This is a genomic window from Chishuiella changwenlii, from assembly GCF_900142565.1.
GTDB lineage: Bacteria > Bacteroidota > Bacteroidia > Flavobacteriales > Weeksellaceae > Empedobacter > Empedobacter changwenlii.
In genome coordinates this window covers 56,804-150,448 of the sequence record NZ_FRBH01000010.1, presented here as the reverse complement: position 1 = coordinate 150,448, position 93,645 = coordinate 56,804, and the positions used below count along the sequence as shown (strand labels likewise).

At 29.5% G+C, this 93,645-nt stretch carries 90 protein-coding genes (1 of these 90 running past the window's edge); 35 read left to right on the top strand and 55 right to left on the bottom strand.

Features of this window, described 5'->3' with window-relative positions; translation table 11 throughout:
* Positions 1-284 precede the first annotated feature (284 nt).
* Entirely contained in the window at positions 285-1,745 is a 1,461-nt protein-coding gene (gene guaB / locus BUA86_RS13290; protein ID WP_072933459.1) for an IMP dehydrogenase, read from the top strand.
* Between the two features lie 127 nt (positions 1,746-1,872).
* Here guaB and BUA86_RS13285 read toward each other — a convergent pair whose 3' ends face one another.
* Together BUA86_RS13285 and BUA86_RS13280 are read right to left on the bottom strand one after the other, a co-directional pair.
* A complete protein-coding gene (locus tag BUA86_RS13285; RefSeq protein ID WP_072933450.1) occupies positions 1,873-3,309 on the bottom strand; it encodes a SusD/RagB family nutrient-binding outer membrane lipoprotein in 1,437 nt (478 codons plus the stop codon).
* Between the two features lie 13 nt (positions 3,310-3,322).
* Positions 3,323-6,553 carry a SusC/RagA family TonB-linked outer membrane protein gene (locus BUA86_RS13280; RefSeq protein ID WP_072933448.1) on the bottom strand — a complete coding sequence of 1,077 codons (3,231 nt, stop codon included), beginning with the start codon at positions 6,551-6,553 and terminating at the stop codon, positions 3,323-3,325.
* A 103-nt stretch (positions 6,554-6,656) separates the two neighbouring features.
* Between BUA86_RS13280 and BUA86_RS13275 the strand changes: the two genes are divergently transcribed.
* On the top strand, positions 6,657-7,253 hold the full coding sequence (locus BUA86_RS13275; RefSeq protein WP_072933446.1) for a ribonuclease HII: 597 nt from the start codon (positions 6,657-6,659) through the stop codon (positions 7,251-7,253).
* A 288-nt stretch (positions 7,254-7,541) separates the two neighbouring features.
* Here the strand turns inward: BUA86_RS13275 and BUA86_RS13270 are convergent, their stop codons facing one another.
* The 4 genes from BUA86_RS13270 to BUA86_RS13255 all read right to left on the bottom strand — a co-directional run bounded on the left by BUA86_RS13270 (position 7,542) and on the right by BUA86_RS13255 (position 14,064).
* Positions 7,542-9,008 (bottom strand): SusD/RagB family nutrient-binding outer membrane lipoprotein, encoded by a 1,467-nt coding sequence (locus BUA86_RS13270; RefSeq protein ID WP_072933444.1) that lies wholly within the window; start codon positions 9,006-9,008, stop codon positions 7,542-7,544.
* Between the two features lie 13 nt (positions 9,009-9,021).
* Complete coding sequence (locus BUA86_RS13265; RefSeq protein ID WP_072933443.1) at positions 9,022-12,270, bottom strand: SusC/RagA family TonB-linked outer membrane protein; 3,249 nt, start codon at positions 12,268-12,270, stop codon at positions 9,022-9,024.
* 355 nt (positions 12,271-12,625) lie between these two features.
* Positions 12,626-13,087 carry a pantetheine-phosphate adenylyltransferase gene (gene coaD, locus BUA86_RS13260; RefSeq protein ID WP_072933441.1) on the bottom strand — a complete coding sequence of 154 codons (462 nt, stop codon included), beginning with the start codon at positions 13,085-13,087 and terminating at the stop codon, positions 12,626-12,628.
* Positions 13,075-14,064, bottom strand: coding sequence for a D-alanine--D-alanine ligase (locus tag BUA86_RS13255; RefSeq protein WP_072933439.1), 990 nt, complete (start codon positions 14,062-14,064; stop codon positions 13,075-13,077). Before BUA86_RS13255 ends, coaD begins: the two co-directional genes overlap by 13 nt.
* Positions 14,065-14,155: 91 nt before the next feature.
* Here BUA86_RS13255 and BUA86_RS13250 point away from each other — a divergent pair, with 91 nt between their 5' ends.
* The 3 genes from BUA86_RS13250 (at position 14,156) to BUA86_RS13240 (ending at position 17,532) form a co-directional block, all read left to right on the top strand.
* Positions 14,156-15,109, top strand: a complete 954-nt coding sequence (locus tag BUA86_RS13250; RefSeq protein ID WP_072933437.1) for a PASTA domain-containing protein — start codon at positions 14,156-14,158, stop codon at positions 15,107-15,109.
* A 10-nt stretch (positions 15,110-15,119) separates the two neighbouring features.
* On the top strand, positions 15,120-16,214 hold the full coding sequence (locus BUA86_RS13245; protein WP_072933436.1) for an RluA family pseudouridine synthase: 1,095 nt from the start codon (positions 15,120-15,122) through the stop codon (positions 16,212-16,214).
* Between the two features lie 94 nt (positions 16,215-16,308).
* On the top strand, positions 16,309-17,532 hold the full coding sequence (locus BUA86_RS13240) for a DEAD/DEAH box helicase (protein WP_083580377.1): 1,224 nt from the start codon (positions 16,309-16,311) through the stop codon (positions 17,530-17,532).
* Between the two features lie 65 nt (positions 17,533-17,597).
* On the opposite strand, the gene BUA86_RS13235 is transcribed toward BUA86_RS13240, so the two are convergent.
* The 6 genes from BUA86_RS13235 to BUA86_RS13210 form a co-directional block, all read right to left on the bottom strand.
* On the bottom strand, positions 17,598-18,206 hold the full coding sequence (locus tag BUA86_RS13235) for a porin family protein (RefSeq protein WP_072933434.1): 609 nt from the start codon (positions 18,204-18,206) through the stop codon (positions 17,598-17,600).
* A gap of 286 nt (positions 18,207-18,492) precedes the next feature.
* Entirely contained in the window at positions 18,493-19,755 is a 1,263-nt protein-coding gene (locus tag BUA86_RS13230; protein ID WP_072933432.1) for a CinA family nicotinamide mononucleotide deamidase-related protein, read from the bottom strand.
* Between the two features lie 57 nt (positions 19,756-19,812).
* A complete protein-coding gene (locus BUA86_RS13225; RefSeq protein ID WP_072933430.1) occupies positions 19,813-20,583 on the bottom strand; it encodes a GLPGLI family protein in 771 nt (256 codons plus the stop codon).
* A gap of 88 nt (positions 20,584-20,671) precedes the next feature.
* On the bottom strand, positions 20,672-21,523 hold the full coding sequence (locus tag BUA86_RS13220) for a glycine betaine ABC transporter substrate-binding protein (protein ID WP_072933428.1): 852 nt from the start codon (positions 21,521-21,523) through the stop codon (positions 20,672-20,674).
* 4 nt (positions 21,524-21,527) lie between these two features.
* Complete coding sequence (locus BUA86_RS13215; RefSeq protein WP_072933426.1) at positions 21,528-22,352, bottom strand: ABC transporter permease; 825 nt, start codon at positions 22,350-22,352, stop codon at positions 21,528-21,530.
* A 1-nt stretch (position 22,353) separates the two neighbouring features.
* Positions 22,354-23,604, bottom strand: a complete 1,251-nt coding sequence (locus BUA86_RS13210; protein WP_072933425.1) for a quaternary amine ABC transporter ATP-binding protein — start codon at positions 23,602-23,604, stop codon at positions 22,354-22,356.
* Between the two features lie 619 nt (positions 23,605-24,223).
* Between BUA86_RS13210 and BUA86_RS13205 the strand changes: the two genes are divergently transcribed.
* The 3 genes from BUA86_RS13205 to BUA86_RS13195 are packed head-to-tail and all read left to right on the top strand — an operon-like array spanning position 24,224 to position 26,604.
* Positions 24,224-24,973: a hypothetical protein gene (locus tag BUA86_RS13205; protein WP_072933424.1), complete on the top strand. Its 750-nt coding sequence runs from the start codon at positions 24,224-24,226 to the stop codon at positions 24,971-24,973.
* Between the two features lie 19 nt (positions 24,974-24,992).
* On the top strand, positions 24,993-25,964 hold the full coding sequence (locus tag BUA86_RS13200) for a hypothetical protein (RefSeq protein WP_072933423.1): 972 nt from the start codon (positions 24,993-24,995) through the stop codon (positions 25,962-25,964).
* A 4-nt stretch (positions 25,965-25,968) separates the two neighbouring features.
* A complete protein-coding gene (locus BUA86_RS13195; RefSeq protein ID WP_143147332.1) occupies positions 25,969-26,604 on the top strand; it encodes a hypothetical protein in 636 nt (211 codons plus the stop codon).
* A 48-nt stretch (positions 26,605-26,652) separates the two neighbouring features.
* Here BUA86_RS13195 and lipA read toward each other — a convergent pair whose 3' ends face one another.
* From lipA to BUA86_RS13180, 3 genes are all read right to left on the bottom strand, one after another.
* Positions 26,653-27,522 carry a lipoyl synthase gene (gene lipA, locus BUA86_RS13190; protein WP_072933416.1) on the bottom strand — a complete coding sequence of 290 codons (870 nt, stop codon included), beginning with the start codon at positions 27,520-27,522 and terminating at the stop codon, positions 26,653-26,655.
* A 280-nt stretch (positions 27,523-27,802) separates the two neighbouring features.
* Positions 27,803-28,804 carry a hypothetical protein gene (locus BUA86_RS13185; RefSeq protein ID WP_072933414.1) on the bottom strand — a complete coding sequence of 334 codons (1,002 nt, stop codon included), beginning with the start codon at positions 28,802-28,804 and terminating at the stop codon, positions 27,803-27,805.
* Between the two features lie 62 nt (positions 28,805-28,866).
* Positions 28,867-29,376 (bottom strand): methylated-DNA--[protein]-cysteine S-methyltransferase, encoded by a 510-nt coding sequence (locus tag BUA86_RS13180; protein WP_072933412.1) that lies wholly within the window; start codon positions 29,374-29,376, stop codon positions 28,867-28,869.
* Between the two features lie 82 nt (positions 29,377-29,458).
* Between BUA86_RS13180 and BUA86_RS13175 the strand changes: the two genes are divergently transcribed.
* A complete protein-coding gene (locus tag BUA86_RS13175) occupies positions 29,459-29,908 on the top strand; it encodes a copper resistance protein NlpE (RefSeq protein WP_072933410.1) in 450 nt (149 codons plus the stop codon).
* A gap of 224 nt (positions 29,909-30,132) precedes the next feature.
* Here the strand turns inward: BUA86_RS13175 and BUA86_RS13170 are convergent, their stop codons facing one another.
* The 8 genes from BUA86_RS13170 to BUA86_RS13135 form a co-directional block, all read right to left on the bottom strand.
* Positions 30,133-30,513 (bottom strand): hypothetical protein, encoded by a 381-nt coding sequence (locus BUA86_RS13170; RefSeq protein ID WP_072933408.1) that lies wholly within the window; start codon positions 30,511-30,513, stop codon positions 30,133-30,135.
* Between the two features lie 26 nt (positions 30,514-30,539).
* Positions 30,540-31,412: a tetratricopeptide repeat protein gene (locus BUA86_RS13165; RefSeq protein ID WP_072933406.1), complete on the bottom strand. Its 873-nt coding sequence runs from the start codon at positions 31,410-31,412 to the stop codon at positions 30,540-30,542.
* 62 nt (positions 31,413-31,474) lie between these two features.
* Positions 31,475-32,176 (bottom strand): LytR/AlgR family response regulator transcription factor, encoded by a 702-nt coding sequence (locus BUA86_RS13160; protein WP_072933404.1) that lies wholly within the window; start codon positions 32,174-32,176, stop codon positions 31,475-31,477.
* Positions 32,164-33,342, bottom strand: coding sequence for a sensor histidine kinase (locus BUA86_RS13155; protein ID WP_072933402.1), 1,179 nt, complete (start codon positions 33,340-33,342; stop codon positions 32,164-32,166). Before BUA86_RS13155 ends, BUA86_RS13160 begins: the two co-directional genes overlap by 13 nt.
* Position 33,343: 1 nt before the next feature.
* Positions 33,344-34,483, bottom strand: coding sequence for a DUF4932 domain-containing protein (locus BUA86_RS13150; protein ID WP_072933400.1), 1,140 nt, complete (start codon positions 34,481-34,483; stop codon positions 33,344-33,346).
* 194 nt (positions 34,484-34,677) lie between these two features.
* Positions 34,678-35,700, bottom strand: coding sequence for an AMP-binding protein (locus BUA86_RS13145; protein WP_072933398.1), 1,023 nt, complete (start codon positions 35,698-35,700; stop codon positions 34,678-34,680).
* Position 35,701: 1 nt separating this feature from the next.
* Positions 35,702-36,316, bottom strand: coding sequence for a DUF1684 domain-containing protein (locus tag BUA86_RS13140; protein ID WP_072933396.1), 615 nt, complete (start codon positions 36,314-36,316; stop codon positions 35,702-35,704).
* Positions 36,313-37,347, bottom strand: coding sequence for an o-succinylbenzoate synthase (locus BUA86_RS13135; protein ID WP_072933395.1), 1,035 nt, complete (start codon positions 37,345-37,347; stop codon positions 36,313-36,315). Before BUA86_RS13135 ends, BUA86_RS13140 begins: the two co-directional genes overlap by 4 nt.
* A 202-nt stretch (positions 37,348-37,549) precedes the next feature.
* On the opposite strand from BUA86_RS13135, the gene BUA86_RS13130 reads away from it, so the two are divergent.
* Positions 37,550-39,937: an outer membrane beta-barrel family protein gene (locus BUA86_RS13130; RefSeq protein ID WP_072933393.1), complete on the top strand. Its 2,388-nt coding sequence runs from the start codon at positions 37,550-37,552 to the stop codon at positions 39,935-39,937.
* A gap of 115 nt (positions 39,938-40,052) precedes the next feature.
* On the opposite strand, the gene BUA86_RS13125 is transcribed toward BUA86_RS13130, so the two are convergent.
* The 7 genes from BUA86_RS13125 to BUA86_RS13095 all read right to left on the bottom strand — a co-directional run bounded on the left by BUA86_RS13125 (position 40,053) and on the right by BUA86_RS13095 (position 47,959).
* The gene (locus tag BUA86_RS13125; protein WP_072933391.1) at positions 40,053-40,712 is read right to left on the bottom strand and encodes a YggS family pyridoxal phosphate-dependent enzyme; all 660 of its coding nucleotides are present in this window, start codon (positions 40,710-40,712) and stop codon (positions 40,053-40,055) included.
* Positions 40,713-40,719: 7 nt separating this feature from the next.
* Positions 40,720-41,967 (bottom strand): DUF1015 domain-containing protein, encoded by a 1,248-nt coding sequence (locus BUA86_RS13120; protein ID WP_072933389.1) that lies wholly within the window; start codon positions 41,965-41,967, stop codon positions 40,720-40,722.
* A gap of 29 nt (positions 41,968-41,996) precedes the next feature.
* Positions 41,997-42,947, bottom strand: a complete 951-nt coding sequence (locus BUA86_RS13115) for a D-2-hydroxyacid dehydrogenase (protein ID WP_072933387.1) — start codon at positions 42,945-42,947, stop codon at positions 41,997-41,999.
* Between the two features lie 97 nt (positions 42,948-43,044).
* Entirely contained in the window at positions 43,045-44,115 is a 1,071-nt protein-coding gene (gene serC, locus BUA86_RS13110) for a 3-phosphoserine/phosphohydroxythreonine transaminase (RefSeq protein WP_072933385.1), read from the bottom strand.
* A gap of 158 nt (positions 44,116-44,273) precedes the next feature.
* Positions 44,274-45,533 (bottom strand): aminotransferase class I/II-fold pyridoxal phosphate-dependent enzyme, encoded by a 1,260-nt coding sequence (locus tag BUA86_RS13105; RefSeq protein WP_072933384.1) that lies wholly within the window; start codon positions 45,531-45,533, stop codon positions 44,274-44,276.
* A 93-nt stretch (positions 45,534-45,626) separates the two neighbouring features.
* A complete protein-coding gene (locus BUA86_RS13100) occupies positions 45,627-46,664 on the bottom strand; it encodes a PLP-dependent cysteine synthase family protein (RefSeq protein WP_072933382.1) in 1,038 nt (345 codons plus the stop codon).
* A 143-nt stretch (positions 46,665-46,807) separates the two neighbouring features.
* The gene (locus BUA86_RS13095; protein WP_072933381.1) at positions 46,808-47,959 is read right to left on the bottom strand and encodes a GlmU family protein; all 1,152 of its coding nucleotides are present in this window, start codon (positions 47,957-47,959) and stop codon (positions 46,808-46,810) included.
* 158 nt (positions 47,960-48,117) lie between these two features.
* Here BUA86_RS13095 and aroB point away from each other — a divergent pair, with 158 nt between their 5' ends.
* From aroB to BUA86_RS13035, 12 genes are all read left to right on the top strand, one after another.
* Positions 48,118-49,170, top strand: coding sequence for a 3-dehydroquinate synthase (gene aroB / locus BUA86_RS13090; protein ID WP_083580375.1), 1,053 nt, complete (start codon positions 48,118-48,120; stop codon positions 49,168-49,170).
* A 12-nt stretch (positions 49,171-49,182) separates the two neighbouring features.
* Positions 49,183-49,593 carry a peptide-methionine (R)-S-oxide reductase MsrB gene (gene msrB / locus BUA86_RS13085; protein ID WP_072933379.1) on the top strand — a complete coding sequence of 137 codons (411 nt, stop codon included), beginning with the start codon at positions 49,183-49,185 and terminating at the stop codon, positions 49,591-49,593.
* A 49-nt stretch (positions 49,594-49,642) separates the two neighbouring features.
* Positions 49,643-50,029 carry a hypothetical protein gene (locus BUA86_RS13080; RefSeq protein WP_072933377.1) on the top strand — a complete coding sequence of 129 codons (387 nt, stop codon included), beginning with the start codon at positions 49,643-49,645 and terminating at the stop codon, positions 50,027-50,029.
* A gap of 139 nt (positions 50,030-50,168) precedes the next feature.
* Positions 50,169-50,927: a hypothetical protein gene (locus tag BUA86_RS13075; RefSeq protein WP_072933375.1), complete on the top strand. Its 759-nt coding sequence runs from the start codon at positions 50,169-50,171 to the stop codon at positions 50,925-50,927.
* Positions 50,928-51,034: 107 nt separating this feature from the next.
* A complete protein-coding gene (locus BUA86_RS13070) occupies positions 51,035-52,360 on the top strand; it encodes an MATE family efflux transporter (protein WP_072933373.1) in 1,326 nt (441 codons plus the stop codon).
* A 99-nt stretch (positions 52,361-52,459) separates the two neighbouring features.
* Positions 52,460-53,026 carry an RNA polymerase sigma factor gene (locus BUA86_RS13065; RefSeq protein WP_072933371.1) on the top strand — a complete coding sequence of 189 codons (567 nt, stop codon included), beginning with the start codon at positions 52,460-52,462 and terminating at the stop codon, positions 53,024-53,026.
* The gene (locus tag BUA86_RS13060; protein ID WP_072933369.1) at positions 53,023-53,835 is read left to right on the top strand and encodes a HEAT repeat domain-containing protein; all 813 of its coding nucleotides are present in this window, start codon (positions 53,023-53,025) and stop codon (positions 53,833-53,835) included. Before BUA86_RS13065 ends, BUA86_RS13060 begins: the two co-directional genes overlap by 4 nt.
* A gap of 13 nt (positions 53,836-53,848) precedes the next feature.
* The gene (locus tag BUA86_RS13055; RefSeq protein WP_143147331.1) at positions 53,849-54,631 is read left to right on the top strand and encodes a DUF4097 family beta strand repeat-containing protein; all 783 of its coding nucleotides are present in this window, start codon (positions 53,849-53,851) and stop codon (positions 54,629-54,631) included.
* Positions 54,628-55,350 (top strand): hypothetical protein, encoded by a 723-nt coding sequence (locus BUA86_RS13050; RefSeq protein WP_072933365.1) that lies wholly within the window; start codon positions 54,628-54,630, stop codon positions 55,348-55,350. Before BUA86_RS13055 ends, BUA86_RS13050 begins: the two co-directional genes overlap by 4 nt.
* Before the next feature lie 182 nt (positions 55,351-55,532).
* The gene (locus BUA86_RS13045) at positions 55,533-56,222 is read left to right on the top strand and encodes a helix-turn-helix transcriptional regulator (RefSeq protein WP_072933363.1); all 690 of its coding nucleotides are present in this window, start codon (positions 55,533-55,535) and stop codon (positions 56,220-56,222) included.
* An 80-nt stretch (positions 56,223-56,302) separates the two neighbouring features.
* The gene (locus BUA86_RS13040) at positions 56,303-56,695 is read left to right on the top strand and encodes a RidA family protein (protein WP_072933361.1); all 393 of its coding nucleotides are present in this window, start codon (positions 56,303-56,305) and stop codon (positions 56,693-56,695) included.
* 2 nt (positions 56,696-56,697) lie between these two features.
* Positions 56,698-57,255 carry a YdeI/OmpD-associated family protein gene (locus BUA86_RS13035; protein ID WP_072933359.1) on the top strand — a complete coding sequence of 186 codons (558 nt, stop codon included), beginning with the start codon at positions 56,698-56,700 and terminating at the stop codon, positions 57,253-57,255.
* A 36-nt stretch (positions 57,256-57,291) separates the two neighbouring features.
* Here BUA86_RS13035 and BUA86_RS13030 read toward each other — a convergent pair whose 3' ends face one another.
* The 3 genes from BUA86_RS13030 to BUA86_RS13020 are packed head-to-tail and all read right to left on the bottom strand — an operon-like array spanning position 57,292 to position 59,940.
* The gene (locus tag BUA86_RS13030) at positions 57,292-57,981 is read right to left on the bottom strand and encodes an SDR family NAD(P)-dependent oxidoreductase (protein WP_072933357.1); all 690 of its coding nucleotides are present in this window, start codon (positions 57,979-57,981) and stop codon (positions 57,292-57,294) included.
* Positions 57,950-58,939: an ABC transporter ATP-binding protein gene (locus BUA86_RS13025; protein WP_072933356.1), complete on the bottom strand. Its 990-nt coding sequence runs from the start codon at positions 58,937-58,939 to the stop codon at positions 57,950-57,952. Before BUA86_RS13025 ends, BUA86_RS13030 begins: the two co-directional genes overlap by 32 nt.
* Entirely contained in the window at positions 58,936-59,940 is a 1,005-nt protein-coding gene (locus BUA86_RS13020; RefSeq protein ID WP_072933354.1) for a FecCD family ABC transporter permease, read from the bottom strand. Before BUA86_RS13020 ends, BUA86_RS13025 begins: the two co-directional genes overlap by 4 nt.
* Positions 59,941-60,025: 85 nt before the next feature.
* Between BUA86_RS13020 and BUA86_RS13015 the strand changes: the two genes are divergently transcribed.
* Both BUA86_RS13015 and BUA86_RS13010 read left to right on the top strand, forming a co-directional pair.
* Positions 60,026-60,391 carry a hypothetical protein gene (locus tag BUA86_RS13015; RefSeq protein ID WP_072933352.1) on the top strand — a complete coding sequence of 122 codons (366 nt, stop codon included), beginning with the start codon at positions 60,026-60,028 and terminating at the stop codon, positions 60,389-60,391.
* Positions 60,392-60,439: 48 nt separating this feature from the next.
* Positions 60,440-61,045: a TlpA family protein disulfide reductase gene (locus tag BUA86_RS13010; RefSeq protein WP_083580373.1), complete on the top strand. Its 606-nt coding sequence runs from the start codon at positions 60,440-60,442 to the stop codon at positions 61,043-61,045.
* 256 nt (positions 61,046-61,301) lie between these two features.
* Here the strand turns inward: BUA86_RS13010 and BUA86_RS13005 are convergent, their stop codons facing one another.
* The 3 genes from BUA86_RS13005 to BUA86_RS12995 all read right to left on the bottom strand — a co-directional run bounded on the left by BUA86_RS13005 (position 61,302) and on the right by BUA86_RS12995 (position 64,953).
* Positions 61,302-63,536, bottom strand: a complete 2,235-nt coding sequence (locus BUA86_RS13005; protein ID WP_072933349.1) for a multicopper oxidase family protein — start codon at positions 63,534-63,536, stop codon at positions 61,302-61,304.
* 3 nt (positions 63,537-63,539) lie between these two features.
* Positions 63,540-64,313 (bottom strand): DUF3347 domain-containing protein, encoded by a 774-nt coding sequence (locus BUA86_RS13000; protein ID WP_178300425.1) that lies wholly within the window; start codon positions 64,311-64,313, stop codon positions 63,540-63,542.
* Between the two features lie 67 nt (positions 64,314-64,380).
* Positions 64,381-64,953: a helix-turn-helix domain-containing protein gene (locus BUA86_RS12995; RefSeq protein ID WP_178300424.1), complete on the bottom strand. Its 573-nt coding sequence runs from the start codon at positions 64,951-64,953 to the stop codon at positions 64,381-64,383.
* A 197-nt stretch (positions 64,954-65,150) separates the two neighbouring features.
* Here BUA86_RS12995 and murI point away from each other — a divergent pair, with 197 nt between their 5' ends.
* Together murI and BUA86_RS12985 are read left to right on the top strand one after the other, a co-directional pair.
* Complete coding sequence (gene murI, locus BUA86_RS12990; RefSeq protein WP_072933343.1) at positions 65,151-65,960, top strand: glutamate racemase; 810 nt, start codon at positions 65,151-65,153, stop codon at positions 65,958-65,960.
* A gap of 177 nt (positions 65,961-66,137) precedes the next feature.
* Positions 66,138-68,411 (top strand): reprolysin-like metallopeptidase, encoded by a 2,274-nt coding sequence (locus BUA86_RS12985; RefSeq protein WP_072933341.1) that lies wholly within the window; start codon positions 66,138-66,140, stop codon positions 68,409-68,411.
* Positions 68,412-68,504: 93 nt separating this feature from the next.
* Here the strand turns inward: BUA86_RS12985 and BUA86_RS12980 are convergent, their stop codons facing one another.
* The 6 genes from BUA86_RS12980 to fabV form a co-directional block, all read right to left on the bottom strand.
* Positions 68,505-69,266: a YoaK family protein gene (locus tag BUA86_RS12980; RefSeq protein ID WP_072933339.1), complete on the bottom strand. Its 762-nt coding sequence runs from the start codon at positions 69,264-69,266 to the stop codon at positions 68,505-68,507.
* Complete coding sequence (locus BUA86_RS12975) at positions 69,250-69,732, bottom strand: hypothetical protein (RefSeq protein ID WP_072933337.1); 483 nt, start codon at positions 69,730-69,732, stop codon at positions 69,250-69,252. The genes BUA86_RS12980 and BUA86_RS12975 overlap by 17 nt, the downstream gene beginning before the upstream one ends.
* On the bottom strand, positions 69,729-70,232 hold the full coding sequence (locus BUA86_RS12970) for a hypothetical protein (RefSeq protein ID WP_072933335.1): 504 nt from the start codon (positions 70,230-70,232) through the stop codon (positions 69,729-69,731). The genes BUA86_RS12975 and BUA86_RS12970 overlap by 4 nt, the downstream gene beginning before the upstream one ends.
* A gap of 137 nt (positions 70,233-70,369) precedes the next feature.
* Entirely contained in the window at positions 70,370-71,719 is a 1,350-nt protein-coding gene (locus BUA86_RS12965; RefSeq protein ID WP_072933333.1) for a sensor histidine kinase, read from the bottom strand.
* A 16-nt stretch (positions 71,720-71,735) separates the two neighbouring features.
* Positions 71,736-72,437, bottom strand: coding sequence for a response regulator transcription factor (locus BUA86_RS12960; protein ID WP_072933331.1), 702 nt, complete (start codon positions 72,435-72,437; stop codon positions 71,736-71,738).
* 138 nt (positions 72,438-72,575) lie between these two features.
* Positions 72,576-73,775, bottom strand: coding sequence for an enoyl-ACP reductase FabV (gene fabV / locus BUA86_RS12955; RefSeq protein WP_072933329.1), 1,200 nt, complete (start codon positions 73,773-73,775; stop codon positions 72,576-72,578).
* A 195-nt stretch (positions 73,776-73,970) separates the two neighbouring features.
* On the opposite strand from fabV, the gene BUA86_RS12950 reads away from it, so the two are divergent.
* Both BUA86_RS12950 and BUA86_RS12945 read left to right on the top strand, forming a co-directional pair.
* Complete coding sequence (locus BUA86_RS12950) at positions 73,971-74,387, top strand: transposase (RefSeq protein WP_072933327.1); 417 nt, start codon at positions 73,971-73,973, stop codon at positions 74,385-74,387.
* A gap of 24 nt (positions 74,388-74,411) precedes the next feature.
* Positions 74,412-74,717, top strand: coding sequence for a helix-turn-helix domain-containing protein (locus tag BUA86_RS12945; RefSeq protein WP_072933325.1), 306 nt, complete (start codon positions 74,412-74,414; stop codon positions 74,715-74,717).
* A 4-nt stretch (positions 74,718-74,721) separates the two neighbouring features.
* Here the strand turns inward: BUA86_RS12945 and BUA86_RS12940 are convergent, their stop codons facing one another.
* Positions 74,722-75,021 carry a DUF3817 domain-containing protein gene (locus BUA86_RS12940; protein WP_072933323.1) on the bottom strand — a complete coding sequence of 100 codons (300 nt, stop codon included), beginning with the start codon at positions 75,019-75,021 and terminating at the stop codon, positions 74,722-74,724.
* 154 nt (positions 75,022-75,175) lie between these two features.
* On the opposite strand from BUA86_RS12940, the gene BUA86_RS12935 reads away from it, so the two are divergent.
* The gene (locus tag BUA86_RS12935; RefSeq protein ID WP_072933321.1) at positions 75,176-76,297 is read left to right on the top strand and encodes a calcium:cation antiporter; all 1,122 of its coding nucleotides are present in this window, start codon (positions 75,176-75,178) and stop codon (positions 76,295-76,297) included.
* 132 nt (positions 76,298-76,429) lie between these two features.
* On the top strand, positions 76,430-77,500 hold the full coding sequence (locus BUA86_RS12930; RefSeq protein WP_072933319.1) for a 2,3-butanediol dehydrogenase: 1,071 nt from the start codon (positions 76,430-76,432) through the stop codon (positions 77,498-77,500).
* A gap of 35 nt (positions 77,501-77,535) precedes the next feature.
* Here BUA86_RS12930 and BUA86_RS12925 read toward each other — a convergent pair whose 3' ends face one another.
* The 4 genes from BUA86_RS12925 to truA all read right to left on the bottom strand — a co-directional run bounded on the left by BUA86_RS12925 (position 77,536) and on the right by truA (position 81,602).
* The gene (locus tag BUA86_RS12925; protein WP_072933317.1) at positions 77,536-78,489 is read right to left on the bottom strand and encodes a LysR substrate-binding domain-containing protein; all 954 of its coding nucleotides are present in this window, start codon (positions 78,487-78,489) and stop codon (positions 77,536-77,538) included.
* A 146-nt stretch (positions 78,490-78,635) separates the two neighbouring features.
* Positions 78,636-79,052, bottom strand: coding sequence for a hypothetical protein (locus tag BUA86_RS12920; protein WP_072933315.1), 417 nt, complete (start codon positions 79,050-79,052; stop codon positions 78,636-78,638).
* A gap of 47 nt (positions 79,053-79,099) precedes the next feature.
* Positions 79,100-80,860, bottom strand: coding sequence for an ABC transporter ATP-binding protein (locus BUA86_RS12915; protein WP_072933455.1), 1,761 nt, complete (start codon positions 80,858-80,860; stop codon positions 79,100-79,102).
* Positions 80,847-81,602, bottom strand: a complete 756-nt coding sequence (truA, locus tag BUA86_RS12910) for a tRNA pseudouridine(38-40) synthase TruA (protein ID WP_083580372.1) — start codon at positions 81,600-81,602, stop codon at positions 80,847-80,849. Before truA ends, BUA86_RS12915 begins: the two co-directional genes overlap by 14 nt.
* Positions 81,603-81,636: 34 nt before the next feature.
* On the opposite strand from truA, the gene BUA86_RS12905 reads away from it, so the two are divergent.
* The gene (locus BUA86_RS12905) at positions 81,637-82,128 is read left to right on the top strand and encodes a metallophosphoesterase family protein (protein ID WP_072933311.1); all 492 of its coding nucleotides are present in this window, start codon (positions 81,637-81,639) and stop codon (positions 82,126-82,128) included.
* Positions 82,129-82,130: 2 nt separating this feature from the next.
* Positions 82,131-82,562, top strand: coding sequence for a flavodoxin family protein (locus tag BUA86_RS12900; protein WP_072933309.1), 432 nt, complete (start codon positions 82,131-82,133; stop codon positions 82,560-82,562).
* 13 nt (positions 82,563-82,575) lie between these two features.
* Here BUA86_RS12900 and BUA86_RS12895 read toward each other — a convergent pair whose 3' ends face one another.
* Entirely contained in the window at positions 82,576-83,607 is a 1,032-nt protein-coding gene (locus BUA86_RS12895; protein ID WP_072933307.1) for an alpha/beta hydrolase, read from the bottom strand.
* 73 nt (positions 83,608-83,680) lie between these two features.
* On the opposite strand from BUA86_RS12895, the gene BUA86_RS12890 reads away from it, so the two are divergent.
* The gene (locus BUA86_RS12890) at positions 83,681-84,403 is read left to right on the top strand and encodes a YqjF family protein (protein ID WP_072933305.1); all 723 of its coding nucleotides are present in this window, start codon (positions 83,681-83,683) and stop codon (positions 84,401-84,403) included.
* Here the strand turns inward: BUA86_RS12890 and BUA86_RS12885 are convergent.
* The 5 genes from BUA86_RS12885 to BUA86_RS12865 form a co-directional block, all read right to left on the bottom strand.
* Positions 84,398-84,880, bottom strand: coding sequence for a GNAT family N-acetyltransferase (locus BUA86_RS12885; RefSeq protein ID WP_072933303.1), 483 nt, complete (start codon positions 84,878-84,880; stop codon positions 84,398-84,400). The genes BUA86_RS12890 and BUA86_RS12885 overlap by 6 nt on opposite strands.
* 95 nt (positions 84,881-84,975) lie before the next feature.
* Positions 84,976-86,169: a tRNA 2-thiouridine(34) synthase MnmA gene (gene mnmA / locus BUA86_RS12880; protein WP_072933301.1), complete on the bottom strand. Its 1,194-nt coding sequence runs from the start codon at positions 86,167-86,169 to the stop codon at positions 84,976-84,978.
* A 141-nt stretch (positions 86,170-86,310) separates the two neighbouring features.
* Positions 86,311-87,177 (bottom strand): cupin-like domain-containing protein, encoded by an 867-nt coding sequence (locus BUA86_RS12875; RefSeq protein WP_072933299.1) that lies wholly within the window; start codon positions 87,175-87,177, stop codon positions 86,311-86,313.
* 177 nt (positions 87,178-87,354) lie between these two features.
* Positions 87,355-88,560, bottom strand: coding sequence for an RsmB/NOP family class I SAM-dependent RNA methyltransferase (locus tag BUA86_RS12870; protein WP_072933297.1), 1,206 nt, complete (start codon positions 88,558-88,560; stop codon positions 87,355-87,357).
* A gap of 54 nt (positions 88,561-88,614) precedes the next feature.
* Positions 88,615-89,037: an acyl-CoA thioesterase gene (locus tag BUA86_RS12865; protein ID WP_072933295.1), complete on the bottom strand. Its 423-nt coding sequence runs from the start codon at positions 89,035-89,037 to the stop codon at positions 88,615-88,617.
* A 334-nt stretch (positions 89,038-89,371) separates the two neighbouring features.
* Here BUA86_RS12865 and BUA86_RS12860 point away from each other — a divergent pair, with 334 nt between their 5' ends.
* A complete protein-coding gene (locus BUA86_RS12860) occupies positions 89,372-91,504 on the top strand; it encodes a Tex family protein (RefSeq protein ID WP_072933294.1) in 2,133 nt (710 codons plus the stop codon).
* 34 nt (positions 91,505-91,538) lie between these two features.
* On the opposite strand, the gene BUA86_RS12855 is transcribed toward BUA86_RS12860, so the two are convergent.
* Both BUA86_RS12855 and BUA86_RS12850 read right to left on the bottom strand, forming a co-directional pair.
* Positions 91,539-92,045, bottom strand: a complete 507-nt coding sequence (locus BUA86_RS12855) for a DUF2314 domain-containing protein (RefSeq protein WP_072933293.1) — start codon at positions 92,043-92,045, stop codon at positions 91,539-91,541.
* 54 nt (positions 92,046-92,099) lie between these two features.
* On the bottom strand, positions 92,100-93,488 hold the full coding sequence (locus BUA86_RS12850) for an HTTM domain-containing protein (protein WP_072933281.1): 1,389 nt from the start codon (positions 93,486-93,488) through the stop codon (positions 92,100-92,102).
* A gap of 73 nt (positions 93,489-93,561) precedes the next feature.
* Between BUA86_RS12850 and BUA86_RS12845 the strand changes: the two genes are divergently transcribed.
* Positions 93,562-93,645, top strand: partial view of a thiol-disulfide oxidoreductase DCC family protein gene (locus BUA86_RS12845; protein ID WP_072933279.1) — the beginning only. The gene runs 318 nt beyond the window's last position; only the first 84 of its 402 coding nucleotides appear in the window; the start codon lies at positions 93,562-93,564; the stop codon falls past the right edge of the window.

Here is a 93,645-nt window from a genome sequence, read left to right as displayed (position 1 = left end):
ATGTGGTAATGTGGTAATGTGGTAATGTGGTAATGTGGTAATGTGGTAATGTGGTAATGTGGTAATGTGGTAATGTGGTAATGTGGTAATGTGGTACAAATTTAAAAATTTCATCTATCAATAAACCAAAAACATAACAACTTAAATACATAAGAGTTTAAAACAAAGTATAATTCGTTCATTTTGATGTAAATAAATAGTCAATTTTTTAAATTTATTTTGACATTTTTCTAAATAATTTTGCAGGTAAAGTTTTTTCATCTAAATTTGCAATGCAAAAAGCAATGCCTTTAACAGACAAAATTCTACAAACAGGCTTCACTTTTGACGATGTGTTATTAGTGCCAGCATATTCAGAGATATTACCGAACCAAGTATCTCTTCAAACAAGATTCACAGACAATATTACACTTAATATTCCAATCGTATCTGCAGCAATGGATACAGTATCAGAAGCAAGATTAGCAATTGCATTAGCTCGTGAAGGAGGATTATCTTTTATTCATAAAAATATGACAATTGATGAGCAAGCAAGCGAAATAGAAATTGTTAAGCGCTCTGAAAATGGAATGATTACAGATCCTGTGACATTATCTCGTCAACATACATTACAAGATGCAGTAAGCTTAATGGAGAAATATAAAATCTCTGGTTTACCTGTTGTTGAAGATGATAAAACTTTAGTTGGAATTATTACGAATCGTGATATTCGTTACCAAGAAGACTTTAGTCAATTAGTAGAAGATGTAATGACAAAAGAAAATATTGTTACTTCTGATATTGATACAGATTTAAGAAAAGCGAAAGAAATTCTTTCTCGTCATCGTATTGAAAAATTACCTATCGTTGATGAAAACAATAAATTAATTGGTTTAATCACAATCAAAGACATCGATAATTTAACAGAATTCCCTAATGCATGTAAAGACTCTAAAGGTCGCTTACGTGTTGGTGCAGGTGTTGGTGTTGGTGCAGACACATTAGATCGTGTACAAGCATTAGTTAATAAAGGTGTTGATATTGTTGCATTAGATTCTGCACACGGACATTCTGCTGGAGTTTTAAGTAAAGTTGCTGAAGTAAGAAATGCTTTCCCAGAATTAGACATTGTTGGTGGAAACATTGTTACAGCAGAAGCTGCTAAAGCATTAATTGATGCTGGTGCAAATGCCTTAAAAGTTGGTGTTGGTCCTGGATCTATCTGTACAACTCGTGTTGTAGCTGGTGTAGGAGTTCCTCAATTATCTGCTATTCATGATGTTTACAACTATGCAAAAACACGTAATGTTTCAATTATCGGAGATGGTGGAATTAAATTATCTGGAGATATTGTAAAAGCTGTAGCTGCTGGAGCAAACTTAGTTATGTTAGGTAGTTTATTTGCTGGTACAGATGAAGCTCCAGGAGAAGAAATTATTTTCCAAGGACGTAAGTTTAAAGCTTACCAAGGAATGGGTTCTTTAGCTGCAATGAAACGTGGATCAAAAGATAGATATTTCCAATCTGATGCTAAAAAATTAGTTCCAGAAGGTATTGAAGGTCGTGTTCCTCATAAAGGATCTATTGCTGAGGTTGTTTACCAATTATGTGGTGGTTTAAGAGCTGGTATGGGATACTGTGGTACAGGAACTATTCAAGATTTAATAGAAAACGGAAAATTTGTTCGTATTACTGGTGCTGGTCTTAATGAATCTCATCCTCATGATGTGGTTATCACTAAAGAAGCTCCTAATTATTCGAACTAATTCGTATAAAATATTTAAGTATAAAAGCATCCAATAGGATGCTTTTTTTATGCTGCCTAAATTCAAAGCACAAAAAAGCCATCTCCTAAGAGATGGCTTAACTATGAGAAAATGTTATAATTTTATTTTAATTTACGTCCCAAAATAATTTGGTCGTTTGTTTATCTCCACCAATGGCAGAAGATGCTTGTTCATAATTTGTTTTGTTTAAGTTTCTTTCACGTATTGGATAAGTATATCTTGTTGGAACAGGATTTTTTGTTGCTTGTGGCAAGTTAAATGTTGGTGCATCTAAACGTCTCCAAACATTCCATCCTTCAAATCCTTTATTATACATTGCAATCCAAAATTGAGTACCAATTTTCTGTTTCCAATCTCCAGCTGCTGTTGCATATGCAACATTTGGTTGAGCTAAATAAGTATCTGCTTCTGCTGTTGTATTACCCCAAAATTCAAATGAAGCTTTGATAGCAGCATTGTAAAAACTTTCTGCTGTTCCGCCAACTGCAAAACCTCTTGCAGCAGCCTCAGCTAACATAAACTGAACTTCTGTGTAATCCAACAATGTTCCTGGATAACTCATACTTTCTAATGTTGCAGAAATTTGTGAATGTGTAGCGAAATTTGTTGCTCTACCATATTCACCTCCAACAAAAACTCCAGCACCTAAATTCTCTTTAAAAAATTTAGCTCTACGAGGATCATTTAAGGCATTCATGTCATCTACAATTGTATTCGCCGCAACGAAATCTTGACGGTCACTTTTAATTAAATCAATCCAAAGTGGATTTGTATAAGGCTCAGAACCTGTATAAACTAATGTGAAATTATCTGCTTGAGATGCAAATACTCCAGCATTTATTGCATTAGTAATTGTTGATTGTGCTAAAGCAGCATCAACATCTGATAATTGAATACCTAACTTTAATTGTAATGAAGCTCCAAATTTTTTCCATTTAGTCATATCTCCATTATAGATAATATCGTTACTTCCAAAACCAGCTGTTGAAGCATTAATTTTATTTGTAGACTCAATAGCTCTTTTTATTAAATCTTCATAAATAGTTTTTGCATCATCATATTTTGGATTAACCAATGTTACTCCTTGTAATGCTTCCGAGTATGGAATATTACCAAAAGTATCAACTAGCATTTGCCATGCTTGTACCTGTAATAAATCAATAACCGCAAGTTGATTATCTTTTTGGGCTTGATTTAAAGAAGTATCATTATTAACGATTTTTTTAGCTTCATTTAAATCATATAACACATTCATAGAAATTTCATTCCACAAATTATCACTAATTTGTCTTCCTTCTAAGTCATAGTTAGTTTCTTGTGTATATTGTGTTTCATTCCAATATTGTGAAACCAATCTAAATATATTTTGATTTACATTCGTTGAAATCATTCTATAGAAATAACTTGTTGTCGCTCCCGTTACTAAATAACTTGCTGGTACAACTTCAGGGTTTATCGGATCGTGATTTAAATTATCGTAATCCTCATCGGTACACGAGTTTAAAGCAAAAACCGTTACCAATCCTAATAATATCTTTTTCATTTAATACTTCTTTTTAAAATTGAACTCTAAGACTAGCTCCTATTTCTCTAATTGTTGGATGCGCTCCGGATTGATATCCTTGAATGTTACCAGCACTTAAACCTGCTTCTGGATCTGAGAATGGTACATTTTTATGAATTATCCATAAATTTCTACCTACAGCAGAAATAGATAATTTCTTAATAAATGTATTATCTAAGAATTTTTGAGGTAAATCGTACGTCAATGTTACGTTTCTTAATTTTACATAAGAAGCATCATATACGTGTGCTTGTCTTGGTGAAGTTCCACTTAAGTATCCCCAAGGGTTACCTTGACCATTACCATTACTAGCATCTACACGAATATCATTCGGCGTACCATCTTGCTTAACTCCTGGTAAAATAACTCCTCCTCCATTCGCTAAAGTATTACGTACTGGATTTCCTAAATCGTTCAATCCTGTTGTAAAGTTATCATACAATCCTGTTGCATAACCATAGAATGTATCAAGTGAAAAGACATCTCCTCCTTTTTGGAAATCTATTAAGAAACTTAAACTTAAGTTTTTATAAGAAACTGTATTCTTAACACCTCCTGTCCAATCAGGATTCATGTTCCCTATTTTAGTTGTTGTTGCAGAAGCCAAGTATTGACCATTGTCTCCAACTATTTTATTTCCATTATCGTCATAAACAAAACCAGTTCCTCTAATGATACCATAGGCTTCACCTACTTGCGCTCCAATAGAAATACCACCTTGTAAACTAGCTAACTGTAAGTAATCTACATCTCCAGATAATCTTAAAACTTCGTTTCTATTTCGAGCAAAGTTAAATCCTAAACGCCAAGAAAAATCTTCTGATTTAATTGGAATAATATTTAAAGAGGCTTCAATACCTTTATTCACCATATCTCCTGCATTCATAAAAACTGAAGAAGCTCCAGATGAAGAAGAAACATCTACTGGTGTAATTAAATCTGTTGTTTTTCTGTTATAATATGAAACATCAAATGTTACTCTATTTTTAAACATTGCCATCTCAAGACCAAATTCGTATTCAGTCATATTCTCTGGCTTTAAAAACTGATTTCTAAATTGAGCTGGGTTAGTTGCTGAACCAACTCCATTAAAAGAAGCATTTAATGTGTATACATTATACAAATTAAACATATCAGTATCATTACCCACTTGCGCGTAATTCGCTCTTACCTTACCAAAATTAATAAATGATCCTTTCATTAATTCTGAGAATACGAAACTTCCCGAAACAGATGGGTACCAATATCTATTTTGTTGTCCACTCCATAAACTTGAAGATCTATCGGTTCTTATCGATCCATCTAAGTAGAACATGTTGTAGAATCCTAAACTGGCTCTAGCATACATACCATCTACTTTCTTTGTTCCTTGAAATTGGCTAATATCAGAAGCTGTTAAAGCATTTCTTGAATTTGCCAATGTATATAAACCAGGAATACTTAAACCTCCATTAGTTGTTCCTATAAAACGATCTATTTTTTCTACACGTAAATTCCAACCAGCATTGGCATCTAAACTAATATTATCTGTAAGTTGTTTGTTTACATTTAACATTACATCATAGTTATTTTCAGATACAGACTGCTTAAAGTACATATATTCTCCTAAAGATCCCGCAGACCCTACTGCTACTCTACCTTCTCTTAACTCATCATAATTATCGAAAGAGTAACGACCTGCTAAGCTTAACCAATCATTAATTTTATACTCTAATCCTGCATTACCTGTGTAACGATCACGCGAGTCATTTTGATAATTTTGGTAACGTGTCCAATAATAATTATCAGTATACTGAGGACTATTATCAGAGAAGCTTTTAACATTCCAAGTAGCATTTCTTCCTGTTAAATTGTAAGCTTGTTCTTGCTCTTTTAAATCAACATTTGTTTGCCACCATTGACGGAAAGACTGCATTGGATTTAATCCATCGTAACCAGTACCTACACGTCCTCTACCTTTATTATTTGTATAAATAATATTTGCAGTAGCTTTTAATTTATCTGTTAACTTGTAATCTCCTCCAAAACTTAATGTATTTCTTTTTAGCTCACTATTTACTAAATTTCCATTTGTTAAGTTATTCGTAAAACTAACTCTAAAACCTCCGTCTTCATTACTACCAGAAAATGAGGCTGTGTTAACATAAGTTGAAGAAGTTCCCCAAATACTGTTAGGGTCATTTTTTGCAGCAACCCAAGGTGTCGCTATTCCATAATTTGGTAAACCTTCGTACAATGAATTCCATTGATAAACCATTAAATTTGGATCAAAAGCTGCTCCATAAGAAGCATCTGCTCCAAATTGAGTTGTCAAAGATCCATTTGGTCCTGCATTAAAATATGGATTTGAAGTTGAAGATCCATCAGGTCCATAACCCGCACCATACTTCTTTTGGTATCGTGGTAATGTAGATTTATCTGCAGTACCAACTGTAATTGCTGAATTAAATTCTACTCCAATACCTTTGTTCTTTTTACCACGTTTAGTCGTAATCATAATAACCCCGTTTTGACCACGAGACCCATAAAGAGCTGTCGCTGCAGCACCTTTAAGTACATTTAATGTCTCAATGTCATTTGGGTTAATATCAGAAGCCGCATTACCATAATCAAACCCTCCTCTACCTGTTGTTTGATCTGCAGTATTATACGTTCCATTATTAATAGGTGTTCCATCCACTACAACTAATGCCTGATTGTTACCAGTAATAGAACTAAAACCTCTAATAATCATATTAGATGATCCTCCCATTGTACCAGAAGATTTAATATCTAAACCTGCTACTTCTCCTGATAATGCATCTGCAAAATTTGATAATGGAACTGCCGACACGGTTTCTCCCGTAACTTGTTGCGTTGCATAACCTAAAGACTTTTTGTCTCTTGTTATACCTAATGCTGTAACTACAGCACCTTCTAACTCAACTGTTTCTGTTACTTTTAAGGAGATGTTGTACTCATTGCTAGCTCCTACTGTGAAAGATTGTGATGGTAGACCTATTGCCTCTACAGAAACTAGGTCTCCTTGTTTGGCTTGAATACTGAAATTACCATCTTCATCTGTGATGGCTTCCTGTCCTGACGTAGTTTTTACGACAGCATCGGATACGCCAAGGCCATAAGAATCGGTTACTTTACCCGTAACCGTCTTTTCTTGTGAGTACAAAGAAGACGCAAAAAGTAATCCTCCAAGTACAAACAAGTTCTTTAAATTTCTCCTCATTTGTTAAAACATTTTTTAAAACTATCATAAACTTAAGATTTCTGTAACATTTACCAAATTTAATTATCATAAAGTTTTTTAATTTTGTGAAAAATAAAGAAAATTGAATAAAGTTTTATCAAATCAAGAATTCGAGATTGGATGCGACGAAGCGGGCAGAGGCTGTTTGAGTGGACCCGTTGTTGCGGCAGCTGTTATTTTAGGAAATAGTTTTGAAAATGATATTATAAATGACTCGAAACAGCTTTCTGAAAAGAAGAGAAACTCATTAAGAACATTTATAGAAGAGAATGCTCTATTTTGGGCTGTAGGTATTGTTAGCCCAAAAGAAATAGATGAAATAAATATTTTAAATGCTAGTTTTTTAGCGATGCACAGAGCTATTGATCAATTAAATTGTCAAAAAGATTTGATAATCGTTGATGGAAATCGCTTTACTGCTTATCAAGATATTCCACACGAATGTATCGTTAAAGGAGACTCTAAGTTTATGAATATCGCAGCGGCATCTATTTTAGCAAAAACTTACCGAGATGAATACATGGAAAAAATTCATGAAGAGTTTCCGATGTACAATTGGAAAAAGAACAAAGGGTATCCAACAAAAGATCATCGTGCAGCTATAAAAGAATTTGGTGTAACACCATATCACCGATTATCTTTTAAATTATTACCAGATCAATTAAGTTTGGATATATAATAGTTATGTATAAAAAATATCACCACCTCAAAAGAGGTGATGATATTTTTTTAATTTTTCCCTGTATAACATATACTATATATTTAATACAAAGAATGTAGTTCTTTAATGTGCAATACAGATTATTTGTATTTAATATATTTTCTTTTTTTATTCATGACTATTTAATTGTTATCATATGAATTCATATGCCCTTCGGGGAATCTTGATAAAAAAAAGAAAATTAGCTAAATATTTAAAATACAATATCTGAAAATCTAAACAAGTTCATTATAATAATATTTATTATTAATTAACGTCCCAAAATAATTTGGTTGTTTGCGTATCTCCTCCTATTGCAGAAGATGCTTGATTATGATTTGTAGCATTTAAATTTCTTTCACGTATTGGATAAGTATATCTTGTTGGAACAGGATTTTTTGTTGCTTGTGGTAAATTAAATATTGGTGCATCTAAACGTCTCCAAACATTCCATCCTTCAAATCCTTTATTATACATTGCAAGCCAAAATTGAGTACCAATTTTCTGTTTCCAATCTCCAGCTGCTGTTGCATACGCAACATTTGGTTGCGCTAGATAAGTATTTGCTTCTACTGTAGTATTACCCCAAAACTCAAATGATGCTCTAATTGCAGATTCATAGAAACTTTCAGCTGTTCCACCAACTGCAAAACCTCTTGCTGCAGCTTCAGCCAACATAAATTGAACTTCTGTATAATCTAATAATGTTCCTGGATAGCTCATACTTTCTAATGTTGCAGAAATTTGAGTATGACCTGCAAAAGCAGTTGCTCTACCATATTCTCCTCCAACGAAAACTCCTTCTCCTAGATTTTCCTTAAAAAACTTCGCTCTACGAGGATCATTTAAAGTATTCATTTTATCTACAATTGTATTCGCCGCAACAAAATCTGTACGTCCACTTTTAATTAAATCAATCCATAATGGATTTGTGTAAGGTTCAGAACCTGTATAGCGTAATGTAAAATTATCCGCTTGAGATGAAAATACACCAACATTTACCGCATTTGCAATCGTAGATTGTGCTAAAGAAGCATCAACATCTGATAATTGAATACCTAATTTTAATTGTAATGAAGCTCCGAATTTTTTCCATTTAGACATATCACTATTATAAGTGACAATTCCATTTTCTGTTGTGTAATAAATTATATCAGACTTAAGAAATCCAGGAGAATTTACATCAATGGCATTTGTTGATTTAATTGCTCTCTTTATTAAATCTTCATAAATAGTTTTTGCATCATCATATTTTGGATTAAGGTTATCTTTACCTTGTAGTGCTTCCGAGTATGGAATATTCCCAAAAGTATCAATTAAGGTTTGCCAAGCTTGGACTTGTAATAAATCGATAATTGCAAGTTGATTCGCTTTTTCTTCTTTATCCAAATCTTCATTTAATTCAACTCTCTTTCTTGCATCATCTAAATTATACAAGACTTTCATATTTATTTCATTCCACAAATTATCACTAATAGATCTTCCTTCTAAGTCATAATTTGTTTCTTGTGTATATTGGGTTTCATTCCAATATTGTGAAACCAATCTAAATATATTTTGATTTACATTCGTTGAAATCATTCTATAGAAATAACTTGTTGTCGCTCCCGTTACTAAAAAACTAGCAGGTACATCTTCTGGATTTTTTTGATCGTGATTTAAGTTATCGTAATCTTCATCGGTACACGAGTTTAAAGCGAAAACCGCTACCAATCCTAATAATATCTTTTTCATTTAATTCTTCTTTTTAAAATTGAACTTTAAGGCTCGCTCCTATTTCTCTAATTGTTGGATGCGCTCCGGATTGATATCCCTGAATATTACCAGAGCTTAAACCAGCTTCTGGATCTGAGAATGGTACATTTTTATGAATTATCCATAAATTTCTACCTACAGCAGAAAGAGATAATTTCTTAATAAATGTGTTATCTAAAAATTTTTGAGGCACATCGTACGTCAATGTTACATTTCTTAATTTAACAAATGAAGCATCATATACGTGCGCTTGTCTTGGTGAAGTTCCTCCCAAATACCCCCATGGGTTTCCTTGTCCACTACCACTACTAGCATCTACACGAATATCATTCGGTGTTCCATCTTGCTTAACTCCTGGTAAAATAACTCCTCCTCCATTCGCTAAAGTATTACGTACTGGATTTCCTAAATCATTTAAGCCTGTTGTAAAATTATCATACATACCTGTTGCATAACCATAGAATGTATCAAGAGAAAAGACATCTCCTCCTTTTTGGAAATCAATTAGAAAACTTAAACTTAAATTTTTGTAAGAAATTGTATTTTTAATTCCTCCAGCCCAATCAGGGTTCATGTTTCCTATTTTAGTTGTTGTTGCAGAAGCTAAATATTGACCATTGTCTCCAACAACTTTGTTTCCATTATCATCATAAACAAAACCTGTCCCTCTAATGACACCATAAGCCTCGCCTAATTGCGCTCCTATAGAAATACCACCTTGTAAACTAGCTAGCTGTAAATAATGTACATCTTCAGATAATTTGGTCACCTTATTTCTGTTTCTTGCAAAGTTGAACCCTACTCGCCAAGTAAAATCTTCAGATTTAAATGGAACTACATTTAATGAAACTTCAATACCTTCATTCACCATGTCTCCAGCATTCATAAAAACTGAAGAGGCTCCAGATGAAGAAGATCCATCTACTGGTGTAATTAAATCTGTTGTTTTTCTATTATAATACGAAACATCAAATGTTACTCTGTTTTTAAACATTGCCATCTCAAGACCAACTTCATATTCAGTCATGTTCTCTGGTCTTAAAAACTGATTTTTAAATTGATCTGGGTTAATTGCTGAACCTATTCCATTAAATGGAGCATTTAATGTGTACACATTATACAAGTTAAACATATCGGTATCGTTCCCCACTTGCGCGTAATTGGCTCTTACCTTACCAAAATTAATAAATGATCCTTTTAGTAATTCTGAGAAAACGAAACTTCCCGAAACAGATGGATACCAATATCTATTTTGTTGTCCACTCCATAAACTTGAAGATCTATCCGTTCTTATCGATCCATCTAAATAGAACATATTATAAAAACCTAAACTTACTCTAGCATACATGCCATCTACTTTCTTTGTCCCTTGAAATTGACTAATATTAGCTGATGTTAAACCAATTGCAGAGTTACTTAGAGCATATAAACGAGGTATTAACAAACCTCCATTAGTAGTACTTATAACACGTTCATTTTTTTCGACACGTAAATTCCAACCCGTATTACCATCTAAAGTAATATTATCTGTAAGCTTTTTGTTGAAGTTTAGCATTACATCGTAGTTATTTTCGGAAACAGATTGTTTGAAGAGCATATACTCACCTAAAAAACCTGATCCCGCAGATCCTACTGCAATTCTTCCCTCTCTTAATTCATCATAATTATCAAAAGCGTAACGTCCCGTTAAACTCAGCCAATCATTAATTTTATAATCTAAAGACACATTACCTGTATAGCGGTCACGCGAATCATTTTGATAATTTTCGTAACGCGTCCAGTAAAAATTATTCATATACTGAGGAGTAGTATCATTAAAACTTTTGGTATTCCAAGTAACATTTTTTCTTGTTAGTAGATAGGCTTGTTCTTGTTCTTTTAAATCGACATTTGTTTGCCACCATTGGCGGAAAGGAAGCATAGGATTTAATCCATTATACCCAGTACCTATTCGTCCTCTACCTTTATTGTTTGTGTAAATAATATTTGCAGTAGCTTTTAATTTATCTGTTAATTTATAATCTCCACCAAAACTTAATGTATTTCTTTTTAACTCACTATTTGCTAAATTTCCATCAGTCAAGTTATTGGTAAAACTAACTCTAAAGCTACCATCTTCGTTACTACCAGAAAATGATGCCGTATTTACATAAGTTGTAGAAGTTCTCCAAATACTATTCGGGTCATTTTTTGCAGCAACCCATGGAGTTGCTCTTCCGTAATTTGGTAAACCTTCGTACAATGAATTCCATTGACGAACCATTAAATTCGGATCAAAAGCGGCTCCATAAGAAGCATCAGCTCCAAACTGAGTTACAAAAGCATTATCTGGTCCTACTGTAAAATAAGGATTATCTGGATGTCCTCCTTCTGAAATATTTAATTGATTGTATCCAGCTCCATATTGTTTTTGGTAACGTGGTAATGTAGATTTATCCGCAGTACCAACTGTAATTGCTGAATTAAATTCTACTCCAATACCTTTGTTCTTTTTACCACGTTTAGTCGTAATCATAATAACACCATTTTGACCACGAGAACCATAAAGTGCTGTTGCCGCAGAACCTTTAAGTACATTTAATGTCTCAATGTCATTTGGGTTAATATCAGAAGCTGCATTACCATAATCATAACCTCCTCTACCTGTTGTTTGATTGGTAGTATTGTATGTTGCATTATTAATAGGTGTTCCATCCACTACAACTAATGCCTGATTACTACCAGTAATAGAACTAAAACCTCTAATAATCATGTTAGATGAACCTCCCATTGTACCAGAAGATTTAATATCTAAACCTGCTACTTCTCCTGATAATGCATCTGCAAAATTTGTTAAAGGAACTGCTGACACCGTTTCACCCGCAATCTGCTGTGTTGCATACCCTAACGATTTTTTATCTCTTGTAATTCCCAAAGCTGTAACTACAGCATCAGCTAAATCAACAGTTTCTGTTGGTTTTAGAGAGATTTTGTACTCATTACTAACTCCTACTGTGAAAGATTGTGATTGTAGACCTATTGCCTCTACAGAAACTAGGTCTCCTTGTTTGGCTTGAATACTAAAATTTCCATCTTCATCTGTGATAGCTTCCTGTCCTAATGTAGTTTTTACAACAACATCAGAAACTCCAAGCCCATAAGAATCGGTTACTTTACCCGTAACCGTCTTTTCTTGTGCATACAAAGAAGATCCTAAAAGTAAGCCTCCAAGTAAAAATAAGCTCTTTAAATTTCTTCTCATTTCTTTAATATTTTTAAATTATCATAATGATAATATTTATAAAATATCAAGTCGTTTAAAACCGTTTAATCTTAAACATTTTATCAATATATTAAAAAAATTAAGAAAAAAATAAGAAATTAACAACCATTAAAGTCAATACAATAAAATAGAGAAAACAATCTAAAAATGAAGCTTTTACAAGCATAACCACTATTGCTTTTTTAGAAATTTTTTAAAACTCTAAGCGTTTTTAAAAAATTAAAATTGCAATAAGAAGTATGCTTTTTTTGAGATTAAAAAAGTAAGATAAAAAGAGAAGCAGTATTACAAATTTGTAATACTGCTTCTCTTTTTATCTTGTTTATAATTTTATTTAAATTCTTACGGTATCCGGAACTAATATCTCGTACTTTCCTCCATTTCGCATGACATCTCTTACAATACTTGAACTGATATAAGCTTTACCAGAAGAAGTTAATAGAAATATAGTCTCAACATTATGATTTGTAATTGCTCTATTGGTATGTGCAATTGCTTTTTCAAATTCGAAATCGGCAGGATTACGAAGTCCTCTTAATATAAATTGAGCATTTTCTTCTCTGCAAAAATCAACAGTTAAACCTTTATAAGCTTTTACTTCTACATTTTTAAATTTTGCAACTGACTCTTCAATAAACTTAATTCTTTGTTCTAAAGAAAACATGTAATTTTTAGAAGAATTAGTACCAATTGCAACAATAATTTTATCAAATAAAGGAACTGCTCTTTCTATAATATCTAAATGTCCTAGTGTAATTGGATCAAAAGATCCAGGAAAAACGGCTACTCTGTCCATGGTGATTTTCTATTAAGTGCTAATTCTATTTCACTATCCATTAATTTTGTTAAAGTAATACCTGCATAAGTGGCTTGTTGAGGAAAAATACTTGCTGGTGAAAATCCTGGCAATGTATTCATTTCTATAAAATGTGGTTCTCCGTTAACTATGATATATTCTGATCTAGAAAAACCAGACATGTTTAAACAATCGTATGCTTTGGCTGAAATTTCTCTAACTCTTTCTTCAACTTCTGCTGTTAAACGAGCTGGTGTTATTTCGTCTGATAAACCATTGTATTTTGCATCATAGTCAAAAAAGTCTGTATGTGATACAATTTCTGTAATTCCTAAAACTGTTGTTTCTCCTTTAAAATTTAAAACACCAACAGAAACTTCAATTCCATCTAAAAAAGATTCTATTAAAACTTCTCTATCTTCATGAAAAGCTTTTTCCATTGCAGCTTCAAAATCTTCTGCTTTATGAACTTTTGATATTCCTAAACTAGAACCTGATCTATTTGGCTTTACAAAACAAGGTAATCCTACTTTATTAATAATTTCTTCTACAGAATAATTATCTCCTTTATTAATATAAACAGATTGTGCATGTGGAATTCCATATTTGCTTAGAACAGCAATACAATCTTTCTTATTAAAAGTTAATGCAGATTGATAAAAAGGACACCCATTATAAGGCAAACCTATCATTTCGAAATATGCTTGTAAAAATCCGTCTTCTCCCGGAGTACCGTGAATAGTATTAAAAACGACATCGAAATTTATTTTTTCTCCATCTTTCTCAAAAGAAAAATCTCCTTTATTAATAGGGTATTTTACCTCATCAATTTCAGCGTACCAACCATCGTTAAGGATTCTAACCCTTGTTCTGTCGTACTTTTCTGGATTTAAATTCGCATAAATTAACTCGCAACTTTTAAGCGAAATAACGCTTTCATCCGAGTATCCACCTGCTACAACTGCAACTTTTAACATTTTTAACTTAAAATTTATTCAAATATAGAACTTTGACATCAATCATAAATATTATTTTTAAACTATATTTGTGCGACAATATATCATTTCAATGAGAGGAGTAAAATCAATCAGTCAAATTTTGCTTAATGTAGTTATCGTTATCGCACTATCTTATGGGCTTTATCATTTTATTTTTAATGTTTGGTTAGATTCATATACCAACCATGGCGAATTTGTTGATGTTCCAGATTTATCTAAGATGAATGTAACTGATGCTACAGCTAAGTTAGAAGAACTTGGATTAACATACGAAGTAGACAGTTCTCGTTTTGACCCAAATACAAAACCTTTTGCTATTATGGATTTTTATCCAGCAGCACAATCTAAAGTAAAAGAAGGACGTCGTATTTTTATTAAATCGAATCCAAAAACATATCGTCCTGTAGAATTACCAGATTTAATTGGTAAATCTAAGCGATTAGCATTTACACAATTAGGAATTTCTGGATTAAAAATTGGAAAAATTATTTATGAACCAGATTTAGCTAAAGATGCTGTTCTTAAAATATTATACAATGGTAAAATAATTAAAGCTGGTGAGCAATTACCACGATTTGCTACTGTTGATTTAGTTTTAGGAAGAGGTATGTTAGCAGGTGTACGTATGCCTAATTTGGTTAATATGACATTATCAGAGGCTAAACAATCTATTAAAGATAATTTCTTTGAAATAGGACAAATTAAATTTATTGGAGGATCTAATGATACAATAAACGCTCGTGTTGTTTATCAATTTCCTTTTGCTACAGATACTTACGATCAAGGACAACCTATTGATATTTGGTTATCAACAGAACCTAGAGAGAAAATTAGAGCTCAATTAAAAGAGTTAGATGTTCAGTACAAGAACTTTGGTGAGGATACAATTAGCGGTTCTCAATACAGAGATATTCTTAGACAAAAAGCTGAACAGCAAATAAAAAATTTACAAGAACAAAATAATCCTGTGGAGCAAAGACCTGTAGAAACACCAAAAGCTCCAGAAGAGGTTATTATTGAATAGAAAAGAATAAATGACAGAAGATTTAGAAGACTTCTTACAAGAAGAAGACGACAATAAATTATACGAACATTTCTCAATAACGGTTGACAAAGGTCAATCGTTATTGCGTATAGATAAATTCTTGATGGTTCGCATTGAGAATGCTACACGAAATAAAATACAGCAAGCTGCTGAGAATGGAAATATTTTAGTAAATAACGAACCTGTAAAATCTAACTACAAGGTAAAACCTGATGATTTTATTCAGATTATGTTAGAAAATCCTCCTCGCGAAAATGAGGTGATAGCAGAAAATATTCCGATTAAAATTGTTTTCGAAGACGACCAAGTTGTTGTAATAGATAAAGAACCAGGAATGGTTGTACATCCAGGTCATGGTAATTATACTGGAACTTTAGTAAATGCATTAAAGTTTCATTTTGATAATTTACCTTCTATGTCAGACCAAATGGAACGTCCAGGACTTGTTCATAGGATAGATAAAGATACGAGTGGATTATTAGTTATTGCAAAAACAGAAATTGCAATGACTTCTTTAGCTGAGCAATTTGCAGATCACTCTACAGATCGTTTATATAATGCAATTGTTTGGGGAGTTTTAAAAGAAGACGAAGGTACAATTACTGGTCATATTGGTCGTCATTTAAAAGACAGAATGCAAATGACTGTTTTTGAAGATGGTTCTCAAGGAAAACATGCGGTAACACATTATAAAGTAATTGAAAACTTTTCGTATGTTACTTTAGTTGAATGTAAATTAGAAACTGGACGTACACACCAAATTCGTGCGCATTTTAAACACATTGGTCATCCATTATTTAATGATGCTCGTTATGGTGGAGATAATATTTTAAAAGGAACAACATTTAACAAATACAAGCAATTTGTTGATAACTGTTTCAAAGCTTGTCCACGTCAGGCATTACACGCACGTACTTTAGGATTTAATCATCCTACTACAGGAGAAAGAATGTCTTTTGAATCTCCACTTCCTGCGGACTTCTTAGATATTATAGATCGTTGGAGAAATTATTCTATTAATTCTGTTCATGCTCAAGAACAAGATGCTCCAATAGATAGAAACGCAAAAGAATTAGAAGATTAATTTATAATTATAAATACAAAAGCACTTCATTTAGGAGTGCTTTTATTTTCAATATAATAATCAATTATAGATTGATTAAAACATACTCATATTAATGAATTTTACAGAATTAAATATAATAGAACCAATTCTAAAAGCAATTGATGAAGCTGGTTATACAGAACCAACAGAAATTCAGAAACAATCTATTCCAATTGTTTTAGAAGGAAACGATATTATTGGTTGTGCACAAACTGGAACTGGAAAAACTGCATCTTTTGCTATTCCTATTCTTCAGAATTTAACGAATAAGCCTAAGAAAACGAAAGGAATTCGTACTTTAATCCTAACACCAACAAGAGAGTTAGCGGTACAAATTGATGATAATTTTAAATTATACAGTAAAAACTTACCTATCCGTCATTTAGCAATTTTTGGTGGAGTTAATCAGAAACCACAAATTAGTACAATAAAAAACGGAATTGATATTTTAATTGCAACTCCTGGTCGTTTATTAGACTTAATAGGTCAAGGTTATATCAAACTAAATCAATTAGAAATTTTGGTTTTAGATGAAGCTGATCGTATGTTGGATATGGGATTTGTAAACGATATTAAAAAGATATTGAAATTAGTTCCAGAAGAAAGACAGACATTATTCTTTTCGGCTACAATGCCAAAGCCTATTAGAAAATTTGCTCATAGCGTTTTAAGAAGACCAAAAGAAGTAAATGTGACGCCTGTTTCTTCTACAGCAGAAACGGTTGAACAATTTGTTTATCATGTTGACAAAGACAATAAAGTTGAGTTATTAGTTCAGATTTTAAAAGAAAATCCAGAAGAAAGAACTTTAATCTTTACTCGTACTAAACATGGTGCAAATAGATTGGTTAGACACTTAGAAAAAGTTGGAATTCCTGCTGCTGCCATTCATGGAGATAAATCTCAAAATGCAAGACAACGTGCATTAAATGAATTTAAAGAAGAAAAATTAAAAGTTTTAATTGCAACTGATATTGCTGCGAGAGGAATTGATATTGATATGTTACCTTATGTTATCAATTTCGAGTTACCAAATGTTCCTGAAACGTATGTACACCGTATTGGTAGAACTGGTCGTGCTGGAAAAGAAGGTAAAGCGATTTCTTTTTGTGCGCCTGATGAAAAAGGTGATTTGATAAATATTGAAAAACTAATTGGACGTTATGTTAATGTTCTAAAAACGCCTAAAATGGAAAAGAAGCCATCTTCTTCTAGTTCTACTAATAAAACAACGAATTCTGGAGCTAAAAAAGAGTTTTTCAAGAAGAAAAATGACCGAAACAGAAGAAGAAAATAAAATACTAGTTTAGAATTTCTAACTATAAAATGAATCACTTCCCTTGGGAAGTGATTCATTTGTTTTTAAAATATTGTATAATTGATTCCCAATGCGATATTAAAAACTTTTATATCGTAAGGTAAATTATCTGAAATTGGTGTTATTCCCCATGTAAACCTAAATCCAGTACTCAGTTTTTCATTAATTTGATATCCTGCTCCTATTGCAACATTAAATTGTAGAGCATTAATATCTTTTAAATCTGAATCATTTTTGAAACCTGCTTCTTCATTTTCATTTCTTATTTTTCCACTTAATAAATATGTAAGTTCTGGACCTATTTCTCCATAAATTTTATTTGGTTGATAACGTAAAAGCAAAGGCAATTTAATGTAATGCAATTGATACTTATAATCCATCATTAAAGAATTTTCTGCAATTCCTGACGGAGCTAAAACATCTAGGTTTCTGATATTTTGATAAGAATATGTTAACTCTGTCTGAAATGAAAATTTATCATTTAAACTTGTTCTGTAGTAAAATCCAGCATATGCTCCATAACCATTTTGATTGTCACCGATTTTAGCATTCGTAATTCCAGAAGTTTGTCCACCAGCTGTTACTCCAAAAGAGTTTTGAGCAAAATTAAAACTAGCTAATAAAATAAAACTTAAAGCAATTATTTTTTTCATATTCTATATTTTTCAATTATAATCTTGCTTTACAACAATCTGTCATGTTGAGCTTGTCGAAACATTTTATAAAATTCTATTCTTTCTATTTACTACTCAACTAGTTTAAATCTGTCATCCCGAGTAAAATTCTATTAGAATTTAGTATCAAGAAATAAGTCTATTCATTCCTTATTTAAGTTTATTTGTCTAAGTTCTCGATACAATTTTTATTCATTTCATTTCTAAAAATCACTCGAACTGACAAATTAGAAATTATTTAATAAAAAAACCTGTTGAGATAGAACTAAGATAATTCTTTTTGAATGAATTGAATTGCTAAATTCAATGCATTATTCGAAACAGTTTTTATAAAATCCTCTCTATCCATATAAGGATAAAAATAACTTCTAGTAATTGTTTTTTCTCCATTTGTTACAGCTACCCATGCTGTACCAACATCTTTTCCGTCCTCTCCTTTATTTGGACCTGCCACTCCTGTTGTAGAAATTGCAATATCCGTATTTAAAATGGTACGTACTCCTTTAGACATTTGTTCAGCAACTTGCTCCGATACAACTGTAAATTTATCTATATCATCTGCATTAACTCCCAAAACAGATGTTTTTACATTTGTTGCATATGCTACAACACTTCCATTAAAGTAAGAAGAACTACCCGAAATTGACGTAATTAAACTTGCTATATTTCCTCCCGTACAACTTTCTGTTGTAGAAATTGTTAAATTATTTTGTTTTAAAATATCACCTAAAACACGTTGCGCTTTTCCAGAATTTTCTGAAATAAGATATTGCCCAGCAATCACTTTAAATTTATTAATTTCTTGCTGAATACTTTCTTTTAAATAAACCTCATCTATTCCTGTTGCTGTAAAGCGTAAATCTATTGAGGTACGATTTGGTAAATAAGCTAAATGAATATAATCTGGTAATTGGTTTTCCCAATCTTCTAACAAAATAGCTAAATCACTTTCGGAGATTCCAGTAACTAGAATATCACGATGAACAATAACATCTGCCTCAAATTTATTTTTTAATCGTGGTATTATATCATCCAAAACCAATCCTTTCATTTCAAATGGAACACCAGGAAGATTAATAATAATTTTATCTTCAAAATCTGTCCATAAACATGGAGCTGTTCCATATTTATTTTGGATAAATTTAGATTTTTCTGGTATTAATGCTTGTTCTTGATTTAGATTATTAAGCTCCTTCGTATAACCACGCGCTTCAAATAATTGAATAATATTTTCTATTACTTTTTCTTCTCTTACTAATTCGCAATTTAAAAATTGACATAATGCAGCTTTCGTTTTATCGTCTTTTGTTGGTCCTAAACCACCCGTTACAATAATGATATTGGATTTAGTAATTCCTCTTTGAAAAGCCTCTATAATGTGAATCATTTCATCTTGAACAGATAAAATTTCTTCGACTTGTATTCCTATTTTATTTAATTGTTTTGCAATAAATGCAGAATTGGTATCTACAATTTGCCCTATTAGTATTTCGTCACCTATTGTTAATAACGTTGCTTTGATTTTCATGTATAAAAAAAACTTACTCGAATGTAGTAAGTTTTCTTTTTAAGTAAGTGATTAATTTTATTTTTTATCAACGCCATCGTTATCATTATACAAGGCATTTAGTTTATTATTTGCTTCTTCCCATACAGCATTTAATTCTGAAAATTTTACAACTTTACCTTTAGTTGGTTTAACTAACTTAGAGTTCTTTTTTAATGGTTTTATTTTCGATGATTTCCAAGAAACCAGAACTTCTCCTTCATCTTCCACTTCGAATTTATAATGTAATTCTAGAATTAGTCCATTTGTTCCGTAAAATATATCAGGAGAATAATTATATTTTATTGATGGAGCGTACCAAGCTATTAAATCATATTTTCCTTGTTTTGCTACTGCTTCTTTTACTTTTATACCTAAAATTTCTTTCGTTTTTCCTGTATCTTGAAAATTTACTTTATAAATAGAATCATAGGCTAGATACTTATCATCATATACATCTGTATTTGCCCAAAATTTATTTTCTTTATAATCTATAAAAGCATTTTTACCAAAAGTTGGTGCAAATTTAGAAACAAATATATTTTGTTCTGTTTGTGAATTATTTATTCTTGTTTCATGCGTAGAAGAACTAAAATTTTCATCGAATATAAATTTATAATTCTCTACAGGAGGGTTTTTATTTAATTCGATCAAAATCTGACGATCTTTAGGATCCTCTTCCCATTCCTCGAACCATTTTAATCCTTTTTCATTGTAATGAGTTTGCACTTGTACATCGAAGCTTACTTCGTAGAATTGCGCTTGCATAAAACTCGAAACAAGTATAAATAATAGTATTATTTTTTTCATAAATTATTGTGTGATATAAAAATATGAAAATGATTTAAATAAAAAAGTCTTATAAAATTATGTTTTTATAAGACTTTTTAAAATTCTATTATTTCTTTAACCAAGAGTTAACCAGCTTAGAGTTTTTCTTCACCCATTCTTTTGCGGTTTCTTCTTTGTTGGTACTACCTTCCATTTCGGTAACTAAATCTGTCATTTCATCATCATCAAAATAGATTTTAGAGAAAAAACTCATTAATTCTGGATGATCTTTTCCAAAACTTTTTCTACTATACGTTCTTATTTGTTCTGTTTCACCAAATGATTTTTTAGGATCTTCAAGAAATTTCAGTTCCATTTTACCAAACATCCAATGCGGTTTCCAACCTGCAACAACAATCCATTCTTTGTTTCTAATTGCATTTTGTAACTCAGTAATCATGGCAATTGTTGAAGAATTAATCTGTTTATAATCTAATTGATAATCAACGATAGATTGTTCTGTTGCTTTTGTCATTCCAGCACCTTTTTCAATTCCTATAATTTGATGACGAAACTTATCTTTAAATTGATTAAGCTGTTCAATAGAATTTATAGGAACATAATCTGGTATTACAAGACCTATTCTTCCATTCTCGTAATTTGTACCAAGTTCAACTAGATTTGGAAATTTAGCAACTTTTGTAGCATGAGTATAAGGTAACCAAACACCCATAAACAAATCCGTATCTTCATTATTCATAGAAGCTAAAATCATATCGGTAGAAGCTTTTTGTATAATTACATGATAACCTTTTTCATCTAAAATTGCTTTAGCAACATGTGTCATCGCTACATCTTCTGCCCATCCATCTACCATTCCTATTGTAATGTATTTTGAATTATTAGCATTACGACATGAATAAAAAATGGTTATAATAAGTGTAAAAATAGCGAAGATAGTATAGGTATATTTTCTCATAATTCTATTTTTTCTTTACAAAACCTTGTGTTATCCTATCTAATATTATAGCAAGAATTACAACTGATAATCCACTCTCAAAACCTAGACCAATATCAAGATTATTAATTCCTTCTAATACTTTTTCTCCTAAACCTCCTGCAGCAATCATACCCGCAATAACCACCATTGATAACGATAAAAGAATGGTTTGATTAATTCCTGTTAAAATTGTTTTTGCAGCTAAAGGAAGCTCTACTTTAAATAATATTTGCTTATTAGTAGCACCAAAAGAACGTGCGGCTTCTACAATATCTTTGGGAACAGATTCTATTCCTAATGTTGTTAACCTTACAGCTGGTGGCATTGCAAAAATAATTGTTGCAAATGCTCCTGGAACTTTACCAATACTAAAAAATAAAACAGCAGGGATAAGGTAAACAAACGCAGGCATGGTTTGCATTAAGTCTAATAACGGGTGAATAAATTTTTCTGCCAATTTACTTTTTGCTGCCCAAATTCCTAATGGAATAGAAAAAATAAGCGCTGTTAATGTCGCAACAAATATAAGTGCAAGTGTTTCCATTGTTTCTTTCCAAAATCCCATGAAATAAATAAGTAGAAATCCTGCAATTGTCATAACTGTTATTCCTTTACCAGCTTTCCAAAAAGCTAATAATGCAAATATTAAAATAACCACATAAAATGGCAATGATAATAAAGTCCATTCAACACCAATAATAGATGAATTTCCAATATTTTTTATGACGTCAAATACAGGTTTTCCATTTTCTGTTAGCCAGTTAATAGCAATTTCTACGTATTGTCCTAAATTGATTGTTTTCTCCATTTTATTGATTGTTTGCAATTTCTTTTAATTCAATTATTTCTTCTTCATTAAACTTTGTAGCTTCTATAACTAATGACGTCTGTGAAACTATTCCTAAAATTTTATTCTGTTCATTTATAACAGCAATAGGAGATTTATTACCCGAAATAAGTGGTAACATTTCCTCTACTGTAGCATCACTATAAACTGATGGAACATCGCTATTTATAATCGCTTCTACTGTTGGCTCTTTCTTTCTAGCACTAATTACGACATCTGCTAAACTTACAAATCCTAAAAAATTATTATGCACATCAACAACTGGTAAAATATCTAAACTTGTAGAACGCATTTTTCTTAATGCTCCTTCAGGACCATCTTTTCTAAAACGAACAACTGTAGGTTTTTCGAACATTAAAGAACCTGCAGTAATAATTGTTTTTCTATCCACTTTCTCTACAAAGGCTTTAACATAATCACTCTTAGGATTGGTTAAAATATCCTCTGCCGTTCCTATTTGTTCTATAACTCCATCTTTCATGATTACAATACGATCTCCAATTTTTATGGCTTCATCTAAATCATGTGTAATAAAAACGATTGTTTTTTGTAATGTATCTTGCAATTCGAGTAGCTGATCTTGCATTTCTGTTTTTATTAAAGGATCCAAAGCAGAAAAAGCCTCATCCATTAATAAAACCTCAGGATCATTGGCTAATGCTCTTGCCAAACCAACTCGCTGTTGCATACCTCCTGATAATTGAGATGGTAATTGATTTTCAAAACCATTTAATCCAACAATGTCTAATGCTTTTTGTGCTTTTGCTTCTCGAGAAGATTTTTCTTCTCCTCTAATTTCTAAACCAAAAGCTGCATTATTTAAAACAGTTTGATGAGGTAGTAATCCAAACTTCTGAAAAACCATACTCATTTCTGTTCTTCTAACCTGTAGTAAATCTTTATTATTCTTATCTGTTATATTATCATTATTAATATAAACCTTTCCAGATGTAGGTTCATTTAGCCTATTTAAGCAACGAAGTAATGTAGATTTTCCACTTCCAGATAATCCCATAATTACAAAGAATTCTCCTTCGTAAATCTCAAAATTGGCTTTGTTTATACCAACTGTACAGCCAGTTTGTTCAAGAATTTCTTTTTTAGAAAATCCTTTATCCAATAATTCTTGAGCTTTCTCTTTTTGTTTTCCGAAAATAATGGTTAAATCTTCGACTTTTAGTTTTACTTTTCTATTACTCTCTTTATTTTCCATTATAGAAATTTTGATTAAACATTTTGTCAAAACACGGTTGAATAGTAATCATAAGGCACAACACACCTAATAATTTCATTAATATCAAAAACAATACCTTACACTAAAAATCATATTTTATAAAATATAATTTTTATGCTTACAGTTTTTACACCATTTAAAAGATTTTTCCCTCGATCGATTAAGGGTTGTCTATGTAAAAAGAGAAACTCTTTTTATAGAATCAGAAATTAAATTATCAGTATTGATAATGAACAAGTATTTATATCGAACAACTTGAATTTTATATGTAAATAAATATTTACAAATAAAAGCGCAACAATTACGCACAACTTCTTTTGACATTGCAAAGTTACAAATTATATATTAAAGTGTTATTTCTGAATAAAAAACATTGATTTATAGCACTTTCGGACAATTCTTAAATAATTTTATTCCAATTCACCTTATTACATTTCAAAGTGATATTTATTTTCACATTAAAAGTGAATATGTTAAATAATTAAAATTGGCTTTCAGTTATTTTTTAAAGGAAATTAAAAATTTTAATTTAGCCCTACTTAAAGTAAAATCAGACTATAAAAAATTAAATAATTCTCTATAATAAAATCAATACAAAATGATATTTTTTTATACTCAATATGAGCATATTCTAGGACGAAAATTTATTACTGGAACGTTAAAAAAAGAAAATCAACCTCAACAATTCGAGTTATATATTATAACTCCTGGAACTAAATTTTTAGGTTTGCCAATGGGAGGAGGTTTAGTAAAACTATCTCGTTTATACACGATGAACGGCGAATTAATTCATGCTAGAAATTATTCTCCTGAAATTAAAAATGAAGTTAAAAAATTAAAGAAAACCTTAAAAATTCCTTATTTCAAATTATGGAAAGGTTACTTAATCATATTAGCTATTGTATCTGTTGCAGCAGTAATTTTCGCAATCAACAATAAAATAAAAGCGAATAAATATAATGACCAAACGACTCATTTAAATGAAGCTTTAAATAATTTAAAAGCTGGGCAATTATATGGTGCAACTTTCTTTACAGATGCAGAAGGAAATAGCATAAATGGTTTACCACAAGGTTGGATAAAGATTGAAAAAATTGAGGGTGATACAATTTTTGTAAAACGTTCTTTAAAAACAGAAACTGATAAAGCGTTGTTTGAAATGGAAAATATTTCTAAATTTAAACCTACAACAGAAAACGAATGGAATTCTCATGTAGAGAAAATTAATTATCCGTTGCTAAAAAAAGGGTTACAAGAAAAGGATAATGATCGATTTGATCTTTTATATATTGGGAAAGATAACGAGAAGTATTCTGGTGTAACGATATCATTAAAAGGTGCTGAATAAGTAAATAAAACAATTTATTATGGGAAAGTTTTTCACTTACTTTTGGGTTGTATTCATTATGTATTTCATTTTTGCCCATCCGGCAATTATTTATTACTCAACTGTATCATATTCCGACTTAGCGAATGTTAACGGTAAAACATCTTTAATCTATTTAGGTATAAGTTTGTTATTATGGATTAGTGTATTTGGAATTACTTTTTATCTTATTTACAAAAGCTCTTTTCTCACACAGAAAAATATTGCCTATTTATTAAGATATGGAAAAAGAGTTGAAGCTAAAATTATTGAAGCTAAAACAGCTGTATTACAAAATAAAAAATTTGCTCATAAAAAATTGGTTTTAGAATTAAAGAATTTTAATCGTGATACCATTTTACATTCTTTAGAAATTAATGATTCTCGTCCACAAGAAAATCGATACGAAGAAGGAAACTGGATTACATTAATCATTGACGAAAATTTTAAGAAAGCTCCTTACATTACTTTAGATGGAATAAAAACCAAAGTCAATTATTCTCTCTATTTTATTTGGTTATTTTTTCTTGCAGCAATCATTAGTTACTATGTTTACAGTTACAAAACAGAAAACTTTGGGTATGGATGGCGATTTTTAAGTTTTGAACATCCATTAATTATATCTCCATTGGTTATATTTTTTATTGGTTTTATATTCTGGTTAATCTTTGTTAAGTTAATGGGAAAATTTTCTTTTAGAAATAAATCTTCATTAGAATTAAAATTTAAAGGTCAAAAGACAATAGCTAAAATTATTAGTGCCGAGCAAACTGGAACTTATATTAATAATCAACCACAAGTAAAATTTGAACTAACTTACACTGATATTTCTGGAAAGATACATCATAACTCAATTAAAAAAATTGTATCTCTTATGGAAATTGGAAACTTACAACAAAAAGAAAAAGAGATTTTTTATTTGATTGATGATCCTAATACAATTGCATTTACTGATGATTTATATGAAATTTAACAGCATGAAAAAGTACATTTATTTAAGTTTATTATCATTTATATCTGTTGGATTTTATTCTTGTAAAGAATTTAAAAATTCCATTAATGATACGCTTAACGAAAAAGTTGATTCTGTTGAAGATGAAAAAGCAACTCCTGTATCAACCCATGTAGAAAAAGAAGACGAATTAGTGCTTGTGAACAATTTACATGCATTAGAAAAGGCTGAAAAAGCTTTACGTAATCGCAATGAATTTAAAGGGAAAGATATTTTTATTTATAGAACAATTCACTTTTATGATGATGGTAGAATTAATGTAAAATTACAGAATCCTGATAATCCTCTTTTTATAGATCAATACCAATACAAAGATGAAAAATGGGAAGAACCTACTCCTGTTAGACTTTCTAAGAACGATAAGATTAAAGAAGATTTAGTTAATTTAAATCGTGTTTCTTTTCTTCATGTAAACAATGTTTACAATGCGTTAGTTGAAAAGAGAAAGGAAATAGGAAGCAAATCTACTGATTATACAATTTATGTAGCTTATTATAAAGATAGAGTAAATTGGTATCCTTCTACATTATCTAACGATCGTTATGAATATGATATAGAGTTTAATGAAGATGGAACATTAAAGTCTTTTGAAATGAAATAAAAGATTGATAAAATAAAAAGCTCGGAAAATTTCCGAGCTTTTAAATTATTATAAAATATGTTTTTCTGCGTGGTAAGAAGAACGAACCAACGGTCCTGATTCTACATGTCTAAAACCTAAGCTACGAGCAAAATCTTCGTAAGCTTTAAACTGTGCAGGTGTTATAAACTCTTTTAATGGTAAATGCTTTTTTGTTGGTTGTAAATATTGTCCAATTGTAATAACATCTACATTTGCATTTGCAACATCCTGAATAGTTTCAAAAACTTCATCTTCAGTCTCTCCTAAACCAAGCATCATACCTGTTTTTGTACGACGTTGTCCTGCCTCTTTAGCATAACGAAGAACTTCTAATGAACGATCATATTTTGCTTGTATACGAACTTCTCTTGTTAATCTACGAACAGTTTCCATGTTATGAGATAAAACCTCTGGTGCTGCTTCAACTAAACGATCAATGTGTTTTTCTACTCCTTGAAAATCAGGAATCAAAGTCTCCATTGTTGTTCCAGGACTTATTCTGCGGACAGCTTGTATTGTTTCTGCCCAAATAATAGATCCCATATCTTTTAAATCATCACGGTCAACAGATGTTAAAACCGCATGTTTAATCTTCATTAATTTAATAGATCGTGCAACTTTTTCTGGTTCTGCCCAATCCACTTGTTCTGGACGACCAGTTTTTACTCCACAAAAACCACAAGATCTTGTACAAACATTTCCTAATATCATAAATGTCGCAGTTCCTTCTCCCCAACATTCTCCCATGTTTGGACAGCTTCCACTTTGACAAATTGTATTTAATTTATATTTATCTACTAATCCTCTTAGTTCTTTATGTTTTTTTCCTGTTGGTAACTTCACACGTAACCATTCAGGTTTTTTTACTCTTCCGTCTGGTAATAGTTCAACACTCATACGTTACTTTTCTAATTTGCTAATTTACGACATATTTTTAATAAATTTTAATCATATGAAAGAACAATAACTCAATTTAGGATACATCTTGATTGCTTATAATTAAACAAAATTATACAGCTATTCATGCTTATCATCGGTAGATATACAATGAAAGTATAAGGCAAATTCATTATAAAATGGAATAAAAAAAGTGACTCACTACGTTTAGTAAATCACTTTTTCTATTAAAATTAATTATTTTAAAATTTAGTTAGATTAAAAACCTTTGGTATTGTTTTTAAACACTATCACCTATTCTAAATATCAATAAATGTGTTGATCTTGCTGCTAAAGTCATTCCTGTTCCAGAACAATTACCAGACTGCCCCCTACCTAATCGTATTTGCCAATTTGTAGGAGTCGTTAAAACAGTTGCGTAACTAATTGTACTTCCGTGATTAGATAATGCTCCTTGATTATGAGAAGCTGTATTATGAATTCTTTGAGTTCCAGATGTGTTAGGGAAATCTACAAAATATGAACTAATAGTACAACTAGCAACGTCGTGAGTAGCCTCGTAAACAAAAATAATTTGATAAACTCCTGTAGGGAACGAAATTGTTCTAGTAGTTTCATTGTATGTCAAACCAGTAATTGCATTCTTAACTGAAGTCATAGGAACAATTGATGAACCTCCTGCTCCTTGTCCATTTAAAAAATTAGCTTCTGCAGTACCAAGATTAAAAACAGACGGAGATGGTATAGAGAAATCGTTTGCGATATTACTTGTTAATCTTACATTATTACTAGCATCAACCATTAAAATCTTTCCCGTAGATGCATTAGCTTCTTGTAATCCATTTAGTGCTAAAGTATTTGCCACTGAAGTTGTAATGGCTGTAGCTTCACTTAATGTTCCACCTAATTTAACATTTCCACCGACTTGTGTTATTCCATTTATAGCACCAGTTTGTTGCTTTAATTTTTGCCAAACTAAACCATCAAAAAAGTAATAACCAATCTCATTTACATTTGCCGTTTTTGGTGTTCTATTAGCTAATAACAAAGCTTCTGTTACATATATTATACTACCTGTTTGATCTAAGGAATATAAACCGTCTTTAAGTTTTAAATTTTCTCCTGTTAATTTTGGAGGAATGATTCCATCTGGGATTGTTGAAATAGAGCTTGAAGCTACTTCTAAAGTAGCATGTGGTATTGTTGTTCCAATACCAACCTGTGCAAAAATAGGAACTGATAATAATAAAATCATTACCAATAAAAAATAGATGTTTTTCATTTATTGTTTTTAGTGTTTTCTCAAATTTAGTGAAAAAACAATATCCTTTAGCACATTTGCTGTTAAAATAAATTAAGTTGTTTTGATTCTAAATCTAACAGAAATTGTTTACGATTTTTTCCACCAGCAAATCCAGTTAAAGAACCGTCAGAGCCGATAACACGGTGGCAAGGAACGAGAATGGATATCTTATTCTTACCATTGGCATTAGCAACAGCTCTTATCGCTAATAAATCACCAACTGCAATAGCTTGTTCTTTATATGATCGTGTTTCTCCGAACTTAATTTTTAATAATTGATTCCACACCTTCTGTTGAAATTCTGTTCCAATAAAATCTATTGGAATGGAAAACTGTTCTAAATTACCTTCAAAATATAAATCTAATTCGCCTTGAAGTTGATTTAGAATTTCATCATTATCATTGTAAATAATTTCTCCAATTTTTTCTAATTCTTTTACTTGTTGTGTTGTTGTTTTTCCATCCAAAAAATTTAACATACAAACTCCTTTCTCAGATCTTACAGCAATCATTTCTCCCAACAATGTTGGTACATTTTTTGAATAAAACATTTTTATATTTTTACTTGAAAGTTAATTAAATATATCCGTAATTTGTTATCAAAATTAATATTAAAAACTCATCATTTTAATAATGAAAAAATCTATATCTTTTTTTATTTTAACGTTATTCGTTATTTTTTCTTGCCAATCTAAAAGTATTCAGACGGAAGAAAAACAAGTTGAAACTAAAGCAGAAGCAAAAGCTATTGCGAAAGAACATAATTCCAAAAACTCATTAGATTGGGCAGGTAAGTATGAAGGTACAATTCCTTGTGCCGATTGTGAAGGAATAAAATATATTGTTGAATTAAAGAAAGATGGTAACTTTTTTATTGAACAAGAGTATTTAGGAAAAGAAACTGTTTATCAAGACGAAGGTTTTTATAAATGGGATGCTTCTAATAATATTTTACATTTAAATTCTAATGTAACTCCACTTATCTTAAAGGTTGAAGAAAACCAGTTAAAAGTTTTAGATCAAGAAGGGAAAGTTATTACAGGAAATTTAAAAGATAAATATATTTTAAAAAAGATTAAATAATCTATTGTTTAGTCATCTTGTTTTTAATAAGATCTTGTCATGTTGAGCTCGTCGAAACATTGTTGAATTCGCTATAATTCTTCGACAGGCTCAGAATGACCATCAGAATTAATAAAATGTAGCCATTTAAAAAGTTACGTTGATTCTAAACATACTTATCACTTACAGTTAAATTAACCGCAAAGATTACGAAGAGAAAAAAGATAAATTAAAAATCTTAGTATTTATATATTTTTTATAATCCAATAATCGCGAGAAATTCCAACATCGTTACGGTTAACTTCTATTTCATCGCAAAAATCAAGGAATAACTCATCCAAAGTTTTATCTATTTTTGGTGTAGAACCCAATAAATTTGTGATAACTGGATTTGTTTCCTCTTCCATTAATTTTCCTTTGTAAGTTTCTATAAAGTTTTCTTTGTAACCAACAAATGTACTTGGTACAAATACCAATACTTCTTCTGTGTCAATTACCAAAAAGGTTTTTGATAATTTAATTAATTGAATTGTTTTTTCTTTTTCAAAATCAGAACCTAGTTCTAATCCTTCTAAAAACATTTCTACATTATCAAAAATTTCTTCTTTATTCTGAACAAATTCCATTATCTAAATTTTAGCAAATTTAAAAATTAATCCTCTTTTAATAAAACTTCCACTTCTAAATATTCGTGATAGTTTTTCACAAAATCATGTTCGAAATCGATATCTTCTAAACGCATTTGTAAATTCTTTTTATCGATATCTATAAAATCTAAAACAGTATGCACATTGTATTTTTCGATGCAATTATAAATTGGATAAAGGGTAATTTGTTTAAGTGTAAGTGCTAGAACAAAACAATCTATTCCATTAAAATTAACACCAATATCAGCAAAACTTTTATAAAAAGAAATTAAGTTTGTTTTGAGCTGAAGATTATAATTAAAACTTTTCAACTTAAAATTTTTCAACACCAAACGATTTGTTGTTTTTAAAACAATCTCTTCTGTTATTTGAATATTTTTGCTTAATAACTCAACAACTCTTTTATCTTCTACCAATTGATATAAGGCGTTTAAGTAACGTTTAGCCTCTTCTAAATTAAATAATTCTATATTTACTAAAACAGACAGAAAAAGAAATCTTTTGTTCATTGGATAAACAATTTCTATTTCTTGTAAATATTTTAATGCTTCTTCAAATTTTAATTTGTGAATATAATATTCTGCAATGTAAAAATTAGCTGCAAATAGATAATAGTCTTCCTTTTTAGCTTCTAATAAATATAAAATAGATTCTTCGTTGAAATTTAAATTTCGCTGTACAACTCCTTTTAAAAAAAGCGCTTTCTTATCGTTAGGAAATTCGTGAAGTAACTGATTAAGTAAATCCTGAGCCTTTATAAGTTGCTGAATTGGATTATGAATAAATGAAAAACCTTTCCAGATTGGATATTTATTTTCATCTATTTCATCATCGAGAATTAAGAAAAAAATGTCATTAAATAATCGATTATAATCCACAGTTGTTTTATTTTACGTTTGCTAAAATTAAGCTATTTTTAGAAGTTTACAAATTTTGATGATTAAACTCCTAGAATTTTAAATAACTCTTCTTTTTTCTGTATAGAGATAGAAATTGTTTTTCCATTATTTAGTTGAACTGTATTCCCAGAAAAAGATTGAATGCTATTGATATTAATTATAAATGATCGCTGGACTCTTAAAAAATTTGAAGAATCTAACGATTCTTCGAAAGATTTCATTGTCGATAAAATGGTATAATTCTGTTTTTCTGTAACTATTTTTAAATAATCTCCATTTGCTTCTATATATAGGATAGTATCTAAAATAATTTTTTCAAATTTCCCATTAACTTTTAAAAAGATATTTGTTTTTGTATCCAACGTTTTATCTTTCTGTGTATCCTTTTTGTACAAACTAACTTTATTTACAGCTTTCAAGAAACGTTCAAAACGAACAGGTTTCACTAAATAATCCACTGCTCCAGAATCAAATCCATCTAGTGCAAAATCTCTATGTGCTGTAACAAAAATAATAAATGGAGGTTTTTGTAAACTCTGAACTAATTCTACTCCATTTAGATGTGGCATATTTATATCTGTAATTAATAAGTCTATTTCATTTTCTTGTAAATAAGTAATCACATCTAACGGACTTTCAAAAGTATTACATACTTCTAAAAAAGGAATTTTTTCTGTGAAATTTTGTAAAATTTCTCTTCCTATTGGTTCATCATCTAAAATTATACATCTTATTTTTTCCATTCTTCTTGTAAATTTAAAACTAAATCAACTTCAAATTTTTTCTCTTCTTCTTTTATAAATAATTCATGATTTGAAGGATAAAGAAGTAATAATCTCTTCTTCACATTATCTAATCCTATTCCTCCTAAATTATTTATCTGAGATTTTTTTTCAACATCATTCAGCAATATAAATTTAAACTGATTATCCTCAATTGTAATTATCATATTCAGAAATGAATTATCATTATTTTTTAGTCCATATTTAAATGCGTTTTCAATAAAAGTAAATGTTAGCAAAGGAGCTATAGTTAGTTTTTTACTTGTATGATTAATTAATTTAAAAGAAATATTTTTATTGGTAGCATGACGCATTTTTTCTAATTGAAAATAATTCTGAATAAACTCTAGCTCTTTTTCTAAAGGAACTGTTACAGCATTAGATTCATATAAGGTATAGCTCATTATTTCTGATAAATTTAGAATAACCTCTTGTGCATAATCATCTTTTTTTAATACTAATCCATATAGATTATTTAAAGTATTAAAAAGAAAATGAGGATTAAGCTGTGCCTTTAAAAAATCTTTTTCAATATTAATTTTCTCAATCTCTAAAGTTGCTTTTTGTTTTTGAATGGTTAAAACTTTATTGTAAACTCTAAAAATTTCAAATAAAATTTTGAAAAAGAAAAATGGTGCCAAATTAGAAAAAATGATAATTGCTTGAGACATTAATCTTAAAGGTGAAATAGCTTCTAATAAAGTCTGAGCAGCACTCATTCCTATTGCGCCTTTTAATTCTCCTGCAGAAATTTCAATTCCGAAATAATGGTAACTTACCGAAAATAAATATGTAATTAATAACCATAGAATACCACAAAATATAATACTTAATAGCAATAATAAAATTGATTTTATTCGATTGAGGTATTTAAAGCTTGGAACAACAACATAAAAGAAAAAATAAAAAATACTCATATTAACAACTGTCATTCTAATCGTCATCACCAATCCTTCAAAAAAAGTTAATTGATAAGAAAATTTATAGGCTAACATTAATAGTGAGCCAAAGAAAAACCACATAAAAAAGTGAAGTAATAATTGTATCCTTTTTGTGTAAATCTTTTCGAAATTAAACGATTCTATTTTATCTAAAAAATATCCTCCAGCAGAGTTTTCTCTCTGCATCTTACAATTTATTTTGTTTTTCTGACCACTCTAAAAGCATAGGATATAATTTCTCTACCTTAATTTCATTATTAGTTTTGTACTGTTCTAATAGAAATAAATTAAACTCTTTAAACTTTATAAAACCTCTTTTTTCGACCATAATTTCATTTAAATTATTCATTATTTCTTTAAATTCAACAGATTCTTTTTCAAAATGATCAAAAGCATATAAAGTATAAAGCGACCAAGTTAAATATTCATCAAATAATTTTATTGGATTTGGATAATGTTGAGTTCCCTTATTACTTTCATCTACCCAAATAGAGCGTTGGTTGAAAATAGAATTTATTTTTTCTTTATACTTTTCACTAACTGGTCCAACATAATTGTGATCAATTTCTGTAAAAATAATTCTAATATTCAACATTTTTTTATACAAATCAGATTTAGTTTCATCATTTTTTATAGTTGGTAAAAAAAGTAGTATTTCTTTAAAATCATTGTCCTCAAAAGTATGTGTCGCATTAATAGATCCTAACAAAGGAGAAGTCAAAACACGGTAGCTATTTATCCTCGTATCAAACTTACTTTCTATCCATTTTTTCTGAATAGCTATTTCTGCAAATTTCTCATAGTCCTTTTTCAAGGATAAGTAATATGATTTATTTTCTTTATAGAATTTTCTAAAATTAGATTTATTTGCAAAATCCTCTAATAGTGATATATAATTAATAATAGGATTTTCTTTTAATTCATATTTTCCAATTCCTTTTGCTGGAAATTTATACACATTTGTTGCTACAATTTTATTCTCATCAAATCTAAATCCGTAAGCATTTCCTGGTAAAAGAATAAAATTAACTATATTTTCTTCTAATAATTTATCAAAAGCAAGTACAATTTCATGTTGAAAGAATGGCTTAAAATTCTCTTGAACAACTTTATAGTATGCAGTTTCTTTATTAATTATATTTGGATTATCTCCATTTTTCGTTAATGAGAAAATCGTATAAATTAATTCTTGTACTTCATTAATTTCTATAGTTGTTTTCCCATCATTAGTTTTGATATAATTTGTATCAAAGGAAACTTCTTTTTCTTGAGAATATCCAAATTGAAAGCTCAATAAAAACAGAATAATCATCTTTATTTTTGTCATGATAAATAATTTTGATTCAAAACTAAATCAGCTATAAACTGAATCAAATTATTTTCGATAGACTTAAATTAAGTTTCGTTGAAATACTCTTTTTTGTCGATAAGGAATTCTAAAATAAAAAAATGGAACACAATATTTTCAATTTATATTGCATTCCATTTTTGAAATTTTATTTAATATTAATTCACAATCTATTAATACCTATCTCTTTTAATTTTCCCACTTTCTGTTCTAGGAAATTCTGGTATAAAAATAATTTCTTTCGGAACTTGATATTTGGTTAAATCTGCCAAAGAAAAATCTAAACTTCTCTCCTCTCCTTCTACGACCAAAACTAATTTTTCGCCTAATAATTCATCTTTCTTTGATGTAATATAAAATTCTGAATTGATGAAAGTTTTTAATTTAGCTTCTATCTGTTCTGGAAATAATTTTATTCCACCAGAGTTTATAACATTGTCAGCTCTACCTATCCAATTAAATTTTCGTTTACTAACCAATTCCACAACATCATTGGTAACAACTTGTAAATTATCATAAGGTGTATCAATCACCAAACAACCTCTCTCATCTTGAGAAATTTTCACCTCATCAAATGCTTCAAAAACATTTTCTATATCTAAAAATTTCTTATTCTTAACTTGTTTAAATGCAATATGAGTTATGGTTTCCGTCATTGCATATGTTTCGTAAACTTCATTTTCAAAATCAAACAAATCTTGTTTTACTTTATCAGAAAGTGGCGCTCCACCTATAATTAGTTTATTACATTTTGCAACAAAATCTAATGATTTTTCTACTTGCATTGGCGTTAATGCAACAAAATCTATTGATTGTAACTCTTGTTGTATAGATTGATTGATTTCATCTAAAGAAATATGACTAGTTGGTTGTATACTAATTAATTTTAAACCTATTTCAACTGCTCTTACCAACATTAATTTCCCAGCAATGTAATTTACTGGCATAGCTAATAAAGCAGTATCTCCTTTTTGTAAATGCAAATATTTAGCAGTCATATTTGCACTTTTACGCATATTTTCTTTGGTTAAAATAATTTCTTTTGGAGTTCCTGTAGAACCAGATGTATGAGCAATCATTATATCTGAATCCGAAAACCATTCAATTAAGAAATCCTTTACAGCTTGCTCAAAATCATTCGTTGGAACAATTATATTCGCATCAAAATCTGCTTTAGAAAAATTTAAATATAACATCTTATTTTATATAACTTACTCCTGCATTAATTTCTACATCTAATAAATTATTTGCAGGTGGAATTGGACAATTATAATGTTTACTATATGCACAATAAGGATTATATACTTTATTAAAATCTATTATAATCGTTTTAGATTTTGTTCCCAAATCTTTTGTACTTAAATCTAAATAGCGTCCTCCTCCATAAGATGTTACACCATTTGTATCATCCATGAAAGGTAAAAAAAGATGCTCTTTATACTCTTCCATAATTGGGAATGATTGATAAATTGTTAATTGATTTTGTTGTCCATCTAATTCAAATTCGACAACTCCATACTCTTTATAATTTTTAATCTTCTTTGCAGAGGTTGGAAACGGGATTACTTTACCATCTTTAATAGGCGAAAATTTAGCCTCTACAATGTACTTTTCATTAATTGGAAAAAATGTAATTCCTTTAAAATTATCTTTCTCTTCCTTTACTAAAGGAGTTGTTTTTGGATCTGTATACGATTCTGCTAACTCTTTTTGATAGTTTTTAATTTCTTCTATTCCTGATAGTTGTTTTGTAGCCTGACAACTAACTAATATTACGAACGAAAATATAATTATGAATATCTTGTTTTTCATTTATTTCTGTATAAAAATTCTCCTTTCAAATTTAATTTACTTGGTAAATTGTTTGTAAATAATCCTCCTGTTCCTAAACCTTGTGGCATCTCTGGATAAAGTATCGCTGTCCATTGTGCAATTGCATTTAATCCGACATTACTTTCTAATGCTGATGTAATCCAAAAAGGAATTCCGAAAGTATCGGCTGCATTTATCCATTCTAAAGATCCTCTAATTCCTCCAACTAAACTTGGTTTTAGAATAATATATTGAGGATTTATAGTTTCTAATAACTTAAATTTATCTTCTTGCTGAATAACTCCAATTAATTCTTCATCTAATGCAATTGGTGTTGGAGTAATAGCACATAGCTCTGTTATTTCTTTTATTTGCCCCGCTTTTATTGGTTGCTCTATAGAATGAATTTTTAAATCTGCTAATTGTTGTAAAACAACTTTAGCTTCATCAAATTTAAAGCCTCCATTAGCATCTACACGTAATTCCAATTGTTCAGCAGAAAACTCTTCTCGCAATTGTTGTAAAATTTTATGCTCATTTTCCCAATCAACACCAATTTTAATTTTAATGCATTTAAAACCAATTGTTAATTTTTCTTTGATTTGTTCTCGCATAAAATCTATAGACCCCATCCAAATTAGTCCATTTGTTTGGATACCTTCATCTCCTGTAGAAAAAGATGATTCATATAAATCTGGGTTATATATATCTGTATAATTATCATTGTAACGATTTACAGACATACTCTGAAAAGATTGTTCTAAACCAAATTGTATAGAAGGCCATTCGCGCAATTGATTCCATAATTCTTCAATTCCTAACTCTATGTTTTCGCAAGCCCAATTTAATTTTTCCTCATAATTTGGTTGGTCATCAGAACTTAAACCTTTAAATAAACCACACTCTCCTAAATATTTTTTTCCATCTTCTTCTATCGTAATAAAGTAAGTGATTTTTTCTGTTAATATTCCGCGAGAAGTTCCGCTTGGATTCTTAAATTTTAATCTATATTGTTCAAAACTTGCTTTCATCATTCAAATTTAGGAAATGAAATTAAGTTATTATATTTTATCTTCTAATTGTTTTTAAAAGACTCTTCTTCACAATTTTATAAAAATTATATTACGCCAATAAGTCTCTATTTAAGTCAAATTGTTAAAATAAATAAAAAAATAAATTTTTATTCTGTAACATTTACAATAGTTGTGCGTCTAAATTGTAAATAATCCTATAATGAGAAAATTACTAATTCCAATAATCTGTTGTATAGCAGTTAACATTTCTGCACAACAAGATAGAAAAGGAAAATTGACATACTCTGACCAAACCCCAGTTGCATTTGTAGACATCATTATACAAGATGGCGATAAGATAATAGATGAAATTTCTACTGACGAAAATGGTGATTATTCTATTGATTTACCTGAGGGAAATTATATTATTAGAATTGAAGAATACGGAAACTTATTACATTCTCAAACTATTATTGTAGATAATAATTCTGAAATTGGAATTATCTCTATAGCTAAGCCTGAAAATGTAACGTTGAAAGAAGCTGTAGTAACTAGCCAGAAAAAATTAATTGAGAAAAAAGTTGACCGCTTAGTTTTTAATGTAGATCAAGCAGAAGGTGCAAAAGGAGGAAATGCTTTAGATGCACTTCGTTTAGCTCCACGTATAAAAGTTGATGAAAATAGCGAAACTGTATCTATCATTGGAAAAGGTAATGTTACTGTAATGATTGATGATCGATTAATGCAAATGAGTAGTACGCAATTAGCTAACTATTTAAAAACTATTCGTGCAGAAGATATAGAGAAAATTGAAATCATTACAAATCCTCCTGCAAAATACGATGCAACAGGAAACAGTGGTATCGTAAACATTGTACTTAAAAATGGTAAAAAAGATAGTTTAAATGGTTCCTTATCTTCAACATATAGTCAGCAAAAGAATGCTGGTTATAATGTTAGTGGAAACATTAATTACAGAAAAGGAAAATGGACATTAAATTCTAATATTTACAATGGGTATAATAACTGGTTTCAGCGTGCTAAAAATGATATTACATATGAAGATGAATTTTGGTCAACAACTGGTTACAACAAAAATGGAAATAAATATGTAGGAGGAAGAATTGGTGCTGACTACGAAATAAATGATAAGTTAATCACTGGTTTTAATCTTGATCTTGGTCAGGGAGATGGAACTTATGATAACGAAGGAACTTCAAATATTTTTAAATTACCAGAGAGAACATTTTCTCGTTATATTTCTACAGATCGTAGAGGAAGTAACTGGGATTGGACATACTTAGGATTAAATTATCATATCATTAAAAAGTTTGATACTGAAGGTAAAAAATTAACGTTCGATTTTGATTATTCTAATAATGTTGAAGGAGATATTGCAAAATCTATTAGTAATGAATTTAATTCAGATGGGACAGAAATTGCAGACAAATATGTAGGTTATCTTACTGATGTTCAACAAAAATCTAATCGTTTTAATCTTAGTTTAGATATGGAGCATCCTATGAATGATTGGAAAATGAATTATGGAACACGTTTCCGTTTTGCTAAAGACGAATCTGATAATTTACGTTATAGTAAAGAGTTAGACACGGATTTCACTGAAGACAAAGATTTAGCTAATCATTACCAGTATAACGAAAATATTATAGCATTATATTATTCAATAGAAAGAAAATTTGGAGAAAAATGGACTACTAAAGCTGGTTTACGTTATGAACATGCTGGTGTAAAAGGTTTTATTGAAAAAGATAATTTAACGTATTCAAACAAGTTTGATGGTTTATACCCAACGGCTTATGTAATGTATCAAGCTTCTGAAAATAATACGTTTACCTTAAATTATAGTCGTCGTGTACAACGTCCATTTATTTGGTATTTAAATCCAATGAAAACAGATATTAATGAGTTTACTAAAACTGAGGGTAACCCTAATTTAACTCCAGCTAATTCTAGTAATTTTGAATTAGAATATGCATACAAAGATTTAATTGTTTCTAGTATTTATTATAAGTCAGAAAAAGATATTTTTGATCAAATTGAAATCAAAGACCCTGAAACAAAAGTTGCGATAACAAAACCTTTAAATTTTGGACGTAATTATAGCATAGGATTCAGTGAAAATTTAAACTTAAAACCATACAAATGGTGGAAATTAAATGCTAGTGCAGATGTTTATTATAGAAAAGTAATCAGTAAAATTCCTGAAGTAAAAAATTTAGATGGATTAACTGGAGAGTTTAGATTGACAAATAACTTAGAGTTAAATAAAAAGAAAACACTTTTTGCAAATTATACATTTGCTTACTATACAAAAAGTTATGAAGCATTAACGACAATTGGTGACTTTATGAGACACAGCGCTGGTTTTAGAGCAATGATTTTTGACAAGAAACTTCAATTATCTGTTAATGTTTATAATTTATTAGAAAATAGAAATGGTACATATAGAAATATTTCTAATGGTATTATTACTGATAATTTTTATAACGCTTACAGAAATTTCCGTGTAGGATTAACCTATAATTTTGGTAAACAATTTAATATGGAAAAATCCAAATCTAATCAAGAGCAAGGAGGAAAAGGATAATAATTTCAAAAATAAAACCCAAAACGATTCAGTTTTGGGTTTTTATTTTTTATTATTAAAATTATTGAATAAAATAATTAGTTTAAATAGCTTAATTTATTATCTCAAGAAGTTTTTAAACGTTGTAATTTCTATGACCAAAAATAGAACTTCCTATTCTAACCATTGTACTTCCTTCTTCAATCGCTACTTCATAATCTCCACTCATTCCCATAGATAAAGTAGCTATAGTTGAGTAATTATTTTTAAGATAATCAAAGTTTGATTTTAATGTTTTAAACTCTTCTCTAATTTGATTTTCATCTTCTGTAAAAGTTGCCATTCCCATTAAACCAACAACTCTAACGTTTGGTAAAGCTTGTATTTCATCTTTCATTACTTGACGAATTTCAGCTTCATCAAATCCAAACTTTGTTTCCTCATCAGCAATAAATTGTTGCAACAAAACATCTATTACACGATTATTTTTTTCTGCTTGCTTATTAATTTCTTTTAATAATTTTAAGCTATCAACTCCGTGAATTAAATGAACAAAAGAAGCCATATATTTCACCTTGTTGGTTTGTACATGACCAATCATGTGCCAACGAATGTCTTTTGGTAAGACTTCGAATTTATCACACATTTCTTGAATTTTATTTTCACCAAAGTCTCTTATTCCAGCTTCGTAAGCTTCTTGTAAATCCTCTACTGGTTTCGTTTTAGAAACGGCAACCAAGGTTACATGATTTGGAATAGTTGCTTCTATATTTTTTAAATTAGTTTGAATACTCATTTTTTAATTATTCATTTAAGTCAAAAACAGGAAATCCGCTTAATGGTTTTGGTTCGATATATGTACTCTTTGGAGGCATTTTAAGACCTAAATCAGAGATTAATTGTAAATCCTTTACATCTATCGGATAAAAAGCAAATGCGGCTTTATATTCGCTGTGATCTACTTTATTTTTTAAGGCTTCTATACCAGCTTTACTTCTTGTACCTTTTTCATAATGTACACGAGAATCTTTACGAGAGTCTTGTATATTAAGAATTGGTTTCAGAACATTCTCTTCAAAAATATAAGTATCCAATTCGCTAAGGCCTTCTGTTGTTAAAATATTATTTTTAACAAAAAGGCTGTAAAACTCACCATCTAAATACAATACCAAATGATGTTTTTTTGTAGGAACAGTTAATTCGTCTTTTTTTGGTATTATTTCAAAATACTCTTCTAATGCACTTAAAAACTCTTGACTACTTAATCCATTTAAATCTTTAATTAATCGATTATAATCATTAATTATTAAATCTTCGTTAGAAACTAGCAGTGCTAAAGTATAATTAAAAGCTTCGTTTCCGTAAACCTCATCTTCAGAATTTTTTGTTGCATATTGTGTATAACGTTCCGAACTTTCCATACGGTGATGACCATCTGCAATGTATAATTCGTTAAGATTTTCTATCGACTCTTTAAACTGTTTTAAATTTAAGCGATTGTCTACTCGCCACAATAAATGTTGAACACCATTTTCTTCAGAAACTTTTAGCATTGGTTTACGCTTCATCTCTGTGTCTATTAATAAATCTACACGTTGCGTAGGCTTATAAGTTAATAAAACAGGCTCGGCATGAAAATGAGATTCTTTTAAATAATCTGCAAATAATTCTACACGACGTTCTATTGTTTCTTCGTGACGCTTTATTTTATTATTCTTATAATCTTCTATACTTACCAAACCAACAAGCCCTTTGGTTTGACGACCATCTGGCTGAATAACTTGATAAATATAAAATGAAGATTTATCTTGCGTTAAGATTTTTCTTTCGATAAAATCTTCAAAATTCTCTCGTACTTTTTTAAATTTTTCTTTCGAATCTTTAATTGTTTCATCCCACGTTGGTAAAATAACATGCAAAAAAGAGTTATCTTTTGTGTTAATATAATTTTCTAATTCTTCTTTAGAATATTGATTAACAGCAAGTGTAACAAAATTTTGTGATGTTTCTTCTGTAGGACGAACTCCTTTAAATGGCTTAAATTGAGGCATTATTAATTTTTATAAAAAACTGAACAAAATTATTTCCCGTAAATATCTGCAATTTGCGTTGCTAATTCAGTTCCAATTCTATCTTGTGCTTCGTTTGTAGAACCTGCAATATGAGGTGATAATGAAATAGATTCATTCATTAATAATCCCATTTCAGGATTTGGTTCATTTTCGAAAACATCTAATGCTGCTCCTGCAACTTTTCCTTCTTCTATAGCGTCTACTAAAGCTTTCTCATCTACAACTCCTCCACGTGCAGTGTTAATTACAACAACTCCGTCTTTCATCTTAGCAAATTCATTTTCTCCTAAAATATAACCGTCTTGTGCAGGTACATGTAACGTAATAAAATCTGACTTTGTAATTACTTCATCAAAATCTACCGATGCAATTGTAAAGTTTAATTTCTGACCATCAAAAAATTCTAATTCGATATCGTGAGTAACAGGGAATTTATCATAAACAAGAATATTCATTCCTAATCCAATTGCTTCTCTAATTACTTCTACTCCAATTTTACCAAAACCTATTACACCCATTGTTTTTCCTCTCAATTCGATTGCTTTTGCATAAGCTTTTTTCAATCCATTGAAATTAGAATCTCCTTCTAAAGGCATAGATCTATTGGCTTGATGTAAATTACGAACAATAGAAAATAAATGTGCCATAACAAATTCTGCTACAGACGCAGATGAAGACGCTGGTGTATTAATAACTTGAATTCCTTTTGATCTGGCATATTCAACATCAATATTATCCATACCAACTCCTCCTCTACCAATAACTTTAAGATTAGTAGAATCTATTAGTTCTTTACGAACTTTTGTTGCAGAACGAACTAAAAGAACTTCTACTCCATTTTGATTGATATAATTTTCTAATTGATCTTGTGCTACGTGAATTGTAAGGACTTCAAATCCTTTTTCTAATAAAGCATTTTCTCCTGCTTTAGATATTCCGTCGTTTGCTAATATTTTCATGTTATTTTTTTAGTATTAAGATATTAGATGTTAGATATTAGAACATAAATAGTAAAGAAAATCTCTTATCTAAATTCTAGTATCTCAAATCTAATTTTTATCCAAATTTTTGTTCGAATCGTTTCATTACTTCAACCAATACCTGTACAGATTCTAATGGTAAAGCATTGTACATAGATGCTCTATATCCTCCAACATCACGATGTCCAGCCAAAGAAACTACTCCTGCTTCTTTTAATAATTCGTCAAATTCAGTTTTTAAAATTTCATTATTCAAAACAAAAGTTGCATTCATCTGAGAACGGTCTTCTGTTTCTGCAGTACCTGTAAATAATCCATTTCTATCAATTTCTGCATAAACAGTTTCTGCTTTTTCTGTATTTATTTTAGCAATCGCCTCAACACCACCTTGCTCTTTTAACCATTGTAAGTTAAGCATTACACCATAAATTGCAATAACTGGCCAAGTATTAAAAGATGATTCTTTTTTGATATGTGTATCCCAATTTAAATAATCTGGTATGTTACGTCCTGTTTTCCCTAATAAATCTTTCTGTACAATTGCAACAGCAGAACCAGCAGGTCCCATATTTTTCTGCGCACCAGCATAGATTGCTCCAAATTTAGAAACATCTATTTTTCTTGATAAAATATCCGAAGACATATCACAAACAACTGGAACTGGAGAATTTGGAAATTCTTTTATTTGTGTTCCAAAAATTGTATTATTCGACGTACAATGGAAATAATCCACATCTGTAGGGATTGTATAATTTTTAGGAATATAATTATAATTTTTATCCTTAGAAGAGGCTACAATTTCTATTTCTCCAAAACGTTTTGCTTCTTTTATTGCATTTTCTGCCCATTTACCTGTCTGAGCATAAGCTGCCTTACCTCCTTCTTTCAGTAAATTATAAGCAACTGTAGGAAATTGTAAAGAAGCTCCACCTTGCATAAATAAAACATCATGCGTTTCTGGAACATTCATTAAATCTTTTACTAATGCTCTAGCAGTATCAATAACTTCCACCGCATCTTTACGACGATGAGAAATTTCTAAAATAGAAGTTCCTGAATTATTGAAATCTAAACAAGCTTGAGCCATTTTTTCGAAAACAACTTGAGGTAAAATGCATGGTCCCGCACTGAAATTGTGTACTTTCATAATGATATTGTTATGTGTTGTGTTTGTATTATCTAAACAAATATAGTAAATCAAATGGTCTTTAAATGATAAATAAACGACTACTTTTTATCAATATATCAACAAAAAAACCTAAACAAATTTTGTTTAGGTTTTTATATTATAATTGAAGTTTAAATTTAGTATTGAACAAAATCAACATTTAATTCTTCTGCTTTACGTTTATAATATCCGTCAGCTAATTTATCTTTAATTTCTGCGAAAGAATTTAAAGTATATTCTATATGCTCATCTTCGTGAGCAGCTGTAGGAATAATACGGAAAATAATCATTCCTTTAGGAATAACTGGATATACAACAACCGATACAAAGATTCCATATTCTTCGCGCATTTCTTTTGCAAGAACTGTTGCTTCGATTGGAGAACCATTTAAAACGATTGGAGTAACACATGTATCAGAACCTCCGATATCGAAACCTCTTTCTTTTAAACCGTTTTGAATTTTCTCTACGTTACTCCATAATTTATCTTTTAATTCTGGAGAATTTCTCAATAATTCTAAACGCTTTAATCCTCCTATTACCATTGGCATAGTTAAAGATTTTGCAAAAATTTGAGAACGTAAGTTATATTTTAAAATACGAATAATGTCTTTATCACCAGCAATAAATGCTCCGAAACCAGCCATTGATTTTGCGAAAGTTGAGAAGTAGATATCAATATCATCTTGACAATCTTGCTCTTCACCAGCTCCAGCTCCCGTTTTTCCTAGAGTTCCAAATCCATGTGCATCATCAACTAATAAACGGAATTTGTACTCTTCTTTATAAGCAGCGATTTCTTTTAAGATTCCTTGTTTACCTGTCATTCCAAAAACACCTTCTGTAATAACTAAAACACCTCCTCCTTGTTTATCTGCTAATTTACGAGCGCGGATAATTGTTTTCTCGAAACTTTCGATATTGTTGTGTTGATAAATAAAACGTTTACCAAAGTGTAAACGAACACCATCTACAATACAAGCATGACATTCAGCATCATAAACAATAACATCGTTTTTACCTACTAAAGCATCAATTGTAGAAACCATTCCTTGGTAACCGAAATTCATCAAATAAGATGATTCTTTTTGAACAAAGTCTGCTAATTCTTGCTCTAATTGAGCATGATAATCTGTTTGACCAGACATAGCACGAGCACCCATTGGATAAGCCATTCCGTATTGTGCTGCTGCATCTGCATCAGCTTTACGAACTTCTGGATGATTTGCTAAACCTAAGTAATTGTTAATTGACCAAGTAACTACTTTTTTTCCTTGAAATTCCATAACTGGTCCTATTTCTCCTTTTAATTGAGGAAAAACGTAATAACCTTCACCGTAATCAGCAAATTGACCTAATGGTCCTGGGTTTTGTTTTAAACGTTCAAAAATGTCCATTTTTATTCTTGTTTATTTTTTATTAATTGAAAAAAAGTAGAAAGTGAATAATCACGACCTACTTTAATAGTTTAATTTCTACAAATATACGTATTATTTTATTTGTTCTACAGTAGCTCTGGCTTCTAAACCATTTAGTCTACTATTTGTAAAACCTTGCTCCGCCATCCAATCATCACTAAACACTTTTGTCATGTAGCGAGATCCATGATCTGGATATAAAATTACAATAACAGAATTTTCGTCAAATTCACCTAATTCTGCTAATTGTCTATATGCTTGTGTTGCAGCTCCAGAAGTATAACCAGCCATCACTCCTTCTTTTAAGGCGATTTCTCTAGTTCTATATGCAGCTTCTTCGTCTGTTACCTTCACAAATTTATCAATCATATCAAAATGAAGAGCACCTGGAACTAAATTTTTTCCCATTCCTTCTATTCTATATGGGTAAATTTCGTCCTTATCAACCTCACCGGTTTCGTGATAAGTTTTCAAAATAGATCCGTAAGCATCTACTCCAATAATTTTTACATCAGGGTTTTGTTCTTTTAAATAACGTGCGCTACCTGTTAAAGTACCACCTGTTCCTGTACATCCAATTACGTGCGTAACTTTACCTTCTGTTTGTTTCCAAATTTCAGGACCTGTTGTTAAATAGTGAGCTTCTGTATTCCCTTGATTAAAATATTGATTAATATAAATGGAATTTGGTGTTTCAGCAGCAATTCTTTTTGCTACTTCATAATAAGATCTTGGGTCTTCGGCTGGTACATTAGCTGGGCACAAAAATACTTTTGCTCCCATTGCTTTTAAAAAAGAAATTTTTTCTGCCTTTGTTTTATCCGAAACTGCCAAGATACATTTGTATCCTTTTACAATAGCAACCATAGCAACAGCAAATCCGGTATTACCAGAAGTTGTTTCTACAATCGTTGCTCCAGGTTGTAATAAACCTTTTCTTTCAGCCTCTTCTATAATATGTAAAGCTATTCTATCTTTTGTCGAATGTCCAGGATTGCAACATTCTAACTTTGCATAAACTACACCTGGAATGTCTTGGTTAATTCTGTTTAATTGAACTAAAGGAGTATCTCCTATTAACTCTAAAACGTTTCTATATTTACCAGTCATTTCACAAATATTCTTTTTCTAACAAAAAGCAAAATTAAGGATTTTTTCATTAACTGTTAAAAGATTAACAATAAAATTGATCTTTGAAATAATTAAAAACCTTTTAATATTTTAAAAATCAACAACTTAATTTGTTTTTGTAATTAATTATTATTTAAATTAAAAATGTGTTCTAAAATCTTTTTATCCACAGATGTCAACGCTATTTTTCGTCTTTCCATCATTTTCTCTGCAGCTTCATATGCTCTGTCTAAATTAAAAACAGGAGCATCTGAATTACCTCCCCAACTATAATGTTTAATTAAGTTTGGTGGAAAACCTGATTGGAAAATATTAGCACAAATACCAACAACTGTACCAGTATTAAATTGGGTATTAATCGCAGACTTTGCATAATCTCCCATTATTAAGCCACAGAACTGTAAACCTGTTTTCACAAATCGACGATCTTTATAACTCCATAATTTTACCTCAGCATAATTATTTTTTAGGTTAGAATTATTTGTATCTGCTCCTAAATTACACCATTCTCCAATTACAGCATTACCTAAAAAGCCATCGTGTCCTTTGTTAGAATAAGCCATCAAAATAGCATTATTCAATTCACCTCCAACTTTACAATATGGACCTACTGTACAACCAGAATATATTTTTGCGCCCATGTTTATTTTAGCATGTTCACATAATGCCAAACCTCCTCTAACCATAGAACCTTCCATTATTTCTGCATCTTTTCCGATATAAATTGGTCCTTCTGAAGCATTCAAAATAGAAAACTCTACTTTAGCTCCTTCTTCCAAAAATATTCTTTCTGGATGTAAAACTCTATTTGTTTCAGAAATTGGTTGTGATACTCTATCTTTTGTTAACAATTCAAAATCAAATTCTATTGCTTGGAAATTATAAGTAAATAAATCCCATGAATTTTGAATATGAATAAGATTTTCTATGTGAATAACTTGTTCTGTAATTGTAGGATTATTATGATCAGTTTTTACAGCAACAATTTTATCTTGATGAAGAATTGTTTGGTTGAGTTGTAGGTTTTTTATTGTATTGATTAATTCTTCGGTTGGTAAATAGGAAGGATTGATGAATATATTTTCTGTTTGAAGTTGTATTGGAAACTTTTCTTCTAAATAATTTTGTGTTTTAAAAGAAACCTTTTCATTTAGTATTTTTTCCCAACGTTCAGTAAAACTTAAAATCCCCATTCGTAGGGATGCTACTGGCTTTGTAAACGTCAGAGGTAAAAGATGTTCCCATTCCTCTCCATCAAAAAGTACTATATTCATTTTAAAATAATTTGTGCAAATTTAAACATAAAAATATTAACACCACAATATACGGATAGTTTCTGCAATTTAATATAATCAAAATAAATCAGCCATTTTATTTGGTTCTTATAAAAAGGTCTGCGTAATTTTACAGACATTTTAAAAAATTTCTCATTTTGAAGTCAGCGCCGATTCATTTTGGTTCAATCGCATATATTTTAGACGATTACCTTGCTAATAATTCTTTTTCATCTGTTTTTTTCTTAGTAGATGAAAATACACATATACACTGTTTACCACTTTTATTAGCAGATTTAGACCATCTTTCTGCTTATGAGATATTAGAAATTGACGCTGGAGAAGAAAATAAAAACATCGAAACAGTTAATAATTTATGGTTAGCCTTAAGCGAATTAGAAGCTGATAGACATTCACTAGTGATTAATGTTGGTGGAGGTGTATTAACAGACATGGGAGGCTTTATGGCTTCAACTTTTAAAAGAGGAATTAAATTTATTAATATTCCAACTACATTATTATCTATGGTAGATGCTTCTGCCGGAGGTAAAAATGGAATAGATTTAGAAGGAATGAAAAATATGGTTGGTACTTTTAATCAACCAGAAATGGTTTTAATAGACCCTAAATTCTTATTAACATTAGAACAACGTCAAGTAAAGTCTGGTTTAGCAGAAATGTTAAAACATGGTTTAATTAAAAACCGTGATCATTGGGATAATTTAGTTCAATTACCTTCTTATGATGCAGAATCATTGGCTCCATTTATTTTAGACTCTATTCATATCAAAGAAAAAGTTGTTGATAGTGATCCATATGAAAAAGGTGAACGTAAAGTTTTAAATTTTGGTCACACAGTTGGTCATGCTATCGAAAGTGAATCTTTAGAAACAGATTTTCCTTTGCTACATGGAGAAGCGATCGTTATTGGGATGATTATTGAAACTTTTTTAAGCTACGACCAAGAATTAATTTCTAAAGTAGATTTAGAAGAAGTTTGTGAAAGCTTTTTATCCATGTATGCTCTTAATACAATAGATATGAAAATTTTCCCCAACTTAATGAAGTGGATGAAACATGATAAGAAAAATCAAAATAATTCGATTAGTTTTAGTTTAATTAATAAAATCGGAAGTTGTCGACATGATATTATCTGTACAGAAGCAGAAATTAGACAAGCTTTTGAGAAATATAATCAGTGGATTGGTTAAAAAATTATAAATATGGATAATTTACCTCAATACAAGATCAATAAATCTGACGATGAATGGAAAAGTGAACTTTCTCCAGAACAATATTATGTTTTAAGAGAAGCAGGAACAGAACGTCCATTTACAGGAAAATATAACATGCATTTCGAAAAAGGAGTTTATACTTGCGGAGCTTGTAATACAGAATTATTTTCTTCGGATTCAAAATTTGACGGACATTGTGGTTGGCCAAGTTTTGATAACGAAATTCCTGGTGAAAAAGTTATAAAAAAGGTTGATTATTCACATGGTATGGAGAGAGTAGAAATTCTTTGCGCAAGTTGTGGAGGTCATTTAGGACACGTTTTTAATGATGGTCCTACTGAAACTGGTTTACGTTACTGTGTAAACTCATTATCATTAAATTTTAAAGAAAATAAATAAATTTTTAAAGCTGTTTTTAACAGCTTTTTTCAATTAGAAAATAACATTTATGAAAGCAGCACGTATCATAATTTTAATTATCCTACTAATCCTTATGTACAACGGAATTTATAATTATAATTTAATGATTAACTTCCAAACAACAGATCGTCCAATTAATCCACTTCGTTATACATTTTTTGGTTTCTATTTCTTTTTAATTTTTTTAAATTTAATTGAATATGGGTTTGGGAAATTTAAATACGGTTCTTTAAAAAAATTATTTTACTACACTGTTTTTGCTGGTTATTTATTCTGCATTTTTATGTTTAAATACAATGATTATCATATTAAAGGATTGCCTTTGTTTGGTTACTTTACATTAGTTGTGATAACAATTTTTATGTTTAATCAGATGCTTAAAAATAGACCTGTTTATAAGAAGGTGAAAAAATAACTTTATATTGAGGTTAATTTTGTGTTACTCAATTACTTTTTTATCATTTTTTTTGATTTTTGAATAGTTTTTTAAGTAGTTTTGCGCCTTTATTAATTATGCTATATAACATAATAGCATTAAATTACTTAATTAACAGATGAAAACAAAGTTTACTTTAGTTATTTTACTTCTATCTTACTTCTCTATCGCACAAGTAGGTATTGGTACATTAACACCCCTAGCAACATTACAAATAGATGGAGAACCAACAAATACATCAAAAACGGATGGATTAATAGCTCCAAAAATTACAAAGGCACAATTAATTGCAAAATCTAGTTTATACGGTGCTGCACAAGCAGGAACAATTGTATATGTATCGGATATTTCTGGTAGTACAAATACGCCGACAAACAATATAAAAAGAGTTGGTTATTATTACTTTAATGGAACAGTTTGGAATACGATGGAATCAACAGCTGGTACAGTAAGTTTTACTGCAAGCTTAGGTTCTGGATCTGGAACAGTTACAAATGCTACAATAGGTGCAACTGCATTTCTTACAGTACCATTACCAAATGTAACATCTAATGTTGGTGGAGGAACATGGAATGCAACAAATAATATCTATACAGTTCCCGTTACTGGAACTTACTTAATAAAATCTAGTATTAGGTTAATTGATGGTTCTACGAATAGCCCAACTAGAAATATTTTCCAGGCGGTACATACAGATAATATAGATATCCCTGATGGAATTTGGCAAACAAACTCAGGAGCAAGATGGACAATGCTTTATACAAGAATTGCCAACTTTGCAGCTGGAACTGGACTTAGATTATATATTTATTCGGATGGTATAGAAGCTAAATTATCTGATGCATCTTTAAATATTAGTTTAATTAGTTTACAATAAATTTAAAAATACAGTTAAGAGAAATCAGATTAGTTTTATTACTAATCTGATTTTTTTATTCGATTATTCAGCAATAAATTTATCAAGCATAATATTCTATACGAACAATGACATCTACCAGAATTTCTTTTAAACAAATTAATCAACTTGCGATACCTGCTATATTCTCTGGAATTGCAGAATCACTTATCACATTAACTGATATTGCTATGGTTGGTAATGTAAAAGAACATTCTGTAGAAGCTTTAGCAGCAACAGGTTTGGTTGGTTCCTTTTTATCTGGAATAATTTGGATTATAGCACAAACAAGAACTTCAATCTCATCTTTAGTATCTCAGAGTTATGGCGCAAATAAAATAGAACAGATAAAACATTTGGTTCCTCAAGCATTGTATTTCAATGTGTTTTTAAGTTTCTTAATTTTTATTCCATCTTATTTTTTTGCTCAACAGTTATTTGAACTCTATCAAGCAAAAAATCTTGTATTAGAATTTTCTGTGGATTATTATAAAATAAGAGCTTTTGGTTATCCTTTAACTTTAATTTCATTAACGCTTTTTGGTGCTTTTAGAGGAATACAAAATACTTATTGGGCAATGAAGTGTAGCTTAACTGCTGCAATTATTCATGTCTTTTTAGATTATATCTTAATTTTTGGAATAGATGGAATCATTCCTGCATTTCATATTAAAGGTGCTGCTTACGCAAGTTTAATTGCTCAATTAATAATGGTTATTATGGCTTTCTATTATTATTTTACTAAAACTCCTTTTCGTTTAAACCCAAGTTCTACGATTCATCCACTTTTTAAAAAATATCTTTATTTAAGCTTTAATTTTATTCTGCGAACAGCCTCTTTAAATGTCGCTTTCTTTTTAGCAAACTCTTATGCCACTGGCTATGGAAAAAGTTACATTGCTGCACAAAGTATTTTAATGAATATTTGGTTGTTTTTTTCCTTTTTTATTGATGGATATGCCGGTGCGGGAAATGCAATGGCTGGTAAATTACAAGGCGAACGCAATTACAAACAACTTTGGCTATTAAGTAAAGATATTTCCAAGTACTCAATTCTAATTTGCTCTATTTTAATTGCCATTTGTTTTATATTTTATGATAAAATTGGACAATTATTTAATCAAGACCCAAACGTATTAACCTTATTTAAATCTGTATTTTGGATCGTTCTATTTATGCAACCAATTAATACCTTAGCCTATATTTTTGATGGCTTTTTTAAAGGAATGGGAGATGCTAAACTGCTTCGAAATAATTTAATTTTTGCTACTTTCTTCGGTTTTTTACCTACTATATTTCTTGCCGATTATTTTGGCTTAAAAATTTATGGGATTTGGATTGCGTTCGGGGTTTGGATGCTTCTTAGAAGCTTTCCTTTAATGTATATTTTTAAGAAAAGAATCTATTCTAAATAAGCCCTTTCATATTTTTTTTATTATTTTCAAAATAATAATGCAACATCTGTTTACCTCTTGCGTCTACTAAGTAGAAACTAATATGAAAAACTAAATATTTTGGAAATAGAAAAAAATATCCTTTTTAGTGATAAAAAACTAATCAGTCTCTGCGAAGCCGGGAACGAGCTAGGATATTCTCTATTCTACCAACGTTATTCCAAACCAATTTATAATAGTGTTATTCGTTTAGTAACAGATTTTTCTGAAGCCGAAGATATAACACAAGATATTTTTATTACTATTTTCTCTGATATAAAGAAATTAAATGATATTGAAAATATTGAGGCTTGGCTAAAACGTGTTGCAGTAAATAAATCAATTTCTCATTTACGTAAAAAGAAGAAAGTTTATTTTACAGATATAGAAAATACTTCTATTGTAGATGAAAGTGAAGATTTATTAGTTGAAAAACAAGATTGGGATGGAAAAATAGAACAAATAATTACTATTATAGAATCTTTACCAACTGAAACAAGGACAATTGTAAACCTATTTCTTTTCGAGAATATAGCACAAGAAGAAATAGCCAAAATGTTGGGTATAACGAATACAACTGTGCGAAGTAAATATCATCGTACAAAAAAGAAAATTTTAGAACTCTTACTCCAAAAAAATATATCATGAAAGATGATTTAAAAAAATATATCGACCAGAATAGAGATGATTTTGATATTCATCAACCTTCTCCTGAACTTTGGAACAGAATTAAAAATAATATTCCAGAGCAACCAAAAGTTATAGAAAAGCAGAAAAAGTGGTCTATAGGCTATTGGAGTATTGCAGCTAGTATGCTTTTAATTTTAAGTATCGGAGCTTATTTCTTATTTAATAATCAAGATACAGTCGTTGAAAATGAAATTGTGAAGATTAAATCAGAAAAGAGCATCAAAAAGGAATCTACAATACCAACAGAAAGTAATCCTGTAATAGAAACAACAAAACCTATTGAAGTTGTTTCTAAATCAGAAAAAACTGTTGAAAAACTTGAGCAAGTTACTCCGATGAAAGATGAAATTATTGAAGCTGATAAAACTGAGATTTTTAATCTTTTAAGTGATCAAGAATCAACTAGTAATCGTATAGAAGCGCTAGCTAAATTAAATAATGCTTCTTCTTTAAATGCGAATGAAATAGCAACTCTTAAGCAAGTAGCGTTACATGATAATAATACCAATGTAAGATTAAATGCAATTGAAATTTTATCTGAAAAATTATCAAGAACAACGGCTTCAGATGAAATGACCGCTCTGTTTTTAGAGCAAGATAATCCGATGGTACAAATGGAATTAATTGGAATAATTGCACATTATAATAATGGAGAAACAAATCAAAAATTAATTAAAAAATTACAAGAAATTGTTTTAGATCCTAAAGCAATGCCTTTTGTAAAAGATGAAGCGTATGCTGTACTCTTAAAGAAAGAAAACAATTAAAATCTCGATAAATATGATAAGAAAAACATTTTTTATTGTGATGTCATTATGTATGATTTCACTTTATGGACAAAAAGAAAGTTCTACAAGCGAACAAACTTATAAAGTAGCTACGAACAAAGGAAAATTAAAAATTGATCTTGGTCGTGCAACGATTGAAGGTTATGACGGGAAAGAAATTATTTTTTCTAATAGTAAAATTAATAGAGAGGTTGATGACCGTGCAAAAGGTTTACGTGCAATTAACGCTTTAGGTTTAGAAGATAATACAGGTTTAGGAATTAATGTTGTAGAAAAAAATGGAGTTATAGAAGTTAATCAATTAAGGAGAATTAGTCCTCCAGACATTAAAATCCTTGTCCCAAAAGGAATGATTATTTCATTTAGCCATGAATCTCAATTTGGTAGTAAAATAACATTCAAAAATATTGAAAACGAAATTGAAGCTACTTCAACTTACAACAATATGATTTTTGAAAATGTTACTGGACCAACAACTATTAACAGCATTTATGGAAATATTGATGCAAAGTTTAACCAAAATATTAAAGGAGCTTTGTCTATAGTTTCTATCTACGGAAAAGTTGATATAAGCATTCCTAAAATAGCCAAAGCAAATGTAAAAATCACAACTAACTATGGTGAAATTTTAGTAGATCCAAAATTAGGTTTAAAATTAGAAGACAGTTCTGGGATGATTAAATACAACGATCAATTAAATGCAACTTTAAATGGTGGTGGTAATTCTTTCAACTTTAGATCAGATTATGAAACAGTTTATTTAAGAGCATTATGAGAAAATTATTAACTATTGGACTTAGCATGTTTGTTCTTTCTGTATTTGGACAAACTAAAATACATCAAACTTTCCCTATTGATACACAACAAGAAGTTTCTTTAAATTTCGATTTCCCTCAGTTGATTAAATTATCAACTTGGGATAAAAATGAAATCGAAATTACTGGTACAAGTAATATTAATGATGGAAAAAATGATGCCTCATTTCAAATTACAAAACAATCATCCTCTCAGCAAATTACTATAGAAGGAAAATTACATGATTACAAAAATATTCCTCAAAAAATTATTGCTTATAATGGAAAAGAGAAGAAAATTTTTAACAGTAAAGAAGAACTAAAGGAATATGAGAAAACAAATAATGTAAAATTCTCAAATACTTCTCTCAATTCACAAGTTGAAATAGTGTTAGAAATAAAAATTCCTCGTCAACTTAAAACTAAAATTGAAGCTACTTACGGAACAATCGAAATAAAAAATTTAGCAAATACAATTACAGCAATTTCAACTTACGGGAGTGTTGATGCTACTATAGATGAGAAAAAAACAGGTGAAATAAAATTAGAAACATTTTATGGTACTATTTTTACTGATCTAAAATTACCTATGCAGACGACTAAAAAAGAAGACTTCCATACAGTTATTACAGCGTTTACTGGTAAAAATCCTCGTCAAGAATTCTCTTCAAAATTCGGGAACATTTATTTAAGAAAATAAATTCTCTTCGACTTTTAATCTCAAAATCAATTATATTATTTTAAATTATTTACAATTTATACATTGTGAATACAAGAATCTTATTGCTTTATTTTTACAAGAAATAAGATTAAAAAAGTCGCTTTACAGCGACTTTTTTAGTATTTTTATGCTAGCCATTATACCTCAACAATTTTTGATAAATGAATGATAACGATACAAAAAGACTTTCGCGATTAATTGCAATTCTTACTCAGTTGCAAACAAAACGACTTTTAACAGCAACTCAACTTGCAGAAAAATTTTCTGTTAGTATTCGTACCATTTACAGAGATATAAGAGCATTAGAAGAAGCGGGAGTTCCTATTTTAACGGAAGAAGGAAAAGGTTATACCTTAATGGATGGTTACAGAATTCCACCAGTAATGTTTAATGAAGCGCAAGCCAATGCTTTAATAATTGCAGAACAATTAGTGCTCAAAAATAAAGACACTTCACTCATAAAAGATTACAAAGAAGCTGTTGATAAAATAAAGGCAGTTTTAAAATATAACATAAAAGATAAAGTTAATTTACTTTCCGAAAGAACACATTTTGATGAAAGTTTAAACCGAGAAAGAAATAGCAGTAATTTATCTGATTTACAATTTGCTTTAACAAATTTTCGCGTTACTAAAATTGAATATAGTAACGAACAAGATAAAATCACGACTAGAGATATTGAACCATTTGCAGTACTTAGTACAGAAAATTGGCTATTGATTGCCTATTGTCGTTTAAGAAAAGAATTTCGGTATTTCCGTTTAGATAGAATTAGAAAATTAGAGGTGTTATTAGAAGAATTTCAACCACATAAGATGACTTTGCAACAATATTTTGAAAAATACCATTAAACTTTTTTAGACCTCTGACATAAGGCTGTCAGTACTCCATTTTAGCTTTGTAAGATATTAAAGTATAAAACAAATTTAAAATGGAGAAAAGAACAATTGATCCTTGGAAATGGGGAGAACAAACAAATTCTGTACAAGCAGTAGAAGTAAAAAACGTTTCAGGAACACTTTACTGTTCTGGACAAGTCGCAATTGATGAACATGGAATACCTAGCAATGCGGATATGCGTACACAGTTAATACAAACTATTCAAAACTTAGAAACACTTATTAATGAATCTGGTTATGAAATGAAAAACATTGTTAGGTTAAATGTTTATACGACATCTGTACAGGATTTTTTTACAAGTTGTATGGACATCTATGTGCCATTTATAAATAAACACAATATTAAACAAGCTGCTACATTACTTGAAGTTAAAGGACTTTTTGCAACTTTAAGTGTAGAATTAGAAGCTACAGTAGTAAAATAACAATGAAAGAAACTGAAGTTTTTTATCCGACAAGCCAAATAGCTTGGAGAGAATGGTTAGAAAAAAATCATTTATCAAAACAATCTGTTTGGGTTGTTTTTTATTCTAAAAAATCCGAAAAGAATTCAATCACTTGGAGCGAAGCTGTTGATGTTGCGCTTTGTTTTGGTTGGATTGATAGTAAGAAAATTAAAATAGACGAAGAAACATCACATCAGTTTTTTAGTAAAAGGAAACCAAAAAGTACGTGGTCTAAAGTCAATAAACAGAAAATTCAGTTTCTTATTGAAAGTGGATTGATGAAACAGGCAGGTTTAGATAGCATTGAAATTGCCAAACAAAATGGTTCATGGACAATTTTAGATGAAGTTGAAGAATTAATAATTCCTACTGATTTGGAAAAAGCATTCGAAAAGCATAAAGATTCTAAAACGTATTTTCTAAGTTTAAGCAAATCGGTTAGAAAAATGATGCTGGCTTCACTTGTTCTTGCGAAACGTCCTGAAACGAGACAAAAGCGTATAGAAGAGATTATTAAAAGAGTACAAAATACTCATTAAAAAAGTCGCTGAAAGCGACTTTTTTAATGTATTTTATTATGGAGTAGATATTGAAGCTTGTTGAGTTTTCCCATTGAAATACTTCCAACCATTTAATCCAAACTCTACTAAATATTCTGCCATTTCGCATGGTTGTGTTGGAGCAATATAACCAGGAAATGCTTCTTCTAACATTTCTGTTTGTACTGCACCTAAAGCTACAGCATTTATTCTTGGTCCATTTTCTTTTAATTCTTCCGCTAATAACTCAGTTAAATTAACTGTTGCAGATTTAGATGAAGAGTAAACAGATAAACCAGGAAACTTAACAGATCCTTGTACCGCTCCCATTGTCGAAACATTTACAACATGAGAAGATATTTTAAACTTTGGTAATAGTACCTGAATTAATCTATATGGCGCCATAAAATTAATTTGCCATGATTGTAATAAATCTTCTTGTTTAATTTCAGCGAAAGGTTTGTTAATACATAAACCTGCGTTGTTATATAGAACATCTACTATTTCCCATGATTTTACAGCTTCTAAAACTTTTTCAATCTCATTAAAATCAGTTAAATCAATTCCTATAAATTGATATTGTCCTTCTTTTGCAAAAGTTTCTAATTCTTTTAATTTCTCTACATTACGAGAAATTGTTAAAACACGATTTCCCAAAGCTAAATGTTGCTTTGCTAATTCGTAACCAATTCCTCTACTCGCTCCTGTGATGATTATATTTTTCATACCGTTGTATAAATGTTATAATTGCTTGAATATTTTCAAATTTTTCCCCATCAAAGATGATATTATTTTCTGTGATTTCAATATGATTTTCGTCTTTATTTTCAACTAAAAATCCATTGCGTAAAAAAGCATTTTTTACCCAGTATGCTAATTCAGAATCTCCTTTTATATGAACTGATTTCTGATATTCTTTTGGTTGAGAAAACTTACTCTTGTCTTGACTATAAAGTAAATTTTGATTAGATAATTTCTGAATTATTTGATGCTCAAATGCCAGCTGTTCTGGTATTCCTTCCGATAAAATCTCGTTTTCTATCCACCATATTTTGTCAGAATTTTCTAGAGCCAAGTTTACTTCATGAGTAATCATCAAAAAGGATTTATCTGTTTTTGATTTTAACTCATTCAATAAATTAAAAATTTTATACTGGTTCGCTAAATCTAAATTTGATGTTGGTTCATCTAAAATTATCAATTTTGCATCCTGACATAAAGCTCTTGCAATCATAACCAATTGTAATTGCCCATCACTTATTTCTGTTGCATATTTATTTTTAAGCTCATTTATTCCAACTAGATCAAATACCTCATCTATTAACTGTTCTTCTTGAATAGATTTTTCTTTTAAAATCTTATGATAAGGCAATCTTCCCATTGCAACTAATTCTGAAACTTTAATTTTTGGGACAACAGTTAGTCTTGGCAAAACAACCGCAATTTCTTGAGCAATCTCTTGAGCTGATATTTTAGAAAGTGGTTTATTTTTTAAAATAATTTCTCCGTTTATTGCTTTCTGAAAACCAAGAATCGTATGAATTAATGTAGATTTTCCTGCTCCATTTTTTCCCAATATTGTGATTAATTCATTTTTATGAATTGTGACATTAATCGAAGAAACAATCTCTTTAGAACGATAACCGATTGTTAGATTTTCTAATCTTAAGATTTCTGCATTCATCGTACTTCATTTTTATTGTTCAACAAAATACTAATTACAATTGGCGCCCCAAACAAAGCTGTTATAATGTTAATTGGTAAAGTTCCAAAAGGGAATATCTCCGTTAAAATAGAAAAAAGTAACATGAAAAAAATTCCCGTCACAAAAACCCATCGGTAAAGCACTTTCATATTTCCTGTTTTTAACAACGTTCTACAAATATGTGGAATTGCTAATCCTACAAAACTTATTGGTCCTGCAAAAGCTGTTGCAGAGGCTGTTAATAAAGCTGTAGAAATTAAGATTATTAATCTCATTTTTTTGATATTAATTCCTAAAGATTGTGCATATTTTTCACCTAATAGCAGCGCTGTGATTCCTTTTAAAGTGAATAATGAAATTATGATTCCACTAAATACAAACAATGTAAAAATTCCCAACTGTTCCCATGATAAACCGCTAAGCGAACCAAATCCCCAAACTAAATAAGATTTTATTTTTTCGGAAGGTGCAAAATATTGCATAATCCCAATAAATGCAGCTGCTAAACCAGCTATCATAAACCCTATAATAACCAATGATGCAGAAGATTTTATTCTAAACGAAAGTGAAATTATTAAAACAAGCGCTAGAATTGAACCAAAGAATGATGCAAAAATTATCATCCAAGGATTATTTAAATATTCTTCTAATCCAACGATAGAAAACATAAAAATTACAATAGCAACTCCTAAACTTGCCATAGAAGTTATTCCTAATACTGATGGTTCAGCTAATGGATTTTTAAATAATTCTTGCATTAAAAAACCAGAAATTGGCAATGATATACCAACTAATAATGCTGTTAAAGATTTTGTTAGCCTAAAATTAAATACCAAATTATGGAGCATTTCATCTGCATTCCCGCAAAAAACTTGATAGATTTCTGAGAAAGAAATAGCAACTTTACCAACGCTTAAACTTAATAAAAAAAGTAAAATCGTTAGAGCAATTAGAACAAAAAATAATGGTTTTTCTTTCATTTACACAAATATAAAAAATCTAATATTTTCTTAAACTTTTATCTAACTGAATCATTGTTTATTTATTATTAATACCTTTGAAATCATGAAGCCTAGAAATTTATTTTTAATCATTTCTTCTATCTTTATACTACTTACGCCTTGTAGTATAAAAGCTTCTATCAATACTATTTTTAAAGCAGAAATTGTTAGTCAAAAAACAATTACGTCTGCAAAAACAATTCAGAATAAAAAAGATGTATGTTCTTTAAGTGAGTTTAACCCTACACAAACATTCGATTTAAATTCTGATTTTCATTATTTTGATATCCCACAAAATATTATAATTTTCACAAGTTTACCTCGATCTTCTCTTATAGAAGACGAAAATAAGACTGTAAGTTATAGTTCTTCTAAAATCCCATACTATTTATTGTATAAGCAGTTAAAATTTTCTTTGTTAAACGATTGATTATAAATCAAAAGAAATTTTAATTAAAAGATTATATACAATACATTTATGAAAACGAAATACATTATATCAATGCTAAAAAGAAATTACTCAACAATAATAATAGGCGCTATTGCCCTTATCATACTTTTTGTTCCAGAAGCAAAAGCAATGATGCACCAAGGTTTAATGAAAATAGGATTATTTCAACCTAAAATTGAAAAAACAGTTGAAAATACTCAACCAAAAACAGAAGCTAATTATCAATTTGAAATGATAGATGCTGATGGTAAGATTACAACAATGGAAGAACTAAAAGGTAAAGTTGTTTTTCTTAATTTTTGGGCAACTTGGTGTGGACCTTGTATTGCAGAAATGCCAACGATACAGAAACTATACGATAAGTTTAAAGATGATAAAGATGTTGTTATTTTAACGGTTGAAGTAGAAAACAAAAAAGAGAAAGCGAAGAATTTTATGACAAGTAAAAACTTGACTTTACCTATCGTTTTTCCTAATTCAACTATCCCGAAAGAATTTTTTGATTATGCTTTACCAACAACTATTATATTAGATAAGCAAGGTAACATAGCACATACAACGCTTGGAATGGCAGATTATTCTGGACAAGAAGTTGTTGATTTTCTGAATGAATTAAAAACAATGAAAAATTAATATAAATACAAAAAACCGGATAATTTATCCGGTTTTTTTATATTAAAATTGTTTAAGCTAAGCTCTATTCAATAGTTTTTATTTTGTCAGTTCGAGTGATTTTTAGAAATGAAATGAATAAAAATTGTATCGAGAACTTAGACAAATTAATTTAAGTAAGAAATGAAGAATTAAAAATCTTTACTTATTTCTCGATACAAAATTCTAATCGAATTTCACTCGAAATGACAGATTTTTAAAAGAGTAATCATAGTTTTTAATAAACAAGTCTTAATCCTACTCCAAATTTCATATCACTATCATAATGTGTTCGGAATTGCATATTTCTATTGATAATATAACTAAGCTCTCCCATATATTCTTTATCAGTATTCCACATAAAACCAGCTCTAATTCTTTTAGAAATCGGAATATCCTCTCTCATAACTTGTAAACGAACTTTTCCTGTATGATAAATTTCTGTCTGAAAATCTACTAGCATAGGTAGTTTATATACAAATCCTGCACTAAACAATCCTCTATTTCTTTCTGTATTTTGTCCGAATATATTTTTCTCTATACTATGTTTTAATGCTTTATGTTTATTCCAATCAAATCCTACAAAAACTTGTAACCATTGGTTTTTATCAATAAATCTACCCAAATGTGTTTCAACTTCGTAACCATGTTCATCTTTGTATCCTATATTCCATTCAGAACTTAATACCCAACGAGCATTCTGAACCATAAACTGTCCGTCTAAACCATTGGTAGCAAAATCATTTTCTGCCATAATATGCTTCATATTACTATCCATTTGTAACATTTTATAAGCATGTTCTTTGTGCGGTAAATAAGGATTTTTATAATCTCCAACTTCAAAAACTCTGTTCATTCCTGCCATCATATGGTACAAAATATGACAATGAAAAAACCAATCTCCTTCTGTATTTGCTTCAAATTCTATCACATCTGTTTCCATTGGCATAATATCCAATACATTTTTTAATGGAGAATATTCTCCATTTTTATTCAATACACGAAAATCAAATCCATGCAAATGCATTGGGTGTCGCATCATCGAATTATTATATAAAGTAATGCGTAAAACTTCACCTTTTTTAACAGGAATTTTATCTACTTCAGAGAGAACTTTATTATCCATACTCCAAACATATCTATTCATGTTTCCTGTTAATTCAAAACGTAATTCTTTTACAGGTGCATCTTTAGGCAATTCAGTATTATGAGGTGCTCGTAGCATTCCGTAATTTAAGGTTGTGATAGCTGAATTATTATTTCCATGATTGGAATGATCCATCTCCATGTTATGATCTGTCTTTGACTTGGATTTTTTTGTTGATTCTCCTGATATTTCTGGATACATTACTGTATTCATATCCATTTGTTGAAGACTCATTTTCATTCCCATATCATTCATAGAACCATCCATCTTCATCATGTCGTTCATCATTTTCATTCCTTCGAAATATTTTAACTTCGGAAGTGGCGCTATCAATTGTTTTTTTCCTTCTCCAATAAATAAAGAAGTTGAAGCTGTTCTATCTTCTGCAGTTGCTTGAAACTCATAAGAAAAACCATCTTTTGGAATCGTTACAATAACGTCATATGTTTCTGAAACACCCACTATTAATCGGTCTACTTCTACAGGTTCAACATCTTGACCATCATTGGCAACTACTGTCATTTTCCCTCCTCCATAACGTAACCAAAAATAAGTTGAATTTGATCCGTTAGAAATTCTCAATCTAACTTTATCTCCTGCTTTAAATTGTTTTAATTGGCTTTCATTTTTACCATTAATTGTAAACTTCTCATAATACACATCACTCACATCCATTGCCAACATACGTTTCCATTCGTTGGTAAGTTTCGTTTTAAAATGACCTTCTTTTATTGCTTCTGCGTAACTTTGTGTAGAACCTTTTTTTATACCAAACCAATCGTTGGCATTTTGTAACATTCGCTGCACATTTTTTGGATTTAAATCTGTCCAATCTGCTAAAATTACAGGAACTTCGGGTAAGTCATCAATTCCTTTTCTAAATGTAGGATCATCTTTTCTCTTTTTTAGGATAAGAGAACCATACATTCCTACTTGTTCTTGGTAACCCGAATGACTGTGGTACCAATGCGTACCATTCTGAATAATAGGAAAAGTATATGTAAATGTTTCACCTACTTCTATAGGGTTCTGCGTTAACCAAGGCACGCCATCTTCTTTATTAGGCAACCACACTCCGTGCCAATGCAAAGAAGTAGATTCTTTTTTTAATTCATTATGCACACGTATTACAGCAGTATCACCTTCTGTAAATTCTAAAGTTGGCATTGGTATCTGTCCATTAACAGCTATCGCTTTTCTTTCTTTACCAGAATAATTTACAATTGTATCGCGTACATATAAATCATATTCTACTCTTTTTTGAGCGTTTATTTGAACAACAGTCAGAATAAATAATACAATAAGTTTATACTTATATCCTCCCATTTTCTATTTATTTTTTAGTTCTTCTACAGTACTTCCACATGTTAACATCATACTACCATAAAAAGGATTCTTAATATCAGAATCTTTGCTTAACCAGTTTGCACCTCCTTTATACATAGGACAATTCTGATAATAAACCGTATACTTTAATTCAGCAACTTTTGTCAATTTGTATAATGGTTCAGATAATTGAGCAAATAATTCTCTTTGCTTATCTATGTTCTTTTCTTGTGAAAGTTGAGTAGTAATTTTTTCTAGTTTACTTAAAACATCCATCCAAACTAAATGTGTTTTATGACTTAATTTTCCCATTTCTACAGTTGAAACAGCTTGTTTTAATTGTTCCGCTTGCTTAGAAATGACTGTTTTATCTGCTTTTACAAAACCATCTTTTAATTTGAAGTATGAATCAAATACTTTATCTAATTGATTTTGTGTTTGATTATTTTCTGATTGATTAGATGATGAATGGTTCATATCATGATGATTTTCTTCTTTCATCTTTTTAGCTCTTTCATACTGACATGTTTTATCTAATTTCATGTAAGCTTCATCAGGAGCCATATATTCAGCATTATCAAATCCTGCTAAAGCAATATTTTTTAAGACTTCGTTAGATGAAGTTTTTTTCTCATCATAAGAAATAGAAGCTATTTGAGTTGTAGAATTATAATCTACTTTAGAAACTCTATTATTGTTCCCTGCTTTTTCTATTAATTGTTTGGCAGAATTGCAATTTCCACTTATCTGAAACTGTTCTGTTTTTATATTTTTCATTTGTGCATTTATGCCTAAAACAAAAAGATTTACGAATAAAAATAAACTATACTTTCTCATACTACACTTAAATTTTGTCTATTGCTTTTCTTGTATACTTATTTAATTGTTTAAAAATTGATGGTGTTAATCCTGTTACTTTTTTAAATTGAGAACTAAGATGGGCAACACTGGAATAATTTAATTGAAAAGCAATTTCACTTAATGACAATTCATCATACACCATTAATTCTTTTACTTTTTCTATCTTTTGTTGAATAAAATATTTTTCTATTGTTTGCCCTTCCATTTCAGAAAAAAGATTCGAAATATATTTGTAATCTAACTTTGTTTTCTCTGATAAAAAGTCCGATAAATTCATTTTCAACACCCCATTTTCTTCATGTACCAATTGTATAATTAATGTTTTTATTTGTTCTATTATCTTATTTCTTTTATCATCAATTAATTCAAACCCGACCTCTTCTAATTCCTCTTTTATAGTCTGTAATTGTTCTGGATCAATAACATTTGTTAATTCTACTTCACCTAATTCTATATGATTTGTCTCAATATTATGTTGTTTTAATATTTTACCAACAACCATTTTACAACGGTAACAAACCATATTCTTAATAAACAACTTATTCAACTTTTCCATCAGAATCTATATTCAATTAGTTTTAACCCAATTTACAATTTATCTACCACAAATTTCTATTTCTTATCAATTATAATCGTTATACAATTAGAAGAATTATGTATATCATTTACTGTTTTCTTATTAAACAAAGCATTTTCTTTTTATTGTTTTTTGTGACTGTTTTGTACATTTGTTATCACAATAAGAAAAATAAAATGCAAGGACCAATAGGTATTTTCGACTCAGGTTATGGAGGTTTAACCGTTTTTAAAGAAATTCAGAAAAAACTTCCGCAATACGATTATATCTATTTAGGTGATAATGCAAGAGTACCATATGGTATTCGTTCTTTTGAAACGGTTTACGAATACACAAAAGAATGTGTGTTTAAATTATTCGATTTAGGCTGTAATTTGGTCATTTTAGCTTGTAATACTGCTTCTGCAAAAGCGTTGAGAACAATTCAGCAAAATGATTTACCACCAGGGAAAAAAGTTTTAGGCGTTATTCGTCCTACAACCGAGTCTATTAATGAATACACAACACGAAATAAGGTTGGAATTTTAGCAACATCTGGAACTGTTTTATCTGAATCTTATAAAATTGAAATCAATAAATTTTATCCAGGAATTGATGTTTTTCAACATGCTTGTCCCCTTTGGGTTCCGTTAGTAGAAAACAACGAAATAAATAGTAAAGCAGCGCATGATATTGTAGAAAAAGATATAAATAATTTATTCTTACAATCTAATGAAATTGATACTATTGTTTTGGCTTGCACACATTATCCTCTTTTATTGCCAGTTATTAAACAATATGTACCTGAAAATGTAACGATTCTTTCGCAAGGAAATTTAGTTGCAGATAAATTAAAAAGTTATTTAAATCATCATTCAGAAGTTGAAACTATTTGCTCTAAAAATGGTGTCTTAAAATTTTATACAACAGATGATGCAAAAAGTTTTGAGACAAATGCTTCTATCTTTTACGAGCAGAAAATACATGCTTCACATATTATTGTTTAGGATTAACTCTATTTAGAGAATAAAGATTATTACATGATAAAAAATTAAAAAGTCATAATAATCAATAAACTACACTAGTCAATATTTATTAAAACCTTATAGCTAGTTGTAATTATTTTTATTTAGATTAAATATAAATAATTTGTTTTTTTTAATAGTTTTGTAAAAAAATAAATTATGAATAAACCTCTCCTAGTACCTATAATTGCATTAGCTGCAGTAACATCTTACGCCCAAAACTGGGAACTTGTTTCAGAAAAAGAAGCATCTCCTCATGCTAAAAAAGAGTATCAAATTAGTAATAATCAAAAAATTTTTAAACTTGATCGTGAAACTTTAGAAGAAAAATTAGCTAAAACAGCTTCTCGTGGTAAAAATAGTATAGGAACAATTATTACCATGCCAACTGTAAATGGAAAACTTGAACGTTTTGAAATTTGGGAAGCTTCAAACTTTTCTGAAATCGGTCAGGCAAAATATCCTCATATTCGTTCTTATATTGGAAAAAGTTTAGTAGATCCACATACTTCTATTCGTTTTAGTACAGGACCTTCTGGAATTAGTTCTACAATTTTTAGAGCAAACAATTCTTCAGAATATTTAGAAACTTACTCTGCAGATGGTAAATACTTTGAAATTCATCAAAGAAAAACTGCAAAACATTCAAATCATCAATCAAAAGAAAATATAAATCACTCTATAGTTCCCTTACCTACTAATAATCCTTCTACAGATAATAACGAATTAAAAATATTACGTTTAGCATTATCTGTTACAGGAGAATATAGTCAGTACTTTGGTGGAACAAAAGAAAAAGCATTAGAAGCCATGAATAATACCTTAACACGTGTTAATGTTATTATGGAAAGAGATTTAGCTATAAATCTTAGGTTTATAGATGATATCGAAAAATTAATCTATACTAATCCCGAAACAGATCCTTATTCTGTATATGTTGATGGTGTAAGTCCATCTTTATATCATTCAACAAATAATTGGATGGTCGAATTACAAACTAATTTACGAGATAATATTGGAGAAGATAACTACGATTTAGGTCATTTGTTAGGTTATAATATTGATGATAGAAGTTCTAGTTATCGTCCATCTATTAATTGTGTTGGATGCGTATGTGAATCTAGTTTTCCTAAAGGAAAAGGAAGTGGTATATCTAGTAGATTTTTAGGAGTACCTAAAGGAGAAGACTTTGATTATGATGTTTTTACTCATCAAATAGGTCATCAATTAGGAGCTAATCATACATATACTCATCTTCCTGAAGGTAATACTACTCAAGTTGAACCTGGTGCAGGATCTACAATTATGGGAACAACTGGTACTTATAGTGAGATGAAAGTTCAAGAGAATGTCGATGATTATTTTGCTCATGTAAGTATTCAACAAATAAAAAATAATATCGATTCAAAATCTTGTGGTATTCGTTCAAAAATAATAAACACTCCTCCACAAATAGAGTTAGATAAAAAAATATACCATATTCCTGTAGGAACAGCATTTAAACTTGATGCAAAAATAAATGATAAAGAGAATGATGCTGTTCTAGTTAATTGGGAACAAAATGACTTGGACCTTAAAAACGAAGGTGATTTTGATAGTAAAGTTTATCCTCGTAAAATCGAAGGTCCTAACTTTAGATCTGTAAAACCTTCTACAGAAACATACAGGTATTTTCCTCGTTTCGATCATATTTTAAATAATAATTTATTCGATACTCAAAATATAAATATACCTACATGGGAAAATGTAAGCACTTGGGAATCTTTAAATGTTATTCCTAGAGAATATAACTTTACAATTACCGCAAGAGATAGTAACCCGAACGGACCTCTTAATTCATTTGAAAAAGTAAAAGTTATCTCAACCAATTCGTCTGCTTTTAGAATTAATACTCCAAATAGTAACAATAAATTACCTATAAACAATACAACATTTGATGTAACATGGAATGTTGCAAATACAAACTTGGCTCCTATAGAAACAAGTCATGTTAAAGTTTCTATTTCTTGGGATGAAGGAAATACTTTTGATGAATTGGGGATTGTAGAGAATACTGGATTAGCAAATTTTGCTGTGCCTGAAAAAGCTAAACTAGTAAACGATGGCTATATTATGATTGAAGCGGTTGATAATATTTTCTTGGCTGTACAAAAATTTTCTAGTGAAGAAGTATTATCTACTGTAGATATTAACACCCAAAAAATAGAGATTTTTCCAAATCCATCTAATGGAGATTTTACTATTGATTTAAAAGCAAATGGAAATGTAAAACTTGATATTGTTGATTTAAATGGTCGTGTAGTGTATACAGAAACAATCAATATAAATGGGAATTATAAAAAAGCAATTCATTCTAAATTATCTGCAGGTACGTATATCATTCAAGCAATATCAAATGAATGTAAAATGACATCAAAAATCTTGATTAAATAAAATTAATTTATAAAATAGAAATAAAGAGGTTGATTTATAATTAACCTCTTTTCATTATAAAACAAAAGCCCTAAACTAATTTAGGGCTTTTGTTTATTGATCGGTATTTTTATATTTCTTTAATAAATAAGATTTTCCGTGAACCAATTTTGTTATACTCAATTTATAATAATCATATAACATGATAAAACATAATACACAACATACAATGTAGAATGTATAGTACTTTATTTCATAGTATAATAATCCTGAAAAAATTGCCCCTATCATATAAAATACCATAATGAAAAATAATAATTTTCCTTTGGCTCTAACTTTAGGATCTTTTCTAAAACTTTCTTTTGTCATCATAGACAAGTTAATTGCCAAGTCTGTTGTTAAACCAGTAAGGTGAGTAGTTTTTACAGAAGAATTAGAAATACTTGCTGTTAAACCATTTTGTAAACCCATTGCTAATAACAATAAAGCAACTAACAGTTCTGTTTCATACAATGATTCTGTATAAAAATACTGTAAATATATACCCGTAGATAAAATACAAATTGTTTCTAAAATAATGGGAATTGCATGCGATAAATGCCTTCCAAAATATTTATTACCATGAATAATAAGTAAGTTAGACACCATACTTCCTGCAAAGAACAAGAAAATCCATAAAAATACAACACATGCTTGTATCCAATTTTGTTTTGCTATTTCTTGTGCTAAAATGGCATAATGACCTGTTACGTTTGATGTAAACGAAAAAAATATTATCAAAGATAATACGTTAACCATTCCGGCAGAAAAAGCTGTTAATGTACCTAATTTTAAGTTATCAGCATTTGTTCTATGGTTACTATATTTTCTTAGCATAGTTTGGTTTATTTTTTTTGAATGTAATTTTTACAATTCCTCTAACTTGCAAATCTATATTTGCAAAAACAACAAGCTTATCATCTGAAAGCTCTTGTATTTGGTAACTTTCCACACTTTTAGTTTTATTATCAGTAATTTCTAAAATATGACCTCTACCTTTCAACTTCCAAGTTAAGTTATTATTTTCTTTTTTTGTGTTATTTATTACTTTTAAATTATCTCTACTAAATTCCCACATATTAATTCTATCTACAATTAAATCGTGAGAAATTTCATTTTCTTGTGCTTGTAAAATAATTGACTTTATTTCGTGTCCTTCGAAATTTACACGCTCAAAATCTAAGCCTTCTTTCTCCCAGACTCCAATTAAATTTCTTTCAGCACCTTTCCCTTTTACAACAACAACTGCTGCAGTAGTTACAAGTAGAAATAATAAAAAGAATATTGCTGCTACTTTTTTCATAATGTTGATTTTGCAATAAACAATTCATCTATAATTTCTGTGTAGCCTAATCCACTTATATTTTCATTTACAAGAATTTCTTTTACAGGAATTCTAGATTTTTTGATATACGGAATTAAATCAAAACTGTTTTTACTCTCAAAATGAAACTGCTGAGTACTTGGGATAATAAAAGAATCGATATTACTGTTTTCAAAAAAATTCTTGATGTAAAGATTTCTTTTGAAAGGTATTATATCTAATTTGATGCTAGAAATAGTACTTTGATTTGCATTTTTTATAACTTCATAAGCTTTTACAAAAGCCGATTTTTGAAGTTTTTCGATCATTTTATTTTTCGAAAAAAATAGCAAATCAGTAATCGTATTCGACGGTTGGTAACCGTGAATCAAAACTATATCGAACACCGTATTAGATGATTCTTTTACTAATTGATTAATTACACTTAACGATTGTATTGAAAAATCGGTTGGTATAAATACTCTCTTATTGCCATTCATAATGAGCTAATTTTAGGATTAAACCACTACAATACAAATGTACAACTGGAGAGATTAGAGGTGTTTTAGAACGATATTACAATGTAATTAGAATTTGATATAATTATTAGAAACTGATTAGAGAGTGTTAAGAATAACTAAACGTCATCTAAAGGAAAACTTATTTGAACTGTAGTTCCTACGTTTTCTTTAGACTGTACAATTAATTCACCATTATGCATTCTAATTATATTTCGACTAAGAGGTAAACCTATTCCATACCCTTCGAAATTTAAAGTATTCGAAGCTCTAAAATAAGGATCGTAAATATATTTCATATCATCATCTGGAATTCCTATTCCATAATCTTTTATAATAATTATAATTGAATGATTAGTTGCACCCAAAGCTAATCTTACTTCTTGATTGTTAGAATATTTACAGGCATTAGAAACAATATTTGCAATAGCAAGATGTAACAATTGTTCATTCCCTCTAATTCTTAACATAGAAGGATTTTCGGGCAACATACTAAAGTCTATTCGTATTTTATAACCTTCGTTAATTTTTTGAAGATTATCTTTTACATTAAGCAAAATTTCATCTATCCTAACAATATCAAATTTCTGCGTTTTACCATCAAAACCTGTTCTTGCAAGGAATAATAAAGCTTTTGTTTTATTGTTTAAATTTTCTGCTTCTCGCAAGATATTGCAAAGGGATTTCTCATATTCCTTTTTATCTCGGTCTTTGCTTAATACTAATTCAGCCTCACCAATAATAGATGTTAAAGGAGTATTTAATTCGTGAGAGGCATTACTAATGAAATTCTTTTGCGTTTCGAAAGCTGTTTCTAGTCTATTTAGCATCCCATTAAACGTATGCCCTAATTCGCTTATAGGATCTTGATCTTTTCTATGTAAAACTTCTAAGCGTAGGTATAGATTTTCGTAATTAATTTTATTTACGTCTTTTATTATTTTTTTTACAGGTTTTATAAGCGTATTGTAAACTAACTGAGCAATAAAAATCATTAATAAAATAGAAAATAAAACAGATATAATTAATAAATTTCTTAGATAGGTTATATGTGTTGAATAATTCGGGTTTTTTGCTGAAACTGCAATTAGAAATGATTCCCCTTTTTTATCATTATAAAGAAGACTTGAATAAAATAAATTACCTTCGTTATATTCATACTTCCCATTTTTCAAGGTTTGTAGAATAACCTTTTCTGGAAGAATTTTATCTGCAATATTCCCATCTTTTATAGGAATAACATACTCTTTTTCACTTGGTAAACTTTCTAAAGAAGAATTTAATAAATAACTAATCTCGTTATTTTTATCTTTCTCTGTTGTAATTACATTTACTCTAGTTTCTAATCGTTTATAGAAATCAATAAACTCAAAATTAGAAAATGAATAGTAAATATATGTCGTTAAAGAAACTGTATAAATAATAAAAATACCGACTATAATAAGAACTGTTTTATTGTAAGTTTTCATAGTTTATTAAGCTTAATTAATCTTCTTTTAAAACATATCCCATTCCAGTAACTGTATGTATAAGTCTTGTAGAACCTGGTTTCTCTATTTTTTTTCTTAGATAATTTACATAAACATCTACAACATTAGTACCTATATCATAGTTTATTCCCCAAACATTGTCTAATAAATCTGATCGATTAATTACTTTTGTCGGGTTTTTTATAAATTCTAATAATAAACGATATTCTGTAGAAGTAAGTGAGATTTCTTCGTTTCCTCTTAATACTATTTTAGTATAATCGTTGACTTCTAAATCTGCAAATTTGTAAACATCTGTTTGTTGTTTATTTGCTGTATGATCGTAATATTCGCTTCTTTTTAGCAGATTTCTAATTCTTGCCTTTAATTCTATTAATTTAAATGGTTTTGATAAATAATCGTCTGCTCCTGTATCTAAACCTAATACAATATTTTCTGCACTACCAAGCGCTGTTAAAATTAAAATTGGAACTTTTGTTTGTGATTCCATTTTTCTAATTTCTTTACAAACCTCTAAACCATTCATTTTAGGTAATAAAATATCCAATACGATTAAATTAAATTTACGCGATTTTAATAAATCTATACCTTTTAATCCATCATCTACATGTGTTACAGTATAGCCCTCTTCTTCTAAACATTGTTTTATAAGATCAGCAACATGTAATTCGTCTTCTACTAAAAGTATTTCGTTCATAATTGGATTTTTTCTTACTTAATAATAAGTACAACGAAAATACTTATTTTTTACGATAAATTAACGATTGATGTTGCGTATAAATAAAAAATGACCTGAATTAATTCAGGTCATTTTTATATGTAAGTTATGTATGTATTATTTTATACTTGGTACTTCAACTAATTCGTTTGTATCAGCTTCATAATCTATACCGTCATAGTTAAATCCAAATAATTGGAAGAACTCATCGCTATACCCTTTAATATCTGATATTTCATGAATATTTTCAGACGTAACAATTTTCCATAAATCATCTACTTCTTTTTGTACATCTTCTCTCATTTCCCAATCGTCAATTCTGATTCGTCCATTTTCATCTAAAGGAACATTTCCATTCGCTGTATATAAACGCTCTGAGAACAATCTTTCCATTTGCTCTATTGTTCCTTCGTGAATTCCTTTTTCTTTCATTACTTTATATAATAATGATACATATAAAGGTACAACAGGAATTGCAGAACTAGATTGTGTAACTAGAGCCTTATTAACAGAAACGTAAGAAACTCCGTTTAAATCTGCTAATAAATTATTAATTGTTGGAACAGTTTTCTCTAAATCATTTTTAGCCATTCCGATTGTTCCATCTTTGTAGATTCTATGTGTTAATTCTGGTCCGATGTAAGAATAAGCAACAGTTTTAACTCCTTCAGCTAAAACACCAGCAGCTTTTAAATCTTCTATCCAGAATTTCCAATCTTCTCCACCCATAACAGCAACAGTATTATCAATTTCCTCTTGAGATTCAATCGGATTAATTGTTATATCTGTTACATTAGCTGTATGAAAATCTACTGTTTTATTTGTAAAAGACTCTCCTATTGGTTTTAAAACAGATGAATAAGCTACTCCTGTTTTAGGATGATTTCTACGAGGTGAAGCTAAACTATAAACAACTAAATCAACTTGACCTAAATCCTTTTTAATTAAATCTATTGTTTGTTGTTTAATTTCATCAGAAAATGCATCACCATTAATACTTTTTGCATATAAACCTGCTTCTAAAGCTTCTTTTTCAAATGCAGCAGTATTATACCATCCTGCAGTTCCTGGTTTTCTTTCAGCAGCTGGCTTTTCGAAGAAAACTCCAATTGTTGCAGCATTGTATCCAAAAGCTGCTGTTATACGAGATGATAACCCAAATCCTGTAGAAGCACCAATTACTAATACTTTTTTTGGTCCTTCTTCAGTAATATTCTTTGATTTTACGTACTCAATTTGATTGTGAACATTTTTTGCAGTTCCCTCAGGATGAGTTGTAATACAAATAAAACCTCTTGTTCTTGGTTGAATAATCATTTTTCTAATTTTAATCGCATAAAAATATGAAATATTATCCAATTTGAAAACCCTCTTTTTTTGAATAAAAAGTGTGGTATTTTATTCAATACAACTCACTAAAAATAAATAATTTAATTAATTAGAAGATTTTTTGTGTAATTTATTTTTATTTTATATTTTTACTACAACCTATTCAAACAACAACCTATTAAAATGAAAAATATCCATATTGGCTCTTTAATAAAGCAAAGAGTTGAAGAACTAAACATTGATATGAAACGTATAGTTTCATTTTTTAAAAACTTATCTGAAAAAGAAATCACAGATCATTATAAAAAAAAATCAATAGACACAGAACATTTACTAAGATGGTCTAAGCTTTTAGAATATGATTTTTTTAGAATCTACACACAACACATCATTTTATTCGCTCCAGTAGGAAAAACAGTGTCCAAGACGACAACAACACCTTCTTCTTTACCAAATTATAGAAAAAATGTTTACACAAAAGAAATCATTGATTTTGTGTTGGATTTGTATACAAAAGAGAATAAAAAGATTCAAGAGATATCTAACGAATACAACATACCTAAGAATACTATAAATAATTGGATTAAAAAATATTTATAAACATTAACCTATAGACCTAAACAAATGAAAAAACCAAACTACAACAAAATCTATCAGGAAATTATTGAGCGTAATTTTCCTGAAAAGATGGAGCAAACAAAACATTTATTAAAAGAAAATATGAATGTTTTAGATGTTATTAATTTGTCTAATACATTGTCTCCTAAGTCAAAATCAGAAAATCAAAAACATAAATCTTATGATTTAGATTTTATTAAAACTGTATTAGCTTATCAAGAAAAAAATAAATTCATAAATCAGGAAACTGCTGAGAAATATAATCTTAGTAGAAATACTGTTACAAGATGGAAAAAAGCCTATAGCTCATAATATACTATTTTTCTTTTATTGCTTTATGTACAGCTAATGTCGCAAAAGGAATAAAAGCATACATAATATAAAAGATGAAATCTTCATCGTCCCACTTGTATATTTTTCTCACTCGGAAAAGTAAAATTAGATAAGCTGTAAACCAAAAACCATGGAAACAACCTGCAAATGGCATTGGTAGAATGTATCCAAATTGGTATTTGATTGGCATTGCAATCAAAAATAAAAGGGTGCAGCTTATTGTTTCCCATATACAAGAAATTCTAAACCAATTTTTCAATTTTTCATCCGATAAGCTTATCATGGTGCAAATTTAACTTTTTTATGGTTCGTATATTTATGATATGAATTAGTTTTTTTTATAAAATTATGGTGCAATTATTGTTATTTATGATAAATACCCATCTAAATTATCAATAAAATTTATTATTTTCGTAAAAATCAAAACTAAGTATAAAATGAACGTAGAAAATTTTCTTTCAAGAAAACTAAATTTAGCTTTACCCTATTGGACTATTGCTTGTCCTGTAATTGCAGTTATCACTTTATTCTTTGCTGGTACTTTAAAAGAGAATACATTTTTTTTAATATTTTTAGGTTTAACACTTGTTTCATCTGTTTTGGCTGCTGTTCACCATGCAGAAGTTGTAGCACATAAAGTAGGAGAACCATTTGGTACAATTATTTTAGCCTTAGCTATTACAGTTATAGAAGTGTCACTAATTGTATCGCTTATGTTATCAGAACCAGAAGGTACACTTTCTGTTCTTGCTAGAGATACTGTTTTTGCAGCTGTCATGATAATATTAACAGGAATAATTGGTGTTTGTTTACTAGGTGGTGGTTTTAGATTTAGAGAACAAAACTTTATAAAACAAGGTGTATCAACTGCCCTAATCACTTTAGTATCAATATCTATTTTAACGTTAGTTTTACCAAACTTCTTAACAACAGAATCTGGTGGAGAATTTTCATCAAGTCAATTAATATTTGTCGCAATTATTTCATTAATTCTTTATGGTGGTTTTATATCTGTGCAAACCATTCGTCATAGAGATTATTTTCTACCTCAAAGTAGTTCAGAAGGCGAAACAGTTTCCGAATTACATGCAGAAAAACCTAATTCACTTACAACAATTTCTAGCTTAGTTTTATTGCTTATTGCGTTAGTTGCTGTTGTTTTATCATCTAAACAATTATCGCCAACAATAGAGTCTATTGTGATAGATTTAGGAGCGCCTAAATCACTAGTTGGAATTATAATTGCTGGTGTTATTTTATTGCCTGAAGGATTAGCTGCTTATAAAGCTGCAAAAAAAGACAGATTACAAACTAGTCTTAATTTAGCATTAGGGTCTGCCCTAGCATCAATTGGATTAACGATACCTGCAGTAGCGATTGTTTGTTTTGTAACAGGTCTAAAAGTATCTTTAGGAATTGGAGCCAAGTCATCTGTTCTTCTAGTTTTATCTTTATTTACAGTATACTTGTCTTTAAGCTCTGGAAGAACAAACATTCAGCAAGGAATTGTTCTTTTAACTTTATTTGCAACCTATTTGTTTACTACAATAGTTCCTTAATTTTTAAGGTTTAAACTACTTTTAATAATTAAACATGATTTTTATCTAATTAAGAAATATTTAATAATCGTTTTAGTATTATTTGTTTTTAGTTTCCTAAATTTATAAGACAAACAAAAATAAGTAATTGCTATGAAAGATATGAAAGCAGCTCGCTGGTATGCAGAAAAAGACATTAGAGTAGAGCAAGCAGAAATTCCTACACCTAAAAATGGACAGATAAAGATTGCAGTTAAATTTGCTGGTATTTGTGGATCTGATTTGCATGAATATGTTCATGGACCGCAATTAATTCCGACAGAAGAACCTTATTTACTTTCTGGACACAAAGGAGTAACTACTCTTGGACATGAGTTTTCTGGAATTGTAGAAGAAGTTGGAGAAAACGCAAATGGAAATTTTAAAAAAGGAGACAGAGTTGTTGTAGAACCTATTTATAGAAATCCTGATAGTCCTTTCTTAACTTCTGGAGAATATAATTTATCAGAACCTCTTGGTTTTATAGGATTAAGCTCTAATGGTGGTTTTGCAAATTATGTTGTTGTAGAAGATTACATGGTTCATAAGATTCCAGATAGTATGTCTTTTGAACAAGGAGCTTTAGTAGAACCTGCTGCAGTTGCTGTACATGCTGTTTTACAAAGTGGTCTTAAAATAGGACAAACGGTACTAGTTTCAGGAGCTGGACCAATTGGTTTATTATGTGTTCAAGCTGCTATTGCTGCTGGTGCGACTACCGTAATTGTTACTGATGTTGCTGAGAAAAGATTAGAAAAAGCAAAAGAAATCGGTGCAACTTATATTATTAGTGCTACAGAGAAAAATATCCCAGAACAAATTAAGAAATTAACAAATGGTTTAGGTGTAGATGTTTATTTAGATGCAGCAGGTGTACAAGCTTCTTATGATACAGGATTAAACTCTGTTCGTAACGGAGGAACTGCAGTTCTTGTTGCTTTATTTGGTAAACCAGTTACAGCAAATCCACTTGATCAAGTTTTAAAAGAAATTACAATAAAAGGAGTTATTGCCTACAGAAATATTTTCCCTCAAGTAATTGCACTTATTGACAGCGGAAGAATTCCTGCCGAAAAGTTAATAACGAGTAAAATAAAATTAGACGAAATAGTTGATAAAGGATTTGAAGCTTTGGTAAATAATCCTGCCGAAGTAAAAATCTTAATCGATATAGAAAAAGATTAACAATAAAAAAGCTGCTTAAATAAGCAGCTTTTTTATTATTTATTTTTTGGTAATGAAACCATATTTGCGTCAATTTTTTGATCTTTTTCTAAGAAAATCTTTCCTCTTAAAATACTTTGAATTGTATTGATTAATTCTTTCTCAAAAGAATCTCTTAATTGAGATTGATGAAAGATTAATGACACTTCTCTTGTCGGAACAGGAGATTCAAAATTCTTTACATTATGTTTTAATTCAGCTGGTAAATCATCTGCAACTAAAGCTGGTAAAAGCGTCATTCCAAAACCATCATTTGATAATTTTACTAAAGCTTCAAAACTACCTGAATCTAGTTTAATTGGACGATTTTTTAGATTAGATGTATCACAAAGTGCTAATACATTATTTCTAAAACAATGTCCTTCTTGTAGTATTAATAAATCCGAAGTATCTAAATCATTTTCAATAATTCTTTCTTTATCAGCTAATCTGTGTCCTTTTGGGATATAAGCTACTAATGGTTCGTAATACAAAGGTTTTTCTACCAATTGATCTTCAAATAAAGGAGAAACAACAATACCGAAATCTAACGATCCATCTTTTATTCCTTTTATAATTTTATCCGTCTGTAATTCTTTGATAATTAAATTCGACTTTGGATTATTCTTCTGAAAAGTTTTGTAAAATAATGGCACAAGTGATGGTAAAACTGTCGGAATAACTCCAATAATGAAATCACCTTCTAATAAACCTTTTTCTTCGTTTACTAAGTGTTTCATTCTATTTGCTTCCATCAAGATTGTTTTAGCTTGCGCTACAATCTTTTCTCCAATTTGTGTTATTTTAATTGGGTGCGATGTTCTATCAAAAATATCAATATTTAGTTCTTTTTCTAACTTCTGTATTTGCATACTCAATGTTGGTTGAGTAACAAAAGATTTATCAGCAGCAATTGTAAAATTTTTATGTTCAGCAACTGCTAACACATATTGTAATTGTACTAATGTCATATATTTATCTATTAAATTCTATAAATTTTCGTGATAAATGTACGCAATATTATACTATCAATCTATATTATATAGGATAATATTTTAACATAAAAAAAAGCCCGATTATAATAATCGAGCTTTCAAAAAATTGTGTAATATTTTTATTATTTACTTAATTCTTTTTGTATTTCTGCTGTCCAATCTTGTAACTTTTTAGCATCCTCTTTGCTTAAAGTTTGCTTGATAGATTCTAATTCTTTTTGGAAATCTACAGATTGCTGTGTAAGAACAGCTAATTTGCTAATATCTTCTGAAGTTGCAGCAGATTTTATATCTGTAGCCCATTTACTGTATTTAGCTACAAATTCTGTAATCTTAGGGTCAGAAAATGTAGGTAATTTCTCTACAGCTTCGTTCACTTTATTTTTGATTTCTTCACCTTCAACTAATTGTTCAGAAACCGTTTCATCTACATTATTTTTTGTTTTTTCGACTTCTGCGTCTACTTTCTCTTTTTCAGATTTACAAGAAGTAAATGCTACTAAACTTAATACTGATGCTAATAAAAATATTTTTCTCATTTTTCTTAGTTTTTAATTTATATTAGAAATTGAATACTTATTAAATCTTAATTTTCTTTAGAGAATTGTACTTCGTGCAAATTAGCATAATAACCATGTTGCGCTAACAATTCATTATGTGTACCTTGCTCAACAATCATTCCATTATCCATTACAATAATTTTGTCGGCATTCTGAATTGTTGCTAAACGGTGTGCAATAATAATAGATGTTCTTCCTTGTGTAAGTTTATCTGTAGCATTCTGAATTAGTTCTTCTGATTCTGTATCTATTGATGATGTTGCTTCGTCTAAAACTAAAATTTCTGGATTATAAATATAAGCTCTCAAGAATGAAATTAATTGTCGTTGACCAACAGAAAGTGTCGAACCTCTTTCGCTTACTTCACTATAATATCCTTTTGGTAAAGATGTAATAAAATCATCAATTCCAATAATTTTAGCCGCATTCTGTACTTCTTCTAAACTAATGTCTTTATTTCCTAAAACAATGTTATCATAAATCGTTGTATTAAATAAAAAGACATCTTGTAGTACTACTGCTACGTGTTGACGCAGATTTTTTAAATTCATTTCATAAATATCAACATCATCAATTTTTATGGTACCAGAATCTATATCATAAAAACGACTCAATAAGTTGATAATGGTAGATTTACCAGCTCCTGTTGCTCCTACAATTGCTATTTTTTCTCCTGGTTTTGTTGAGAATGATATTCCTTTTAAAACTAAATTATTGGGAACGTAAGAAAACTTAACATCTTCAAAGTCAATTTTTCCTTTTACATGGTCAATTTCTATTTTACCATTATCTGGTAAAGATTGATCATCATCTAAAATTTTAAAAACTCTATCTGCTCCAACTAAACCTCTTTGTATGGTATTAAAACGCTCTGCAATTGCACGCATTGGCGCTGTTAATAAAACTACATATTGTGTAAATGCAATTAAATCACCTACAGAAACGTCACCATGAATAGCTGTTCTAAGTCCTCCAAACCAAATTAAACTTCCTGTTGCTAATGCAGAAATAATATCTACAACTGGAAATAATAAAGAAAAGTAAAAAACTGTTTTTAAATAATTCTTCTTTAAATCGTTGTTAATTGTAACAAACTTATCGTATTCTGCTTTTTGACGATTAAAAACCTGAATAATATTCATACCAGTTAATCGTTCCTGCACAAATGTATTTAACTGAGCTACAATTGTTCTTTCTTCTTGGTAAACATTTTTTAATGCTTTTTGGAATAATCTTGTAATTATCATCATTAAAGGAAGAATAATAATTACAACTGTGGCTAAAACCCAGTTCATCCAATACATTACAAAAACAATAAAGATAATTTTCAAGATATCTCCTAACATAACTAGGATACCATCATTAAAAACCTCAGCAATTGTTTCGATATCAGAAACAGATCTTGTCACCAAAACTCCATTTGGTGTTTTGTCAAAATATCCTAATCTAAATTTTATTAAATGATTGTACAAATTAACTCGTAACAAACGAATAACTCTTTGTGCAACAACATTCGCTAAATAAACCATAAAAAAGGATAATATACCTTCTAAGACTAATATTAACGTTAAGAACAAAATATGTTCTTTTAACTTAACTACATCTTTTCCAAGAATATAATCATCAATAATATTTCCTGTTAAATAAGGTCTGTATACTGAAAAACATGCACTAAAGATTGCGATAAACACAACCGACCAGAATAAAAATTTACTCTGTGCACCTACTTGTAATACACGTTTTAATCCATTAAAATCAAACGATGAATTTTCGTTATTTGAGCTCATTTTTAAATAATTCTTTTGAATATTGAACATCTACTAAATACAATCCATGTGCTGGAGCAGAAGCTCCTGCAGAAGATCGATTCTTTTGTTCGATAATGTCATTAAATTCTTGAATAGAAATTTTTCCTAATCCAACTTCAACCAATGTTCCAACAATAGCACGTACCATATTTCTTAGAAAACGATCTGCTGTAATTTGAAATACTAACTGATTATTTTCATTTTTTCGCCAAAAGGCTTCTCTTACATCACAAATATTTGTTTTTACATCTGTATGTAATTTTGCAAAACTTCCGAAATCGCCTTGTTTTATCAACAGTTTAGCTGCTTCATTCATTTTATCAACATTTAATTCTCTATTAAAAATCCAAGCGCTTTCATACGAAAACGGATCTTTAAAAGGAGAGATATAATAGTTATAAGAACGAGAAGTTGCATCAAAACGTGCATGCGCTTCTTCATCCATCAAAAATAAGTGATAAACAGCAATATCTTTTGGTAAAAATGAATTTAACTTTTTAATAATTTCAGCAGTCAACTCTTCTTCATAATCAAAATGAACAAACATTCTTTTTGCATGTACCCCAGTATCTGTACGACCGGCAGCTACAATAGAAATTTGTTTTCTTAAAATTTTAGATAATCTATCTTCAATAACTTCTTGTACAGAAATCTGATTAGGTTGAATTTGATAGCCAAAATAATTTTTTCCGTTGTATGCTAATTCTAAAAAATATCGCAATTGTTGTAAATTTGAAGGACAAAAATACAAACTTTTGAAGAAAATTCTTTTACTTTCGGACACACATTCTTACATTGATGATAGAATTTTAGATTATGCTCAACAAGCAGACGAAATTTGGCATGCTGGGGATATTGGAGACATTTCTGTAACGGATAAATTAGCTGCAATAAAACCTTTACGTGCTGTTTATGGAAATATTGACGATCAGAAAGTTCGAGCAGAATTTCCTTTAAATAATCGTTTTATTCTTGAAGGTGTTGATGTTTGGATAACGCATATTGGTGGTTATCCAACAAAATACAATCCAGCTATTAGAGCAGAAATATATGCTAATCCGCCAAAGTTATTTATTTGTGGACATTCTCATATTTTAAAAGTGATGCCCGACAAACAATTAGGACTAATACACATGAACCCTGGTGCAGTAGGAAAACATGGTTTTCAGAAAGTTCGCACAATGTTAAGATTTGAATTGAACGATGGTAAAATTGAAAACTTAGAAGTTATTGAATTTAAAAAGTAAAAATGGAAAAACAAATAATTATAAACTCAACTCATAATAAGGATGGTAAAACATCTAAATTAATTGAGAAATTATATCCTAACTCTAAATCGATTAAACTTATTGATTACAAAATGGAGTTATATAATTATGATGAAATATATTCTGAAGATGATGAGTTTTTAGAAATTATTCATGAAGTATTAAAGTATGATAAAATCATATTTGCCACGCCAGTTTATTGGTATTCCATGAGTAGTTTAATGAAAATTTTCTTTGATAGATTAACAGATTTAATTGGTTCTGAAGAAAAAATAGGTCGTCAATTAATGGGAAAAAAAGTAGAGGTAATAACAAGTTCTAATGGAAATCATTTAGGAGAGAACTTCTTCCTACCTTTTATGGAAACAGTTAATTATCTACATTTAGAATACGAAGGAGGTAAACACTATTAGAATTAGTTCTATTTTATTTACCTAGTTTAAATTCTTTTAAAATTCCTATAAACTTAGGGTTAGTTATATAATCTCTAAAATTATGGGAATTTTGTCCTGTAAAATCTGTTTTCTCTAAAAATGAATAAGTTTTATTTAATTCATTAAACAATTCGTCTTCGTAACCAAAATCTGTTGCTGTAAAACGACGAGATAAAAAGCCTATTTTCCCTTTTCCTAATACATAGTCAGTATTATTAATGGTTATGTGCATTTTCTTTAGTTGAGGTGAAAATATCTTTAATTGCTCATTATCCATTTTAAAATCAACTTCTCCTATTGCAGGAGCAAGCATTATACTATAAATTCTATTATTATTTTCTTTTAGTTCTTCTGCTTCACTAAAATCTACATGATGCGTTTGTGCAAGATCTATCTCACTATTTTTAAGTGATGGATTAACTAAAGCACTCAATACAACTGATGCTCCTCGGCTATGAGAAATTAAATAAACATCCTTATCATGAATAACATTTAGAATTCTTCTTAAACCAAAAACACCTGCTAACTGGCTATTTGTTGTTGCAGATACCCAAACTTTTGCTGCTCCAAATAAACTTTGATTTACCAAACCATCCCAATAAAAATTAAGCACTTCGTCTTTCTCATTATTTAAATTCATGTAAGTACGTGCTTTGTTGTAATTTTTTAAACTAACTAAATAATCATTATCTATTCCATGTACAAATATGATAACACGTTTCTTATTCTTGACTCTGTTTTTTATAGCTTTTAAACGTAATTCTTCATAAGACGTTAATTTGTTTTGAAAATTATTTTCTGTTGCTATTTTCATTAACGAATAATCTCTCCTATTTGCATTTTTGGGTGGATTCCCAAATTCTTTTAACCAACTGTCTGGATAAAAATTCCCATTCTGATCTACAAAAGAACTTGTTGTATTGGGTTGTATAAAATTATTTGGATTTTGTGATGCTGGAACATTATGGATTGCCGCACACGAAGTTAGAAAGCTTATTATCAGTATAAAGAAAATATTTTTCATTCCTTGAGAATTAGTAAAACGAATTAACTACAATTTTTATTAATTTGCAATAGAAAGTTTTACAGAAAAAAAAATGGAATATTCTATCAGCCAAATTTTAGAACAAAAAGAGCATCGTTCTTGGAGCTATCCTTCAAAAAAATGGAGCTATTACCAAGAATGGAACAATGCATTGTTTTTTCATTACGAAGTAGATAAAAATATTTTACAAGATCTTGTTCCAGATAATTTAGAAATTGATTTAATAAATGGTAAAGCATGGGTTTCTGTTGTTGCATTTGCAATGGAAAGAATAAGACCTCGTTTTTTACCTTCTGTTTCTTCTATCTCTAATTTTGGCGAAATTAATGTGAGGACTTATGTTACAAAAGACAATAAACCTGGTGTATATTTTCTATCTATTGAAGCAGAAAAATTAATGTCTGCAATTTTAGCAAAATCACTTTCTGGCTTACCTTACGAAAAATCTACTATTAAAAGAACTAAAAACTCTTATCAAGCACAGCATTCTCTGAAAGGTTTTTCATTGGGTGTTGATTATTATATTGGAATGGAAATAAAGCATAAAAACGAATTAGATTTATTTTTAACCGAACGTTATTGCTTGTATCTAAACAAAGGAAAAGATTTATTCCGTTATGAGATTCAGCATTTACCTTGGAATCTAAATCAGTTAGAGTTAGATTACTTACAATTAGATTATAAATTAGGAAACCTTATTTTAGATTCTAATCCAAATTTTATCCATTATTCTACAGGTGTACAAGTTGTTGCTTGGGAAAAAGAAAAATTATAATTTCTTTCTCAATAAATGTTGTTTTCCTTTTTCCATTTCGCGAACTGAGCCATCATCTATGTAACCAACTTTTAAGTATAAATTATAAGCAGATTTATTCTTAAAGTTAACAGCTAATACCAATTCTTCTACAATTGGATAATTCTCTTTTACAAAACTATCCATTAATAACATGGCAGATTTTCCATATCCTTCTCCTTGGTACTTTGGGTTAATAGAAAGTGAACGCAATAATAAAGAATTTTCGTTATTCGTTAAATCCATTTTATCTTCTCCGAAATCTAAAACAAAAAAACCGATTGGTTTTTCATCTAAAAGTATAGTTACTGCTTTAGCAAAATCATCTTCTCTTTGCTCTAAACGTTCAAAAACTTGTAATGGTAATGCCGTAAAATACAGTTGTTCTTCTGGCAAAGAATAACTAACTAAATCATTGTAGTGTTTTTGTTGATAAAAACGAAGTTGAAGTTTTGCCATATGCTATAATTTGTAAGTTAAATTTAGTAAATATTTAAAACAAAAAAACGCTCAAGATTTTCTTGAGCGTTTTACTATTGTAATAAATTAAATCTTTAATTATTGATAACTCCAGATCCTAATAATTCATCATTCACATACCAAGCACAGAATTGTCCTTCTGTAATAGCTGTTTGAGCTTCTTCAAACTCAACATACATTCCACTTTTAGCTTTATGTAATGTTGCTTTTTGCAATGGTTGACGGTAACGAATACGTGCTAAAACTTCCATTGTTTCATCTTCATTTAAAGCTAAATCTTCACGAACCCAATGCACTTCCTCTTCTTTAATAAAAAGCGCTTTTTTAAGTAAACCAGGATGATCTACTCCTTGTCCAGAATATATTACATTTTCTGTAACATCTGTATCTATAATAAACAATGGTTCAACCTTTCCTCCTACACCTAAACCTTTTCTTTGTCCACGTGTAAAGTAATGCGCACCTTGGTGTTGACCAACTACTTCTGCATCTTCTTGTTTATACGAATATCCTTTGGCTTCAAAATCCAATGCTTCATATTTATTTTCAAAAGTTGGAATTTCACGTTTGTAACCTTCCCAATCTTTCGCTACCTCCACAATAATACCTTCTTTCGGCTTTAATTGTTGTTGTAAAAATTCTGGTAAACTTACTTTACCAATAAAACATAATCCTTGAGAATCTTTTTTATTAGCTGTTACCAAATCTTGCTCTAATGCAATTTTACGAACTTCTGGTTTTTCTATATCTCCAATAGGAAATAATGCTTTGCTCAATTGTTCTTGAGACAATTGACATAAGAAATATGATTGATCTTTATTGTTATCTGTACCTTTTAACAACTGGAAAACTTCTTTCCCATTTTCATCTACTGTAGATGTCTTACGTGCATAATGTCCTGTGGCAACATAATCTGCACCAAGATCTAAAGCTGTTTTTAAAAATAAATCAAACTTTATCTCTCTATTACATAATACATCTGGATTTGGTGTTCTTCCTTGTTCATATTCATTAAACATATAATCTACAATACGTTCTTTATATGACTCTGACATATCTATCACCTGAAAAGGAATGTTTAATTTCTCGGCAACTAATAAAGCATCTGCACTATCTTCTATCCAAGGACATTCATCTTCTAGAGTAACGGAAGCATCGTTCCAATTACGCATAAATAATCCAATTACATCATATCCTTGTTCTTTTAACAAATATGCTGTAACACTTGAATCTACTCCTCCAGAAAGTCCTACGACTACTCTTTTCATTTTAAAAAATTTGAAGCAACAAAGTTACAAAATAATCTTGTCCAATTATTAATCCATTATTCTATTGTTTAGATAGAGTTATAAAATATATTTATATATGAGGTGTTAGATAAAAGTTTATTATAAATAGAGTAAATGTATCTATCTTAAAATTAATTTATTTGTTTTTAAAATAGCTTGCTCATTTTTGTAATTAATCCAGTTTTGTCCTTTTATTTTTCTCATGATATTGTCATACGTTCTCATAAGAAAAACATTATAAACAGCTTCTGATAAATTTTTTGGTTTGTGCGCCAATGAACGTAAACTCATAGAAAAACCTGGAGATAAATATTTCATATAATGCCACCAACCTTCTGGCATATATAACATTTCTCCATGCTTTAAATCTGCATACATGGGATTAATATTTTTTAATGCAGGCCATTTATCAAAATCAGGATTATCAAAATCTATATCTTCTCTACAAATTACAGAATGAGGAATCTTATACATGTATTTAGAATCCTGAGGAGGAACAATTATACATCTTTTTTCTCCTGCAAAATGAAAATGTAAAATATTTGCCAAATCGATATCATAATGCATAAAAACATTTGAACCTTCTCCTCCGAAAAATAACATTGGCATAGATTTAAAAAGATTTAAACCTAAATCTGGCATTTTATAATCGTTTTGTAATTGAGGAACCTGACTCATTAAATTGTATAAAAATATACGTAAGTCTGTGGGTTTATCTTGTAATAAATCTACATAATCACTCATTTGCATTCTCGCAACTGGTTCATTTACTTTTTTAGTAAAATCAACAGGATCATTATTATAAAGAGGTACCTCTTTTTCTCCAGCAATTTGCTTTATATATTCAAAATTCCATTTTTCGTATGCTGGCCAATCTTCAGTAATTCGCTCAACAACAACTGGTTTTTGAGGTTTTACATAATACTTTTGAAAATCTTTTGCTGATATGTTTTCTACTCTTTCAACTTCTTTAAAATTAAAACTCATATTTCCTATGTAAAATAAAGTATAAATTTAATTAACTTTTCGTTAATTTTTTAATTAATTATCTCATGCTTTTTCAAAATATGTACCAAGAAAAAAATTAAAGTTAATTGTATAAAAAAACTGTTTAATACTTTCGTAAAAAACAGTTATTTATTATTATAATATTTTTTTCTTCTTTTAAGAAATTCTTTCTATTAAAGCCATGTAAAAACCATCATAATTAGTTTGAGATGGATAATGCATTTTCTCAGAAACTAATTTAAAATTAGAATTATTTGCTAAGAACTTTTCTACTTGTTGTTCATTTTCTTGTGGTAAAATAGAACAAGTTGCATAAACCATAAGCCCATTAACTTTTATTATTTTAGAATAATCTGCTAAGATTTTTTCTTGTGTAGCAATTATTTCATCAATAAACTCTGGCTTTAATTTCCATTTAGCATCTGGATTACGCTTTAAAACTCCCATTCCAGAACATGGCGCATCAATTAATAAACGATCAGCAGAATTTTCCATTCTTTTGATAGTTTTTGCTTCGATTACTTTTGTCTGAACATTTTGTACATCATTACGTTTTGCACGACGTTTTAATTCTTTTAATTTCCATTCGTACAAATCCATTGCTATAATTTGACCTTTATTTTCCATTAAAGTTGCCAAATGCAATGTTTTTCCTCCAGCACCAGCACATGCGTCTACAACGCGCATTCCTGGTTGAACACGTAAATAAGGAGCTATTAATTGAGAACCAGCATCCTGAACTTCAAACCATCCGTTTTGAAATTCATCTGTTCTAAATATATTTGTTTTTTCTTCTAACTCTAAAGCATCTTGATATTTAGATAAAACTTTCGTTTTAATACGACGATCTTTTAAAGCTTTTTGTAATGTTTTACGATCTGTTTTTAAAGAGTTTACACGTAAAACTGTTGGCGCTTGAGAATTCATTGCACGAACCTCATCTATCCAACGATCACCTAAAGAACTCTGTCCCAATTCGAACATCCAATCTGGATAAGATTCTGCTACAGCAATATTCTTAGACGATTGGTGATGTCTTTTTAAAACTTCTTTTGGATATATTTTCTGAAATTCTTCCCATTTAGGTAACGTTTGTTCTGGATCTAATGCAAACCAAGTCCCTACAAACTCCCAAATTGTATCAGCAGAAAGTGGACGACTCATAGCACCTTCAACTAAGCGTTTCCAACGAACAGAATCATAAACTGTTTCAGCAATAAATGCACGATCTCTCGCTCCCCATTGCTTATTAGATTTTAATGTTCGCTCAACTTCTTTGTCTGCATATTTTCCTTCGAAGAAAATTTGTTGCAAAGTATCGGTAATTCCGACAAATAAATTTTTATATGGTAAAATCTTCATAACTCGATGCAAATTTACAAAGACTTAAGTAGATTGACGCAATAATTTTAGTCTTTATAACTGATTAAATTTTTCTATAATTTCTTGAGGCACTTCTGTCACCTTATTTTGGTGATAATCGAAGGTTACAATTCCTGTTTTTGCCTTAGCAATTAATTTTTCTTGTGTAGATATTTTATAATTGATGTCGAAACTTACTCTAGAAAAATCACTTACCCCAATTTCTATTAATAATTGATCGTTATAATAAGCTTGATTTTTATATTCTATTGCAACATCTCCCATAATAATGCTTACGCCTGCAAAATCCATTTCAGAATAACCAAAATAATTAAGAAACTGAATTCTAGCTTCGTGCAAAATAGATAAAAGTTTATCATTTGCTAAATGGTTACCATAATTTAAATCTGTAATTCTAACATTGATTGTTGTAGAGAATAGAACTTTGTTGTTGAAGTCTAACTTTATACGAGCCATTAAAAAAGTATTTTATTAAACTCAAATATAAATGATAAATGGATATAAAAAAAACGGGTTTAAGCTCCTCAGCTTAAACCCAATTGATTTTTAAAAACTTACACTGTAAGCATAAATTATACATTAAAAAAATCAATCTTACTCTCTACTACCTGGAACAAATGTATACTTTTTTCTCATATTAAAAAAAAAAAATTATACTTTTTTCACCTTATTGATAAAAAAATATTTTCATTAATCGTAAAAGCCCCATAAAACCCATTATCAGCACTTTATTTATTGGTTTATGATATTTCTTTAAAAAAGAAGTAATTTGCACAACCAAATTTTAAATATGGATTTGATACAGTACATTCATCAAGAATTAAAAGACATTTCAGAAAAATCAATCAAGAACACCATTAATTGTTTAGAGAATGATAACACAATTCCTTTTATCGCGAGATATAGAAAAGAGTTAACAGGAAATCTTGATGAGGTGCAAATTTCTAGTATCAAAAAGTTAAAAACCCTATTTGAAGAGATTGAAGCTAGAAAAGCATTTATTCTATCTACTTTAGAAGAACAAGGCATTTTAAATTTAGAATTACAGCAACGTCTTCAGAAAAGTTACGATTTAATTCAGATAGAAGATTTATATCTTCCTTATAAAAAGAAGAAAAAAACGAAAGCTACTATTGCAAAAGAAAAAGGTTTAGAGCCTTTAGCTAAAATTGTAATGAAGCAAAATAATATTGCAGATTTAGATGAATTAGCTAGCAAATATATCAATCAAGATGTTCCAACATTAGAAGATGTATATGCTGGTGTGCAAGATATAATTGCAGAATGGATAAATGAAAATGAATATGTTCGAAATAGACTAAGAAACATTTTTAGAAAATCTGCTCTTATAGAAAGTAAGATTGTAAAAAGTAAAGCTGAGGATGAAAATGCCAAAATTTATTCAAATTATTTTGAGTATTCAGAACCATTAAAGAAAATTGCTTCGCATCGACTTTTAGCTATTTTACGTGGTGAAAATGAAGGATTCTTAAAAGTTTCTGTTTCCATTGATAAAAAAGAAGCTTTTCAGTTTCTTGAATATACGTTAATAAAATCTATTCAGCCTGCAATTTCTTGGTTAATAGAAGAGGCTATAAAAGATGCTTACAAGCGCTTATTAGCTCCATCTATTTCTAATGAAGTTTTAAAAGAAGCAAAACAAAAAGCAGATGAAACTTCTGTTGATGTATTCTCTAAAAATTTAAATCAGTTATTATTAGCTCCACCACTTGGACAAAAAAGAATTTTAGCAATTGATCCTGGTTATAAATCAGGTTGTAAAGTTGTCGTTCTAGATGAGCAAGGAGATTTATTACACAATGAGAATATTTATCCTCATGCTCCGCAGAATGATAAACCTCAAGCTATAAAAAAGCTAAAATCATTGGTTAATGCTTATGCTGTTGAAGCAATTTCTATTGGAAATGGAACAGCGTCTAGAGAAACCGAAAATCTAGTTCAGAATATCGCATTCGATCGTCCTTTAAAAGTATTTGTAGTAAATGAAGCCGGAGCTTCTATTTACTCAGCATCTAAAATTGCAAGAGACGAATTTCCTAATAAAGATGTTACTGTTCGTGGTGCTGTTTCTATTGGTCGTCGCTTACAAGATCCATTAGCTGAGTTGGTAAAAATTGACCCGAAATCTATTGGTGTTGGACAATATCAACACGATGTAGATCAAAGTTTATTAAAAAATGAATTAAATGATGTGGTTTCTTTTTGTGTAAATAAAGTTGGTGTAAACCTTAATACTGCAAGTAAACATTTATTGAATTATGTTGCAGGAATTGGAGAAAAAATGGCCGAAAATATAATACTTTACAGAACTGAACATGGTGCATTTAATTCGAGAAAAGAATTATTAAAGGTTCCTAGATTAGGAGAAAAAGCATTTTTACAAGCTTCTGCATTTTTACGAATTCCAAATGCGAAAAATCCTTTAGACAATTCTGCTGTTCATCCCGAATCTTATTCGATTGTAGAAAAAATGGCTAAAAATTTAAAGGTTGATGTCTCTACATTAATTCAGAATAAAGAATTAATTAATCAGCTTGATTTAAATAATTATGTAACAGAAACTATCGGATTACCTACCTTAGAAGACATCAAAAAAGAGTTAGAAAAACCTGGACTTGATCCTCGTTCTACTGCAAAAGTATTTAGTTTTGATCCTAAGTTAAAGAAGTTTGAAGATTTACAACTCGGAATGAAAGTTCCTGGAATTATAAATAACATTACTAATTTTGGGTGTTTTGTAGATATAGGAATTAAAGAAAACGGATTAGTTCATATTTCTAAAATATGCAACGAGTTTATTTCTGATGTTTCTACAAAAGTAAATTTACAACAGCAAGTAGAAGTTACTGTAATTGGAATAGATACTGATAAAAGAAAAATACAATTATCATTAATAGATTAAAAAAAAGCCGCTAATGCGGCTTTTTTTTAATCTATTAATCTTCAAATTTGACTTTATATTCTTCGTCAAACTTTTTACGTTCTTCTGGTTTTAGTTGTGATCTCATGTATTTTATTGTAAAACCTCCAATCATTTTATCTCCTTTGTAATACATCCAATCTGCTAATTCTAATGGATTAATTACAACTGTATCATTATGTTTTACATCTTTTGTATACTGAGGTACATTATCTATTACCCCCTTTAATTGATCATTATCTGTATATACATCTCTTATCCAAATATGTTCTTTTCTTTTGGAATTTGGTATGTTATACATTTGTTTCACAATAAAATTGGTTGTTGTCGTATCTTTCATAGATAACGCCAATGTAAAATCATCAAAAGTTTGTCTAGCTTCTTTAGCTATACTATCTAAATCCTTTTGTTCTTTTTCTAATTTATTTATGCCTTTATACGCATCTAAGCCTATTTTTTCTGTCTTCTTTTCACAAGAATAGAATAATGTTGCAAATATTATTGCTAAAAAAGTATATTTCATATCAAGTTATTTTAATGGTTTTTATGTGTTTCCTAATAAATTAAGCGACAAAAATTATTCCACATACGATAAATGCAATTCTTTTGGCTTTGGTAATATCCATTTTTGATGTCCAAAATAGCTCCAAGTTGTATAAGCTAAATTGTAATTGGGATTTGTAAATTGATAATATTCACTTCCATTGACCGAAACCTTTGCATCAACAAATATTTTTACATCACTTATCCCTTTACTCTCATAATCTTTCTTAACAAAACGAGCAAATTGCCACATCATATCTGGGCTAAAAAACATTTTAGATGCCTGTTTATACGTTAAATATTGATAAACATCTATACTCTCTCTTGGTAAAAATTTACCTTTATTATTAGGATCTGGTTTCGAAATATAAAAGTGAGCGTAACCTGCTTTATTACGTAACATCATTCTCCAAGAAAGTCTGTGTCCTTCTTCTGTCCAAAAAACATCGCCTGGAATAAAATAATGACGTATTGGTAAGTAAACTTGCCATAAAACATATAACCACATTACATAAGTAAATAATACTCTTCTTGTAGTTAATAAGTTATCATCGCTAGAGCGATCCATCATAAATGATTTTTTAGGAAAAATCATTTCTTGTACTTTTTTAGGATCATAGAAGAATATCATCATTGCTAATGCAAAAAAAGGAAAGATTCCAATTCCAAAAACTGCAGAATTAAATATATGAAAAAACACGGCGCATTTAAATGCAATTCCTCGTGTTCTATCTAATAACATAGCTGGAATAATCAATAAATCAAAGAAAAAACCACACCATGCAAAGACTTGTGCAAATTCTAAACTACTAATTATTTTTGCTAATCCTCCTAAATTATAATCTAATAATAGAATATCGCCATATTGCTGAAATTTCATTTGTAAAAAAACACCATTAAACCAATCTGGGTATATTTTAGCAATTGCTGCAAAAGTGTAAACAATAAGTAATTGAATAATTAACAATGTTGGAATCCAATTTCTACAGGTTAATCGTTTTATTTTTGGGAATAACAGAACATCTACGGATAAAAATTGATGAGCAGGAATAATTGTCATCATCCAGGAAACTAACATAAACAAGTAATAATGATTATTGTAACTTGTTTTTTGCATTAAATAAGTTAATGTCCAAAGAATAGCAAAAGCAATTGTTGAAAATCTGTAAGCAAAACCGAAGGTAATAAACCATCCTAAAATTCCCATTGCTACATAAAAGTAAATCATATTTTGTCCTAAAAACACATTTGTCCATTCTAGTCCAATAAAAGAAAAACTTAATTGCGGATCGACAAAATTTGTCTGCACCCAACCTGTAAAAATTGCTCCCCAGCATTCTGCAATAATTAATAATCCAAAAATAATTCGGAAAATAACGAGTGGAGAATTATCTACTTTTCTAAATAAATATTCGCTAAACATTCTAGTTTGTTAATTTTAGCTAATTTAAAAATAACCATCAGAGTTTTGCTACTTTTTGACGTATATTTATTGAATGAAAACTAAGAAAATTATTTTGTTTGATGGAATTTGCAATTTATGCAATCAATCTGTTCAATTTGTGATTGAACATGACAAG

Coding starts and splice junctions, on each gene's coding strand:
- guaB (WP_072933459.1), top strand. CDS start 285: ATGCCTTTAACAGACAAAATTCTACAAACAGGCTTCACTTTTGACGAT.
- BUA86_RS13285 (WP_072933450.1), bottom strand. CDS start 3,309: ATGAAAAAGATATTATTAGGATTGGTAACGGTTTTTGCTTTAAACTCG.
- BUA86_RS13280 (WP_072933448.1), bottom strand. CDS start 6,553: ATGAGGAGAAATTTAAAGAACTTGTTTGTACTTGGAGGATTACTTTTT.
- BUA86_RS13270 (WP_072933444.1), bottom strand. CDS start 9,008: ATGAAAAAGATATTATTAGGATTGGTAGCGGTTTTCGCTTTAAACTCG.
- BUA86_RS13265 (WP_072933443.1), bottom strand. CDS start 12,270: ATGAGAAGAAATTTAAAGAGCTTATTTTTACTTGGAGGCTTACTTTTA.
- coaD (WP_072933441.1), bottom strand. CDS start 13,087: ATGGACAGAGTAGCCGTTTTTCCTGGATCTTTTGATCCAATTACACTA.
- BUA86_RS13255 (WP_072933439.1), bottom strand. CDS start 14,064: ATGTTAAAAGTTGCAGTTGTAGCAGGTGGATACTCGGATGAAAGCGTT.
- BUA86_RS13250 (WP_072933437.1), top strand. CDS start 14,156: ATGAGAGGAGTAAAATCAATCAGTCAAATTTTGCTTAATGTAGTTATC.
- BUA86_RS13245 (WP_072933436.1), top strand. CDS start 15,120: ATGACAGAAGATTTAGAAGACTTCTTACAAGAAGAAGACGACAATAAA.
- BUA86_RS13240 (WP_083580377.1), top strand. CDS start 16,309: ATGAATTTTACAGAATTAAATATAATAGAACCAATTCTAAAAGCAATT.
- BUA86_RS13235 (WP_072933434.1), bottom strand. CDS start 18,206: ATGAAAAAAATAATTGCTTTAAGTTTTATTTTATTAGCTAGTTTTAAT.
- BUA86_RS13230 (WP_072933432.1), bottom strand. CDS start 19,755: ATGAAAATCAAAGCAACGTTATTAACAATAGGTGACGAAATACTAATA.
- BUA86_RS13225 (WP_072933430.1), bottom strand. CDS start 20,583: ATGAAAAAAATAATACTATTATTTATACTTGTTTCGAGTTTTATGCAA.
- BUA86_RS13220 (WP_072933428.1), bottom strand. CDS start 21,523: ATGAGAAAATATACCTATACTATCTTCGCTATTTTTACACTTATTATA.
- BUA86_RS13215 (WP_072933426.1), bottom strand. CDS start 22,352: ATGGAGAAAACAATCAATTTAGGACAATACGTAGAAATTGCTATTAAC.
- BUA86_RS13210 (WP_072933425.1), bottom strand. CDS start 23,604: ATGGAAAATAAAGAGAGTAATAGAAAAGTAAAACTAAAAGTCGAAGAT.
- BUA86_RS13205 (WP_072933424.1), top strand. CDS start 24,224: ATGATATTTTTTTATACTCAATATGAGCATATTCTAGGACGAAAATTT.
- BUA86_RS13200 (WP_072933423.1), top strand. CDS start 24,993: ATGGGAAAGTTTTTCACTTACTTTTGGGTTGTATTCATTATGTATTTC.
- BUA86_RS13195 (WP_143147332.1), top strand. CDS start 25,969: ATGAAAAAGTACATTTATTTAAGTTTATTATCATTTATATCTGTTGGA.
- lipA (WP_072933416.1), bottom strand. CDS start 27,522: ATGAGTGTTGAACTATTACCAGACGGAAGAGTAAAAAAACCTGAATGG.
- BUA86_RS13185 (WP_072933414.1), bottom strand. CDS start 28,804: ATGAAAAACATCTATTTTTTATTGGTAATGATTTTATTATTATCAGTT.
- BUA86_RS13180 (WP_072933412.1), bottom strand. CDS start 29,376: ATGTTTTATTCAAAAAATGTACCAACATTGTTGGGAGAAATGATTGCT.
- BUA86_RS13175 (WP_072933410.1), top strand. CDS start 29,459: ATGAAAAAATCTATATCTTTTTTTATTTTAACGTTATTCGTTATTTTT.
- BUA86_RS13170 (WP_072933408.1), bottom strand. CDS start 30,513: ATGGAATTTGTTCAGAATAAAGAAGAAATTTTTGATAATGTAGAAATG.
- BUA86_RS13160 (WP_072933404.1), bottom strand. CDS start 32,176: ATGGAAAAAATAAGATGTATAATTTTAGATGATGAACCAATAGGAAGA.
- BUA86_RS13155 (WP_072933402.1), bottom strand. CDS start 33,342: ATGCAGAGAGAAAACTCTGCTGGAGGATATTTTTTAGATAAAATAGAA.
- BUA86_RS13150 (WP_072933400.1), bottom strand. CDS start 34,483: ATGACAAAAATAAAGATGATTATTCTGTTTTTATTGAGCTTTCAATTT.
- BUA86_RS13145 (WP_072933398.1), bottom strand. CDS start 35,700: ATGTTATATTTAAATTTTTCTAAAGCAGATTTTGATGCGAATATAATT.
- BUA86_RS13140 (WP_072933396.1), bottom strand. CDS start 36,316: ATGAAAAACAAGATATTCATAATTATATTTTCGTTCGTAATATTAGTT.
- BUA86_RS13135 (WP_072933395.1), bottom strand. CDS start 37,347: ATGAAAGCAAGTTTTGAACAATATAGATTAAAATTTAAGAATCCAAGC.
- BUA86_RS13130 (WP_072933393.1), top strand. CDS start 37,550: ATGAGAAAATTACTAATTCCAATAATCTGTTGTATAGCAGTTAACATT.
- BUA86_RS13125 (WP_072933391.1), bottom strand. CDS start 40,712: ATGAGTATTCAAACTAATTTAAAAAATATAGAAGCAACTATTCCAAAT.
- BUA86_RS13120 (WP_072933389.1), bottom strand. CDS start 41,967: ATGCCTCAATTTAAGCCATTTAAAGGAGTTCGTCCTACAGAAGAAACA.
- BUA86_RS13115 (WP_072933387.1), bottom strand. CDS start 42,947: ATGAAAATATTAGCAAACGACGGAATATCTAAAGCAGGAGAAAATGCT.
- serC (WP_072933385.1), bottom strand. CDS start 44,115: ATGAAAGTACACAATTTCAGTGCGGGACCATGCATTTTACCTCAAGTT.
- BUA86_RS13105 (WP_072933384.1), bottom strand. CDS start 45,533: ATGGACATTTTTGAACGTTTAAAACAAAACCCAGGACCATTAGGTCAA.
- BUA86_RS13100 (WP_072933382.1), bottom strand. CDS start 46,664: ATGACTGGTAAATATAGAAACGTTTTAGAGTTAATAGGAGATACTCCT.
- BUA86_RS13095 (WP_072933381.1), bottom strand. CDS start 47,959: ATGAATATAGTACTTTTTGATGGAGAGGAATGGGAACATCTTTTACCT.
- msrB (WP_072933379.1), top strand. CDS start 49,183: ATGGATAATTTACCTCAATACAAGATCAATAAATCTGACGATGAATGG.
- BUA86_RS13080 (WP_072933377.1), top strand. CDS start 49,643: ATGAAAGCAGCACGTATCATAATTTTAATTATCCTACTAATCCTTATG.
- BUA86_RS13075 (WP_072933375.1), top strand. CDS start 50,169: ATGAAAACAAAGTTTACTTTAGTTATTTTACTTCTATCTTACTTCTCT.
- BUA86_RS13070 (WP_072933373.1), top strand. CDS start 51,035: ATGACATCTACCAGAATTTCTTTTAAACAAATTAATCAACTTGCGATA.
- BUA86_RS13060 (WP_072933369.1), top strand. CDS start 53,023: ATGAAAGATGATTTAAAAAAATATATCGACCAGAATAGAGATGATTTT.
- BUA86_RS13055 (WP_143147331.1), top strand. CDS start 53,849: ATGATAAGAAAAACATTTTTTATTGTGATGTCATTATGTATGATTTCA.
- BUA86_RS13050 (WP_072933365.1), top strand. CDS start 54,628: ATGAGAAAATTATTAACTATTGGACTTAGCATGTTTGTTCTTTCTGTA.
- BUA86_RS13045 (WP_072933363.1), top strand. CDS start 55,533: ATGAATGATAACGATACAAAAAGACTTTCGCGATTAATTGCAATTCTT.
- BUA86_RS13040 (WP_072933361.1), top strand. CDS start 56,303: ATGGAGAAAAGAACAATTGATCCTTGGAAATGGGGAGAACAAACAAAT.
- BUA86_RS13035 (WP_072933359.1), top strand. CDS start 56,698: ATGAAAGAAACTGAAGTTTTTTATCCGACAAGCCAAATAGCTTGGAGA.
- BUA86_RS13030 (WP_072933357.1), bottom strand. CDS start 57,981: ATGAAAAATATAATCATCACAGGAGCGAGTAGAGGAATTGGTTACGAA.
- BUA86_RS13025 (WP_072933356.1), bottom strand. CDS start 58,939: ATGAATGCAGAAATCTTAAGATTAGAAAATCTAACAATCGGTTATCGT.
- BUA86_RS13020 (WP_072933354.1), bottom strand. CDS start 59,940: ATGAAAGAAAAACCATTATTTTTTGTTCTAATTGCTCTAACGATTTTA.
- BUA86_RS13015 (WP_072933352.1), top strand. CDS start 60,026: ATGAAGCCTAGAAATTTATTTTTAATCATTTCTTCTATCTTTATACTA.
- BUA86_RS13010 (WP_083580373.1), top strand. CDS start 60,440: ATGAAAACGAAATACATTATATCAATGCTAAAAAGAAATTACTCAACA.
- BUA86_RS13005 (WP_072933349.1), bottom strand. CDS start 63,536: ATGGGAGGATATAAGTATAAACTTATTGTATTATTTATTCTGACTGTT.
- BUA86_RS13000 (WP_178300425.1), bottom strand. CDS start 64,313: ATGAAAAATATAAAAACAGAACAGTTTCAGATAAGTGGAAATTGCAAT.
- BUA86_RS12995 (WP_178300424.1), bottom strand. CDS start 64,953: ATGGAAAAGTTGAATAAGTTGTTTATTAAGAATATGGTTTGTTACCGT.
- murI (WP_072933343.1), top strand. CDS start 65,151: ATGCAAGGACCAATAGGTATTTTCGACTCAGGTTATGGAGGTTTAACC.
- BUA86_RS12985 (WP_072933341.1), top strand. CDS start 66,138: ATGAATAAACCTCTCCTAGTACCTATAATTGCATTAGCTGCAGTAACA.
- BUA86_RS12980 (WP_072933339.1), bottom strand. CDS start 69,266: ATGCTAAGAAAATATAGTAACCATAGAACAAATGCTGATAACTTAAAA.
- BUA86_RS12975 (WP_072933337.1), bottom strand. CDS start 69,732: ATGAAAAAAGTAGCAGCAATATTCTTTTTATTATTTCTACTTGTAACT.
- BUA86_RS12970 (WP_072933335.1), bottom strand. CDS start 70,232: ATGAATGGCAATAAGAGAGTATTTATACCAACCGATTTTTCAATACAA.
- BUA86_RS12965 (WP_072933333.1), bottom strand. CDS start 71,719: ATGAAAACTTACAATAAAACAGTTCTTATTATAGTCGGTATTTTTATT.
- BUA86_RS12960 (WP_072933331.1), bottom strand. CDS start 72,437: ATGAACGAAATACTTTTAGTAGAAGACGAATTACATGTTGCTGATCTT.
- fabV (WP_072933329.1), bottom strand. CDS start 73,775: ATGATTATTCAACCAAGAACAAGAGGTTTTATTTGTATTACAACTCAT.
- BUA86_RS12950 (WP_072933327.1), top strand. CDS start 73,971: ATGAAAAATATCCATATTGGCTCTTTAATAAAGCAAAGAGTTGAAGAA.
- BUA86_RS12945 (WP_072933325.1), top strand. CDS start 74,412: ATGAAAAAACCAAACTACAACAAAATCTATCAGGAAATTATTGAGCGT.
- BUA86_RS12940 (WP_072933323.1), bottom strand. CDS start 75,021: ATGATAAGCTTATCGGATGAAAAATTGAAAAATTGGTTTAGAATTTCT.
- BUA86_RS12935 (WP_072933321.1), top strand. CDS start 75,176: ATGAACGTAGAAAATTTTCTTTCAAGAAAACTAAATTTAGCTTTACCC.
- BUA86_RS12930 (WP_072933319.1), top strand. CDS start 76,430: ATGAAAGATATGAAAGCAGCTCGCTGGTATGCAGAAAAAGACATTAGA.
- BUA86_RS12925 (WP_072933317.1), bottom strand. CDS start 78,489: ATGACATTAGTACAATTACAATATGTGTTAGCAGTTGCTGAACATAAA.
- BUA86_RS12920 (WP_072933315.1), bottom strand. CDS start 79,052: ATGAGAAAAATATTTTTATTAGCATCAGTATTAAGTTTAGTAGCATTT.
- BUA86_RS12915 (WP_072933455.1), bottom strand. CDS start 80,860: ATGAGCTCAAATAACGAAAATTCATCGTTTGATTTTAATGGATTAAAA.
- BUA86_RS12900 (WP_072933309.1), top strand. CDS start 82,131: ATGGAAAAACAAATAATTATAAACTCAACTCATAATAAGGATGGTAAA.
- BUA86_RS12895 (WP_072933307.1), bottom strand. CDS start 83,607: ATGAAAAATATTTTCTTTATACTGATAATAAGCTTTCTAACTTCGTGT.
- BUA86_RS12890 (WP_072933305.1), top strand. CDS start 83,681: ATGGAATATTCTATCAGCCAAATTTTAGAACAAAAAGAGCATCGTTCT.
- BUA86_RS12885 (WP_072933303.1), bottom strand. CDS start 84,880: ATGGCAAAACTTCAACTTCGTTTTTATCAACAAAAACACTACAATGAT.
- mnmA (WP_072933301.1), bottom strand. CDS start 86,169: ATGAAAAGAGTAGTCGTAGGACTTTCTGGAGGAGTAGATTCAAGTGTT.
- BUA86_RS12875 (WP_072933299.1), bottom strand. CDS start 87,177: ATGAGTTTTAATTTTAAAGAAGTTGAAAGAGTAGAAAACATATCAGCA.
- BUA86_RS12870 (WP_072933297.1), bottom strand. CDS start 88,560: ATGAAGATTTTACCATATAAAAATTTATTTGTCGGAATTACCGATACT.
- BUA86_RS12865 (WP_072933295.1), bottom strand. CDS start 89,037: ATGGCTCGTATAAAGTTAGACTTCAACAACAAAGTTCTATTCTCTACA.
- BUA86_RS12860 (WP_072933294.1), top strand. CDS start 89,372: ATGGATTTGATACAGTACATTCATCAAGAATTAAAAGACATTTCAGAA.
- BUA86_RS12855 (WP_072933293.1), bottom strand. CDS start 92,045: ATGAAATATACTTTTTTAGCAATAATATTTGCAACATTATTCTATTCT.
- BUA86_RS12850 (WP_072933281.1), bottom strand. CDS start 93,488: ATGTTTAGCGAATATTTATTTAGAAAAGTAGATAATTCTCCACTCGTT.